The organism is Streptomyces sp. NBC_00654 (assembly GCF_026341775.1).
Classification (GTDB): domain Bacteria; phylum Actinomycetota; class Actinomycetes; order Streptomycetales; family Streptomycetaceae; genus Streptomyces.
Map to the genome: position 1 here is coordinate 4,595,882 of NZ_JAPEOB010000001.1, position 113,127 is coordinate 4,709,008.

At 68.3% G+C, this 113,127-nt stretch carries 88 protein-coding genes and 18 pseudogenes (1 of these 106 running past the window's edge); 62 read left to right on the forward strand and 44 right to left on the reverse strand.

The window, feature by feature from the left end:
• A pseudogene (locus tag OHA98_RS19585) lies at window positions 1-193 on the forward strand (transposase family protein); its annotated part reaches 141 nt to the left of the window's first position; the annotation flags it as partial.
• A 200-nt stretch (window positions 194-393) separates the two neighbouring features.
• Here OHA98_RS19585 and OHA98_RS19590 read toward each other — a convergent pair.
• The 3 genes and pseudogenes from OHA98_RS19590 to OHA98_RS19600 form a co-directional block, all read right to left on the reverse strand.
• Window positions 394-946, reverse strand: a pseudogene (locus OHA98_RS19590) (IS6 family transposase); the annotation flags it as partial.
• Window positions 947-1,027: 81 nt separating this feature from the next.
• On the reverse strand, window positions 1,028-1,156 hold the full coding sequence (locus tag OHA98_RS19595; RefSeq protein ID WP_266927475.1) for a hypothetical protein: 129 nt from the start codon (window positions 1,154-1,156) through the stop codon (window positions 1,028-1,030).
• A 482-nt stretch (window positions 1,157-1,638) separates the two neighbouring features.
• A pseudogene (locus OHA98_RS19600) lies at window positions 1,639-1,746 on the reverse strand (HNH endonuclease); the annotation flags it as partial.
• 42 nt (window positions 1,747-1,788) lie between these two features.
• Between OHA98_RS19600 and OHA98_RS19605 the strand changes: the two are divergent.
• The 4 genes and pseudogenes from OHA98_RS19605 to OHA98_RS19620 form a co-directional block, all read left to right on the forward strand.
• Window positions 1,789-1,920 (forward strand): annotated as a pseudogene (locus tag OHA98_RS19605) (VOC family protein); the annotation flags it as partial.
• 346 nt (window positions 1,921-2,266) lie between these two features.
• Window positions 2,267-3,169 carry a trypsin-like serine protease gene (locus OHA98_RS19610; RefSeq protein WP_266927477.1) on the forward strand — a complete coding sequence of 301 codons (903 nt, stop codon included), beginning with the start codon at window positions 2,267-2,269 and terminating at the stop codon, window positions 3,167-3,169.
• Window positions 3,170-3,691: 522 nt separating this feature from the next.
• Window positions 3,692-4,225 (forward strand): SMI1/KNR4 family protein, encoded by a 534-nt coding sequence (locus tag OHA98_RS19615; RefSeq protein WP_266927479.1) that lies wholly within the window; start codon window positions 3,692-3,694, stop codon window positions 4,223-4,225.
• 655 nt (window positions 4,226-4,880) lie between these two features.
• Window positions 4,881-5,270: a ribbon-helix-helix protein, CopG family gene (locus OHA98_RS19620; protein WP_266927482.1), complete on the forward strand. Its 390-nt coding sequence runs from the start codon at window positions 4,881-4,883 to the stop codon at window positions 5,268-5,270.
• A 174-nt stretch (window positions 5,271-5,444) separates the two neighbouring features.
• Here the strand turns inward: OHA98_RS19620 and OHA98_RS19625 are convergent.
• A pseudogene (locus tag OHA98_RS19625) lies at window positions 5,445-5,606 on the reverse strand (IS5/IS1182 family transposase); the annotation flags it as partial.
• Between the two features lie 608 nt (window positions 5,607-6,214).
• Window positions 6,215-6,775: a GNAT family N-acetyltransferase gene (locus OHA98_RS19630; protein WP_266927484.1), complete on the reverse strand. Its 561-nt coding sequence runs from the start codon at window positions 6,773-6,775 to the stop codon at window positions 6,215-6,217.
• Between the two features lie 863 nt (window positions 6,776-7,638).
• Here OHA98_RS19630 and OHA98_RS19635 point away from each other — a divergent pair.
• Together OHA98_RS19635 and OHA98_RS19640 are read left to right on the forward strand one after the other, a co-directional pair.
• On the forward strand, window positions 7,639-8,553 hold the full coding sequence (locus tag OHA98_RS19635) for a VOC family protein (protein ID WP_266927486.1): 915 nt from the start codon (window positions 7,639-7,641) through the stop codon (window positions 8,551-8,553).
• Window positions 8,554-8,570: 17 nt separating this feature from the next.
• On the forward strand, window positions 8,571-9,377 hold the full coding sequence (locus OHA98_RS19640; protein ID WP_266927488.1) for an SDR family oxidoreductase: 807 nt from the start codon (window positions 8,571-8,573) through the stop codon (window positions 9,375-9,377).
• 8 nt (window positions 9,378-9,385) lie between these two features.
• Here OHA98_RS19640 and mdlC read toward each other — a convergent pair whose 3' ends face one another.
• Genes mdlC through OHA98_RS19675 form a run of 7 tightly spaced genes read right to left on the reverse strand, consistent with a single transcriptional unit; the run spans window position 9,386 to window position 16,929 of the window.
• On the reverse strand, window positions 9,386-10,969 hold the full coding sequence (mdlC, locus tag OHA98_RS19645) for a benzoylformate decarboxylase (protein WP_266927490.1): 1,584 nt from the start codon (window positions 10,967-10,969) through the stop codon (window positions 9,386-9,388).
• Entirely contained in the window at window positions 10,966-13,350 is a 2,385-nt protein-coding gene (locus tag OHA98_RS19650; protein ID WP_266927492.1) for a xanthine dehydrogenase family protein molybdopterin-binding subunit, read from the reverse strand. The genes mdlC and OHA98_RS19650 overlap by 4 nt, the downstream gene beginning before the upstream one ends.
• Window positions 13,347-13,805, reverse strand: a complete 459-nt coding sequence (locus OHA98_RS19655) for a (2Fe-2S)-binding protein (protein WP_266927494.1) — start codon at window positions 13,803-13,805, stop codon at window positions 13,347-13,349. Before OHA98_RS19655 ends, OHA98_RS19650 begins: the two co-directional genes overlap by 4 nt.
• Window positions 13,802-14,662, reverse strand: coding sequence for a xanthine dehydrogenase family protein subunit M (locus OHA98_RS19660; protein WP_266927496.1), 861 nt, complete (start codon window positions 14,660-14,662; stop codon window positions 13,802-13,804). Before OHA98_RS19660 ends, OHA98_RS19655 begins: the two co-directional genes overlap by 4 nt.
• Window positions 14,659-14,883 (reverse strand): hypothetical protein, encoded by a 225-nt coding sequence (locus OHA98_RS19665; protein WP_266927498.1) that lies wholly within the window; start codon window positions 14,881-14,883, stop codon window positions 14,659-14,661. Before OHA98_RS19665 ends, OHA98_RS19660 begins: the two co-directional genes overlap by 4 nt.
• 4 nt (window positions 14,884-14,887) lie before the next feature.
• Window positions 14,888-15,475, reverse strand: coding sequence for an aromatic-ring-hydroxylating dioxygenase subunit beta (locus OHA98_RS19670; RefSeq protein ID WP_266927500.1), 588 nt, complete (start codon window positions 15,473-15,475; stop codon window positions 14,888-14,890).
• Complete coding sequence (locus OHA98_RS19675; protein ID WP_266927502.1) at window positions 15,472-16,929, reverse strand: aromatic ring-hydroxylating dioxygenase subunit alpha; 1,458 nt, start codon at window positions 16,927-16,929, stop codon at window positions 15,472-15,474. Before OHA98_RS19675 ends, OHA98_RS19670 begins: the two co-directional genes overlap by 4 nt.
• Before the next feature lie 719 nt (window positions 16,930-17,648).
• On the opposite strand from OHA98_RS19675, the gene OHA98_RS19680 reads away from it, so the two are divergent.
• The 5 genes from OHA98_RS19680 to OHA98_RS19700 all read left to right on the forward strand — a co-directional run bounded on the left by OHA98_RS19680 (window position 17,649) and on the right by OHA98_RS19700 (window position 24,603).
• Window positions 17,649-18,899, forward strand: coding sequence for a cytochrome P450 (locus OHA98_RS19680; RefSeq protein WP_266927504.1), 1,251 nt, complete (start codon window positions 17,649-17,651; stop codon window positions 18,897-18,899).
• A 68-nt stretch (window positions 18,900-18,967) separates the two neighbouring features.
• Window positions 18,968-20,389: an aldehyde dehydrogenase family protein gene (locus OHA98_RS19685; protein ID WP_266927506.1), complete on the forward strand. Its 1,422-nt coding sequence runs from the start codon at window positions 18,968-18,970 to the stop codon at window positions 20,387-20,389.
• A 108-nt stretch (window positions 20,390-20,497) separates the two neighbouring features.
• Window positions 20,498-21,874, forward strand: coding sequence for an MFS transporter (locus OHA98_RS19690; RefSeq protein ID WP_266927508.1), 1,377 nt, complete (start codon window positions 20,498-20,500; stop codon window positions 21,872-21,874).
• A 152-nt stretch (window positions 21,875-22,026) separates the two neighbouring features.
• Complete coding sequence (locus OHA98_RS19695; protein ID WP_266927510.1) at window positions 22,027-23,628, forward strand: ABC-F family ATP-binding cassette domain-containing protein; 1,602 nt, start codon at window positions 22,027-22,029, stop codon at window positions 23,626-23,628.
• 192 nt (window positions 23,629-23,820) lie between these two features.
• Window positions 23,821-24,603 (forward strand): SDR family NAD(P)-dependent oxidoreductase, encoded by a 783-nt coding sequence (locus OHA98_RS19700; protein WP_266927511.1) that lies wholly within the window; start codon window positions 23,821-23,823, stop codon window positions 24,601-24,603.
• Window positions 24,604-24,669: 66 nt separating this feature from the next.
• Here OHA98_RS19700 and OHA98_RS19705 read toward each other — a convergent pair whose 3' ends face one another.
• Window positions 24,670-25,986 carry an NAD(P)/FAD-dependent oxidoreductase gene (locus tag OHA98_RS19705; RefSeq protein ID WP_323179592.1) on the reverse strand — a complete coding sequence of 439 codons (1,317 nt, stop codon included), beginning with the start codon at window positions 25,984-25,986 and terminating at the stop codon, window positions 24,670-24,672.
• Between the two features lie 300 nt (window positions 25,987-26,286).
• Here OHA98_RS19705 and OHA98_RS19710 point away from each other — a divergent pair, with 300 nt between their 5' ends.
• The 5 genes from OHA98_RS19710 (at window position 26,287) to OHA98_RS19730 (ending at window position 36,800) form a co-directional block, all read left to right on the forward strand.
• Entirely contained in the window at window positions 26,287-27,039 is a 753-nt protein-coding gene (locus tag OHA98_RS19710) for a hypothetical protein (RefSeq protein ID WP_266927513.1), read from the forward strand.
• Between the two features lie 484 nt (window positions 27,040-27,523).
• Window positions 27,524-28,123: a cysteine dioxygenase family protein gene (locus OHA98_RS19715; RefSeq protein ID WP_266927515.1), complete on the forward strand. Its 600-nt coding sequence runs from the start codon at window positions 27,524-27,526 to the stop codon at window positions 28,121-28,123.
• A 60-nt stretch (window positions 28,124-28,183) separates the two neighbouring features.
• Window positions 28,184-29,890 carry a non-ribosomal peptide synthetase gene (locus OHA98_RS19720; RefSeq protein WP_266927517.1) on the forward strand — a complete coding sequence of 569 codons (1,707 nt, stop codon included), beginning with the start codon at window positions 28,184-28,186 and terminating at the stop codon, window positions 29,888-29,890.
• Window positions 29,887-36,066 (forward strand): condensation domain-containing protein, encoded by a 6,180-nt coding sequence (locus OHA98_RS19725; protein WP_266927519.1) that lies wholly within the window; start codon window positions 29,887-29,889, stop codon window positions 36,064-36,066. The genes OHA98_RS19720 and OHA98_RS19725 overlap by 4 nt, the downstream gene beginning before the upstream one ends.
• Window positions 36,063-36,800 (forward strand): thioesterase II family protein, encoded by a 738-nt coding sequence (locus OHA98_RS19730; RefSeq protein WP_266927521.1) that lies wholly within the window; start codon window positions 36,063-36,065, stop codon window positions 36,798-36,800. The genes OHA98_RS19725 and OHA98_RS19730 overlap by 4 nt, the downstream gene beginning before the upstream one ends.
• Window positions 36,801-36,815: 15 nt before the next feature.
• Here the strand turns inward: OHA98_RS19730 and OHA98_RS19735 are convergent, their stop codons facing one another.
• Complete coding sequence (locus OHA98_RS19735; protein ID WP_266927523.1) at window positions 36,816-37,358, reverse strand: class I SAM-dependent methyltransferase; 543 nt, start codon at window positions 37,356-37,358, stop codon at window positions 36,816-36,818.
• A 507-nt stretch (window positions 37,359-37,865) separates the two neighbouring features.
• Window positions 37,866-38,236 (reverse strand): annotated as a pseudogene (locus OHA98_RS19740) (glycosyltransferase family 39 protein); the annotation flags it as partial.
• 35 nt (window positions 38,237-38,271) lie between these two features.
• Between OHA98_RS19740 and OHA98_RS19745 the strand changes: the two are divergent.
• The gene (locus tag OHA98_RS19745; RefSeq protein ID WP_266927525.1) at window positions 38,272-38,472 is read left to right on the forward strand and encodes a hypothetical protein; all 201 of its coding nucleotides are present in this window, start codon (window positions 38,272-38,274) and stop codon (window positions 38,470-38,472) included.
• Between the two features lie 267 nt (window positions 38,473-38,739).
• Here the strand turns inward: OHA98_RS19745 and OHA98_RS19750 are convergent, their stop codons facing one another.
• Entirely contained in the window at window positions 38,740-40,137 is a 1,398-nt protein-coding gene (locus tag OHA98_RS19750; RefSeq protein WP_266927527.1) for an IS30 family transposase, read from the reverse strand.
• A 140-nt stretch (window positions 40,138-40,277) separates the two neighbouring features.
• On the opposite strand from OHA98_RS19750, the pseudogene OHA98_RS19755 reads away from it, so the two are divergent.
• Window positions 40,278-41,481, forward strand: a pseudogene (locus OHA98_RS19755) (IS3 family transposase).
• Between the two features lie 452 nt (window positions 41,482-41,933).
• Here the strand turns inward: OHA98_RS19755 and OHA98_RS19760 are convergent.
• The gene (locus tag OHA98_RS19760; RefSeq protein ID WP_266927529.1) at window positions 41,934-43,340 is read right to left on the reverse strand and encodes an IS1380 family transposase; all 1,407 of its coding nucleotides are present in this window, start codon (window positions 43,338-43,340) and stop codon (window positions 41,934-41,936) included.
• A gap of 198 nt (window positions 43,341-43,538) precedes the next feature.
• Window positions 43,539-44,387, reverse strand: a complete 849-nt coding sequence (locus OHA98_RS19765; RefSeq protein ID WP_266927531.1) for an alpha/beta fold hydrolase — start codon at window positions 44,385-44,387, stop codon at window positions 43,539-43,541.
• A gap of 92 nt (window positions 44,388-44,479) precedes the next feature.
• On the opposite strand from OHA98_RS19765, the gene OHA98_RS19770 reads away from it, so the two are divergent.
• The 3 genes and pseudogenes from OHA98_RS19770 (at window position 44,480) to OHA98_RS19780 (ending at window position 45,945) form a co-directional block, all read left to right on the forward strand.
• Entirely contained in the window at window positions 44,480-44,986 is a 507-nt protein-coding gene (locus OHA98_RS19770; RefSeq protein ID WP_266927533.1) for a MarR family transcriptional regulator, read from the forward strand.
• Window positions 44,987-44,993: 7 nt separating this feature from the next.
• Window positions 44,994-45,434: pseudogene (locus OHA98_RS19775) on the forward strand (IS982 family transposase); the annotation flags it as partial.
• 115 nt (window positions 45,435-45,549) lie between these two features.
• On the forward strand, window positions 45,550-45,945 hold the full coding sequence (locus tag OHA98_RS19780; RefSeq protein WP_266927535.1) for a DUF6415 family natural product biosynthesis protein: 396 nt from the start codon (window positions 45,550-45,552) through the stop codon (window positions 45,943-45,945).
• A 339-nt stretch (window positions 45,946-46,284) separates the two neighbouring features.
• Here the strand turns inward: OHA98_RS19780 and OHA98_RS19785 are convergent, their stop codons facing one another.
• Entirely contained in the window at window positions 46,285-46,719 is a 435-nt protein-coding gene (locus tag OHA98_RS19785; RefSeq protein WP_266927536.1) for a hypothetical protein, read from the reverse strand.
• A 58-nt stretch (window positions 46,720-46,777) separates the two neighbouring features.
• The gene (locus OHA98_RS19790) at window positions 46,778-48,379 is read right to left on the reverse strand and encodes an ISL3 family transposase (protein WP_266927538.1); all 1,602 of its coding nucleotides are present in this window, start codon (window positions 48,377-48,379) and stop codon (window positions 46,778-46,780) included.
• A gap of 1,291 nt (window positions 48,380-49,670) precedes the next feature.
• On the opposite strand from OHA98_RS19790, the gene OHA98_RS19795 reads away from it, so the two are divergent.
• The 5 genes from OHA98_RS19795 to OHA98_RS19815 all read left to right on the forward strand — a co-directional run bounded on the left by OHA98_RS19795 (window position 49,671) and on the right by OHA98_RS19815 (window position 53,665).
• Window positions 49,671-50,009: a MerR family transcriptional regulator gene (locus OHA98_RS19795; RefSeq protein ID WP_266927540.1), complete on the forward strand. Its 339-nt coding sequence runs from the start codon at window positions 49,671-49,673 to the stop codon at window positions 50,007-50,009.
• Between the two features lie 796 nt (window positions 50,010-50,805).
• Window positions 50,806-51,009, forward strand: coding sequence for a cold-shock protein (locus OHA98_RS19800; RefSeq protein WP_076967088.1), 204 nt, complete (start codon window positions 50,806-50,808; stop codon window positions 51,007-51,009).
• 325 nt (window positions 51,010-51,334) lie between these two features.
• Window positions 51,335-52,846 (forward strand): DEAD/DEAH box helicase, encoded by a 1,512-nt coding sequence (locus OHA98_RS19805; protein WP_266927544.1) that lies wholly within the window; start codon window positions 51,335-51,337, stop codon window positions 52,844-52,846.
• A 46-nt stretch (window positions 52,847-52,892) separates the two neighbouring features.
• Entirely contained in the window at window positions 52,893-53,297 is a 405-nt protein-coding gene (locus OHA98_RS19810) for a CBS domain-containing protein (protein ID WP_266927546.1), read from the forward strand.
• A gap of 56 nt (window positions 53,298-53,353) precedes the next feature.
• Window positions 53,354-53,665, forward strand: coding sequence for an SCO5918 family protein (locus tag OHA98_RS19815; protein ID WP_266927548.1), 312 nt, complete (start codon window positions 53,354-53,356; stop codon window positions 53,663-53,665).
• 104 nt (window positions 53,666-53,769) lie between these two features.
• On the opposite strand, the gene OHA98_RS19820 is transcribed toward OHA98_RS19815, so the two are convergent.
• Together OHA98_RS19820 and OHA98_RS19825 are read right to left on the reverse strand one after the other, a co-directional pair.
• A complete protein-coding gene (locus tag OHA98_RS19820; RefSeq protein ID WP_266927973.1) occupies window positions 53,770-53,961 on the reverse strand; it encodes a hypothetical protein in 192 nt (63 codons plus the stop codon).
• A gap of 442 nt (window positions 53,962-54,403) precedes the next feature.
• Entirely contained in the window at window positions 54,404-55,507 is a 1,104-nt protein-coding gene (locus tag OHA98_RS19825; RefSeq protein ID WP_266927550.1) for a pentapeptide repeat-containing protein, read from the reverse strand.
• Between the two features lie 565 nt (window positions 55,508-56,072).
• On the opposite strand from OHA98_RS19825, the gene OHA98_RS19830 reads away from it, so the two are divergent.
• The 3 genes from OHA98_RS19830 to OHA98_RS19840 all read left to right on the forward strand — a co-directional run bounded on the left by OHA98_RS19830 (window position 56,073) and on the right by OHA98_RS19840 (window position 58,295).
• The gene (locus OHA98_RS19830; RefSeq protein ID WP_266927552.1) at window positions 56,073-56,282 is read left to right on the forward strand and encodes a hypothetical protein; all 210 of its coding nucleotides are present in this window, start codon (window positions 56,073-56,075) and stop codon (window positions 56,280-56,282) included.
• A 447-nt stretch (window positions 56,283-56,729) separates the two neighbouring features.
• Window positions 56,730-57,242: a hypothetical protein gene (locus OHA98_RS19835; RefSeq protein ID WP_266927554.1), complete on the forward strand. Its 513-nt coding sequence runs from the start codon at window positions 56,730-56,732 to the stop codon at window positions 57,240-57,242.
• Between the two features lie 378 nt (window positions 57,243-57,620).
• Window positions 57,621-58,295, forward strand: coding sequence for an isochorismatase family cysteine hydrolase (locus OHA98_RS19840; protein WP_266927555.1), 675 nt, complete (start codon window positions 57,621-57,623; stop codon window positions 58,293-58,295).
• Here the strand turns inward: OHA98_RS19840 and OHA98_RS19845 are convergent.
• From OHA98_RS19845 to OHA98_RS19860, 4 genes are all read right to left on the reverse strand, one after another.
• Entirely contained in the window at window positions 58,232-58,750 is a 519-nt protein-coding gene (locus OHA98_RS19845; RefSeq protein WP_266927557.1) for a hypothetical protein, read from the reverse strand. The genes OHA98_RS19840 and OHA98_RS19845 overlap by 64 nt on opposite strands.
• 61 nt (window positions 58,751-58,811) lie before the next feature.
• Complete coding sequence (locus tag OHA98_RS19850) at window positions 58,812-59,114, reverse strand: hypothetical protein (protein ID WP_266927559.1); 303 nt, start codon at window positions 59,112-59,114, stop codon at window positions 58,812-58,814.
• Window positions 59,095-59,523 (reverse strand): contact-dependent growth inhibition system immunity protein, encoded by a 429-nt coding sequence (locus OHA98_RS19855; protein ID WP_266927561.1) that lies wholly within the window; start codon window positions 59,521-59,523, stop codon window positions 59,095-59,097. The genes OHA98_RS19850 and OHA98_RS19855 overlap by 20 nt, the downstream gene beginning before the upstream one ends.
• 567 nt (window positions 59,524-60,090) lie before the next feature.
• Window positions 60,091-60,504 (reverse strand): hypothetical protein, encoded by a 414-nt coding sequence (locus OHA98_RS19860; protein WP_266927563.1) that lies wholly within the window; start codon window positions 60,502-60,504, stop codon window positions 60,091-60,093.
• A 592-nt stretch (window positions 60,505-61,096) separates the two neighbouring features.
• On the opposite strand from OHA98_RS19860, the gene OHA98_RS19865 reads away from it, so the two are divergent.
• Complete coding sequence (locus OHA98_RS19865) at window positions 61,097-61,840, forward strand: hypothetical protein (protein WP_266927564.1); 744 nt, start codon at window positions 61,097-61,099, stop codon at window positions 61,838-61,840.
• Between the two features lie 197 nt (window positions 61,841-62,037).
• Here the strand turns inward: OHA98_RS19865 and OHA98_RS19870 are convergent, their stop codons facing one another.
• Together OHA98_RS19870 and OHA98_RS19875 are read right to left on the reverse strand one after the other, a co-directional pair.
• Window positions 62,038-62,412: a hypothetical protein gene (locus OHA98_RS19870; protein ID WP_266927566.1), complete on the reverse strand. Its 375-nt coding sequence runs from the start codon at window positions 62,410-62,412 to the stop codon at window positions 62,038-62,040.
• Between the two features lie 379 nt (window positions 62,413-62,791).
• A complete protein-coding gene (locus OHA98_RS19875) occupies window positions 62,792-63,199 on the reverse strand; it encodes an SH3 domain-containing protein (RefSeq protein WP_266927568.1) in 408 nt (135 codons plus the stop codon).
• A 389-nt stretch (window positions 63,200-63,588) separates the two neighbouring features.
• Here OHA98_RS19875 and OHA98_RS19880 point away from each other — a divergent pair, with 389 nt between their 5' ends.
• Both OHA98_RS19880 and OHA98_RS19885 read left to right on the forward strand, forming a co-directional pair.
• A complete protein-coding gene (locus OHA98_RS19880) occupies window positions 63,589-67,299 on the forward strand; it encodes a helix-turn-helix domain-containing protein (RefSeq protein WP_323179593.1) in 3,711 nt (1,236 codons plus the stop codon).
• A gap of 131 nt (window positions 67,300-67,430) precedes the next feature.
• Window positions 67,431-67,613: pseudogene (locus tag OHA98_RS19885) on the forward strand (transposase); the annotation flags it as partial.
• Window positions 67,614-67,647: 34 nt separating this feature from the next.
• On the opposite strand, the gene OHA98_RS19890 reads toward OHA98_RS19885, so the two are convergent.
• Window positions 67,648-67,944 (reverse strand): hypothetical protein, encoded by a 297-nt coding sequence (locus OHA98_RS19890; RefSeq protein ID WP_266927570.1) that lies wholly within the window; start codon window positions 67,942-67,944, stop codon window positions 67,648-67,650.
• Between the two features lie 147 nt (window positions 67,945-68,091).
• Between OHA98_RS19890 and OHA98_RS19895 the strand changes: the two genes are divergently transcribed.
• A protein-coding gene (locus tag OHA98_RS19895) for an IS5 family transposase (protein ID WP_123471980.1) occupies window positions 68,092-68,909 on the forward strand; the annotation gives its coding sequence in 2 pieces (ribosomal slippage) (window positions 68,092-68,440 and window positions 68,440-68,909; 819 coding nt in all).
• Between the two features lie 35 nt (window positions 68,910-68,944).
• On the opposite strand, the pseudogene OHA98_RS19900 reads toward OHA98_RS19895, so the two are convergent.
• Together OHA98_RS19900 and OHA98_RS19905 are read right to left on the reverse strand one after the other, a co-directional pair.
• A pseudogene (locus OHA98_RS19900) lies at window positions 68,945-69,713 on the reverse strand (IS5 family transposase); the annotation flags it as partial.
• A 31-nt stretch (window positions 69,714-69,744) separates the two neighbouring features.
• Window positions 69,745-70,248: a hypothetical protein gene (locus OHA98_RS19905; protein WP_266927574.1), complete on the reverse strand. Its 504-nt coding sequence runs from the start codon at window positions 70,246-70,248 to the stop codon at window positions 69,745-69,747.
• Between the two features lie 115 nt (window positions 70,249-70,363).
• Between OHA98_RS19905 and OHA98_RS19910 the strand changes: the two genes are divergently transcribed.
• The 12 genes and pseudogenes from OHA98_RS19910 (at window position 70,364) to OHA98_RS19965 (ending at window position 79,531) form a co-directional block, all read left to right on the forward strand.
• Window positions 70,364-70,540, forward strand: a complete 177-nt coding sequence (locus tag OHA98_RS19910) for a hypothetical protein (protein WP_266927576.1) — start codon at window positions 70,364-70,366, stop codon at window positions 70,538-70,540.
• The gene (locus tag OHA98_RS19915; RefSeq protein ID WP_266927578.1) at window positions 70,537-70,689 is read left to right on the forward strand and encodes a hypothetical protein; all 153 of its coding nucleotides are present in this window, start codon (window positions 70,537-70,539) and stop codon (window positions 70,687-70,689) included. The genes OHA98_RS19910 and OHA98_RS19915 overlap by 4 nt, the downstream gene beginning before the upstream one ends.
• Before the next feature lie 170 nt (window positions 70,690-70,859).
• A complete protein-coding gene (locus tag OHA98_RS19920) occupies window positions 70,860-71,513 on the forward strand; it encodes a hypothetical protein (protein ID WP_266927579.1) in 654 nt (217 codons plus the stop codon).
• On the forward strand, window positions 71,510-72,289 hold the full coding sequence (locus tag OHA98_RS19925; protein ID WP_266927581.1) for a class I SAM-dependent methyltransferase: 780 nt from the start codon (window positions 71,510-71,512) through the stop codon (window positions 72,287-72,289). The genes OHA98_RS19920 and OHA98_RS19925 overlap by 4 nt, the downstream gene beginning before the upstream one ends.
• 35 nt (window positions 72,290-72,324) lie before the next feature.
• Window positions 72,325-73,023: a DUF402 domain-containing protein gene (locus OHA98_RS19930; RefSeq protein WP_266927582.1), complete on the forward strand. Its 699-nt coding sequence runs from the start codon at window positions 72,325-72,327 to the stop codon at window positions 73,021-73,023.
• Window positions 73,016-73,786 carry a phosphotransferase gene (locus tag OHA98_RS19935; RefSeq protein WP_266927583.1) on the forward strand — a complete coding sequence of 257 codons (771 nt, stop codon included), beginning with the start codon at window positions 73,016-73,018 and terminating at the stop codon, window positions 73,784-73,786. The genes OHA98_RS19930 and OHA98_RS19935 overlap by 8 nt, the downstream gene beginning before the upstream one ends.
• A gap of 2 nt (window positions 73,787-73,788) precedes the next feature.
• Entirely contained in the window at window positions 73,789-75,009 is a 1,221-nt protein-coding gene (locus OHA98_RS19940; protein WP_266927584.1) for a glycosyltransferase family 4 protein, read from the forward strand.
• A gap of 179 nt (window positions 75,010-75,188) precedes the next feature.
• Window positions 75,189-75,475: pseudogene (locus OHA98_RS19945) on the forward strand (helicase associated domain-containing protein); the annotation flags it as partial.
• 126 nt (window positions 75,476-75,601) lie between these two features.
• A protein-coding gene (locus OHA98_RS19950; protein ID WP_266927585.1) for an IS3 family transposase occupies window positions 75,602-76,806 on the forward strand; the annotation gives its coding sequence in 2 pieces (ribosomal slippage) (window positions 75,602-75,842 and window positions 75,842-76,806; 1,206 coding nt in all).
• Window positions 76,807-76,862: 56 nt separating this feature from the next.
• A pseudogene (locus OHA98_RS19955) lies at window positions 76,863-77,438 on the forward strand (transposase); the annotation flags it as partial.
• Window positions 77,439-77,812: 374 nt separating this feature from the next.
• Window positions 77,813-78,208, forward strand: coding sequence for a hypothetical protein (locus OHA98_RS19960; RefSeq protein WP_266927586.1), 396 nt, complete (start codon window positions 77,813-77,815; stop codon window positions 78,206-78,208).
• Between the two features lie 63 nt (window positions 78,209-78,271).
• Complete coding sequence (locus tag OHA98_RS19965; protein ID WP_266927587.1) at window positions 78,272-79,531, forward strand: VanZ family protein; 1,260 nt, start codon at window positions 78,272-78,274, stop codon at window positions 79,529-79,531.
• Window positions 79,532-79,582: 51 nt separating this feature from the next.
• Here OHA98_RS19965 and OHA98_RS19970 read toward each other — a convergent pair whose 3' ends face one another.
• Window positions 79,583-79,876 carry a DUF6207 family protein gene (locus OHA98_RS19970; protein ID WP_266927588.1) on the reverse strand — a complete coding sequence of 98 codons (294 nt, stop codon included), beginning with the start codon at window positions 79,874-79,876 and terminating at the stop codon, window positions 79,583-79,585.
• 624 nt (window positions 79,877-80,500) lie between these two features.
• Here OHA98_RS19970 and OHA98_RS19975 point away from each other — a divergent pair.
• The 5 genes from OHA98_RS19975 (at window position 80,501) to OHA98_RS19995 (ending at window position 83,475) form a co-directional block, all read left to right on the forward strand.
• Complete coding sequence (locus tag OHA98_RS19975) at window positions 80,501-80,725, forward strand: hypothetical protein (RefSeq protein ID WP_266927589.1); 225 nt, start codon at window positions 80,501-80,503, stop codon at window positions 80,723-80,725.
• Entirely contained in the window at window positions 80,722-81,648 is a 927-nt protein-coding gene (locus tag OHA98_RS19980) for a sigma-70 family RNA polymerase sigma factor (RefSeq protein WP_266927590.1), read from the forward strand. The genes OHA98_RS19975 and OHA98_RS19980 overlap by 4 nt, the downstream gene beginning before the upstream one ends.
• Window positions 81,645-82,457, forward strand: a complete 813-nt coding sequence (locus OHA98_RS19985) for a hypothetical protein (protein ID WP_266927591.1) — start codon at window positions 81,645-81,647, stop codon at window positions 82,455-82,457. Before OHA98_RS19980 ends, OHA98_RS19985 begins: the two co-directional genes overlap by 4 nt.
• Window positions 82,458-82,643: 186 nt before the next feature.
• Window positions 82,644-82,868 carry a hypothetical protein gene (locus OHA98_RS19990; RefSeq protein WP_266927592.1) on the forward strand — a complete coding sequence of 75 codons (225 nt, stop codon included), beginning with the start codon at window positions 82,644-82,646 and terminating at the stop codon, window positions 82,866-82,868.
• Window positions 82,869-83,229: 361 nt separating this feature from the next.
• Window positions 83,230-83,475 (forward strand): DUF3761 domain-containing protein, encoded by a 246-nt coding sequence (locus OHA98_RS19995; RefSeq protein ID WP_266927963.1) that lies wholly within the window; start codon window positions 83,230-83,232, stop codon window positions 83,473-83,475.
• 186 nt (window positions 83,476-83,661) lie between these two features.
• On the opposite strand, the gene OHA98_RS20000 is transcribed toward OHA98_RS19995, so the two are convergent.
• Entirely contained in the window at window positions 83,662-83,889 is a 228-nt protein-coding gene (locus tag OHA98_RS20000) for a hypothetical protein (RefSeq protein ID WP_323179594.1), read from the reverse strand.
• 80 nt (window positions 83,890-83,969) lie between these two features.
• On the opposite strand from OHA98_RS20000, the pseudogene OHA98_RS20005 reads away from it, so the two are divergent.
• Window positions 83,970-84,472 (forward strand): annotated as a pseudogene (locus OHA98_RS20005) (IS5 family transposase); the annotation flags it as partial.
• 71 nt (window positions 84,473-84,543) lie between these two features.
• Here the strand turns inward: OHA98_RS20005 and OHA98_RS20010 are convergent.
• Entirely contained in the window at window positions 84,544-86,823 is a 2,280-nt protein-coding gene (locus tag OHA98_RS20010) for an NACHT domain-containing NTPase (protein ID WP_266927593.1), read from the reverse strand.
• Between the two features lie 575 nt (window positions 86,824-87,398).
• Here OHA98_RS20010 and OHA98_RS20015 point away from each other — a divergent pair.
• Window positions 87,399-87,905: a GNAT family N-acetyltransferase gene (locus OHA98_RS20015; RefSeq protein ID WP_266927594.1), complete on the forward strand. Its 507-nt coding sequence runs from the start codon at window positions 87,399-87,401 to the stop codon at window positions 87,903-87,905.
• Between the two features lie 13 nt (window positions 87,906-87,918).
• Here OHA98_RS20015 and OHA98_RS20020 read toward each other — a convergent pair whose 3' ends face one another.
• The 4 genes from OHA98_RS20020 to OHA98_RS20035 all read right to left on the reverse strand — a co-directional run bounded on the left by OHA98_RS20020 (window position 87,919) and on the right by OHA98_RS20035 (window position 92,633).
• Window positions 87,919-88,362, reverse strand: coding sequence for a transposase (locus OHA98_RS20020; RefSeq protein ID WP_266927595.1), 444 nt, complete (start codon window positions 88,360-88,362; stop codon window positions 87,919-87,921).
• Window positions 88,363-88,530: 168 nt separating this feature from the next.
• Window positions 88,531-91,191, reverse strand: coding sequence for a DEAD/DEAH box helicase (locus OHA98_RS20025; RefSeq protein WP_266927596.1), 2,661 nt, complete (start codon window positions 91,189-91,191; stop codon window positions 88,531-88,533).
• A gap of 167 nt (window positions 91,192-91,358) precedes the next feature.
• Window positions 91,359-91,832, reverse strand: coding sequence for a hypothetical protein (locus OHA98_RS20030; protein WP_266927597.1), 474 nt, complete (start codon window positions 91,830-91,832; stop codon window positions 91,359-91,361).
• Window positions 91,833-91,922: 90 nt separating this feature from the next.
• On the reverse strand, window positions 91,923-92,633 hold the full coding sequence (locus tag OHA98_RS20035) for a hypothetical protein (RefSeq protein ID WP_266927598.1): 711 nt from the start codon (window positions 92,631-92,633) through the stop codon (window positions 91,923-91,925).
• Between the two features lie 502 nt (window positions 92,634-93,135).
• Here OHA98_RS20035 and OHA98_RS20040 point away from each other — a divergent pair.
• Both OHA98_RS20040 and OHA98_RS20045 read left to right on the forward strand, forming a co-directional pair.
• The gene (locus OHA98_RS20040; protein WP_266927599.1) at window positions 93,136-94,272 is read left to right on the forward strand and encodes a GIY-YIG nuclease family protein; all 1,137 of its coding nucleotides are present in this window, start codon (window positions 93,136-93,138) and stop codon (window positions 94,270-94,272) included.
• A 79-nt stretch (window positions 94,273-94,351) separates the two neighbouring features.
• Window positions 94,352-96,178, forward strand: a complete 1,827-nt coding sequence (locus OHA98_RS20045) for a hypothetical protein (RefSeq protein ID WP_266927600.1) — start codon at window positions 94,352-94,354, stop codon at window positions 96,176-96,178.
• 87 nt (window positions 96,179-96,265) lie between these two features.
• Here OHA98_RS20045 and OHA98_RS20050 read toward each other — a convergent pair whose 3' ends face one another.
• Window positions 96,266-96,454: a hypothetical protein gene (locus OHA98_RS20050; RefSeq protein WP_266927601.1), complete on the reverse strand. Its 189-nt coding sequence runs from the start codon at window positions 96,452-96,454 to the stop codon at window positions 96,266-96,268.
• A 46-nt stretch (window positions 96,455-96,500) separates the two neighbouring features.
• On the opposite strand from OHA98_RS20050, the pseudogene OHA98_RS20055 reads away from it, so the two are divergent.
• The 3 genes and pseudogenes from OHA98_RS20055 to OHA98_RS20065 form a co-directional block, all read left to right on the forward strand.
• A pseudogene (locus OHA98_RS20055) lies at window positions 96,501-96,682 on the forward strand (XRE family transcriptional regulator); the annotation flags it as partial.
• A 160-nt stretch (window positions 96,683-96,842) separates the two neighbouring features.
• On the forward strand, window positions 96,843-97,193 hold the full coding sequence (locus OHA98_RS20060; RefSeq protein WP_266927602.1) for a CU044_2847 family protein: 351 nt from the start codon (window positions 96,843-96,845) through the stop codon (window positions 97,191-97,193).
• Window positions 97,190-101,533, forward strand: a complete 4,344-nt coding sequence (locus OHA98_RS20065) for a trypsin-like peptidase domain-containing protein (protein WP_266927603.1) — start codon at window positions 97,190-97,192, stop codon at window positions 101,531-101,533. Before OHA98_RS20060 ends, OHA98_RS20065 begins: the two co-directional genes overlap by 4 nt.
• A 248-nt stretch (window positions 101,534-101,781) precedes the next feature.
• Here the strand turns inward: OHA98_RS20065 and OHA98_RS20070 are convergent.
• Both OHA98_RS20070 and OHA98_RS20075 read right to left on the reverse strand, forming a co-directional pair.
• Window positions 101,782-101,991 (reverse strand): annotated as a pseudogene (locus tag OHA98_RS20070) (integrase core domain-containing protein); the annotation flags it as partial.
• A gap of 16 nt (window positions 101,992-102,007) precedes the next feature.
• Window positions 102,008-103,078: an IS110 family transposase gene (locus OHA98_RS20075; RefSeq protein WP_266927604.1), complete on the reverse strand. Its 1,071-nt coding sequence runs from the start codon at window positions 103,076-103,078 to the stop codon at window positions 102,008-102,010.
• Window positions 103,079-103,409: 331 nt separating this feature from the next.
• Between OHA98_RS20075 and OHA98_RS20080 the strand changes: the two genes are divergently transcribed.
• On the forward strand, window positions 103,410-104,444 hold the full coding sequence (locus OHA98_RS20080; protein WP_266927964.1) for an IS110 family transposase: 1,035 nt from the start codon (window positions 103,410-103,412) through the stop codon (window positions 104,442-104,444).
• Between the two features lie 174 nt (window positions 104,445-104,618).
• Here the strand turns inward: OHA98_RS20080 and OHA98_RS20085 are convergent.
• Window positions 104,619-105,613, reverse strand: a pseudogene (locus tag OHA98_RS20085) (IS3 family transposase); the annotation flags it as partial.
• An 83-nt stretch (window positions 105,614-105,696) separates the two neighbouring features.
• On the opposite strand from OHA98_RS20085, the pseudogene OHA98_RS20090 reads away from it, so the two are divergent.
• The 3 genes and pseudogenes from OHA98_RS20090 to OHA98_RS20105 all read left to right on the forward strand — a co-directional run.
• A pseudogene (locus OHA98_RS20090) lies at window positions 105,697-105,897 on the forward strand (RHS repeat-associated core domain-containing protein); the annotation flags it as partial.
• A 932-nt stretch (window positions 105,898-106,829) separates the two neighbouring features.
• Window positions 106,830-107,276, forward strand: coding sequence for a hypothetical protein (locus OHA98_RS20095; RefSeq protein WP_266927605.1), 447 nt, complete (start codon window positions 106,830-106,832; stop codon window positions 107,274-107,276).
• A gap of 270 nt (window positions 107,277-107,546) precedes the next feature.
• A pseudogene (locus OHA98_RS20105) lies at window positions 107,547-108,490 on the forward strand (winged helix-turn-helix domain-containing protein); the annotation flags it as partial.
• Between the two features lie 23 nt (window positions 108,491-108,513).
• Here OHA98_RS20105 and OHA98_RS20110 read toward each other — a convergent pair.
• A complete protein-coding gene (locus OHA98_RS20110; RefSeq protein WP_266927606.1) occupies window positions 108,514-109,269 on the reverse strand; it encodes a transposase family protein in 756 nt (251 codons plus the stop codon).
• 1,161 nt (window positions 109,270-110,430) lie between these two features.
• Window positions 110,431-113,091 (reverse strand): DEAD/DEAH box helicase, encoded by a 2,661-nt coding sequence (locus tag OHA98_RS20115; protein WP_266927607.1) that lies wholly within the window; start codon window positions 113,089-113,091, stop codon window positions 110,431-110,433.
• Window positions 113,092-113,127: the final 36 nt, after the last annotated feature.

Here is a 113,127-nt window from a genome sequence, read left to right on the forward strand (position 1 = left end):
CGGACGGTTGCGGATGTGCCGGTCGATGGCCGCCGGGTCATGGTCAACGTCGGGGTACGACGTCTGGTCTGCCCGGTCCTGGGCTGCCGACGGCAGACCTTCCGCGAGCAGGTCCCTGGGCTGGTGGCTGGTCGAGCGCCTTCAACGCCGCACCACACGTCTGAGCAGCCAGGTCTTGGGGGTGGTCAAGGAGGGCGTTGTCACGTTGTCGGGGGTATAGGCGTCTGGCGGTGCGTCAGGGCGTGGTCGAGGCGGTTGTTGGCTGTCGGTCAGGCCGTGGCGGGCAGGCCGGCGTCGTCGGTGATCTGGTCCCAGATCGTGAGGCGGACGGTCATCTTGAGGCGGTGGTCGGGTGCGGTGGTAGCGGCCGGGTCGGAAGTGGGGCGGGATGCCGCTGAACGCGGCCAGGAATCCTTGGGCGCCACCGACGCTGCGGAAGCCCTTCATCGCGCGCTCGCGCTGCCTGGTGGGCTGCGAGTTCTCCGCCCGGTTGTTCAGTCCTTTGTGGGAGCGGTGCTCGACCGAGGGCATCACCTCGCGGTGGGCGGCGCTGCAGGAACGGGTGCTTGTCGGTGACGACCAGCCGCGGCACCGTGCCGGTCTCTTTGAGGAGTCTGCGGAAGAAACGCCTGGCCGCGGTCTTGTCGCGGCGGTTCTGGATCAGGATGTCGAGCACGTTGCCGCCGACGTCGACGGCCTGCCACAGGTACTTCACCTCGCCGTTGGCCTTGATGAGGACCTCGTCCAGGTGCCACTTGTCCCCGGGCCGAGGACGGCGGCGCCGCGGGCTGGTCGCGTAGGCCTGGCCGAACTTCGGGCACCACCGGCGCACCGTCTCGTAGGACACCATGACGCCGCGCTCGAGCATCAGTTCCTCGGCCTCGCGGAAGCTGAGCGGGAACCGGAAGTACAGCCACACGCAGTGGGAGGTCACCTCGGCCGGGTACCGGTGCCCCTTGTGCGACGGCGGCGTACTGCCCACGGACAACCCCCTCCACCATGATGAACCCGAAGATCATCCCACCCGTCAGCCAACGTGACAGTGCCCACACGCGTGCTCGTACGGCGTCGGTTTCCGCTCGGTGTACGGCTTGATCTGGGAGGCGTCCTCGACCTCCAACTGCTTGGCCAGATGCTCGATGACCGGCCACGGCACGGCTAATAGATCTCAGCTGCAACGCCCCGGGCGCCACAAGTGGGGTCGTGACCTCCGGCGTTGACCGCCCCTCAGCCTTGATTACGGAGCGGCGGCAAGACGAAACGGCAGCCAAAGGGCTCCTCGATCGCCGCCGCGGACTGCTGGCCCGCGATGCACCACCTGCGCGGAAGCCGAAGTGCGCCGCAAAGAGCGAAGGTGACTCCACTCGACAACAGGCCTTACTCATCGACCCGTTCATGCTTCTGCCTGCATCTCGAGATCAAACTGAGGTGCTGCACCACCAGCCGCTCCTTCGGCAGAATGGGGATTGCCCCGCCGAGCAGCGACGGGCTTGATGGCCTGAGACCGGCTGGTCAGGCCCCTGTGCTGTGCGAGGGCAGAGCGCTACCTTCGCAGTTGCCCGGAATGCTCATGACGACTGCGTCCAGACCTCACCGTGAGCTGCCTACGGAACTGCGCCCCCGCCCTCTTCCGGGGATGACCGCGACCAGCGAGCTGTCGCTCCCGAGGTCGTTCGCGTACCGCATCCGCCGGTCGGCGTCCCACTTCGAGGCCCCGGAATCCCAGGCTTCCGCGAGCGGGAGTACTCCTGGCCGAAGCGGCCGTGAAACCGGAGCAGGGGGCACGGTGGACTCGGATTCAACCGGCTCACCGACTACCGCCGCCCCACGTGGTCGGACCCCTCCCAGGAGAAGCAGGCCCATATGGATCTGGGGGTGGACGACCTGGACGCAGCTCAGACTCGTCTGCTCGCTCTGGGGCCGTGAAGCCCGACTTCCAGCCGGACCCCGAGCGGGTGCCGCGGGCATGAGGGTGTCGATCCGCAGGCGCGGTTCAGTGGGTTGGGCACCTGCGACGACGAGGAACAGACAGGACGTCGCTGCCGACGGCGCTGGCCGGCCGGGCCTCCGGGAGACCGTGGCCCCGGCTCGGTTGTGGCAGCAGCAGTCCTGGAGGCGACCGCTCACGGCTGTTACACAACAGAGTGGATGCCCGGATGTACCTGACACGGAATCGAGATCTCCCGGAAGAGCTTCCGGCCCAGGATCAGTGCCAGAAGGGACGGCCGCATGCCGGTCCCGCACGAGCCCACCGGGGCGACGCCCGGTGGCAGACGAAAGCGAGTGCCTCTTGCGCAAGTCAATGAGCCGACAGGCGGTCACCGCCCTTGCAACCGCTGGTGCGTTCGGCATCATGTGCACCGTTGCCGCGCCGTCCGCCTCGGCGATCGTGGGCGGAAATCCGGTCGCGGACGGCAAGCGGCCCTTCGTCGTGCAGATCGAGGAACAGGGTGCCGACGGGGCATGGTCGCACTTCTGCGGCGGGGCTCTGATCGACAGCCGAGTCGTCGCCACAGCGGCGCACTGCGCGAAGCTCGCCGTCCAAGGCAAAATCAAGATCCGGATCGTCCTGGGGCGGGCCGATTCGAGTACGCCCGGAGGAACGGTGGTGACCGATGATCACTTCTCCGTCTACAGTCACCCCACATTCTCGACACTGACGAACACGGACCTGGGCCTCATCGTGCTCGACCGTCCCGCCGACCAGGCAGGCGCGTCCCTGCCCCCCTTGCAAACGAAACCGCAGCCCGGTCGCCTCCTGCGCGCTGCCGGCTGGGGGCGGACCGACCTCGCCGATCCGGACAAGCCGTCACGCCTGCGAGAAGCGGCGCTTCCTGTCACCGAGCTCGACACTGAAGAAGGGACCTGGGACAAGCAGTTCATCTGCGCGGGCACCGCGAAATCCCGGGTCGCGCCCGGCGACAGCGGCGGGCCGCTGTTCGATCCGAACGCATCTCGCTCCGGCAAGGCAGTCGTGTACGGACTGGTGACCGGAGAAACGAACACCTGCCAGGGCCTCTTCACGAACCTGGCCGACCCGGCGATCTGGAAGCCCTTCCGGGAACCCCTCGCCTCCCACGGGCTCTCGCACGTCATCCCGGCCGAAGCCACCCACCCCTCGGACCACCCCTCGGAAGCAACCCGAGACCACACACCATCCAGTAGGTGAAGCCCTCCGGGCCATGGTCTCCGCGACATCCCGGACGGCGGCCGTGCGACACTGGCTCTGTTCACGTCGCAGAGCAGCGTTTGTTGAGCAGTTCGGGTTCTGGCTCAACTTCTGTGATGCCGAATCGACTCTCGGTCCATCGGCTCAGCGAACATGAGGAACTGGCAGGTCGGCGTGCCGGTCCGACGCGGGCACGAGCGCGCTGTGTATGGCTTCACAGAAGTTGAGCCAGAGCCCGAGTTTGGGAGGCACCAGGGCTCTTGCCAGGGCAGCATCGGGATGCTGCTGGTGAGAAGTGCTCGTCATGCCGCAGATGTCGAAGGGTCGAGCTGTACGCGGCGATCCGGCGTGACCACCGTGGCGGCATATCGATGCGGCCCGTCATCGGGACCGGCATAGACTCCTGCCGCCTCGCCTGCGCCCGAGTCCGGGCGCAGGAACCAGTCAAGGTGGGCTGAGATCGACAGCTGCCGATCTCGACGAAGACCGGTGCTGCAAGATTGTTGTATGTGGGTTCAGCGAGTGATCGAAGTGACCGGGTGGGAGCCACTCGGGATCTCCGTCGACTGGGCGGCGATCGAGGGAGAGCTGGGGGTCCCGCTGCCGGCGGACTACAAGGAGCTCTACGAGGCGTTCGGCGGCGGCGTCTTCAGTGATTCCGTCTACTTTCTGGGGCGCGGCGAGGACGCTTCGTTCGACTTCCTGACACAGTGGCGGGCCTCCCTGTCGTTCGACCAGGGCAGGCTCGGAGACGTATCCGCCGTCGATCCCTATGCGATCTACGCGCCGGGCGGCAAGGGCCTGCTGGGGTGGGGCTCCACCGAATGGGCCGACGAGTACGTCTGGCTGATCGATGCCGAGCGACCGGGCGATTACCCCATCCTTGCGCGGTCCCATGACCCCGGCCCATGGGTCCAGTACGACATGTCCACCTCTGAGTTCCTGTACCGCGTTCTTGCCGATGCCGATTTTCAACCTTTCGGGATCGCGCGGTACGACCTCGGCACGACCTTCAAGCCCGGCTCCGGCGGTCTCGTCGACGGCCCGCCGCTCTGACAAGAGGCCGGCCGCCCCACGTTCGCGGACACCACAGTGCCGTCGTTCCTCATCGAGATCCGTGAGCCATATGCTCACCAACCGCCTCCGAGCTGCGCCACCGCCGGACGGGCGGGCAGGAAGGTCTCCCCCATCAGGACGGGGGGCGGGCCTACCGGCACAGGTGGGTCATCCGGGGGCACTGGCGAAACCACTGGTACCCCTCACGCCAGGCACACCGCCCGATCTGGATCTCCGACCTGTGCCGGATGGGAGGCGGACACGGACGCGGAGCAGTCGTCCCGGCTGATGGTCGCAGCCGGGGGGATCGAGGCCGTGCTCGCGCGCACCGCGCCGGCGGGTGACGGGCACTGACGCCAGGGTGCGACGCCGGTCGGGACCGCCCGTGCGCACGCGAGTGCACGGAGGCTGACGCGGCACCAGGACCCGTATGCGCTCCCCGCATTACGTATGCGTGGAGCGGGTCCGGTGGCGGGGCCCGCCCCAATGGGACTTGACGCATGCGTTAACCAACGTGATGGCTAACGCATGCGGAAATGTTCCGCAGGGGAATCGAGGGGATGACCATGGCTCGCGTCAATGTCTACAGCCCGGACGGCGACCTGCAGGGCTGGTTTCGCGAGGAGTCGGCCACGGAGTACGGCGAGGCGACCACGTGGGACGGGAGCAAGAGGTCTCCGTCAACCGGGTCTCCGACGAGTTCGAGCACCAGTCCCTCTACCGCACGAAGCGGGGGCGATGGGTGCGGTGCACATGGTCCCAGCGGCAGGGAGTGGAGCCGCGCTACACGTTCGTGAGCGAGGCGGCCGCGAAGGAATGGCTGCAGCGCAACGAGCACGACGACATCGTGAAGACGTGGTTCGGACCGGTGGAGGAGGAGTTCGGCCCCACGAGTGTCGGCGGACGCCCCGCGGTGGGCACGAAGGTCGAGACCCGGCTCCCGGACGACGTCCTGGCCGCCCTGGACGCACGGGCCGCCGCTGAGGGCACCTCACGCGCACAGATGATCCGCAGCCTCGTGACCGCCGGCCTCCAGCCCGCCTGACCCACACACAGCACCAACAGCACGAGACCCCGAGCGGCGGCGCCCGGGGTCTCTCTGCGACATGACGTGACGTCTGTCCTACCGGTTCAGCGACCGGCCACGCCCGGTGTCACGCCCCATCCCGCCCCCGCGGCTCCGCGAGCAGGGGCGTTGCGCTGCCGGGCGATGGAAGGCGTTCTGCCAGGAACGTGTCCGCTCCACATGCCACCGCGGACCCGCCTGGGCAGGGGATTTCTCGGCGACGAGGTGGACGGTGATCTGCTCAGGCAGAGGCCCGAGGCCGTTGAGGAGGTCCAGGATCGGGGCCAGGAGTGGTGAGTCGTGGGGGTTGGCCCCGGGCTGCAGGGGCCACCGTCTCCCTCCCGGCCAACGCGCCGCACGTGAAGGTGGCCTTGGCGGCCGGCCGATGTCACGGTCGACTCCGTCGACGCCCGCCGTGCAACTTCTGCGCAGGCCGGCTCCGCCAGGAGTGCTGCCGGAGGAGTAGTCGTGAGTGGATGGGCAGACATCGAGCACCACATCGCCGACATCAAAAGGCTGATGGGCTGTCGTTGTTACGAAGAGGCCGCCGTCACGGCCGGACGCGCTTCAGCTACGGTCGGCGGTACGAGGCTGGCGATGTTGCACGCCGCAGCGTTGGTCACAAGTGACCACGCCGAAAGGTCGGTTGACGTGCTGTCACGGGCGGTGGATTCGAGCGGCGACCAGCGCGCTGCCCGGGATCTCGCGTTGCTGCTGTGGCACAGACTCGGCAAGGAGGCCGAGACGCGGGACGTCTGCGTACTCGGGTTCGCTGCAGCGACAGCCCGGTGCCCGCAGGTCCTGGAGAGACCGGGCCGACTGCGGACGAGCTGGGGGTGTAGAGATCCGAGCTGGCCACCCCTGTACCTGCGGCTGTTCCCGTCCGAGCAATTGTCACGAGTTGTGGATCGGCCCGTTGACGTCTATCGAGTCTGTTCCCACTCGGTCCGGGTGAGTTCGTACTCGACTTCACCGTGCTCGGAGCCCCCGATCGCCTCCGGCCAGTCCCCGGCGAAGTTCCGGACGAAGGACAGACCCGACTTCTCCGTGACGCGACGGGAACGGGTGTTGACGGCCATCGTGTTCGCCGTGACCCGCTCGACCTCCAGGTCCGTGAACCCCTTATGGATCAGGGCCCGGGATCCCTCGGTGGCGTAACCGCGTCCCCATGCCGCCTGGTTCAACCGGTAGCCGAGTTCGACCACGGCGGTGCTGTGCTCCGCCAACGGCCGGAACTCGAACCAGCCCAGGAGGGTGCCGGTGGCTCTCTCCTGCGCGGCCCAGCAACCGTGGGTCTCCCAGCACGGGTAGTCGTGCAGGAGTCGCGGCAGGGTCCGCGTCTCGATCGCCTGGCGGCTGGTGGGACGGCCACCGTTGATGAAGCGCATGACCTCGTGGTCGTTGTCCAGGGCGAGCAGGTGGTCGGTGTAGGCAGTCGTGAACGCGCGCAGGACGAGCCGGTCGGTCTCCAGGAAGTTGGCCATGCCGCGTTCTTCCGCTCGACTGGGAGAGACCGCTGACCGGCGACGCCCGAACCGCACAACACTTCTGCCCCCAGGAATTGTGCTGCTTCGGCGCTGTTGGACCCGGACACCGTCTGCAGTGAGGGACGGTGCCGTGGGCGGATGCCCTGGCAGTGGGGCACGCGGCTCAGGCCACCAGAGCGTGACTGTGGGTTCGGCCGGGTGGCTTGACGGGGGACATGGACCCCGTCAAGCCACGTCTCCGGAACCGATTCTTCAGCTGTCTGCGGGCCCGCCCCACGACGCTTCGACGGCTGACACGATGAGTTCCGCCGACGGCGGCAGCGGCGCCCAGCAGGCGTTTCTGGCTGGGGAGCCACAGCAACTGCACAGTTCGGAAGGTGCCCCGCTGCTTGTTCGCGACCGTGCTGTTGAGTACCGCAGGGTCAGGCCGCGCCGGTCGGCGGGTGCGAGGAGATCACCGCCCGCAAGCCTGGGCGCAGGGGCTTTGAGCACGGCGAGCGGGACGCTGACGCGCCGTCGGGTGCGCAGGCTCCGTCGCCGCCGGGCCTGGGCGGCGAACATGAACCCGTCGGGTCCGCCCGGGGGCATCTCCCTGCCCGTACCCGCTGACGGCTGCGACGCCCGCCGGAGGTGAACGACCGTGTCCACCACGACGCCTGCGGGAGTCGAGACAACGCATCAGCCGCTCGCCCGCCGAACCCGGCCGGCTCAGTCAAGGAATCCGCTCCGGAGCGGACTGGCACCGGGTATAGCACAGAAGTCGTCAGGCCGGAGAAGGGCCGAATTCTATTGCCCCTTTTCACCGGAGCGACGGTACTCTCTTGAGGAACCGCCGAAGTTCATTACGGAATGGAGGCCTGATGATTACTCATGTCCGGAGTGTGGCGCTCGGCGTGCCCGATATCGTTGCCGCACGCGAATTCTTCGAAAAGAGCTGGCAATTGGACCTTGTCGGCACCGACTCGGGTCGAGTGTTCCTGGGAGCCGGGTGTCAGGACAGTCATGTGTTGCGGCTTCGGGCCACCGCCGAACCTCGGGTGGACCTGCTGTGTCTGGCTGCGGCCACCGAAGCCGATGTGGACGAGATAGCCGGGCGAGTGGCAGCACACCCGCTCGGACGCCTCGTCAGTGAGCCCGCTACCTGCACTGATGAGGGTGGGGGATACCGATTCCGGTTCCTCGACTGCGAAGGGCGCACCGTCGAGGTGTCCTCTCGGACGGAGGTCCGGGCATTCCGCTCCGTCGAACCGGGGGAGAGCAGGCCGACCGGTATCAGCCATGTGGTGCTCAACGCGGGGGACTTGCCGGCCTCACTGGAGTTCTATCGGTCGGTTCTCGGGCTGAAGGTGAGCGACTGGGTGGAGGACATCATGGTATTCCTCCGCGCAGGGGCATTCCATCACCTGCTCGCTTTCACCCGCGCACCTCACACATCGCTCAACCACGTCGCTTTCGAATTGCGCGGAATCGATGAATTCATGCGAGCGACCGGCGACATGATGAGAAAGGGATACGGGCCGCTGTGGGGGCCCGGCAGACACGGAGTCGGAGCGAACACGTTCACCTACTTCCAGGAACCCACGTCAGGATTCGTCGCCGAATACACCACAGGAATGCTGCGGATCGATCCCGACCACGAATGGATCCCCCGGGTCTATCCGGCCAACGCACAGACCAGCGACAGCTGGGGAGTGGCGTCGCCCCGCGACGAAGCGGTGTCGGCGAGTCTGCGGGGCTGCCCGGACACGGGTCTGTGGCAGCCGCCACCGGTGTGACCAGGAGGAGCCGGCCAATGGAACGACACCTGGACAGAGACAGCCGCCCGATGGCCGGCGAGGGCTGTCGGGCGGGACGGGAGCCGGTCGCCGTGGTGACGGGCGGCGCCTGTGGCATCGGCCGCGCCGTCGTGGCCGACCTGGCGGCACACGGCTACCAGGTCACGGTGCTCGACCGGGACGTCCCCGCTGACCGGGGCGACGACCGCGTGCGGTGGGTGGCCGGTGACGTACGCGACCCCGGCGCGCACGACCGGGCGGTCGACGCCGCGTTGGCCCGCTGCGGCCGGCTGGACCTGTTCGTCGGCAACGCGGGGGTCCACGACGGCGGGTTCGGGGTGCGCGACCTCTCCGGAGCCGCGCTGGCCGAGCTGGCCAGACACGTCCTCGACGTGGACGTCGTCGGCTATCTGCTCGGGGCACGGGCCGCGGCCGGGGCACTCGCCGACAGCAGGGGGTCGATGGTCTTCACCCTGTCCGACGCGTCCTACCTCGTTGGCGGCAATGGCACGGGCATCGTCTACGCCGCCGCCAAGCATGCCGCGCTGGGGGTGGTGCGGCACTTGGCGGCCGACCTCGCGCCCTCGGTACGGGTCAACGCCGTGGCCCCTGGCGGGATCGTCACCGGGCTGCGCACCGCGGACGGCCGCCATGTCTTTGCCGAGGCCGACGAGATCACGGCGGCGGTACGGGAGTTCAACCCCCTCGGAGTGGTCCTGAGCGCCGAACAGGTGGCCCCGCTCTACCGGTTCCTGGCGTCCCCCGAGGCGGCGGGCATGACCGGAGAGGTGCTGCGGCCCGACGGCGGCCTGACCGTACGGTAGGGCGCGGCTCACCGGTCCACCACCACATCGAGCACATACGGGCACGAGGAGGTGAGCGCGGTACGCAGCGCGGGGACGAGCGCGGCCGGATTCTCCACCCGGCCGGCCGCGCACCCCTGGGCGGTGGCGAGTGCGGCGAAGTCCAGTCCGCCGAGCGCCGTGCCCACTGGCCTCGCCATGCCGAACCGTTCGGCGAAGCCGTCCACCGTGGCGTAGCGGTGGTTGTTCACCACGATGACGGTGACCGCGACACCCAGCTGAGCGGCCGACCACAGCGCCTGGACGGCGTACATCGCGGAACCGTCGCCCACGACGGCGACCACGCGAGTCCCGGGCCTGCCCAGGGCTATGCCGACCGCAGCGGGAAGGCCGTGGCCCAGCGCGCCGCTTGCGGTGGTGTAGAAGGTCTCGGGCCCCAGGTTGGGCAGCAACTCGCACATCACCGGCCGGGTTCCGGGAGCCTCCTCCACCAGGACACACCCCTCGGGGCGTTCCTCGGCCAGGGCGTGCACCAGGTGAGCCTGGGTGATCCGGCTCGTGGAACGCGCGGGTGGCCCGGGGCGGCGGCGGGCGGGGGGCGGCGTGCGCGGGCTTCCGGGCCGGTGGGCGCCCAGCATCCGCAGCGCGGGTGCAAGACCGGTGATGACCGCGGTTCCGCCGGGGCACCAGGACGCCTGCTCGGGATCGTCGGTGAGCAGATGGAGGTCGGTCCCCGGCGGGAGGTGCGGGCCGGCACCCGGGACGTGGTAGGTGAACACCGGTGCGCCCACCGACAGCACCAGGTCGTGTCCCGCCAGGGTGCGCACGATGTCCTCGCGCACCGGCGGCAGGAAACCGGCGAAGAGCGGGTGCAACTCGGGGAAGGCGCAGCGGTGGGACATCGGTTCCGCCCAGACCGGCGCGCGGTGTGCCTCGGCCAGCGCCACCAGGTCGGGCACGGCCCCCTCTCGGTCGACCCCGGATCCGGCGATCAGCACGGGTGACCGTGCGTTCGCCAGAGCGTCGCCGACGCGAGCGAGCAGAGCGGGGTCCGGGGCCACGGTGGTACTGGTGAGCCGGACCGCGACCCGGTCGGCGGTGCGATCCCAGTCGTCGCTCGGTACGGACACGAGCACGGGCCCGGCGGGCGGTGCGGTCGCGAGATACCGGGCGCGGGCGATGGCCGCCGGGACGTCCTCGGCGCGGGCGGGTTCACGGCTGAGCTTGACATACGGGCGGGGCAGTGTGGTCGCGTCCTGCGACAGCAGATAGGGGTGGCCCTCCAGCAGTGACCGTGCTTGCTGGCCCGCGACGACCACCAGGGGTGTCCGGTTGCGGTGCGCCGTGAACAGCGCGCCCATCGCGTGCCCCACTCCTGCCGCCGAGTGCAGGTTGACCAGCACAGGGCGGTGGGTGGCCTGCGCGTACCCGTCCGCCATCGCCACGACCACCGACTCCTGCAGCCCCAGCACATACCGGAAGTCGTCGGGGAAGTCGCGGAGCATGGGCAGCTCCAGCGACCCGGGGTTGCCGAAGATGGTGGTCATGCCCTCCGCGCGTAGCAGGTCGAACACCGCCTCGCGCACCGTCGCCGTCTCGTTCGTTCGAGTCACCGGATACCGCCTTCCGCCGTGATGCCCGCCGCCCGGAGTGCCGCGCGGACGCGCGGCGGGGTGAGCGGGAGCGAGGTGAGGGTGTGTGCGATCTCGGGTACCGCGGCGGCGACCGCGCATGCGACCGCTGCGGGCGGCAGGATGATGCCGCCCTCGCCGAGCCCCTTGAAGCCGCCGGGGATGGCCGTGCTGGGGGTGCAGGTGTGCTCGACGACGAGGTCCCGCGGAACGTCCTGGGCTGCGGGGAGGGTGTATTCGCGGAACGACCGGGTGGTGGGGATGCCTTCGGCGTCCGCCGTGGCTTCCTCTGTGAGCGCCTGTCCCAGCCCCTGGACGATGCCGCCGGTGATCTGTCCGTGCGCGATGAGCGGGTTGACCACCACACCGCTGTCGTGCACGGCCCAGTAGCCCTCCACAGTGATACGGCCGGTCCCAAGGTCGACCGTGACCTCGGCGGCGTGCGCGCCGTGGGCGAAGGTGAGCTGCGGCGGGTCGAAGTCCACCGACTCCTCCAGCCGGACCGGGTCGGTGCTCTGCCGTCTTCCCCATCCCCGGTAGGCGCGGTGGGCGACCTCGCGCCAGGTGATGTGCGCACCGTCGTCGCCGTGGAAGGCCGCGTCCGGCGACGACGGGCCCGCGGTGGCGGTGATCCGCAAGGTCACCCGCGCGGGTTCGGTGCCCAGCAGTGTGGCCGCCAGCGCCCTCATCCGGCCGGTGAGCCGCCGCGCGGCGATGACCAGCGCGCCGCCCGCGAGTGTCAGTGCGCGGCTAGCCTGGGCGGACAGGTCCGAGTGCGGGGCGGTGTCGGTGTCCCCGAGTTCGACCCGTACCCAGTCCAGGGGCACGCCCAGCCCCTCTGCGGCGATCTGCGCCAGGCTGGTCTCGATGCCCTGGCCGACGGAGATCACCCCGGAGTGGGCGGTGACCGTCCCGTCGTGGTTGATCCGCAGCCGTACTCCCTCCCAGCCGCTCCAGGCGATCCCGAATGCCTCCAACAGGGCCGAGGGTGCGAACGCGCTGATTTCCACCGCCGCCACGGCGGCGGTGGCGCGGCGCACCGACGGGGGGTCGGCCGAGGGCGGGCGTCTCGCCAGGAAGGCGGCCCGGCGCAGTGCGGCGCCGTAGTCACCGCTGTCATAGGTGAGTCCGGTGTGAGTGGTGTGCGGCAGATCCTCGGGCCGGATCATATTGCGCAACCGCAACTCCACCGGGCACACCGCGAGTTCACGTGCGGCCTCGTCGATCAGCCGTTCGCGGATGAACGACGCCTCCTGCATGCCGTACCCGCGGTAAGCGCCGGTGGGGACGCGGGTGGTGTACACCCCGGTGACGGAGGCTGCGGCGGCTTCCACATGGTAGGGGCCCTGGAGGGTCAGGGCGGTCACCTGATGCGGCCCGCTGCCCGCCTGGGTCGCGTAGGCGCCCAGGTCCGCGAGGATGTGCGCGTCGAACGCGAGGAACCGGCCTTCATCACCGACGGCGAGTCGGGCCGTGGCCCGCTGGCCCCGGCCCTGGTAGGAACCGGTGAAGTTCTCCTCGCGGGACTCCACCCAGCGCACCGCGGTACCCAGGGTGACCGCGGCCGCGCACACCATCGCCTCGTCCGGGTGGAGCAGGACCTTGCCCCCGAAGGAACCGCCCACGTCCGGTGCGATGACACGCACCCGGTCCGCCCGCAGTCCCAGCACGGTGCACAGGTCCTGGCGCATCGCGTGCGGGGACTGGTTGCTGGCGTGGACGGTGAGCAGTCCGGTGCTCCGGTCGTGCTCGGCCAGCACACCACGCGGCTCCAGCGGAGCGTGGTTCACCCGTGGCAGGGTGAACTCCCGTTCCACCACTAGCGCCGCCCGTGAGAGGGCCGAGGCGATGTCCCGCGCGGGGGAGCCGAAACGTATCCGGCCGGCCTCGTTGCCTGTCGTACCTGGCACGACGGGCAGCGCGTGCGGGGCCAGCGCGTCGGCGACGGTGGGTACCGGGGGCAGGGGCGTGAGGTCGAGCCGTACGGCTTCTACCAGATCCGCGGCCGCGGTGGGCGTGTCCGCGACGACGATGCCCAGCGGTTGCCCGGCATAGCGGGCCGTCCGCACAGCGACGGGGATGCTGTTCTCCGGCTGCCCGGGCAGCCTCCAGACCGTGGGAATCGGCGCCGTGCACCCGGCGAGGTCGCCGGGGCCCAGCACGAGCGCGCAGCGCGGGTCGTCCCTGGCGGCGGTGGCGTCGAAGCCGGCGACCGCGGCGTGCGCGAGCGGGCTGCGCACGATGGCCGCGTGCAGCATTCCCGCCGCACGCAGGTCGCCGAGGAAGCGGCCGTGTCCGCGTACCAGCCGGTCGTGGTGACGGGGCGGGACCGGCTTGCCGATGTACCGGTGCTCCCCGGTCATCGGCCGTCCCCCGGTCCGCCCGCCGTACGCAGCGCGGCACGGATGCCGTCGTAGCCGGTGCATCGGCACAAGTGCCCGGCTAGCACGTGCTCTTCGCCGTCGCGGCCGGCTGCGTGGGCTATCCGTACCAGCAGGCCCGGGGTGCAGAATCCGCACTGAAGCCCGTGCTCCTCGACGAGGGCGCGCTGTTCCCGCGTCAGACTGCCGCCGTCCGCGATGCCCTCGACCGTGCCGACCTCCCGGCCGTCGGCCTGCACCGCGAGCATGAGGCAGGAGCAGACCGGCTCGCCGTCGAGGAGCACCACGCAGGCGCCGCAGTCGCCGGTCCCGCAGCCGACGTGTGTGCCGGTCAGCCTCAGCGTGGTGCGCAGATGCTCGGCCAGTGTGATGTGGTGCTCGGCATCCCCGGTACGCACGGCCCCATTGACCCGCACCGTGATCGTCCGGACGCTCAACGTTCCTCCTCGACGGCTCGTGACTCCAGGGCCCGCAGCAGCAGCACGCCCGCCACCTCGGCCCGGTACTCCCCATCCTCGGGCCCGGCCTCACGGACCGCCTCCGCGACGACCGAGGCGACCAGGCCCGGGTGCGGTCCGGCGACGGCGCGGCCCACCAGCGCGGCCTCGACGCCGAGCAGGCGGACGGGGACAGGCCCGCACCCGGTCACCACCACCCGGGCGGCCCGGACAACACCGGCGCCCAATCGCAGTCCCAGACACACACCGGCGACGGGATAGCCGGTGCTCCCCCGTGTGCACAGCTCGCTGAACCCGTGGACCAGCCCGCCGGTACGGGGGAAGATGACCTCGGTCACCACCTCGTCCGGTGCGCGGACGGTGGCTCCCGCACCAGTGGCGAACCGGGCCGCGGCAACCAACCGCACACCGCGTGCCGATGCCAACACCACATCCGCACCGAGTGCGACTGCGACCGCAGGCAGTTCGGCGGCCGGGGCCGCATGGCACAGGGAACCGCCCAGCGTGGAGCGCACGCGGATGTGCGGGTGGGCCACCGATGCAGCGGCGAACCCCAGCACGGGCAGGGCCGCCCTCAACTCCCGGTGCCGCTCCAGATCGCGCAGCCGGGTCATCGCGCCGATCCTGACCCGGTCGGGACCAATGTCGATCCCGGCGAGGCCGGAAACCCCGTTCAGATCCACGACGACCTCCGGGCGCACCTCACGGCGGGTCAGCAGCGGGACCAGGCTCTGCCCGCCCGCCAGCGGAACCACCGTCCGCCCGGGCACGCCGAGCGCGCTCAGGGCGCCGCCGAGAGTCGTGGGCGCGGTGTAGTCGAACGCGACGGCGGTCACGCGGGAACCCCCTCCTGCACGGCGGTGCGCACCAGGGCGGTGGCCGCCGAGGGTGTCAGGGCGCACAGCGCGTCCAGGACCGTGGCGTCGAGCAGCGCGCTCTGCCCCGTCCGCTCGGACACCAGTCGCAGCCGCCGTCCGTTGCCGGTCGGGTGCAGGAGGACCGCGACCGACGCCGACTCGCACGACACCCTGCACAGCAGGGTGTCCTCCCGGTGCACGGCCTCAGAAGATGACGGAAAGCTGTTCATGAGTGGCGACCTCCACATCGAGCAGGACACGCCTGCGCAGCAGTACCCAGCGCCCGTGGCGTTTGCGGAGCAGGTCCTGGCGTGCGGCGCTGACGAGCACGGAGTGCGTGGCTCCCCGGTTGCTGGTGACCAGCAGATTGGCGTCGGCGCGCACCACGCCGGCGACGGCCGAGTCGAAGACCCGCACTGAGCCGAGGAAGTGCCGCGTCGTGGTCGGGGGGCGGTCCGACCACGCCTGGAGCAGCGCGGCCCGCCCGAACTTCAGCTCGAGCACCCGCTTGGTGGCCTCGAACAGCACGGCGGACCGGCTGTGCCGGGGCAGCGCGGGGTCCTCCCGCAGCAGTGGCACCGGGATCTCGTAACGGAAAGCCGTGTCGAGCATGTCCAGCCAGCGCCGGTACTCGCCCTCGTCGAGCGCGGCGCCTTCGTCCGCGAGCACGGCGGTGATCTCCGGGTCGAGTCCGGGCAGCCTGGTCCCGCGGTCGGGGAAGTCACCGTGGGTGAGGTCCTCCGGGCACGCGGCGGGCTGCACCGGGTGACAGGGACCCGGCTGGTCGGTCACGGCAGCTCACCCACCAGCTCGGACCAGCGCCGGTAGAAGGCACGCTGATTGTGCTCGCTGAGGGTGGCGATCTCGGCCTGCGCGGGACCCGGGAAATCCTGCGCCGGGACGCCCCGGCCCGCGCCGAGGGTCAGGTCCACGGGCGCCCCCCGTCCCGGCGTCGAGCGGGCCAGGGCGGCATCGATCCGGGCGAAGTTCTCGAAGTCGTCCATCTCGAAGAGGACTCCGCCCGCCGACTGGGTCCGGGCCTGGAAGCGGTAGGAGCGGCGCTGCCACTCCCGGTCCATCGCGGTGGGTACGAGTGTCCAGTACAGGCATTCGGTCTCACGGGCGCTGACCGGCACATGGGCGCGGACCACCAGGAAGCGGGTCAGCGGATCGGAGTCCTCGCCCACCGCACGGTCGTGCGCGACGCTGAGGAACACGGTGTTGGGGAACACCACCCCGTGCACGACCTCGCAGTGCGAGGTGAACCGCACCTGCTCCGGGGACTGCGCCGCGGCCAGTTCCACCCACCGGTCGGGAGGGTAGCCGGGGAACTGCGGGGCGGCGGGGTCCCTGTCCTCGATGGAGGACCCGCTCTCGACGACATAGCCCGCACGCAGGCTGTGCCCGCCGCGGGTGGCGACGTTGACCGCGACGAGGTCGGTTCCCGCGCGCCCCCGGGTGCCGTTGGCCAGGGTGTCACCGTAGATCCCCTGATCGAGCGCGATCTGGTGGGTGGTCCGCATGTGATACCCGTCGCCGGCGAAATTGTCCGTGGGGATCTTCCAGTTCCCCCTGGTCCGCACCCGCTGCGGCGGCCCACAGATCTCCCACTCCCCGCCCCCGCAGTCGAGGAGGGCGTCGAGGTACCAGGCGATCTCACCGAGGTAGTCCTCCAGGTCCGGAGCGCGTACGTCCCAGGTAGCGAACAGGAACCCCCGTCGGCACGTCACACGCGCGGCGGGCAGGTCGTGCCCGGTCCGGTCGAAGTCGGGCGGATAGGCCGACTTGAGCGCGGGCACTCCCACCAGCCTGCCGTCGTTCGCGAAGGTCCACCCGTGGTAACTGCACCGCAAATGTGCGGCGTTGCCCAGACTCGCACCGCACAGACGGGTGCCCCGGTGGCTGCACGAATTGTGCAGCGCGCGCACGATACCGTCCTCCCCGCGTATGACGACAACCTCGTCCCGCCCGAGCATGCGCACGATGTAATCGCCCGGTTCGCGCACCTCGTCGGCAAAACCGAGAAACTGCCAGGACGAATGGAAAACGCGATCGAACTCGATATCGAGAATGTCACTGTCAATGAAAGCGCGACGATCGACCCCGCGCACTGGAACATCGTCTCTGAGCGGCAAAGACTCCTCCTCGAAGAATTCCACGACAGGGCAGATCGCACCGATCGTTCGGGCATGAGGAAAAGAAGGAATGCAGGACCCCCGCCAGGGGTGAGCACACCGGGAAACCATGGCCGGTTAAGGCACCGGGTCCCGCCAGACCACGAAGTGCCGCTTACCAGTGGGCCGACCCTGATGGCGCGCCGAAACAGGGGCGCACCGGTTCTCCCGGGTCGGTAACAATGCCACGCTAGTAGCGGCAACTTCGGCGCGCAAGGGCAGGTCGATAGGGAGCGGGTGACCGTCCGGGCCCCCCGCCGCGCGGCCGGCTCCATCGTCCATGGCACCTGAGCGCCGTTCCCCCGGGCCGGGCATCCCGACCATTTCAGCAGGTCAAGACGGTGTGGTATTGGCCCTGTGAGCGCTTCTGCGAGCACCCCGCACATCTGGTGGAGGGCGGAACCGGCCGGCGCGCTGGAGATCCTCAGGCGCCTGAAGCCCTGTCAGTAAAACAAGCCTTTCAACGGCGATATCTAGCCTCGCGCCCCTTGCTCGACGCCTCTCCACGGTTCCTCGGTAGCACTGCCGGAAATTCCGTCGACCTTGCCGACGCGCGCCTCTGTCGCCTTGCCGGCACGCTGCGGGGCGGAGCCCTGGAGGCCTGTCCGGCCTGTCTGGAAAATAGCCGAGTCGGCAGCAGTGTTCCCATCCGGGGTTGAAAAAGGAAATCCATCTGCTTGCGCCTTGAAATGACGCCGCGAGCTGTCCTACGGTGTGGAGATCAAAGGATTCTCACTTCGGGCAGCTGTAGCTGTCCCAGTGCCTCGACCGACTTCCCGGGAGTCCCTTCCATGTCTCTAGGGCCCATATCCGTCGACGACTTCTCCCACAACCAAGTCCAGTACATCGAGGACCCGTTCACTTTCTATGCGCTGATGCGTGAGCGAAGCCCGGCCCATCTGTCCGAAACGATCTTCGGCGGCACCTGGCTGATGTTCCGGTACGAAGACTGCAGCCGTCTGATGCAGGACGAGCGGTTGTCCAACGCGCGCTCGGCCGTGCCGCTGCGCTTCCTTCCGCCGGACCAGCGCGACGAGTTCGCGGACATGCTCGATGTCTACAGTCGCTGGCTGGCATTCCACGACGGCAAGGAGCACACCCGCAACCGCCGCCAGGCCAACAGGGGCTATGTGCCGTTCACCGACGAGTACCTCGAACCGCGCATCCAGCGCATCGTCGACGGGCTGCTCGACCAGGTCGACCCCACCGGGTTCGACCTCATGTCGGAACTGGCCTTTCCCTTACCCGCGATGGTGATCGCCGACGTGCTTGGTGTCCCGGTCGACGCGCACGAGGACCTCAACCGCTGGACCGACGACATCGCCCACCTGTTCGGCTCGACCTCGGTCTCGGTGGAGCACCTGCGCCGGACCAGGGAGAGCACCCGGCAACTCGCCGAGTTCCTGGCATCCGAGGCCAACGCGCGACGCTCACGCGCCGAGGGCGGGCTGCTGCACCATCTGCGGGAGATCGAGGTGCGCGGGCACCGCTTCTCCGAGCGCGATGTGGTCGCACAGGCAGCGCTGCTGCTGTTCGCGGGTGTGGCGTCCATCCGGTACCTCATAGGCAACAGCGTCCGTGCCCTCGCATCCGTCCCCACCACCGAGCGTGACGTGCTGCTGAAGTCCGACACCGTGGGCCCCGCCATCGAGGAGCTCCTGCGCATGTGTACGCCCGTCTCGTTCGTCGGACGGGTCGCGGGCGAGGACTTCGACTACACCGCTTCCGACGGGACCATAGTCCCGCTGCGCAAGGGACAGCCGCTGCTGCTGTACATCGCCTCGGCCAACCGTGACCCCGACGCCTTCGACCGCGCCGACGAACTGGTCCTGGACCGGCCGCTGCCCAACCGGCACCTCACCTTCGGTGTGGGCAGGCATCTGTGCTTCGGCGACCCGCTCGTGCGCCAGACCACCCGGATCGCGCTGAGCACGCTCTACCTCAGGTGGCCTGAGCTGAAGGTGCCGCAGCAGGAGGCCAACTGGAACAACAACCTCGGCTTCCACGGCTCTACATCACTGCGAGTGTCCGGCGAGGACTGAACACCGACGACGACCGGAAACCAGCGACGACCGAACCGGACCAGCCGAGCCGTCAGGAGACCACCACAGTGTCAGCGCCCACTCTTCGCAATGTCATCAACGGCAAGCGGGCCGAACCCGCAGCAGGCACCGAGCACATGGAGGTGCTCGACCCCTGTACCGGCGATGTGCGCCTGCACGCGCCATGTACCGGGGCCCAGGACGTCGGCCTCGCCATGGGCGCGGCGGCGTCAGCCTTCACCGAGTGGTCGCGGACCACACCCGCCGAACGCCAGTCGGCGCTGCTGGAACTGGCCGACGCCGTCTCCGGGCAGGCCGCAGAGTTCGGCGAGGCAGAACTCCGTGACACAGGGAGCAGGCACGCCGCGGGAGAGATCGGCGTGATCACCGACGAACTGCGCTTCTTCGCCGGGGCCGCCCGACTGCTCGACGGCGTGGCGGGCGGCGAGTACACACCGGACCACACCTCCTACACCAGACGCGAACCGGTGGGAGTGTGCGCACAGCTCGCCCCGTGGAACTTCCCGCTGCTGATGGCGGTCCTGAAGTCGGCCCCGGCGATCGCCGCAGGAAACACGGTCGTTCTCAAACCCGCGCAGACCACCCCGTCGTCAGCGCTCCTGCTGGCCGATGCCGCCGCGCGGACCCTGCCGCCCGGCGTGCTCAACGTGATCTGCGGCGGGCCCGCGACAGGACGGCTCATGGTGGAGCACCCCGTGCCCGCCCTGGTCTCGCTGACCGGATCGGTCGCGGCCGGCGTCGATGTCGCCACCCGCGCCGCCGCCACACTCAAACGCACCCACCTGGAACTGGGCGGCAAGACCCCGGTCCTGGTCTGCGCCGACGCCGATATCGCCGACGCCGCCCGGACCATCGTCACAGCGGCGGTCGCCAACGCGGGGCAGGACTGCACGGCCGCCAGCCGGGTCCTGGTGGCGGATGCGGTGCACGATCAGCTGCTGGAGGCACTGGTGACGGAGGCATCCGCACGGCGCCCCGGTCCGCCGTCGGAGCCGGACAGCGCGTACGGACCGCTGAACAACCCCGACCACCTTGCGCGCGTCCAGGGGTGCATCGACACACTGCCACCGCACGCACAGCTGCTCACGGGCGGCCATCGTGTGGGCGACCGCGGCTTCTTCTACGCCCCCACCGTCATTGCCGGAGTGCGCGGGGACGACAACATCACCCGCACGGAGATCTTCGGACCCGTGATCACCGTCGAGCGGTGCACCGATGAGGCGGAAGCGTTGCGACGGGCCAACTCCTCACCGTACGGGCTGGCTTCGGCCGTCTGGACCTCCGACCACCGCAGGGCTATGCGCCTCTCGAAGGATCTGGACTACGGCACCGTGTGGGTGAACACCCATCTCCAGTTCCCCTCGGAGCTGCCGCACGGCGGCTTCCGCCAGTCCGGCCACGGCAAAGACCTGTCACGATACGGTTTCGAGACGTACACACGGATCAAGCAGGTGACGCACCACCTCTAGGGTCCTGTCGCACAGCGACACACAAAGACAACTACACGCGGCCAGCGGGGTATCGTGCCGGGTTCCGGCCCACCTGGCTGGCCATGGAGTTCACGGGGTTAGGAAATCGTGGAACGTTCCCCCGGCGTCTTCGCGCCACAGTGGCGGCTCACCAGCATCGGTATCGCCCTCGCCATCAGTCTCTTCGCGTTCGAGGGGATCGCGGTCGCCACCGCGATGCCCTCGGCGGTCCGCGACCTCGACGGGCTTGCCTTCTTCGGCTGGCCCTACAGCGCCTTCCTGGTCACGAACCTGGTGGGCCTCGGTGTGGCGGGCCAGTGGTGCGACCGCGTCGGGCCGGGCAGACCGCTGCTCACGGGCATCGCCGTGTTCACCGTCGGACTGCTGATGGCGGGATTCGCCGGGCACATGGCGGTGTTCGTCCTGGGCCGGGGCGCACAGGGGATCGGCGTCGGGCTGGCCTCGATCGCGGTGTTCCAGATCGTGGCCACTGCCTACCCGCCCCATCTGCGTCCCAGGGCACTGGCCATCATCTCCGCGGCCTACGTCCTGCCGGCACTGGTCGGCCCGGTCGTCTCGGGCACGATCACCGCACAGGTCGGGTGGCGCTGGGTGTTCCTCGGCCTGGTGCCGCTGGTGCTGGTCGGTGCGCTGACCCTGCTCCCCGTACTTCGCACCTTGACGGCACCGGGCCGGGCATCCGCGGGCGGGTCCCGCAAACCCTTGTTCGCGCTGCTCGCCGGGGCCGGGGTCGTCGTGCTCCAGTCGGCCGGCAACGCCGCGGTCGCCGGACGAACGGCACTGGCCGTGCTCCTGCTGGGGGCGGGCCTGGCGGCACTGGTGGCGGGGCTGCGGGAACTGTTGCCCGGGGGATCGGTGCGGCTGCACCGGGGCGTTCCCGCCGTGGTCGCGCTGCGCGGCCTGCTGGCGGGGGCGTTCTACGCCGTGGAGTCCGTCGTGCCGCTCACGCTCGTCGTACTCCACGACTTCGGGACCGTGGCCTCGGGACTGCCGCTGCTGGCGGGCGCCCTCGGCTGGTGGGCGGGCGCCCAACTGCAGGGCAGGATCACCAAGATGGCGAGGCCGGTGCTGCTGCGGTGGGGTCTCGCCGCCCTGGCGTGCTGCTTCGCCGGCATGGCAGCTCTGTCCCTGCCCGGGGCCCCCGGGTGGCCGGTCTATCTGCTGTGGATCGTGGGCGGACTGGGCATGGGCGTGTCTGTCCCCACCACCGGTGTGCTCGTCCTCGACCAGTCCGCCGAGGACGAGACGGGGACGAACTCGTCGGCGCTGCAGATCAGCGATGTGACCGCGGCCGGGTTGGGTACCAGCGCGGCCGGGGTGCTCGTGGGTGCCACCGCAGCCGGGAGCCTGGGCTTCGGCAGCGGGATGGCGGCCTTGAGCCTGATGGCCATGGTCATCTGCGCCGCCGCGGCGGTGGGCGCCTCCCGCACCGCCCCCCAGGCCCAGCGCACCACCGTGAACTGAACCACCGGACCCGTGAACACAGTGAAATTGCCTGGCGTCTTGCGCGCATCGGTCGCTACCATGACCCGCATGTCAACTCCGCGAGTTTCCTAGCGACCTCACCCAATCTCAGGGGACAGGTATGCCGCTAGGAACTCATGGAGAGTCACCAATTGATCACTGTACGCAATGTTGACGTGCGGGTTGGCGCGCGTCTACTGCTGTCGGACGTCAACTTCCACATCGGCCCCGGAGACAGGGTCGCCCTTGTTGGGCGCAACGGGTCTGGCAAAACGACACTCATGCGCACGATGGCGGGTGAGCTGCGGCCCGCCGGCGGATCCATCAGCGCGAAGGGGCAGGTCGGATATCTCGCACAGGACCCGCGGGGGGCCGATCAGGACCAGACGGTCACCGACCGAGTCCTGGCCGCCCGCGGCCTCGACCGGGTCACCGCCGCACTGCGCGCCGCCGAGACCGCCATGGCCGAAGCCCGCACCGACACCGCGCGGGACCGGGCCATGCGCGCCTACACCAGAGCGCAGGACGAATTCGACGTCCTCGGCGGCTACACGGCCGAGGCCGTCGCCGCACAGGTGACCGCGGGCGTCGGACTGCCCGGCCGAGTGCTGACACAGCGGCTTTCGGAGCTGTCCGGCGGGCAGCGCAGGCGCGTCGAGTTGGCGCGGATCCTCTTCGCCGAGCAGGGCACACTCCTCCTCGACGAGCCGACCAACCACCTCGACGCCGACTCCATCGCCTGGCTGCGTGACTTCCTGGCGGGCTTCCCCGGCGGCCTGCTGATGATCAGCCATGACGCCGACCTCGTCGCCGCCGTGGCGAACCGGGTCTTCCATCTTGACGCCGACCGGCTCGCGGTGGACGTCTACAACACCGGCTGGAGGCGCTACCAGACCGACAGCGAGGCGGCCGACCGCAGGAGGACCAGGGAGCGTTCCAACGCCGTGCGCAAGGCGGCCGCGCTGCGCGCACAGGCGGAGAAGATGCGGTCGCACGTGGCCACCGCCGTCGCCGCGCGGAACATGGTCCGGCGCGCGGACACCATGCTGCGGGAGCTCGAACCGGCACGCAGGACCGAGCGCGTGGCACGGGTACGGCTGCCCACCCCCGAACCCTCCGGGCGCATCCCCCTGGCGGCTGTCGGGCTGGCCAAGTCGTACGGCGAGCACACCGTCTTCGAGGGGATTGATCTGGCCGTCGACCGTGGGAGCCGACTGGTCGTGCTGGGATTCAACGGTGCGGGCAAGACCACACTGCTGCGGGTCCTCGCGGGCGAACAGCAACCCGACCGGGGGCGTGTGGTGCCGGGGCACGCCCTGCGCCTGGGGTACTTCGCGCAGGAGCACGACACGCTCGATCCCGCCGCGACGGTATTCGAGGCGCTGTCGTCCGCCGCCCCGGGACTGACCAACGGCGAGGTGCGACAGGTGCTCGGAGCGTTCCTGTTCAGGGGCGACGACGCCGACAAGCCCACCGGTGTGCTCTCCGGTGGCGAGAAGACCCGGCTGGCGCTCGCCTGCCTCGTCCACTCCGGTGCGAATGTGCTCCTGCTCGACGAGCCCACGAACAACCTGGACCCGCTCTCCCGGGACGAGGTTCTCACAGCCGTCGGCAATTACCCGGGCGCGGTCATCATGGTCACCCACGACCCAGGTGCGGTGGAGGCGTTGCGCCCCGACCGGGTCCTCATGCTCCCCGACGGGAGCGAGGACCTGTGGAGCGACGAGTACGCCGGCCTGGTCTCCCTGGCGTGATACCCGGGCACGGTACGTTCGCGCACTTCTGAGACGAGACCCGCCGCGCACATGGGCCGGACCGCTGTTGACGAGGGGAGGTACGGACGGGAAAGCGGGCTCGCTGGTCCGGCCGCCCGTTCCCCGCGCCCGCACGACACCACCGGCCACACCCGGTCCTCCCGGACCGGCCGATCATGTTGAGGGAGTGTCATGTCCCAATTGAAAGGCCGTACAGCACTGGTCACCGGTTCTTCCCGCGGTATCGGCCGCGGCATCGCCGTGCGGCTCGCGGCGGACGGCGCGCGCGTGGCCGTCCACTACGGACACGACGAGAGGGCCGCCGAGGAGACCGTGGCGTACATCGCCGAGCGCGGCGGAGAGGCGTTCGCAGTCGGCGCCGATCTCGGTACGGTCGCCGGGGTGGACGAACTGCTGGCCGAGGCTCGCTCCCGGTTCGCCGACGGCGGCAGGGACCGGCTCGACGTGCTGGTCAACAACGCGGGCTTCAGTACGACCTTCTTCGAGGCCACCACTCCGGAGATCTTCGACAGGCTGATCGCGGTGAACGCCCGGGCGCCGTTCTTCCTCGTGCAGCGCGCGCTGCCGCTGCTGGCCGACGGCGGCCGGGTGGTGTCGGTCTCCTCGGCGGCGGTCAGGGTCGCGGTGTCAGACGTGGCCTACACGATGGCCAAAGCGGCGGTGGTGGCGATGAACCGGACGCTCGCGCATCTGCTGGGCGAACGCGGCATCACCGTGAACACCGTGGCGCCCGGTGCCGTGGACACCGACTTGACGGCGGTGGAGCGGCAGGAACAGCCGGAGACCCGGCAGGTCATGATCGACATGACCGCGCTCGGCCGGATCGGCACCCCCGCCGATGTCGCAGACGTCGTGACCTTCCTCGCCTCGGACGACGCGAGGTGGGTCACCGGACAGCTCATCGAGGTCAGCGGCGGCCTGTTCCTGGGGCTTCCCCCGGGTCTCGCCCACTGACCGCGCCGCCCGGCCGTATCCCCTGACCATGTCCACGAGCGACGAGAGGCGGAGGTGCCCGTGGGGCTAGTGGGACTCGCCGAGCCAGCCCGCGTCCGATGGTGCGTCGCAGCCGACGAAGGTGTTCAGGAATGTCTCGACGGCCTGCTCGTCGGCGGCGGTCCGGGCCAGGTCGTCGAGGAACCCGGCGCCGAACGGCCGCAGTTCGGCCTGCTCACAGGTGTAGGCGAAGGCCCCGAGCCGCTGCGCGTCGCGGGTCGCGGCGTAGCCTGCCATCGCTCTGTCGAGCCCGGCGGAGCCCGAGAGCCCGGCGTCGAGGGCGTTGGCGAGCACTTGGGCGTCGACGAAGGCATCGGAGATCCCCTGCGCCGAGACCGGGTCCTTGTGGTGGCCGGCGTCCCCCGCCAGGACCCACCCCGGGCCGTGGGCCTGCCTGCGGGCATTGCGGACAGCCGCGGCCCGTGGCTGCGACACGAGATCCGCGCCCGTCAGGGCCTGTTCGACCTCGGGCACCTCCCGCAGCGACGACAGATAGAAGTCCGCCAGCGCCGAGCGCCCCGAGCCGGGGGCTTCCTCGGGCGGGAAGACCAGCGACACCACGGTGAGACCGTCGTTCGTCGGCCACAGGGAGATTCCGCGCCTGCCGCGGAACACCACCCGCACTCCCGGCTCCGCGACCCCTGCCCAATACCCGTAGACGCTACGGGCGAGGACCCCCCTGTCCTCCACGACCGGAGACTCCACCAGGCGAGCGACGGTCGAGTTTCGGCCGTCGGCGCCCACGACCACGCGTGCGCGCAGGGCGACCGGCCCGTCCGGTCCCGTTCCCCGTACCCCCGCGACCCGGCCGCCGGTGACGAGGAGACCGGTGACAGCGAAGCGTTCCCGCAGCCGCGCGCCCCGGGCGCGGGCCTCGGCCACCAGCAGGGCGTCCAGCGCGGTCCGCCGGGGCGCGTAGGTCGCGACCTCGATGCCCTCGACTCTGGGCCTGCCCGATATCATGCGGCCCTCAAAATCGAGCGAAGCATTGACGATGGGCGGACACCCTGTTTTCTCCAATGCGGGGAGAAGGCCCCATGAGCGGAGCTGTCGAACACCCGGCCACCTGACCCAGTGAGTGGATAGCGTGTCGGTTCCAGTCGGGTTTCGGTCAACCATTTCGACCGAATATCCCTGCTGCGCGAGCAGCATTCCCAGTGGGGCTCCAGCGCATCGCGCGCCGACGATGACAACGTCGTACACCTTGTCTTCCGTGTCTACTCTTCCAGCCACGAGAACGTCCACCTCTCTGCAGGAAAAAGCGATAGTCTCTGCATTTATGCAGCTCAGAGGGCATGCAATAGTGCAGAGCAGCGATACGGAGCATTGCACCGCAAGCGTCACGCAGGGGCAATAGGGCCACGTTATAGATCGGGCTTAAATTCGTGGCTGGATTCATGCTCAGGAAACGCGGCATGCTCCGCTCACCTTCTACCTGGATGCATGTTACGCACATCGCGTCGATCGTTGTCGAGAGTGTTGACACTGCTCGTTAATGCGCCCTAGCATTCAATTATGCCCAGCGATTCGATCAGTTTGATTACTTCGCGGTGCCATCAGGTGGGAGACCCAGTACACCTGCTCTGCTATTTCGCCCCCGAGGCCGACCAGGAGTTCACTTCCGCAGGCCTCGAGCCAGGGCACATGGGATACTTCGCCGGCAGAGCCGCCCCGCTCGGCCGGGCGTCGTCCGCCGCCGTGGCAGCCGCGTTCTACAACTTCAACCCCACTCTCATCGCCCGTCATCTGCCCAGAGCATGGGATCTCGCCCCGCCCGAGCGCGTGACAGAGGCCCGTCTGTCCGCCGTGGACCGCGCGCTGCGCCGTGTTCTCGGCGACGACGTGACGGGGAGCCCGGAGGTCGTAGAGGCGGCCGGGCTCGCCAGAGCCGCCGCCGAGGCGTGCTTCCCCGAGGGGCGGCCCCTGTACGCCGCGCACGCCGAGCTGCCGTGGCCCACGGAACCGCACATGGTCCTGTGGCACGCCATCACGCTTCTGCGTGAACACCGGGGCGACGGCCACGTCGCCGCCCTCGTCGGTCACGGTGTCGGTGCCATCGCGGCACTGATCACCGATACCGCCACCGGAAGAAGCCTCTTCAGCGCCCGACAGGTCCGCGAACACCGCGACTGGTCCGAACAGGACTGGGAGGCGGAGGTGGCCACGCTCACCGAATCAGGCATCCTGGGCCCCAACGGGCGGCTGACCGAGGCGGGCACCCGACTGCGCGCCCGGGTGGAGGACGCGACCGACGCCGCCGCAGCTCCCCCCTACCGTGCCCTGGGGGCGGACCGTGCGGAACGCCTCATCGCGCTGTGCGAACCGCTCAGCGACGCGGTGCTCTCCTCCGGTGATCTGCCCCGAAACGACACGGCGGTTCAGTCCGTCCTCGGGTGAGCCCTCCCACCGCCGCCCCTGCACACCGGTGGTTCCGCCAACCGCCGGTCCACGCTGACAAGGAGGAACCCACGAGCCGCCCGTCAGGTGCCACCCACTCCGCCCCCTCCCGCTCCCCGCCGACGAACCCGGAAGATCTCTGGGAGAGCTGACCGCCCACCGAGGCGGCTCCTCTGTCCCGCCCCGCCACAGGTCGCGTGTCCGGACCGCCATCCGGACACGCGTCCTGCAACCACGGGATGTGACCCGTACTCAGTCCCGGCCGGCCGTGTGCGGGCCGAGGGCCATGGCATGCCGTACCACTCCGCGGCAGTACGCGGAGCACAGCACCGAGCCCCCTTCCTCCGGGGGCACACGCGGCACAGCGAACGCCCGCACGGGGTCCGGTGTCTGGCGCCGGCCGGCCGGCTCCGCGCCGCCTTGCGCACATCTTCCGCGCACCCGCCTTCCGGCACACGACTACCTCCAGTGGAAGTGATGGCCCATGGACGTCACCGCACTCATCGATGCGGTCTCACAGACCAAGGACAAGGCCGACGAGCTGAGCTGTCAGGAGATCATCGACCGGCTCTCCGACGCACTCGCGCGATTCACCACCTCGGCGGAGAACCAGCACTTCGCCGAGGAGTACCGGCCGAGCGGGAACTACACCCGGCTGCTGCTGAATTCCCCCCAGGACGCCTTCCAGGTCGTCCTCGTGTTCTGGGGTCCGGGGAAGGGCAGCCCGATACACGACCACGACGACACGATCGGCGCGGTCAGCGCGCTCACGGGTGAGACGAAGGAGATCAAGTACGTCACCACCGGCCAGGTGGGGGAGTGCGTCGAACTCGCCGAGGCCGGTGAGTTCACCATCGCACCCGGCCGGATCACTCCGATCCTGCCCGAGGACGACAAGCAACTGCATCTGATGGTCAACGAGAAGACCCACTGGGCGGCCACCGTCCATGTCTACCTCACCGCGATCCACCGCTACCAGATGTACCTGGCCGCACCGGGCGGTTCCTTCCGCACGGCCGAAACCTCGCTGTGGTTCGACGAGTGCGGTGTCGGCACCAGGATGCCCACAAGCGTCCGTTCCTGATCCCCGCCGGGGCGTTCACCACCGCCGTACGCGCCCCGGCCCCGCAGAGAAGGGGTAGCGATGGACCTGCTGGACGCCATGGCCCGCCACGCGCGCCGTACTCCGCACGCCGTGGCCCTTACCGACCACCGGGGCACCCGGCTGGCCTACACCGAACTCGACTCCCGGGCCCGCTCGGCGGCGGGCGCCCTGGCCGCTCTCGGCGTGAGACCCGGGAACCGGGTCGGGCTGGTGCTGCCCCGCACAACGGATCTGTTCCTCCTCGAACTCGCCGTCCTGCTCACGGGCGCCTGCTTCGCCCCGCTGGATCAGACCCAGCCACCCGAACGGCTGCGCCTCCTGCTGAACCGAGCTTCGGTGGCCCTGCTGGTCACCGACGACGAAGAACTCGCCCGGACCGGCGGGGTCCCCGCCATCGCACCCGAAGCGCTTCTGACCCCGGGCGGCCCCCCGCCACCCGATCCGGGCACCCGCCCGGAGGACCCCGCGTACTGCCTGTTCACCTCGGGATCGACGGGCTCCCCGGTGGGCACGCTGATCAGCCGGGCCGCGATGGACGTCTATGTGGCCGCGTACGCCCGGTCAGTCGGCGCCGCACCGTCCGAGCGGGGAGCACAGATCGGCTCGCCCGGCTTCGACGTCACCATCGACGAACTCTGGCCCTTCCTGAGTACGGGCGCATCCGTGCACATCGCGCCCGACACCGTCCGCTCCTCGCCCCGCGCACTCGTGGACTGGCTACGGGTCAACCGCATCACCCAGACCTACATCCCCCCACTGCTGCTGGAGGCCGTCTTCCGCCTCGACAGCGTCGACCTGGGCGACGTCCGGCTCATCCGCACCGGCGGCGAGCGCATCGCCACCTACCCGCCATCCGGATTCCCCAGTCGCGTCCTCAATGAGTACGGGCCGACCGAGACCGTCGCCGGCGCGACCCTCTGCGACATCTCGGAATGGTCCGACCGGAGCATCCTGCCCCCGATCGGAACACCCCTGCCGCACATCAGGGCCAGCATCCGCGACCCGCAGGGACATCCCGTCCCCGTCGGCACACCGGGGGAGCTATACCTGGGCGGCGCGACCGTCGGGATCGGCTACCTCGGCGACGACGAGCGCACCGCGCGCAAATTCGTCGAGGTGGATGGGGAGCGCTGCTTTCGCACCGGCGACCTGGTCCGCGAACTGCCCACGGGCGAACTGGAGTTTCTGCGCCGCCTCGACAACCAGGTGCAGCTCCTGGGTAAACGCGTCGAACTGGGAGAGACGGAGAGCGCGGTGGCCACCCACCCCGCCGTCCGGCGGGCGGCGGTGGCTGCCCCGACAGACGACGCAGGCCGCGCGGACCGGCTGGTGTGCTTCGTGGAATGGCACCCGGGACACGGCGACGCCGACATCGCCGGCCTCCGCGCCCACCTGGTCACCCTGCTGCCCGGCTACATGGTCCCCGCCGAGGTGCGCACGGTCGACCGGCTTCCCACCACCACCTCGGGCAAGGTCGACCGGGCCGCGCTGCTGCGCGACCGGCCGGGCCCGCGCCACCCCGCGCCGACTCCGCATGAGCTGGTGCGGGTGTGGGAACAGGTGCTGGGCGTCACCGGCCTCACCGTCCACTCCGACTTCTTCCTGCACGGCGGCGACTCGGTCACCGCGGTGACCGCTGTGACCGAGATAGACCTGCGGCTGGGCCTGCAGGTCGCTGCGCGTGATGTGTTCGTCCACCCCACCCCCGCCCAACTGGCCGAGCGGCTGACAGAGGAGGCCCAGTGAGAACAAGCCCCGTGCTCGACATGCTCGCTGCCACAGCGACCGCTCACCCCGAAGCGACAGCCATCGTCCAGGGGGAGCGGTCGCTGACCTACCGCGAACTGGCCGCGGCCGTACCCCGGTTCGCCGAAGCGCTGGCTGCCGCAGGCGCACCCCCCGGCGCGCATGTGCTGCTCGTCCTGGACAACCGGCCCGAGTTCGCGGTCGCCTACTTCGCCACGGCCGGGGCCGGCTGCACGGTGGAGGCCATCGACCCGGACCAGCCCGAAGAGGCACTGCGGCACAGACTCGCCGACAGCCACCCGGCCGTGGTGGTCACCACGGCCGGACACCCCGTGTCCGCCCTCACCGACCGCCCCGTCCTGATCGTGGACGGCCCCCTGCCCCGGCCCCCGGCGGGCACCAGGCGCCGGCCACCAGGAGCGGACGGCCCCTGGGTGACCGCGCTCTCCTCCGGAAGCACCGGCGAACCCAAGCGCGTCATCCGCACCCAGGGCCACCAGGTCGCCGAGGCGGGCAACATCACCTCGACGGCGGGCATCACCGCCGACGACGTCCTGCTCTGCCCGGTACCGCTGTTCCACGCACTCGGGCAGTTCTGCTGCCTCCTCGCAGCAGCACGCTCCGGCGCCACCCTGGTCCTTCCCGACCGCAGCACTGGCGCGTCCTCCGTCGAGGCCGTGGTGCGGGCACTGGCCCGGCACCGCGTGACCCTGCTGATCGCCGTGCCCCACCTCTTCGATGCCCTGGCCGACCTGCCCGCCGGCACCCCGGCCGACCTGGACGCCGTGCGCTTGTGCCTGTCCGGGAGTAACTTCCTCCCCCCGGCCGTGGCACGGCGCTTCCAGAACCGCTTCGGCCTCCCCGTCCGCCAGACCTACGGAAGCACCGAGGCCGGCAGCGTCTGCTGGGACGTCGGTGAGGACCACTCCCCGGGCACAGTGGGCACCCCGCTCGACGGAACCCGCGTTCAGGTCACCGACGACAATGGCACCCCCCTGCCACTGGGCGCAGAGGGCGAGATCGTGGTGTCGGGCCACGCCGTGGTCAACGACCCCGGCCGTGATCACCACCGAACGGGCGACCTCGGCAGGCTCGACGCACACGGCAGACTCACCGTCGTCGGGCGTTCCCGCGTACTGATCGACACAGGCGGGCACAAAGTCAACCCGGTCGAGGTCGAGCGGGTGCTCGCCGACCACCCGCACATCGCCGACTCCGGGGTTGCCGGCATCCCCCTGCCCGGCACCGGCACTCTCCTGGTCGCGGCCGTGAGACTGCGCGACGGCGCACCGGCCGAGCCCGCCGACGTGCTCGCCCACTGCACACGCCATCTGCCCGCCCACGCAGTGCCCCAGCGGCTGCGCATGGTGACCGAGATACCGCGCACCCGCCTGGGCAAGGTCCGCCGCACCGAACTCACCGCCCTCTTCGCCGACGAGCACGGCGCGGACCCGGCCGGAACACGAAAGCGGCTGGCGGCACTCCCCCCGGACCTGCGGAACACCGAGATCAGCAACCATCTGCGCCGTAGGGTGGCCGAGACGACAGGCACACCACCCAGCGAGGTGGACCCAGGCGCGCCGCCCCGCGCGGCGGGAGTGGACTCGCTGGCCGCACTGCGGCTGCGCATGGCCGTGGAGAACGAACTGGGCGTGAGACTGCCACTACCCTCCCTCCTAGGCCCCCGCACACTGACAGAACTCGCCCGCGACCTCGCCGAACGGCTCGACGAGCCCGAAGACCCCACCGACCCCATTCCCCACGGACCTGCCGAGGGCCGGTTCCCCCTCGCACCGAACCAGATGTCGCTCTGGCACGCCGACCACCTCGACCTGGGCGGATCGGCCTACGTAGTGGCCGTTGCCGCCCGCCTGACCGGCGACTGCGACACCGAGGCCCTGCGACGGGCCTGGACGACCCTGGCCCACCGCCACCCCGCGCTGCGCACCACCTTCCCCCTGCTCGACGGAACCCCCGTCCAACGGGTAACCGCCGAGGCACGGGTCGACTTCGCGGTCGTACCGGTGTCACCCACCTGGGACCGCACCCACCGCGATGACCTGATCCACGCCGCGTTCGAGCCCTTCGACCTGACTGCGCAGCCACCCCTGCGCGTCCGTCTCTACACCGGAACGTCCGGCGGCCCGGTGATGGTGGTCTCTCAGCACCACCTGATCACGGACCACTGGTCCACGATCGTCATGCTGCGGGAACTGGCGGTGCTCCACGCGGCGGAGACAACCGGCTCCGAGCCCTACCTTCCCGCACCCGCACACGCCTACTCCGACTTCGCCGCATGGTCGCTCGCACGGCAACGCACCCCCCGCGGCGCTGACGACCTCAGCCACTGGGTGCGCCAACTGACCCCCCTGCCCCCACCCACGGACCTGCCCACCGACCGGCCCCGGCCGGCGGTACGCGGCCAGCATGGCGCGACCGTGCATGCGGGCCTTTCACCGGCCCGGGTCGCCGCCGTCCGCGCCCATGCCCGCAACAGTGGAACAACTCCGTTCGCCGTGCTTCTCACCGTGTTCCACGTCCTGCTCCACACCGGCGGCGGACGGGCCGACAGTGCCGTCGCGGTGAGCACGGCCAACCGCGAGCGGCCCGAATTCGCCGACGTCCTCGGCTACTTCGCTAACCCCGTGGTGCACCGGGTCCGCATGACACCACACCAGTCGTTCTCGGCCCTGCTCGGTGACGTCACCGAAACCCTGCTGACAGGACTCGAGCACAGCGGTGTCCCCCTGGAAAACCTCCTCGGACCGGTGAGCGCGCCCCGCGACCGGGGCCGCGCCCCGCTGGTGGAAGTCGCCTTCGGGCAGAACACCGCGCACGACCCCGCACTCGGCACCGTGGGCACCCTGCTGTCCGCCGACCGCGACGGGATACCTGTGCCCCTGGGCCTGCTGACCCTGGAGACCTTCACACTGCGCCGCACCGGGGCCGTCTACGACCTGACCGGGGCCGTCTTCGAGGGCGACGACTCGATCTCGATCACGTGGGAGTACGACACCGACCTGTTCACCAGGGCCACCGTGAACCGGTTGGCCACCCGGTTCGAGACCCTGCTGGACACCCTCCTCGCCGCACCCGAAACCGCGTTGGGCACCCTTTCCGCGCAGGCCCCACCCACGGCCCGCCCGCCCGCCGCGGCGAGTCCCGCCGAGCCGGTCACCGACCGCGTCCGGCGGTGGACCGCGACGGACCCCGCCGCCCTCGCGGTCGTCGACGGCACGGACACGGCGACCTTCGGCGATGTCGGCCGGGCCGCGGACCTGGTGACCGCCGCACTGCTCGCGCGCACCGATCTCTCCCCCTCCGCCGTCGTGGCCGTCCATGCCGAGCGGCCGGCCGACCTGGCAGCCGCGTGCCTGGGAGTCCTGCGCGCGGGCCTGGTCTGCGCCCCCGTCCCCGGGGCAGACAACTCCCCGGCCGCCGGGATCTCCGAGACAGGAGCGGCGGCCCTGGTGGACATGACGGGCTCCGTGAACGCCCCGGACACCCCCACGGTCCGCATCGGCGGTGCACCCGCGCCCCGGGCCGAGCGCCCCACCGAACTCCGGGCCCCCGCGCTGGTGGTGCACACCAGCGGCACCACCGGCACCCGCCGCCCGATGGTGCTTGCGCACCGGGCTCTCGCGAACGCCGTCCACGACGACGAGCGGGGCGAGGTGCTGATCGCCCGCGGCACGGCCGACCGGCTCGCGCTCGACCTCCTCACCACCCTCGCCGCGGGAAGCACCGCGGTGCCCCTGACCTCCGCCGCACGGCTGGAGGAACTGGCACGCGGCAGAGCCGCGGCATCGGCCGCGGTCACGCCCACCGAACTGACCACCCTCCTTTCCCTCCTGGACGAGAACGGCACCACCCCCGCAGTGCGTACCCTGATCGTCGGGGGCGAGACGCTCGGCTCGGACCTCGTGCACCGGTGGTACTCCCACGCCCCGGACTGCCGCCTCGTGCACACCTACGGCGGCATCGAATGGGGACTGGCACTCGCCGGGGAGACGGTGCCCTCCGACACACCTGCGGAGACCACCGGACCGGCCCCCGGCATCGTGCCCGTGGGCAGGCCCCCGGCCGGTTCGCCGCTATGCACCGTGGACGCGTGGGGCCGTGCCTGCCCCGTCGGCGTACCCGGGGAGATCTGCGTCGGAGCACAGACACCGGCACCGCTCGGCACGGCACCCCGAAGCCCCGAACTCCCGCACCCCCTGACCCCCGACGCCCGAGTGCGGCGGACAGGGGACGCGGGCGTGTTCCTCCCGGACGGGAGGTTGATCGTCCTCGGCCGGGTCGGGGACATCCATTCCGAGCACGGTTACCATCACGACCCGGCACGCGTCGAACGTGTGCTGCGCGGCCACCCCGCCGTACGGGCGGCCACGGTCTTCTCGGGCGGCACGGCGGAGGGGACGACCGCGGCGGCGGAGACGGACGGGACCGTGTCCGAGCGCAGGCTGATGGACCTGCTGCGCCGTGAGACACCCGCCCACCTGCTGCCGCGGCGACTGCTGGTGGCGGCGAGGCTGCCCAGGACCTCGGACGGCAAGGCCGCACGGACCCTCCAGCCGCCCGCACCCGCCCGTCCCGGGACACCCGAACCCGCTCAGGACATGACCGCCGTCGAGGCCACACTCGCGGGCATCTGGCGCGACATCCTCGGCGTCGAACACGTCGGCCCGGACGACGACTACTACACACTGGGCGGCGACTCGGTGCAGGCCGTGCGGATCGCCGCGAAGGCCGCCGAGAACGGGCTGCAGGTCACCCGACGGCACCTTTTCACCCACCCAACAGTCCGGTCCCTGGCCCGGGTCACCACCTCGGCCGCCGGAGCGGCCAAGGTGAGCGAGCGATTCGCTCGGCGCAGGTCCATCCCGCTCACCCCGGTCCAGCGCTGGTTCTTCGAACTGGGACTGCCCGACGCGGGCCACTGGAACCAATCGGTCGCGGTGCGCGTACCCCCGTATCTGACCACGGAGGCACTGCTGACCGCTGTCCGTACCGTCGCCGACCACCACGGCGTGCTGCGTCACCGCTTCCGTCCACGGGGCACGGGCTGGGAACAGGTCGGCGACCCGACGGCACAGACCGTCGAGATCGAGGAGGTGTCGGCGCCTGGGGACGAGGAGACGTCCGCCGCGATCCACCATGCCAGGCGGGGTGTCGACATCGCGGCCGGCCCACTACTGCGCGCCACACTGATCAGCGGCGGGGCCGGCCAGCGGCTGCTGGTACTGACGGCGCACCACCTCGTGGTCGACGTGCTGTCCTGGGGCGTGCTGCTCAGTGACCTGCGAACTGCCTGCGACCACCGGGACGCCGGATTCCCCGTCCGGCTGCCCCCGGTGCCCCTCGCCTACAACGCATGGGCACGATCCCTGCGGGAGCACGCCGACCGCCTCGCCGTCCGCGCTGACCTCGCCGGGTGGGACACCCCGCCCGGCTCCGTCCCCGGTCCGCCGCCCACGACGTACGAAGGCGGCACCCGCGTCGCCCAGCGCACCCTCGGCACCGCGCACACCGCGTCCCTCCTGGGAGGACTGCACCACCGCGGTGCGCACCCGGCCGACGCCGTCCTGGCAGCGGCGGCCAGCGCGGCCGCCGCCCGCCTCGGCTGCCACACCGTCCGCGCCGTGATGGAACTCCACGGCCGGGAGGAGGTCATCGAGGGTATGGACCCGTCGCGAACCGTGGGCTGGTTCACCGCGCTGGCCCCCCTGCCGGTCGATGCAGCTCCGGACGCCGATCCGCTGGAGGTGCTCGACAGCGCGCGGGCGGCGCGCTCGCGCGACGGCCTCGAACACGGCATGCTGCGCTACGGCACCTCGGACACCACGGTCCGTTCCCGGCTCGCGGAAGTGGACCGCCCCTGGCTGAGCGTGAACTACCTGGGCAGGCTCGGATCGGTGTTCACCGGTCCGGCGGCGGATCCGGCCGACGCCGGCCTCGTGGAGGCCCCGCTGCCGGACCAGGGTGACCGGGGCCCCACCAACCATCGCCCGTTTCACTGGGAGTTCAGCGCGCACATGACGGGGGGCGAACTGGTCCTGAGGCTGGCGCACGCGGAGGACGGCGACGGGGCGGAACGCCTGCTCGACACCGCCTGCGATTACCTTCGCACCCTCACCAACGCCCTGGAGACGACCGAGCGGGAGGAGTCGCGTTGAGCGAGAACTGGCTGGTGGACCTCGTGCCCGCCGAGCGGCAGGGGCGGGTGGCCTACCTCTTCCCGCACGCGGGAGCAGGCGTCAGCGCCGTGCTGGCACTGGGCCGGGCGCTGGCAGGGGATCTGCGCCCAGTGGCGGTCCGTCTGCCGGGGAGGGAGTCGCTGCTCGACGAGGACCCGATCGACGACCTTCTGGCACTGGCCGGGCGACTGGCCGAAGCCATCCGTACCCACGCGGACGAGGCGGAGATTGTCCTCTACGGCCACTCGTCGGGGTCGGTTCTGGCGTACGAGACGGCCCGCGCACTGGAGCCGTGCGGTGCCGCCCTTCTCGTGGCCTCGGCACAACAGGCACCGGGGACAGCCGTCCGTACGGCCGCCGGGTGCTGGGACCGCCCGGACGAGGAGTTCTTCGCCCAGGTCGTCGCGGACGGCTACCTGCCCGCCGACCTGCTCGGCGCCCCGGACATCCTGGAGATGGTCGCTCCGGCGCTGCGCGCGGACTACCGGGCGACCCACGAGCACCTCACCGGAACGGCACGATGGACACCGCTGGCGTCGCCGATCCTCACTATCCGCGGCACCGAGGACCTCACCGTCGCCGAGGAGGACATCGCCGCGTGGTCGGCGCTGACGACGGTCGGCCACACGACCGCACAGATCGCCGCGGGCCACAATCTGCTGCGCGACCGTCCCGCAGAGCTGGCCGACGCAATCCGGCACGCGCTGCCCTGACCGCGGCCGGGGGCGTCAGGGTCGGCGGTGCACCGAGACGGCGTACTCCCCGTCGGCGTACGGGTCTCGGGACCAGGTCGCATACCTGGCTTCGAGGACGAGTCCCACCGCACGGCAGTGGGCGTCGTAGTCGTCCAGCGTGTAACCCCGGTCCAGTGAAAACCCCGCGACCAGGTGCCCGCCCGTCCGGACATGACCCGCTACCCCGGCCACCAGGGCCGGTTCCGTTCCCGGCGGGGTGAACAGGGGGACGTTACCCGCCATCACCACCACGTCGAACGACTGTCCCAGGTCGAGACCGACCAGATCGTGCCGGCGCCAGACGATCTCCGGCGCTAGCCGCCGGGCGGTGGTGAGCATCGACTCGTCGATGTCCACGCCTGTCACGGCGATGCCGTGACAGGCCAGCTCGATGGCCACTCTGCCGGTACCGCAGCCCGCGTCGAGTGCGGTGGCGGGCTGGAAGGAGCGGACCAGCGCGGCTTCGCCGTGGACATCCCCTCCCTCGGCGGCGATGTGGTCAAACCGGGCCTGGTACTCGTCACCGTTCCACTTCATACGGCCACCCTTGCACATGCGCCGAGCCACCCACAGGACGGTTTCCCGACACCCTGAACCCTCCCCATGATCCAGGACACCTGGAGACCGGGACATGAGGTTCCAGAGGACGCAGCACCAGGTGGGAAGCACGTACACGAAGCGGTACACCGCGGAGCCCAAACGGGACGCGATCGCGCCGGTCGACTCCACGGTAAGACGGTCACCGCCGTTGCCCGGGAGCTCGTCATCAGCTCGGAGTCCCTGCGCGGCAGGTACCGCCAGGCCAAGGCGGACCGGGGTGAGGAAGTCCGGTGAGCTCACCACCGCCGAGCGCGAGGAGCTCAAGCGGCTGCGCAGGCAGAACGCCGAGCAGGCCAAGACGATCGAGGTCCTGTGAGAAGCCGCGGTCTTCCTCGCGAAGGAGAGCGATCGGTGAACGCGATGCACACGTTCATCGAGGCGGAGAAGACCACCTACGGTGTTGCTTTCCTCTGCCACCTGCTGAAGGCGGCCCGTTCCTCGTTTCGAGAGCCAGTTCAGCAGCCCGCATGCCAGGACAGTGCCGCCGTAGGCGAACCAGTGCGGCAGCCGGGCGTGCCCTTGGAGCGCGGTTACGAGCAGCAGGGTCGAAATCCCGGCTCCGGCAGCGACCAGTGCGTACGGCCGGCCCTCCTGGAGATAGAACTGCACGGCCGGAAGAAGGCCGAACGCCAGCCCCCCCCCGCCAGGCCCACCCGTATCCCTGCCAGCCGTTGGCCGATGACTGCTACACAGACTGCCGCCACTCCTGTGGCCGACACCGAGGGCAGCCGCAGGGTAGTGGTGCTGGGTCCGAGGTATTCGAACAAGCCGTGCATGAACAGGTAATAGCACTCATGCGCGACGTCGACGTTTCCCGGCCCACCGCTGCGAATTCCCCCTCACCGATCCCGTGGACGAACTCCACTGGCGTCTGCACCGCGGCATCGGCAATTGGAGCCGGTGGGACCGCACCCCGGGCCCCGCCCTGCGCGCCAGATTCCACCTGCGCAACGGACTCGCCAGTGCCGACTACGAACCGATGCCCACCTTTGATGTCGACGAGGTGACCCGTGAAATCAAGGGTGCCCTCAAAGTGTTGACTCTCACATAATTGCCAGTACGAATTCTCGTCCCGATGTCTACTTTGGTTGGTCGCCGAGCCCTTGGAGGGCAACGAATTTGTGGCAAATATGTTTGGCGTATGGTGAGGATTGCTGACGCAAGTCAACGAGAAATGCCTGTTCGCTACGATGGGAATCGCGATACGAAGTGGGCTGTGACCTGTGGTTTTTGCTGACGGTGCGGTCTCAGCGGGGGACGCTATTGAAGTGGGGGGACGGAGGTGTCCACCACGGAGACGAGGGTGTCCAGCCCGGACTCAATCGGTTGTCGCAACACCGGCTTCTTGAGTCAAGAGTAGGTGTTCGTTGAGGGCTTCAGCGGGTGTCTTCCATCCGAGGGTTTTGCGGGGGCGGCTGTTGAGGGCGAGTGCAACGGCTGCGAGGTCGTCTGTCTGCCATCGGGACAAGTCCGTGCCCTTCGGAAAGTACTGCCGCAGCAACCCATTCGTATTCTCGTTCGTGCCGCGTTGCCACGGGCTGTGCGGGTCCGCGAAGTAGATTTCGAGGCCGGTGTCGACGCGGAGCCGGGCATGCTGTGCCAGTTCTTTGCCGCGGTCCCAGGTCAACGAGCGACGCAGCTGCTCGGGCAGCGTGGTGATCGTGGAGGCGATCGCGTCCCTGACGGCCTCGGCACCCAGACCGGCCAGCGCCGGCCCGTTCTTCACCCTCGGCTCGGTGCCAAAGCCTTCCATCCGGGGCAGGTGCAGCAGCATGGTAAACCGGGTCGTGCGCTCGACCAGAGTGCCGATCGCGGACTTGCCGGTGCCGATGATGAGGTCGCCTTCCCAGTGTCCCGGGACTGCCCGGTCCTCGGCCTCGGCCGGTCGTTGGCTGATCATCACCTCGGGGGTGACGTGCCCGTTCGCCCGCCGTCGGGCTCGGGCGCGGGGAACCCGCAGCGCACGCCCGGTACGCAGACAGCCGACCAGCTCACGCTTGAGGGCTCCACGTCCTTGGATGTAAAGCGCCTGGTAGATCGCCTCGTGCGAGATGCGCATGGACTCATCATCGGGGAAATCCGTCCTGAGCCGGCCCGCGATCTGCTCGGGACTCCAGGCCGTCGCCCACCGCCGGTCCTGACGGCGGGGCTTGTTCCGTCCCTTCCACCGAGGCGTCTTCGGCCCGGTGACCTGTGTTCCGTCCGGACGACGTACATCCCCGGCGAGCCGGTCCTGCACATACTCACGCAGCCGTTCATCGGCCACGAGCTTCGGCGTCTTCGGACGCCGTGCCGCCAGTTCCGCCTTCCACTGGGCGATCGAGGCCCGGTAGCCGAGCTGCCCGCCGCGGGTGGCCGCGTTGCGTCGCAGCTCCCGCGAGATGGTCGACGGATCCCTGCCCAGGCGGCGTGCAATCTCGCGGACTCCCAGGCCCTGGGCGTTGAGCAGCGCGATTTCTTCGCGTTCCGTGAAGGACAGGTATCTGCCCGAGGGCGTGCTGAGCTGGATCGACGGCATGCCGCCACGTTCACGGAACCAACGGGACCCCACCACTGGGGATACGCCGCACGAGACCGCCGCCGCCTCGCTGGTCATCCCCTCGGCGATCTTCATCCAGAAAGCCCGCTCCACCTCCCGACGGATTGGGGGCCGTCCCGGCGACCGCATTGCCGGACGCCCCGTCAGCCGCGTGGCCCATCCCGCTGGCCGACCCATCCAACACCTCCAGGGTCGAGGTGTTGCGACGATCAGTTGAATCCACCCAGTGTTGTGCTGTCGTCCTCAACTGAGGTGATCCCCGTGGTGTGGACACACCTGACAATGGATCTTGTTGATCCTGGAAGGTGTAGATCCACGTGGCAAGGCCCTCGAAGTACAGTGCGGAGTTCCGGTCCGACGCGATCGCGTTGTGGCGGGCTTCGGCCGGCAGGCGGACGTTCAAGGACGTCGCGGCTGATCTGAACGTCAACCCCGAAACGCTGCGGACCTGGGTGCGTGATGCCGACGGTCGTCCAGTCGCCGCAGGCGCGTCGCAGGACACCGAGGCCGAGTTGGCCCGGCTGCGCGCGGAGAACGCGCGGCTGGCCAAGGCGGAGAAGGAATGGCAGCTGGAACGCGAGATCCTGCGACGGGCAGCCGCCTATTTTGCCCGGGAGATGAAGTGAAGACCGCCGCTTGGGACTTCGTCTCCGCCCACGCCGGAATGTTCGGCATCAAGCGGATATGCCGGGTGCCGGCAGTCTCCCGCTCGGGCTACTACCGGTGGATCGCCGGCGCCCAGGCGCGGGAGGAGCGCCAGGCCGCCGAGGACGCCCTGGTCGAGGAGATCCGCGAAATTCATGGCGAACACCGCGGGAACTACGGCGCACTCCGGGTCCACGCCGAACTGCGCGGCTTCGGCCACACGGTCAACCGCAAACGGGTGGCCAGGCTGATGCGCAAGCACGGCATCATCGGCCGCCACCTGCGGAAGAAGAAGCGCACCACGGTCCCGGACCGCCTCGCGCCGCCGGTGGCGGACCTGGTCCAGCGGGACTTCACCGCTGGCGCGCTGGACGAGAAGTGGTGCGGCGACATCACATACGTGCAGGTCGGAGCCGCGTGGCTCTACCTGGCCTGCGTCATCGACATCCGCTCCCGCCGGGTACTCGGCTGGTCGATGGCGCCGCACATGCGGGCCGAGCTCGTCATCGACGCGCTCCAGGCCGCGGTCGCGGCCCGCGGCGGCAAGCCGCCGGAGTGATCTTCCACGCGGACCGCGGATCGCAATATACGTCCGCCGCGTTCGCCCAGGTCTGCGACCGGTACGGCATCCGCAGGAGCATGGGAAGGGTCGGCTCGAGCTACGACAATGCCCTCGCGGAGAGTTTCTGGCAGGGTCTGAAGCGAGAGACGATGCACGGGAAGCTGTTCTCGACGATGCAACAGGCGAGACTGGAAATCTTCCGGTGGCTCACCTACTACAACGCCCGCCGACGCCACAGCGCGCTCGACTACCTCTCCCCTATCGAGTTCGAACAGCAGCACCACAAGACAGCTAAACTCCAACTCGCAGCATGAACCCCTGTGTCCACACTCCGGGGGTCACCTCAGTACCGCTCGACACCCCCGGCAACATCGCGTTCGACCACGCCGAGATCATCACCGCCGCCTGCGGGCAGCCCAGCACACGCTGACAGCGGTGCCTCGCCGTACCACCGGCAGGGCACCCCCTGCCCCACCCCGCGCCCCGCCAACGGACGGACCACTCGCCGGCGGGGCGCAGCACTGCCCGCCGACTCGCCGACAGGAGCTCACTTGAACGGCACCAGCCTCGATTCGAACCTGGACACTGCCCGCGCCGGGGTCGCCCAGGAAATTAGCCTCGCCGTTTCGGTTGGGGTGATGAGTCGTCGCTGATCGTCAGCCGCCGGGTGGGCGAGGTGATTTGGCTGTTTAGGCATGGCGGAGGCCCGGCGCGGTGGTCGGGTTCTCCAGGGTCCTTCGGGTCGTGGGCGGGCAGGGGTTGTCGGTCAGCCGGCTGGTCGGGGCGGTGCGGCAAGGCGATGGAAAGCGTCGGCGAGTTCGTTTCTCCATGGCCAGGTCGCCGATATCCGCAGGCGGAGGTGTCGGCCGCCTCGGGTGAGGCGGGCGGCGACGTGCAGCAGTCGGTAGCGGAGCTTTTTCGGTTCGGCAGTGGCCAGTTCGCCGTTCAGCAGCAGGACGCGGGTCCAGGCCAGCAGGTCGGTCGCCGCGAGGCTGAGTTCGAGCCAGACGGCGTTGATGGCGAAGTCCCGGGAGGGGAAGCGGCCGAAGCCGGTGGTCTTGCCGCATCGGATGTGGTCCTCGACGGTGGCATGCCCGCGGTGACGGGCCTCCAGGAACTGGGCGGGACCGCCACCGCAGGACGGGGTGTCGGTGAGGAAGACCTGATGGCGCAGGCCCTCGTCCTGATCGAACAGGGAGAGCTGGGCTCCGGGGTGCGGGCGCTCCCGGCGCACGATGATGCGGGTGTCGGCCGGGTAGCCGGTCAGGTCGACCATGCCGGTGAGCTCGGCGACCTCGGCGCCGTCACGCAGAGTTCCGTTCTGGTCCAGGGCGGGGTGCCAGCAAGCGTCGGGTATGGCTCGGACAGCACGGCGGACCGGCTCGGTGACCGCGCATCCGACCGAGAACCGCAGGTTGAGGCCGTGCTCACGCAGAGCCCGGATGTGGGCGAGGAAGGCTTTCGCGGATCCGGCACTGTCGGTGCGGACAAGAATGTCGGTGCCGTGCCGGTGGACGTCGGGAATCTGTGCGAGAGCGTCGTCCAGCACAGTGATGTGATCGGCGGCGGTGTTGGCACCGGCGTTCCCGGGCCGGAGCCGGCCGGACAGTGCTTCGCCGGTGTTGGCCAGGAAGCACAACAGCGGGTGGAAGCCGAAGCCGCCCTTGTAGGTGGGTGCGGCCGCTTCTTTCTCGGAGTGGCAGGTGATCAGCGTGGCGTCGAGGTCCAGGACCAGGCCGGGAAGTTCTCGTCCGCCGGCCCGGACGGCGGGTATGCCCTGGCCGGTCTCGGCGGCCTGCATCCAGGCGACTTCCCGGGCTGAGGCGCGGGCCGCTCGCAGCGAAGCAAGCACTGCCCCGTCGATGTCGGCGAGCAACCGCCAGGCGGTGGGCGTGGAGGCGACCGGTCCGAATACCTCGCCCTGGTCCCGCAGCACGGCCAGATCCGCTATCGCCTCACCGCCGTCGGCGAGCATCACCGCGAGATCGGTGGCGGTCCGACCCGGATCGTGCCCGGTGCCACGCGGACGTAGCGGCCCGAGCGCAGTGGAGTACGCGCCTGTCAGGCCGGTGGCCTCGGCGAGATCCGCCAGCAACCGTGCGCCCGCGTGCCCCACCACCCCCGAACCGTCAGTGGAGACGTGGAGCTTGGCACGAGAACCGATACCCTGCACGCAGAAAGTGCCTTCCGCTTGGACCGACAGAACCCCTCGACAAGGTTCATCGTCCCAGCTCAGAAGGCACTTTCGTATTTTCTTCCCGCTTCCGGCCTCATCTCAACCGAAATGGCGAGGCTAGACGAATGAGTCCGATGTCTTCTTCTAGCCTCCGGTGGTGCTGAGTCCGGGATGACATGGAACCTCCTACCCGGTTCAGGGCTTGCCGAGGAAGTCCAGGAGCATGCTGTTGAACGCGGCGGCCCGGGCGAACGGGACGCTGTGGTGCGACAGGCCAGGGAGTACTGCGATCTCGACGTGTGGCAGGTGCAGCCGCGCCGCCGCCTCAACGCGCCGAATGTCATGCGCCCTGCTGTCCCCGGCAAGCAGCACCAGCGTCGAGACCGTCGAGCTCCGCAGTTGCCGGGGCCTCGGGCGTTTGCCCACGACGACCTTCGTGCGCGGAAATTCGGCGGCGAACCCGTAAAGGTCCAGCCATGCGGGGTCAACTTCTGCGCCGTGGGTTTCCCAGGCGAGGAACGCGCGGGCCCGTTGGGCGGTGGGCCGGATGAGCATGGGAAGGGCGCGTAACAGGTACCCGGCCCTGTATCCAGCGAAGCACTGGGTGGGATCGAGGAGAGCGAGCTTGCGAACCCGCTGCGGCGTGCGCAGCGCAAAGGTGAGGGCGATCCATCCCCCATAGGAGTGCCCGCACAGGTCGACGCGGCCCGGGCCCAAGCCGTCGAGTACGCCGTCCAGCCAGTCGAGAAGGTCGTCGACGGACCGGACGGGGCGGCCCCCGCGTAGGCTGCGGCCTGCCTCGCCGATCCGGTCGACGGCGTAGACGCGCCGGGTGCGGCTCAGGTCGGCCACGTTGGCAAACCACACTGCCGAGGTGGCGCCGCCACCGTGCAGCAGCACCAGCGGCTCCCCGTCCACAGGGCCGCACGCGGTGACCCGGGTTGTGCCGTACATCGACGTCAGGTCCATCCGGTCGACGGGCACGGGCCAGTGGTCCAGGACGGCGTCGTACGCCGCCAGAAAGCGAGTCAGGTCTTCTGCCATGGGACGCCCTCAGAGAAATAGGTCGCTGAGCAAGTATCTCGCCAAGCGAGATACTATGCATACTGGATCGATTATGGAAGGGGCGGAATGGCATGGATGAAGGAGAGCGTGGACTGCGGGTTGTGCATCAGCTACGTGCCATCACCGTCGAACTCGACCTGGTCGGAGCCGAGTTCGCGCAACGCAACAGCCTGCACCCGACCGACCTGCGTGCCCTGATCTGCCTGTTGGATGCCGCTCGGGCGCACACGCTCGCGACGCCCGGCTGGCTCGGGCGGCAGCTCGGCCTGAACTCCGCGGGCACCACGGCCCTTGTCGACCGGCTCGAGAGGCTCGGCCACGTGCGGCGCACACGAGACAGCCGCGACCGACGCCGTGTGCTGCTCGAGGTTGATGAACGGGCAGTCGCTCTCGGACAGTCGTTCTTCGGACCGCTGATCACGGAGGTCGTCGCTGCGACGCGGACCTTCTCCGACACGGAGCTGGCAACAATCCAGCGCTTTCTACTGAACGTGCACGAGGTCGTCGCCGCACAGCGAGACCCTTCGAGCCTGCTCACCCCAAGTCCCGTGCCGCAGAAGAAGCGAGGGCCTCAGTGATCTGTTTGTGACGACGGACCTCGAGACCCTCTTGACCGCACTGTATGTGAAGATCGACGACGAGATCCGAGGGACCCGATGGATGGGGCGACCGCCCCGTCTCAGCGACTCCGAGCTCGTCTGCCTGGCGGTGGCCCAGGCGCTCCTCGGCCACCGCTCCGAGGCACGCTGGCTGCGCTTCGCCCGCAAGCGGCTGTCCGGCATGTTCCCGTACCTTCCGCAGCAGTCGGGCTACAACAAACGACTGCGTGTGGCATTGCCGCTGGTCAAGCGGATGATCCGGGACCTGGCCGTGGACAGCGACCTGTGGTTCGACAACCACTGGATCGTCGACTCCACGCCGGTGGCGTGCGGGATATCACGCCCGACGGTCCGGCGTTCGAACCTGGCCGGGTGGGCCGGGTACGGCTACTGCGCCTCCCACTCCCGGTTCTTCTGGGGCCTGCGCGGTGGGTGGGGGTTGCATAGGGTTGCAGTCGGGGGAGACCCAATGGCGGCGGCGAATGATCATCAGGTGGCCGCCGGCTGCCGGAGACTTCGTGAAACCCCTGGGGTGAGGGCTGATGAAACCGAACACGCACACTGTTCTCCACGACCCGCGCGGGTTGTTCGGAGCGGGCTTACCCCTGGACCGTGCCCCCTACGAGCGGTTGGTCGCCGCGGTCCTGTCCTGGACCGACCCGGCCGTCCTCACCCCGCACGACTTCGAGCAGATCGCCCTGCAGCTGACCGGTCACGCCCGCGCCGTCGCCACCGACGTCCGCCACCACACCGACATCCTGGACGAGGACACCGGCCCCCGCGCCCTGGCCGAGATCCTCCTCGCCGAAGCCCAACGCCGCCTCAGCACACCCCACCAGGGCACCCTGCACTGCGTGCAGAACCGGGCCCGCCTCATCCGCACCCTCTACGGACACCTGGACCGCCTCCAGACCGCCCCGGGCAACGCGACCACCTGAACCGCCACCGGCCACCGCAGCCGACAGCACGAGACCCCGGGTGACACCACCCCGGGGTCTCTGCGCGGCATGACGTGACGTCTGTCCGGCGGGTTCAGCGACCGGCTACGGCCCGTGTCACGCCCATTCCACCCTGGCTTCGTACACGACAGTGAGCAGCGTTTTGACAGCAGTTCGGGAGGCGCTGCGGAGGCTGGACCGCGTCGAATGTTCACGGCTTTGGGCTCTGGCTCAATTTCCGTGATCGTGTAGCCGTGAGTGACACCGGCTGGACAGGGCGAGGATCGATCCGAGTACGCGTGCTGCCCGCACGTCGACCCAACTGCTGACGAACGAGTCTCAGTCGACAAGGTCTCTCGCTTCGTAGCTGGCCAGCCCCATGGCGAGCAGGTGCGGTACCAGTGCGTTCAGATACCACGCCATGTCGGTCAGGGCTGGCGCTCCGGAGAGCCTTCGCCGGTCGATCGTCGGGATGAAGGAACAGTGCGATCGGCCAGCATGAAAAAGTAGCTGACCACCGGTTGCCGCGGTTGAGTGATAGATGCAGACGCCGACGAGGTAGTCAATGTTGTCCGGTGAGTCCACCACGGTCAGGACCTCAGCTGCCTGGTCAGTTGAAGCCGACTGCCAGTCGAACAGGCCGTCGTTGTTGACCATGTAGGAGATACCAAGGGGTTCCTGCAGCGACCACCCCTCACCGGCCAAGGCTCGCACCACGGCGTCCACTGTGACGGCACGTGCGAACACGAGATCGATGTCGGCGGTCCTGGACATTCGCGGCTCCTGCAGTGGGGTTGATCGATGTCGGAAGCGTTTCACGTGTGGTCATCAGTCAGGGAGCGAGGAGTACTCGTTTCCTCAGGAGTGCGAAGCCGGCTCGGCCGAACATCTGGCGTTTGAGCATCTTGATGCGGTTGACGTGCCCTTCCACGACGCCCGAGTTCCAGGGCAGCGTGAGCCCGGCGATGACCGCGGCCCGGTCGCGATCGATGCCGGCGGCGAGGGTATGGAGACCGGGCAGGTCGTCCTGGCGGACCGCGTCGAGCCACTCGGGCAGCCGTTGCCCCTGTCGCTCGGTGAGGATCTGGGCGAAGGAGCGGACATGTCCGGTGAGGGCTTCCAGTTCGGGGCAGTGGGCCAGGACGGCCTTGAGTCGGAGCTGTTCGACGTCGCCGACGGAGTCGGGGTGGCGCAGGATCCAGCCGGCGACGGTGCGGGGTGAGGGCGGGGGTGCGGTGCCCGGATCGGCCGAAAGGCGTTTGGTGCGGAAGTAGGCGCGAACTCGCTGGTAGCTGCCTTTGTAGCCGAGTGGCACGATCTCCTCCCACACCTTCCATGCGTTGGTGCAGCCCTGGTTCCAGCGGTCGTCCAGGTAGGGCTTGTACTCGTCGAGAACGGAGGGGCGGCCCTGCCACTGGCCGTGGAAGAGGTCTTCCGGGGTGGTGGCGTCGGCGAGGAGCTTGACCGTGCGGTAGGTCATCCCCAGCTGGCGTTGGATCGCGCGGCGGCTGTGGCCGGCCGCCAGCAGGGCGTGGACGGCGGCATGGTTGGACCGGGTCCTGTCGGCGAACCGGTGGCCGGTGGGCCACGGCGAGCCAGTTGGGTCAGCTGGTTCTTCTGATCTCTTGACCTGCCGAGATGGCTCGGGTGCGGTGCCTCGCAGGCAGCCCCGATGGTCGGCGACGCACCGTTCGGCGGCTTCGCTGAGGTTGTGCCACAGATGCCAGCGGTCCGCGACCTGCACTGCCTGCGGTGCCCCGACGGTGGCGCCTTCGGCGAAGAAGGGAGCCCGATCCCGGCAGACAACCTCGATCCTTGGCCTCTTGGCCAGCCATGCGGCCAGGCTCGATGCCTCTCGGTCTGGCAACAGGTCCACCGGCCGTCGCGTTTCGACGTCGACCAGCACCGTGCCGTAGTGCCGGCCTTTGCGCGTCGCGTACTCATCGACGCCGACCACTCTCGGGGCGGGCAGATCCGGCTCGGGCAGAGCCTCGACGAGCCGCAGCACCGTACTGCGGCTGACGGACACCCCAAAGACGCCGGCCATCCGAGCTCCCGCCCGGCCAGCCAGGGTGAGGCCGACCGCCGCCAGCGTCGAACGCAGACGCTCGGTCCACCGGCCGTACTTCCGGGTCAATCCAGGCACCTGCTCAACGAACGTCCGCCGCCCGCACGCAGCGACCGGGCAGGCGAAGCGGCGGACCCGCAGACAGAGCACCACCCGGCGTCCCGCGCTGGGAACATCCGCAGGAAACCGCAGGTAGGAGCTATGAACCCGGATCGACCAGTTCCCGCAGCCCGAACACGCCGAACCGGTCGTTGTGCTGCGGGCCTCGACTCGTATCGTCTCGTTGCTCACGTCCACCGACACCACCGACACGTCCGCGATCGACGGGAACAGCAACTCCTCCAGCCGGAGGACCACTTCTTCCACGATCCCGAACTGTCAGGTACCCGAGGTCACCACGGATCACTTTTAGGCGACTTCCAGGAGCCCAACACGACCACGAACCGTGACTCAGCGTGCGCAGGTCACGGAACTTGAGCCAGAACCCGGCTTTGAGCAGCGGCTCGGGGTGTAGGCGAGGTCGGCCGTCTGCCGCTTCCCGAGGGGCTGGGCAAAGCGCTGGCTACGGGGGCAGGTGGTCCGTCGTGGCGGCACCGTTGCCGGGTGCCAGGCCCGTGGTCCGTGTTGCTGCCTCAAAGCCGTGAACATCGACATCGCCGCCGTGCAGGCGCCTCCCGCACGGTGAACAACTGCTGACGCGAGTCGTGAACAAAGCCAGCCAGCCACTTCCCCAGATCGTCGCCCTCGAAGAGCACGCCGGGTTGGATGTCGGGGAGGGATCCGCCGGCCTCGGTGTCGGCGAGATCGGCGAGGACCCGGTGGTGCCGTTGCCAGTCCAGGGGCCACGGGCAGTCCAGTCCTCATCGATGGCACCACACCATCCCCTCCTGGTCGAGGAGGGGGGGAGGTTGTCTTCGTTTCGGGCTCGCGAAAATCTATGTTGGTCGGAGTAGACATTGGGTGGTGGTGTGGTTATGGTTTCTCTCGTAGCCGAGATCAGCAGGGCCCGGCAGAGATGAACTGCCAGGCAGCAGTATTCGTAGTTGTAGTTCGCAGGGCGGTGCGGTGGTGGAGTTCCGGAGCCAGGTTTGTTGCAGGAAGGCGACGGGACTGACGACCGGACCGGGTGGCCCGCAGTAGTCAGGGGCCGCCGCGAGCAATACCGCAGTAGCAGTACCCGTAAGTGCAGTTCGCAGTACCCAGCAGTGGAGTAAACGAGCGGTTCCTCGGTGAAGGCGTCGGCTGCGGGCGCGCGTGCCGGGAGGTTCGGCAGTGGGGTTCCAAGCCAGAGCAGACGCAGGACGGGCGACGGGGCTGGCTGCCGAAGGCAGTGGCGCTACCGCAGGCCACCGAGCAGTACGCAACAGAGCAGTGCCAGCAGTAGGTAAGTGATTGATCCCAGAGGGAAGAACGGAGGAGCCAGGCGCCATCAGGATCGCCCGGGCGGAGTGTTGAGCCCGGGTACCGCAGGACATCGATAGTGAGGTGGTCTCCGGTCAAGCAACCGCGATCCCCGCACACGCCCTCATCCCCCGTGAGCCGGTGCGGAACAAGAAGGCCGGGCCAACAGCAGGGCCGGCAGATGGTGTAGCAGTTCCTTCGGGCCCGGGTGCCACATGGCACCCGGGCCCCTCCACGCGTTCCATGAGAGGTGCAAGTGACAGCAGACGACTCGTTCGGCCGTCTCGACGACGACGACTACCCCGCCTACACCATGGGCCGGGCCGCCGAAATACTCGGCACCACCCACGGCTTCCTCCGAGCCATCGGCGAAGCCCGCCTCATCACCCCACTCCGCTCCGCAGGCGGCCACCGCCGCTACTCCCGCTACCAGCTGCGCATCGCCGCCCGCGCCCGGGAGCTCGTCGACCAGGGCACCGCCATCGAATCCGCCTGCCGCATCGTCATCCTCGAAGACCAGCTCGAGGAAGCCCAGCGCATCAACGCCGAACACCACCGAGACACCAAGCCGCCCAGCACGCCGACCTCGGCCTGAAGCCCTGCGCGTCCGGTGGAAAACCGGCAGGTGCTGAACCCGCCTGCCGCAAGTGTGCTCGAGGGCGGTCCCCTCCCTGCGGTTGTCATGCTCGAAAGAATGCTCTCGTCTTCGGCGTGGGTGCTCTGTCGTGCTGCTGCTTCTTCGCGCAAGATGTCCATCGGCTGGTCGGGGCGGCGTCTGCGAGGCGGCTTCTGCACGGTGAAGGGCTTCGGCCGCAGAGCCAGGGGCAGCTTCCCGGACGCGTACCGCCCAGTTCGTGATGTGCCCTTCGGGCTACCGTGAACTCCAGGCTGGTCAGGCCGTGATGTGTGACGACACCCCGGGCCGGATAGCCCCCAGCCCACGAACGTCGGCCGCGCTTCTGGGCTGTTCGGCACCAGGTGTGCCTTCCCCGACCCTCCGTCCTGACGGGCGACGCGCTGGTGCGCTGACCCGCATCCGAGCGGTCGGCATCCTCGCACTGCGAAGGGTAGGCATCCTTCCTGCAACGCTGTGCTCGGTGTGGGCCGATATCTATGGCCACGGCATGAGGGTTCAATGCGCCGCGCCAGGAGTGTTTCTACCGCAGCAAAGAGAGCGGAATTATTCACCGTACGCGGACCATTACGACATGCTACTGTCGCTCTCAGTTGCAGTTGTGGTTCCCAAAATTTCAAGCTTCTGCGTGGGAATTGTTCGACCAGCGGAAGCTTCATTGTATATCCGGTTTCCCTCCGGGTGGGGCATCATCGCGGCGACGCGGGATCCGTACATCACGGGTCTCGGCGTACTGCCCCCTCGAAGGAGATGCGACATGGCGTCAGGCACTGTGAAGTGGTTCAACGCAGCCAAGGGTTTCGGCTTCATCGAGCAGGACGGTGGCGGCGCTGACGTGTTCGCCCACTTCTCGAACATCGCCGCCCAGGGCTTCCGTGAGCTGCTCGAAGGCCAGAAAGTCACCTTCGACATCGCACCGGGCCAGAAGGGCCCGACGGCCGAGAACATCGTTCCCGCCTGACGCTGACGCGCACTTCGTAGCTGGGGCCCGCATCCTTCGGGGTGCGGGCCCCAGCTGCGGGCATTCTCCCGGAGTGGTGCCACCTGCGGTGGAACCTCCGCCCGCAGAGTCTTCTCGCTGCCCACTCCTTCCGAGTCCCACCTGTCGGTGGAACTGGATTCCTCGCCCATATGGCGTCACTCATTCCATGGCCTGCCTCCCGCTCCGGGATCAACCGCAGGTCTCATTTGATTTCGCATTCCGCTCGGCCCGTTCTTGTGATTCCCCGCGCTGTTCTTCCGCTGCGGGAATTCCTTGATACGTGCCGTATCAAGGAAGGTTCTGAATGAACCCCACACGTACGAACAACCGCTCTTCCCGCAGCCGTGCCGCCGACTCCGGCCGGGGCGGTAGCCGCTTCAACTCGACCGCCTCGACCCGTTCCGCTGCCCCGGCCCGTTCCGGCGGTTCGGGCCGCTCGGGTGGCCATGGGCGGCGGCCCGCCGCAGTCCAGGGCGAGTTCGCCCTGCCGGTCACGGTCACTCCCGCGCTGCCCGCCGTCGGGGCGTTCGCCGACCTCGACATGCCGGGGCAGCTGCTGGCGGCGCTGACCGCGCAGGGGGTGAGCGTTCCGTTCCCGATCCAGGGGGCGACCCTGCCCAACACCCTCGCGGGCCGCGACGCTCTGGGACGTGGGCGCACCGGCTCCGGCAAGACCCTCGCTTTCGGCCTGGCTCTGCTGGCCCGTACCGCCGGTCAGCGTGCCGAGCCCCGACAGCCGCTGGCCCTGGTCCTGGTGCCGACGCGTGAGCTGGCCCAGCAGGTGACCGACGCCCTGGCCCCGTACGCCCGCTCGGTGAGGCTGCGCCTGGCTACCGTCGTCGGCGGGATGTCGATCGGGAGGCAGGCCAACGCGCTGCGCGGTGGCGCGGAGGTCCTCGTGGCGACGCCGGGCCGGCTCAAGGACCTCATCGACCGGGGTGACTGCCGGCTTGACCAGGTCGCGATCACCGTCCTGGACGAGGCCGATCAGATGGCTGACATGGGCTTCATGCCCCAGGTCACCGCGCTTTTGGACCAGGTACGCCCCGAGGGCCAGCGGATGCTGTTCTCCGCCACCCTGGACCGCAACGTCGACCGCTTGGTCCGCCGCTACCTCAGCGACCCGGTCGTCCACTCCGTCGACCCCTCAGCCGGTGCGGTCACGACGATGGAACACCACGTCCTGCACGTCCACGGCACCGACAAGCACCGGGCGACGACCGAGATCGCGGCGCGCGAAGGCCGGGTGATCATGTTCCTGGACACCAAGCGGGCCGTGGACAAGCTCACCGACCACCTGCTGGCCAGCGGTGTGAGAGCCGCCGCTCTGCACGGCGGGAAGGCGCAGTCGCAGCGCACCCGGACCCTGACCCAGTTCAAGACCGGGCACGTCACTGTGCTCGTGGCCACGAACGTCGCCGCCCGCGGCATCCACGTCGACAACCTCGACCTCGTCGTCAACGTCGACCCGCCGACCGACCACAAGGACTACCTCCACCGCGGCGGCCGAACCGCGCGGGCAGGGGAGTCCGGCAGCGTCGTCACCCTCGTCACCCCCAACCAGCGCCGAGACATGACCCGCCTCATGACCGCCGCCGGCATCGTGCCCCAGACCACCCAGGTCCGCTCCGGCGAAGAGGCACTCGGCCGCATCACCGGCGCCCAGACCCCCTCCGGCATTCCCGTGACGATCACCGCACCAGTGGCCGCGCGGCGTGAGCGCAGCCGCAGCACGGGCTCCCGCGGCCGACGCAGCCCCGCCTCCGCGGCCCGGCGCGTGACCGCGCATCAGTCTTCCTTCGACGCGGCTGCCTGAGAACTCCGTGATCCGGAAACTCACCCACCTCTGCAGGAGGCACCTTTTGACGCTGGTCCAGATGCAGCCCCGCTCGACGAATGCCACTGCCGTAGGCAGGACGGTGGCCGAAGCCATGGACACCGCCGGGCCACAGGTCTGTGACGACACGACCGTCGAGGTGGCCCTGTCCGTCATGGCCAGTGCCCGCACCAGGCATCTGCTCGTCTGCGACGACAGCGGCCGGTGTACCGGACTGGTCACTCACGCGCAGCTCGCAGCAGTTCGCGACGGCTCCGCGTACTCGGACAGGATCCAGCTGCGGGACATCCTCGGAGACCGACGGCCGTTCACCTCACCGGTGACCACCATGGCCGAAGCCGGGCACATGATGCGCTACAGCGACGTCGACGCCCTGCCTGTGGTCGACGAACATGGCAGTGCCCTGGGCGTCCTCGCCGTCGCCCGCTGAGCCCTCCACGCCGCGGCAGAACTACTCCCTCTTCGTTCCTCTCCCTGTGAGGCATCATGCGCTGTGTCATCGCCCGCTTCCCGTTCGACCTGACCAGGAGCGGCGTCCTGGAATCGATGAAGGGCATCAAGCCCGAGCAGGCTTCCGGCGAGTCCGTGATCATCGGCCGGCGCACCTACCCCGTCAAACAGGTCGGCCAGGTCGTCACACGCCAGGACCGCCGCGACTTCAGCGCAGGAGAAGTCGTGCGGGCCATGACCCAGCTCGGCTTTACGTGCCCCGAGCGTCCCCAGGCCCCCGCACCCGCCCGCGTTCTCAACCCGTTGCAGCAGGCTTCCGCGATGCTCGGCGTCCCTGTGGCTGCCTGACCGACGGTCAGGCGCCAGCCGCCGGTAGGCAGTGGTGAGGGTCCGGCCGACGTACTCCGGCCGGGCCCTCACCGCGTATCGAGGTGTCCCGGCGCGGCAGTGGGTCAGTGGTCGGAGTAGCTGAAGTCGCCCATCGTCCAGGCGCTGACGTCCTCGATCGCGACCCGGTACATCCCGCCTGTCTCCGGGATGTCCTCGGGCCGGACCTGCGGCCACCGGCCACCAGGCCCGCGCCCCGCCCGGCCGAACCGCCGACCTCCGGGCGCCCCTCCGGAGCGCGCCCGGATGGGTTGCACCGCCTGGCTGCACAGGTGTGTTCGGTTCGTCGCTCTGCTCTTGGTCCTCGTCTCCGGGCTCGTCCTGGCCGGCCTGGCCTACGTCACCCACCGCCACCCCCGCCTGAAGAAGCCTCTGGGCGTCGCGGTCACTTCCGCCGGTGTCCTCGTCGCGATCGTCGCGGTCCTGGCCGCCGTCGTTGCCCTCACCACCAATGACGGGGCAAGCCGGTCAAGCCCGCCGACCTCTTTGCACGTAGTGCCGTGGAAGGAGGTCGGGTCAGGGATCGGGTCAGCGGCGGGCGGTGCCGCGTCGAGCCAGCCTAAGGGTTGCCGCGGCGACGTCGTCCTGGTCGTGCTCTCCGGTCCCGGGCCGGGACCGGCGACAGGGACACCGGGGCCGGCCGGAGGGACACCGGGGTGGTCAGGGGACGTCGCCTTCCCGGACCAGGGGCCGCCAGGGCTACCGGAGCGAGGCTGGCAGCTGCGTTTCGCTGTCAGTAATGGTTGAGTCAACCTGCTTCCTCGTCAGGTTCTGCGCGCGGGTCAGGTCCGCGCCGCGCAGGTTCGCGTTGCTCAGGTCCGCGCCGCTCAGGTCCGCGCCGCTCAGGTTCACGCCGGTCAGGTCCGCGCCGCTCAGGTTCACGCCGCTCAGGTTCACGCCGGTCAGGTCCGCGCCGGTCAGGTCCGCGCCGGTCAGGTCCGCGCTGCTCAAGTTCACACCGCTCATGTGCGCACCCATGGTGACGACCCGCTGGTCGGCGATGCTCAGGTCCGCGATGTCTAGGTCCGCGATGTCTAGGTTCGTGAACTCCCGGTCCGCGATGTTTAGGTTCACGTCGCTCAGGTCCGCGCCGTGCTGGTCCGCGACGCTCAGGTTTGCGCCGCGCAGGTTCGCGTCGCTCAGGTCCGCGCCGCTCAGGTTCACGAAGCTCAGGTTCACGTCGCGCAGATTTGCGCCGCGCAGGTTCACGTCGCGCAGGTTCACGTTGCGCAGGTCCGCGTTGCGCAGGTCCGTGTTGCCCAGGTCCGCGCGGCGTAGGTTCACACCGAGCAGGTCCGCGCCGTGCAGGTCCGCGTCGCTTAGGTCCGTGCCTGCCAAGGCCGCCCCCGACTTGATTGCGGCTAGGAGGTTGATGTTGGGGAGCTTGGCGGCATGGAGATCCAGGAGAAAAGTGCCGTCCCGGGTTGTGTCGCGGGTGGCGAGGACGGTGAGGGCGGCGTGGACGTCGGCCGGGACGTCCTGGCCCTTTGCTGGGGGTTTGGCGGCGTGGGTGCGGATGTAGGCGGCGAGGACGTCGGCGATGGTGGGATGGTCGCGGCGGGAGTCCTGCATGATCCGCTGCAAGGCATAGATGCCGCCCAGCCGCACGTCCACCTTGTCCTCACCGAGGTTGCCCACCGCTGCCGTGTACCGGTCGGTGATCTGCCCCTCCTTGGCCAGCGCCCGGTCATCCCGCGCCTGAGTATTGGCCTGCTGGGCCTGCTCATTGGCCTGCCTGGTCTGAACGTTCGAGTACCAGAGACCCACCACCGCCACGACCGCGGCGACCACAACGGTGAACAACTCGATCCGCCGCGCCCAGTCCAGGGCCTCAGGACGTCCCTCAGGAGTCGGGTCAGCGGGAGTGGGAGTATCTGGTGGACGGGTGGAGCCTGCTCCCAGGCCGACGGAGGTCCGGGCAGTGAGACGGGTGGTACGGCGTAGCCGCGGGCGGCGGGCAGGCGTGGGAGGCATACCTGTATTCGATCCCAACACCCCACTCCGGCGCAGCGATTCGGTTCTATGAAGCCGAGGTCCCAGTGCGGCACACCAGTGGTGCGGCGGGTTTCCGGGAGCGGCGGCACTCCAGGGGTGCCGACCCGCTCCGGACCCGCTTCCTGGCTGGATTGCTCACCTGTGGGGGTGTCTGCCTCGTACGGTGAGGTGGTGGACGACACGATGACCGAGGTCGAGTTGTACGGCGGGCCGTTCGATGGGTGGGTGGTGCCGGTGGACACCGGTGATCCGGACCCCCCTGGACCGCGATCATCAGTGACTACGGAGAGCATCCCGGTGGCCGGTCCCTGTGCGCACCCGATACGACTGGTCGGTGGCGCTGGGTCCGGAACCTTGGGCCGGAGGAGATCTGATGGAACGGCTGCCCGACCCGGAGCCGGGCGATACCGCACGCCTCGATCAGCTGGCGGCCCACTGGCGGGAGGCACCGCCGGACATCCGTCAGGATGTTCTCACCGCGGCCGCGGCGGTCCAGGACGCACCGGAGCCCGGCCGCGTCGCCCACCTGCTGGAAACACTCGGCCGCCTGAAACTCCCGGACACCCCGGACGGCACCCCGTGATGCTGGCGGCGCCGACACAGCACGAGACCCCGGGCGATGGCGCCCGGGGTCTCTCTGCGACATGACGTGACGTCTGTCCTGCCGGTTCAACGACCGGCCACGGCCGGTGTCACGCCCCATGCCGGCATCACCCCGCTTACCCCGAACCCGCCGCGCTCGGGGGTGTGTTGGGCGGGCGGCCGGCGGTTCGGACGGGGGGATTGTCGTCCTGGGCCTGGAGGGCCGAAGTGACTCCGGGCGGCTGCAGGCGCGATGGGGCTGGTCGATTCATCTGCGAAGCCGCCCGTCGCCTCCGCCACCTGGTGCTGTTCGAGTCGTGTTCGTCGATGGGAGCCGTCTCACCGGGCACTGACACCGAACGCCGCGAGGCTTCGTCGTGTCACTCCTTCGGGTGTGATTTCGTGATTGTCGTTCTCCTGGCCGGAGTACGCGGATAGCTTCGCCGGCATGGCGACAGGTGATGCTCGGGTGGAGATCGGCGCGGTGCAGGCGGCATGGGATCAGGCGTGTGTTCTCCGGTCGCAGGACGCCCTGGAGAAATGGCCCGGCCTGTCCAGAAGCATCACGGCGGCCACCGCCATCCACAGTGCTGACGAACTGCACCGGGGAACGGTGCTGCTCCTCGGCAGCGCGCTGGGGCAGATCGGGGCCGGCAGCCCCGCGGGACGGCGCAATGCCGAACGGTTCACCAGCACCCTGATGACCAAGGTCGGCCAGTGGGCCGGGACCGAGGCCGTGGAACGTTCCGACCTGCCGATGGTCCGCCAGGCCGTGACCGTCGCCTTCGAGGGCCGTGACCCGGTGGCCTGGCGGGACCGGGCCACCGGTCCCCGACAGCGAACGACGCGCGATGACCTGCGCACTCGCATTGACCGCGGACTTCGTGGACCTGATCGACGGACCCGGATCATGCGAACGCACCCTCCTGGCATCATTCGGGCGCACTCTCGACTGATCTGATGCCGACCGGGAGAAGCGGCCCGGTTTCGCGGAGCGGCTGCCTCGTCTGGGCAGCGGGTACCTCAGAGCAGTTCGGGCCGGTGGGCTTTCCGGGGAACCGGTCCGGCAACCCCGAGCGCGGCCATCGGACATGAGGCGATGAGGGACTTCGAGGGCGTGGTGGCCGAGTTCCGTGCGACCGCCGCGCGATTGGCCCGGCAGGCTGACGCGCCGACTGATCCCCGCAAGGCCCTGTGCCTCAGTGAGACCGGCCGTGTACCGCCGGGCATCGCCGCCGACGCCCCGGCCCCCCGCCCACTTCCTGTGTCTTTACCGAGCCTGCCCGCAGGTTCGCCGCCCGTCGACCGCACCTGGACCACGACTGACAGGAGCCATGCTGTGCCAGACGCCGGAACGAGTATCCATGCATGGCGTATCGACAACCGGGACTATCAGCGTCAGACGGAACGGCGCGGACGCCGGTTCGCCTACACGAGCCTCGATCCCGCGCGTACGGCGCTGGTCGTGATCGACATGGTGCCGTTCTTCCTCGACGCCAACCCCTACGCCCGCGGCATCGTCCCGAACATCCAGCACCTCGCCGACCGCATGCGGAGCGCCGGCGGAACGGTCGCCTGGGTCCTGCCCGCGCGCACCGAACGCACCGAGGTCGGGGACGAATTCCACGGCCCCGAAGCGGCCGAGATGTTCCGCAACGCCGGCGGTACCGGACCGCTGCCGGACCGGCTCTGGCACGGTCTCACCCCCGGCACCGACGACCTCCTGGTGAAGAAGTCCGCACCCAGCGCCTTCTTCCCCGGCCGCTGCCCACTGCCCGAACTGCTCCGGGAACGCGAGGTGAACACGGTTCTGATCACCGGCACCGTCACCAACGTGTGCTGCGAGTCATCGGCCCGCGACGCCTGGACCCTCGGCTACCGGGTCATCATGGTCGCCGACGCCAACGCGACCGGCCGCGACCAGGACCACAACGCCACACTGCGCACGGTCTACCGGTCCTTCGGAGACGTCCGGTCAACCGCGGATGTCCATGCGCTGATCGGCGGCGGCTGACCGCCCTCGCCGCCCGCGTCCCGCTCGGTGTGGTGGGCAGGCCTCTGGGCCGGGTCCGTAACCCGGGACTCGTGCAGTGCAAGGAGTTCGTGGAGGTCGTTGGCGACCATGACCTGCGCGAGACGGCCGGCGACGGTCACGACCCGGGTCCAGCCCTCCGCGCGCAGGTACTCCACGTCGGTGTCGTTCGGGGCCTCCCCCTCGACGGCGGCGAGAGCGGCATCGAGCTGCCTCATGAGTACAACCTCTTCCTCGGTGCGCAGCCCGATGCCGAGGTACCGCTCGGGGTGCTGTGCATCACCGAAGTCGTCGAACAGGGTGTGGCAGACCTGGTCCAGGTTCTCGAACGTGGCCGGGTCGAGCCAGACATCACGTTGCCACGGCGGATTGGCCAGTGCCAGCACCGCCGGCACCAGATGGATTCGAGCACGCGCGGTGAGCAACTGGTCGTCCACCCGGCGGAGTTTATCCACAGAGCGGACGACCAGTGCAGTCGGACGTCTTCCCAGGCTCCTGTCACGGTTCCACCGAGGGGGCGGGCGACGCGGTCCCGGGCCAGGAGCAGGGCGACCAGCTACTCCAGTTCCACAGGAGCGTCCGGACACAGAGTGCGCAGTCGGGGCAGGTGGCTCTTTGATGTGCTGGTATCAGGTGCCAGGATGTGCCAGTGAAGCGGTGCGGTGTGTCGGACAAAGCCTCGGGTGCCATGAAGGCCAGGGTGCCGATCAGGACGCCGGTGGTGGTGATGTCGTGCCGCCCGTCACCGCTCTTGGTGATGCCGAAGTCCACGACGGTGGCCTCACCGTTGTCCCGGACCATGATGTTGGACGGCTTGATGTCCTACGAACCGCTCGACCTTGCTCCGCAGGTCTGACGAGAGGTCGGAGAGGCTGCCGACGATGAAAGTCAGTTGCCTCGCAAGCTCCGGATAAGCACTCCAGACAGCCGAGTTCCTGGTCAGGACCGCCCGCAGCAGGTCGCCCTCGTACATGTGGCCTTCGGCCAGCGGGTTGTCACGAAGGACCTCCACCGCGAGCGGAAGAAGCACCGGCAGCCCAATGTCCTGCCCGATCAGCAGGCGCAGGTCCTCAACAGTCAGAGTCCCGACCGGCCGACTCCGCAGAGCAGCCGCCGTCGCGATGAGACGGGTGGCGTCAGGCGCGGGCGCCTGCCAACGATCACGCTCAAGCTCCTCAAGGGACCGCCGACGGTCGATAGATACAGTCACCAGACGATTCTCTCGTGAATGCGTGTGGTCGGGCAGCCGGAGACCATTGCTGATCTCCGGCTGCCCGACCACAACGCGAGATCTCCAACACGGCCTTGATGCGGGAGTAGACGTCGCCGTCGGGTGAGCGCAGCTCCTCCGGTCGTCGGCCAGCCGGTGCAGGGCCCAGCCGGGGATGGCCCGCAGATCGGCGAAGCCGCGGGGGAAGCGCCGCAGCCCGGCTGTGATCACGCTCTCCACCTGGATTTCTTTGGGCCTGCCGCCGGACCTTCGCTCCCAAGACGAGCGACTGGACGTCCACCGACGCGACCGCCTCGCTGGCCTCTTTCACGAATACCAACATGCCGCGTGACCAAAACGGATGTGGTTCACGGTACCTACAGGGTTGTGCGACCGCTGATGACGATGGCCCCCAGGGCTCTTGAGTTCTAGTGGTCGTCGCAACACCCCAGTTCAACGACTGGCAGCGGTCGGCGTCACGCCCGCTCCATCGCCCGTCGCGTGTACCGGCTCGCGGTCATCTGTCAGCTTACGCTGGCCGGTTCTCCGTTCTCGGTTCTTACGGAGTCACGCGGAGGCATTCTCTGTCTTGCTGACGGAGCAGGTGGTTTCGAGGATGTTCCCGGACCCGTATTCTCCCAGGCAGACCTTGTAGCGAATCCACCCGTTTTCGGGGAGGTTCAGGTTGTGGTCGACCTTTCCGTCGCCGTCTGAGCCTGAGTGGTTCCACTTTTCCAGCGGCAGCCCGTCGGACCGTGATCCGGTGACAACGACGGAGTGGCCGTCGGCCTTGTTGTCCCAGATCAGCATGTGGTCCCCGGCCTTGACGAAGGACGCTGACCCGGCACACGTGGTGTAGTTGTTGCTGGTGCACAGGTCGCCGACGTGCTGGGCTGCGGCCTGTGCGATGGCTGGGGGGACACCGACCGCGACCGCGGCGGTGAGCGAGGAAACCGCTAAGGCCCATTTACTGGCGTTCATCTGGTTCGACCCTCCTGCGAAGTTGTCCAAGGGGGCGGGCCGGCATGCGGTGCGCCTCCGCTCCCTTCTTCGTAGATGAACTCTAGGGCCGTGTATTTGCGGGATACAGTCATGCGGCGGACATTGGCGGATAACTGAGGACCGCTTGACACTTGACCATGCCTGGCATGACCTCGTCATGCTGCCCATTAGAGGGGGCTGTTCATACCCATACTGGTGGCCACGGGGCTCCTCGCGAATGGCCGAGAATTCCGCCGTTCGCCCGTTGGCTCTGCCGGTAGAACCCTTACGAACCCATGGAAGTTCAACGACCGGCCATGCCCTGCGTCACGCTCGCTCCGCCCCGGGCCGCGCGAGCGGGGGCGCTGCGCCGCTCCGTGGGCGCCGTGAGGACGGTGCGGGTCCCTGTGGATCCCGCACTGTCCACTGTCGGTAGGCCCGCATCGCGCCTGTCAGGCGATGTCGTCTTCGCGGCACATATGGGTATGTATTAAGCAAGTGCCATTGAAATAGAGGCAGTTGGCATATTCGTGATGTACCGGCACTTTTTCATGCATCGCCCGGGTGGGTGGTGCGAGGGAGGGAGAGCAGCATGGGCAGGCGCATGGAGTACGACGGGGACCATGCGGCCGGGCGGCTGGGGGTGCCGCAGTACGCGTTCCGGTGGGCGGTGCGCACCGGGGCCGTGCCGGCCCCGGACGCAGGCCCGGAGACATGGTCACGGGCCGCGGTGGAGGCGATGGACGCGGAGGCGATCCGCACCGCGATGGGAGGCGGGCCGCTGAGCGGCCGGCAGGCTGCCGACCGGCTGGCCGAGGCCCTGGGCACACCGGCCCCGTCCGGCGCGACGACCCTGGTGGAGCTGGAGAAGGCCGGGCTGCTGTTCAGCCTGTCCGCCGACCCGGAGCAGCTGCTGTTCCACCCCGGGCAGATCGCCACCCTGGCAGCCCGCCCCGACCCGGCCCGGCTGCTGGCCGGGGCGGCGCTGCTCGGCCCGGACCAGGCCGCCGCGCGCCTCGGTGTCCGCCGCACCGACTGGGACCACCTGAACCGGCTCGACTGGATCACCCCCGACCAGGAGGTACGGGTGAAGTTCGGCGCGGCCCAGGGCGGCACGCACCGGATCCCGCTCTACCGCACCGACCGCATCGACCGGGTACCGGCAGACCACCCGGAAGCGGACTGGGACGCGCTGCGCGCGCTCCGCAAAGGACAGCGCTCACCCCTCGCCAAGCTCACCAGCGGAGCGGAAAATAGAAGGGGAAGCGCTCGGCCACATGGAGTTCCCGAGTACCCCGGACGACGCCACGTGATGCCAGCTGCGCCGACAGCATGAGACCCCGGGAGCCAACGCCCGGGGTCTCTGTGTGACATGACGTGACGTCTGTCCTGCCGGTTCAACGACCGGCCAAGGCTGGTGTCACGCCCTACGTCTGAACAGCGGGCGTGACTGGAGAACGTGTCGCTGTGTGCTCCGGGCCCGCCGGCGCTGTTTGCGCGGGCGGGCTCAGTGTGTGGGCGGCGGTGTCGGGCTCAGCAGCCCTTGACCTTGTTGACCTTGGACGGGTAGGGCCACGTGTAGTGCCCCCTGTAGCCCTTACCGATCTTGGTGCACTTGAAGTCCGGGCCGTAGTCGAGGATCACCCTCACGCGCTTGGCGCTCTTGCACTTGTTGGTGATGTACAGGTGGTCCGTGGCGCCCGAGAAGTCGGTCTTGAACTTGACGCACTTGGGAACGTTGACGCGGTCGACGATCTGCATGATGTGCGGCCCGGCGGCCTGGGACCGGTGAGCAGTGGTGCTTTCGGCGGTCGTGGCGGGGGACGCGGAGGCGGCCGATGCCGGGCCGATCAGCGATCCCAGCCCCAGGCCGGCGACTGCTGCGATCAGGCCAAGTGTGCGCTTCATGCTGTTCTTCCTCGCTTCTCCCGTAGTCGGAACACGCTGTGCTGTCGGTGCCATGCGATTCATCTGTTCTCCCACGAAGGTGGCTGCTGTTCTGTCTGCCGGCCACGTGGCTGTGCTCTCGATCAGCAGCGCGGGTGGCTGACGTGGCTGGCGGAGGCGGGACAGTGATGCGGCAGTGCTGCCTGATGCCCCGCGGGCCGGGTTACGCGAGGGGCTCGACCGATGCAGCACTGGGGATACGGGAGCCGAACCAGTCGTGCACCCGGTCGACGGATCGGCACGCGAGAGCAGTCCGGCGGTGGCCCTGTTTACGTGTACTGACGGGAGTGGCCCATTGCGGGCGGCTCCCGGCAGCGCCAGGTGCTGGTGCTTGTTCAGGTCAGCACTTGTTGTCCGGGTGTACGGAGCCGCCGTCGTCCAGGCGGGCGTTGTAGACCCAGCCCTGGAAGGTGGTGTTGTCGACCCGGACGTGGGTCCACTTGTTGCCGGCGGAGTTCTTCACCCAGCAGTGGTAGTTCAGCACCACCGCGGTGCCGACCGTGTAGGTGACGCCGCAGTCCTCGCTGGGACCGGAACGGAGCAGGGCACTGTCCCCCTTGGCGGTGCCCGTCCCGGGGGACTTGTTCGACCAGCCGACACCGCCGGGGCAGGCACTGGATCCGGTGGGCACGGCGGTGGCCGCAGGTGCTGTCGCGGTGAGGACTGCGCCCGCCATGAGGAGCGATGCGGCGGCCGCGGTGGCCCACTTCCTGGTCCGGACGGGCGAATTCAGTGTGCGTGTGCTCATCATGTTTCTCCTTGTTCCAGAGGCAGCCGGGCGGCTGCTCGGTCGAGTCGTTCCTGGGCGAGTCCTGCTCCTTCTTGGCCTGGGCTCCTTCCAATCGGGATGCGGTCCCCTGTGACGCACCCTGCGGGTGGCGGCTGGCCGTGATGGTTCGCCGGGTTCGGGTTTGTGGTTCGCGGGCCGGCCGACCGGGTGTTGCGGGGCGGTGGTGTGCGGTCCGACGAGTTCGATTTCACCGGGCGGGGAGTTGATTGGCAGCCCGTCTGAGCTGCACTGATCAATCATTTTTGGGGGATGGCTCGTTTGGCACCTGCCCCGTTGCGGCCCTGTGGCCCGTTTCCCTACGGTGGCCGTTCGCACAGGGCCGGCCGGTGTGGGAGCGGGGAAAATACGTGGGGCGTCCGGAGAACCCGATCGATCCGCAGGACGGGCCGATTGCGCGGTTCGCTCACGAGCTGCGCAAACTGCGGGACGAGGCCGGCGCACCCGCCTACCGGGCCATGGCACGGCGGGCCGGCTACTCCGGGGCGACACTCTCGCAGGCCGCCGGGGGCGAGCGTCTACCGACCCTGCCGGTCCTCCTGGCCTACGTCACCGTGTGCCGCGGCGACACCGCGGACTGGCAGCACCGGTGGGAGCGGGCGAACGCGGAACTCCTGCGCCTGCCCCGCCCGGCGGACCAGGACACCGAACCCCCCTACCGGGGGCTCGCACGCTTCGAGCCGGGTGACGCGGACCTGTTCTTCGGCCGCGACCACCTCATCGACGACCTGCTCGAACTGGCCCGCAACCGCCGTGTCACCGCCCTTGTCGGAGCGTCGGGCAGCGGCAAGTCCTCCCTCCTGCGCGCCGGCCTGGTACCCCACCTCCGCCACACCGACCAACCCGCCCCACGGCCCGCAGCACTGCGCATCATCACCCCCGGCGCCCACCCACTGCGCACCCACGAACAACGCCTGACCCCCGTAGCCACGACGGGTGGGAACGAGGGGGCGGCGACGTGGCTGATCGTCGATCAGTTCGAGGAAATCTTCACCCTGTGCCGGGATCCGGCCGAACGCACCGCGTTCATCGACCGGCTCCTGACCGCCAACGATCCCGACAGCCGGCTGCGCGTCCTGATCGCGATCCGGGCCGACTTCTACAACCGGTGCCTCGAACACCACAACCTGACCACCGTGCTGCGCGACGCCACCATGCCCGTCGGGCCGATGAACGCGGACGAACTGCGGGAAGCGATCGTCAAGCCCGCCACCGCCCGCGGACTGATCGTCGAACGCGGCCTGACCGCCCGCATCCTCCAGGACATCGACGGCGAACCCGGTGCCCTGCCCCTGATGTCCCACGCCCTCCTGGAAACCTGGCGCCGCCGCAGAGGCAAAGCCCTCACCGAAGCCGCCTACGACGCCGCCGACGGACTCCACGGCGCCATCACCCACACCGCCGAAACCGCCTACACCACCCTCACACCCGCCCAGACCCTCCTCGCCCGCCGTATTCTGCTCCGCCTCATCACTCCCGGCGAAGGGACCCAGGACACCCGGCGCCCCGTCGACCGCACCGAGCTCGACACCGCGGACCCCACCGACACCAACGCCGTACTCGAACGCCTCACCTCCGCCCGCCTCCTCACCGTCGACGGCCCCACCATCGACCTCGCCCACGAAGCCCTCATCACCGCCTGGCCCAGACTCCGCCGATGGATCGACGAAGACCGCGAACGCCTGCGCATCCACCGCCAGCTCACCGAAGCCACCCACATCTGGAACAACCTCGACCACGACCCCGGAGCCCTCTACCGCGGCACCCGACTCGCCACCGCCGAAGAAACCTTCACAACACCCCAGGCACGATCCGACCTCACCCTCCCGGAACAGGAATTCCTCACCACCAGCACCACCACCCGCCACCACGAAGAACACAACGCCACCCGCACCACACGACGCCTGCGCCGGCTCACCACCACCCTGGCCGTCCTCCTCGCCCTCGCCCTCACCGCAGGAACCATCGCCTGGGACCAGTACCGCACCAGCGACAAGGAACGCCGCAGAACGTCAACCGCACAGCGCGTGGCGCAGTCCCGGGAGCTCGCCGCGCAGTCGGCAGCGCTGCTCGGCACGGACTCCGACCTCGCCTCACTGCTGGCCATCCAGGCATACAAGAGCCACCGGACCCCTCAGGCGCTGGAGAGTCTCCAGGCGGCGGCTGCCGCTCCTCTGCTTCAGAGACTCACCGGGCACAACAACTGGGTGCACGCGGTGGCTTTCAGCCCCGACGGCCGCACCCTGACCACCGTCGGCGACAACGAAGCCCTGCTGTGGAACGTGACTACGGGCCGTCTCAGCAAGCCCGTTCCCGATTTCAGTAAAGGTGTGTCCGCCCCCATGTCTATCAGTCCAGACGGGCAGACTCTGGCCACAATCCCCTTTTCGGACGGCCAAGAGGTGAGGCTGTGGGATGCGGCTGCCGGCCGCCTCCGCACGTTTGTTGGCGAGCGGGCCCGCAGAACGTTCGCACTGCAATTCAGTCCCGATGGGCGTACCCTCGCCACCGCGAGCACCCACGGGATGGTTCTGTGGAATACAAAGACCGCCAGAGCTCTTACCACCATTCGTCTGCAGAGTGAGGACTACATGGCAGTGATGGCGTTCAGCCCTGACGGACGTACCCTGGCCGCCATCAGAGGTTCCGACCACAAGATCCTGTTGTGGAACGCGGCTACGGGCCACCTCCGCAAGGCCTTTCCCGGAGTTGCCGGAATGGTCGGCTCCATGGTTTTCAGCCCCGATGGACAGACACTGGCCACCGCGTTCGGCACCAATAACACTCCGGTGCGACTGTGGGACACCTCCACAGGCCGCCTCCGCAGAAGCCTCGACAAGCAGGCCAACGAGACAACGTCGTTGGCCTTCAGCCCAGACGGGCACACTCTGGCGACCGGCGGAGCTGATCACACGGTACGGCTGTGGGACACAGCCACCGGCAGCTCCGTCGCCTCGCTGCCAGGGCATACCGACATAGTGTCGTCAGTCGTGTTCAGCCCCGACGGGCATACCCTCGCCACCGGCTCCTGGGACCAGACGGTCCGGCTGTGGGACATGACAGCCACCCGAACCCGAGCAGTCCTTGCCGGGGAGGCGGTATCAGATGTGACATTCAGTCCGGATGGGCGCTCCCTGGCAACCGCCAGCAGCTTTCCCACCCAGTTGGACAGGTGGGACATAGCTAGCCGGAAGCCCCGCCTCCGGGTCTCCATACCGTTCAAAACGCCGGGCACGGTGGTCTTCGGCCCAGACAGACGGACCGTGCTCGACGTCGGCTTCCCTGACGGGGGGGTGGCGTTGTGGGACGCGGACACCGGCCACCCCCGCCTGTCCATCGACACCAAGGACGTGAAGGGAGTAGAACTCAGCCCGGACGGACGCACTCTGGGTATCCACCACAGCGAAATGCTGGAAATCTGGGACCTGGCCGCCCATCGCCCCCGCAAAAAAATTCCCGAAGCCTTGACCGATTACGTCAGCTCGTTCGCGTTCAGTCCGGATGGGCACACCCTCGCCACCGAAAGAGACGACGGAAAAGTCCGGCTGTGGGATATGGCCACCGGCCGTCTCCGCAGAACCCTGACCGGGCATACCGACGGCGTTGGACTTCTCGCCTTCAGTCCGGACGGACGCACCCTGGCCACTGCCGGCGAAGACCGCGTTGTCCGGCTCTGGGACACGGCTACCGGCCGTCTCCGCAAGAGACTGCCCGGATACATCAACCCTCGACACTTCCTGGAATTCAGTCCGGACAACCGCACCCTGGCCACCGCAGGTATCGACGACCGCACCGTACGCCTGTGGGACACAAAAACCGACACGGTAGTAGCCACACTCTCCGGACACACCGGCATGACAACCGTCGTCGACTTCAGCCCCGACGGCCGCACCCTGGCCACCAGCAGCAATGACCGGACCGTAAGACTCTGGGACGTAGCCCTGCCCACCCCTACCGCGGCGATCAGCAAGATCTGCCACGCGGTTGGGCGCGAACTCACCAAGCAGGAAATAGCCGCCTACCTACCAGACCACCCCACCGGACGAACGTGCACGGTCTGAGCTGGCGGTCCTATGGGTGGTTTCATGTGCTCTGGACGAGGCGCCGCCTCTACCTCCACCACCTCGCCCTGGGAGAGGAGGAAACAGCAGGGCATGGGTGCGGCGGGCGGCCCAGGAGCAGGCGGCGAAGAAGGCGGCCGGGCATCGAGACGTCGCAGCGACTCGGCCGACATCGTTGGACCATCGAACGGACCATGGCCTGGCTCGCCGGCTGCCGACGACTCCACCGCCGCTACGAACGCAAAGCCGAGCACTTCCTCGCCTTCGCCGGCATCGCATGCACCCTCATCTGCTACCGCAGACTCGCTTCCTGATACACAGGCATGGCACCGGACGAGATGATTCGCGTTACGAACCCTCGACCGGCAGCCCTGCCACAAACACTGCAAGATCGGACGCTTGGGGCGGCGCCTGCCCATGCAGAAACCGCTGGTAGTGGTCAGCGACGAGACGGCGCAGGTCTGCCTCGGCCGGTTCATCACCCGTGAGCGCAAGGGCGACCTGATGTGGCTCACCCGTCATGCGCAACGGTCTGGCCAGAGCATCGAACCCGCAGACGTACTCATCGGGCATCTCCCACCATGCCTCGGCGAAGGCTCGGTCTCGGAGGACATACATGTAGTGATCGTCATCGAAGAGGATCACAGGGCCGATCGGCATAGTCACTCGTGGGGTATTACGCACCCTGCAGGTCAGATGCATGCCTCAGCAACCTGAGCTCCAGGTCAGTACTGCCAAATGAGATGACGTCTTAGACCGTGTTTTATGTGGGCTCGGCTCGTTGGGTCGTTCATGGGGCGGGGTACGTGGAGTTGGATTGTTCCGGATGGGCTGTGGGAGATCGCGGAGCCGCTGATCCCGCCGTCGAAGGTGCGACCGCAGGGCGGCGGGACCCAGGACACGCCTGATGAGACGCTGTTCGCCGCGATCATCTATGTCCTGGTCAGCGGCTGTGCCTGGCGGGCCTTGCCGCCCTGCTTTGGGATATCGAAGTCGACGGCCCACCGCAGGTTCCTGATCTGGTCGAGAGCCGGTGTCTGGGGCCGGCTGCACGAGGAGATCCTGCACCGCCTGGACGACGCCGGCCTGCTCGACCTGTCCCGGGCCGTGCTCGATTCCGCGCACGTGAGGGCTAAAAAAGGGGCGAACTCACAGGTCCGAGCCCCGTGGACCGGGGCAAGCCGGGTTCCAAGATGCACGTCCTGTCGGACGCGAACGGACTGCCCCTCCTCGTCGGCGTCTCCGCGGCGAACACTCACGACAGCCTCGCGCTGAAGCCCATGATCGCGGGTCACCAAACGAGACACGACCCTCACCGAGGCCGCTACTTCAAGCCCCAGCGTCTCCACGCGGACAAGGCGTACGACGTCCCTCACCTGCGTAAATGGCTATGGGGCAAGCACATCGGCGTCCGCATCGCCCGTAAGGGAGTCGAGTCCAGCGAACGGTTAGGGCGCCGACGTTGGGTCATCGAACGCACCATGTCGTGGCTGACCGGCTACCGCCGCCTCAACCACCGATACGAACGCCACCCCCGTAACTACCTGGCCTTCCTCGGACTCGCCGCCACACTCTGCTGCTACAAACGACTCGCCCGTCTCACCACATAGGACACGGTCTTAACGTGTGCGACTTCGTGTCGCACCTTGATCTTGTTGATGCACCGCTCGACCGTGTTCCGCTGTTTGTACGCTTCGCGCGCGAACGCCGGAGGGCGCCCACCGCGGCTGCCAAGCCGCTTGCGATTCGCTGCCTGGTCACCGGGTTGGGGAATCACCGCCCGGATCCCGCGATGTCGCAGGTAGGTGCGGATCGCGCGAGACGAATACGCTTTGTCCGCGAGGACCGCGGTGGGCGTCGTTCAGGGTCTGCCGACCGGCCGAGGCACCCGGATCCCCGTCATCACGTCCGGGAATGCCGGGGCGTCACCTGCCTGGCCGGGGGTAATTACGAAGGCCAGCGGGCGGCAGCGGCTGTCGGCCGCCAGGTGGATCTTCGTTGTCAGCCCACCACGAGACCGCCCCAGTGCATGATGGTCCGGTTCCTCGACCAGGGCCCCTTTCTACGGGCTCCGGCCGCGTGCTGGTGAGCACGAACGACCGTGGAGTCCACCGCGACGGCCCAGTCCAGATCGCCCTCGGCATCAGCCTGGGCGAGGAGGTTCGTGAAGACCCTTCTCCAGGTGCCGTCAGCTGCCCACTTCCGCAGCCTGTTGTGGACGCCCTTCCACGAACCGAAGTGCTCGGGTAGGTCCACCCACGGAATCCCGGTGCGGTACTTGAACGCGATCGCGTCGATCACCTGCCGGTGATCCCGCCACCGCCGCCCCGCCTCGGCGTCCGATCCGGCAGCAACGGCTCGATCCGCGCCCACTGCGCATCACTCAACGACATGCCCCAACGAACGACTCGCATCTGCCGAGGCAACGGCCGCCCGCCGTACCGGTCAGATGGGCCGCAGTACCTGATCAGGCTCTGCGGAAGCAGCCCCGACGTACTCTGCGAAGTCCACGTTGCCGAGCGCCAGGTCCACCTGGACGCCGTGCACCGCGGCGGGCAGGGCTCGAAACTCCCTGGGATCCGGCGACTCGATGAGTTCCTGGTAATAGACGGGGTCAAGGCCACTCACGTCCTCCCGGACGGTCGACAAAGCCAGCAACGCCCGCGCCGGCGACTTCATCGTGTCGCGGTCAGCGAGGAAGACGACCATCAGGTCCTCATCCACCACGGCAGCAAGAACCTCATCGGCCGTTGCTCCTGACCAAGCAGGCGCATCGACCAGCTGCACTGCTGCGGCAAACTCACCGCCCGGCCCCCACGGCCGGTGCAACTCCCCAACCACCGCGTTCCACGAATCGTCGTCGCTGAAGTCGGTCCTGATGACGAGAACGTCGAACAAGTCGCGTCCGATCTCAGGCAGCACTCGCTCAAGGTTCTCCGGCAACGTCATGCCCAGGACTCTCCCACCCCGCACTGACAACCAGCTCCTGCGTGAGTGATCCGGAGGAAACGGCCTAGCCCACCGCTCCCTCGACAGGAAGGCACATCATGGCCGAGGACAGTCGATGGTCGCGGAGGCGATCCGCACCGCGATGGGAGACGGGCCGCTGGACGGCTGGCAGGCTGCCGACCGGCTGGCCGAGGCCCTGGGCACACCGGCCCCACCCGGCGGCCCCGCCACGGTGAGCGTGGCCGTCCTGGTGGAGCTGGTGACGGCCGGGCTGCTCGTCAACCTGTCATGACCGGGACTTCCCACCACAACGGCGGCATGCGCCCGATCAGCGCCACGTTCCGCATGACCGAACCCACCGACGAGCAAGCGATGGAGTGGATGACCGCGACCATGCGCCACGCACTGCGCTGGGGCAGCTCGCGTCCCACCCCGGCTTGACGACTGCCACACCCACCCGGACAGCGCAGCGGCCCACCGCACCTCGTGCAGCATCACGCTCGGGGTGCAACAGAGTCCGCGTTGCGCCCCAGACCAGTCAGAGCATCGGCCAACGCGCGGCCACAGCACGAGACCCCGGGCGAATACCCGGGGTCTCTGTGTGACATGACGTGACGTCTGTCCAGCCGGTTCAACGACCTGCCACGGCTGGTGTCACGCCCACTCCACCCCGAGCCCGGCGAATCATCGGGAACGACGGCCACGGTCGGCGCGGCTCGGCCTGCTACTTCGGCCACCGCAGCGGCGCCGGCACACGACAGCAGTTCGAACTTCCCGAGGTCTTCCCGTACCTGTCGGAGAGCACCACGCGTTCGATTCTCACCAGTACGCCCGGAGCTGCCCGGCCGTTCCGGGAGCGCACCGCCGAGCTGCTGGCCGTCCCGCCGTTCCCGGACGATCTTGCACGGCGCAGCGTGGGGGCGGACCTGCCTCCCGTGGGTCCCGGCACACCGGTGTACGAACTGTGGCTCACCGCCTTCGCGAGCGGCTTGCTGCTCACCGGTGGCGGGCACGCCACACCCGAGGAGGTACGACAGCACGCCGCTACGCCGCCCGGGCGGGCGGCCGCGGCGTCGCTGGCCCCTGGCGGCCTCAGCCTGAGCGTTTCCATGCCGCGCCTGGCGGCCGCGGCGGGCCTGCTCACCGAAATCGTCCTGCATGGGCTGGCCCAGGGCGCGGACGCCGGCGTCGCCCGCCGGTGGCCCACGGCCACCGAACTGCTGTCCGCCCGGACAGCGCATCGCAGAGAGGCAACACCCGGATGACCGAAGGTCAGTTCAAGAATCCACGCACCCTTCCCCACGAGTCCGACCAGGAGCGGACCGCCCGGGTCAGCTTGACGGAGTTGATGCTCGGCTCGCCGATCCCCTCCGACTACCTCCTCGACAGCCTCAGCCTCTACATGCGCCGCCATCAGCTGGTCGACATGCTGTCGATGGACGCGCTCTACCGCATGAGCATGAAGGTGCCCGGTGTCGTCATGGAGTTCGGCGTCTTCCATGGCCGCCACCTGGCCACGTTCACCGCGCTGCGCAACATTTACGAGCCCTACAACTCGACCCGCCGGATCATCGGGTTCGATACCTTCACCGGATTCCCCGACCTCGCCGACCTGGACCGGGTCAGTCCAAGCGCCAGCCTCGGCCGGTTCGCCACACCGTCCGGGTACGCCGACCACCTGCGTGACGTCCTGGACGCCCACGAATCCCTGGACCCGCTCGCGCACATCCAGCGGACCATGGTCGTCGAGGGCGACGTGCGGGAGACCCTTCCCACGTATCTGAGCGAGAATCCGCAGACAGTCGTCGCGCTCGCCTACTTCGATCTCGACATCTACGAGCCGACCCGCGCGGCCCTCGACGCGATCAGGCCGTACCTGACGAACGGAAGCATCCTGGCGTTCGACGAGATCGCCCACCCGAAGTGGCCCGGCGAGACAGCCGCCCTTCGCGAGACCCTCGGCGACGAGGGGATGGAACTGCGCATGCTCGACATCCAGGGGCGCGAGGCGCCCATCGCGTACGTGCGGTGGAACAGGTGACAGTGAGCGGGCCATGGCCGGCCGGCGCTCAGATCATGTTGCGTCACGCGGTCGCGGACCGTACATGGGCGCTGGTCCCGGTCACCGTGGTACATAACACGGCAGAGGCGACGCTGCTGCGGATCAGCGCGGGATCTCTGTACCTGGCGCCGCACGATGACAACGGCCGGCTACTCCGGCTGGGGCCTGACCGGTGGACGCCGGTGCCACGGCTGTGGACCACCCACGACGTGCACTATCTCCTGCCCCGCGACCGGTGGTTCGCGCTCGGCCTGCTGCTTCGCCCGGGTACTCCGGAGCCGGTGGGTTGGTACCTCAACTTCCAGGACGCCCCCGTCTACCGGCCCTGGGGCATCGACACCCTCGATCTTGAGCTCGACATGGTCGCCCCGGCCGATCATCGGGACCGACTCCGGTGGAAGTTGAAGGACGCCCCACGGTTCCGGCACCTGGTCACCACCGGATTCCTCAGTAAGGAACAGATGCGGCAGACGGTCGCGGGGGTGCGGGAGCTGCGTGCCCCGGACTCGCTGCGGGACGAACGCGCCGAGCTGTTGCGGTCCGCGGGCCCGCACGGCCCGCCCGCCGACCTGGCCACGGCCGCCGCCTTCTGCGGCGCACTGCCACCCGATCTCACGGCGCGGGATCTTCCTGGCGCGGGCTGCGCCCCGGCCGACGTACGGTCGGCACAAGCCCGGCCCCGAGCCTTCTGGAAGCGAGTCACGAATGACTGAATGGCAGGAATTCCGCGGCGGCGTGAACATCGTGCGCCGCCACGGTGACGTCATCCACCGGCCTGCGTCCGCGGCGACACCGGCGATCCACCGGCTGCTGCGGCACATCCATGAGCAGGGTTTTCACGGCGTGCCGGAGCCACGGGGCTTCGACAGCGAGGGCAACGAGTTGCTCACCTTCCTTGACGGCGAGGTCCACGACGCGCTCACGCCGGAGCTGCGTACGCCCGAACTTCTTCACTCCGCGGCCACCCTGCTACGAGGCCTTCACGACGCGAGCGCCACCTTCCGGCCGCGTTCCGACGACCGCTGGCTGCTCCCGGTCCGGCATCCGGCCGAGGTCATGTGCCACGGTGACGCGGCGCAGTACAACTGCGTCGTGAAGGACGGAGTGGCGGTCGGTTTCATCGACTTCGACGCGGCACACCCCGGGCCCCGAGTCTGGGACGTCGCCTACTCCGTGTACCGGTTCGCGCCGTTGCAGGGGCCGGACAATCCGGAGAGCTTCGGCACACCGGAGGAGCAGGGGCGCCGGGTCGCCGCTTTCTGCCGGGCGTACGGGCCAGGCGTGGGCGCCGAGGTCGTGGATGTCGTCCCCGACCGGCTACAGGCCCTCATCGGCTTCATGCGCGACCAGGCCGCTCAGGGCAACGAGGCGTTCCAGCAGCACATCGAGGAGGGCCACACCGACCTGTACGAGGCGGACATTCGCTACGTGCGCGCCCAACGCGACACCTTGCGCGCCGCCTTCGAGGTGGGATAGCCGTGCCGCACGCGCTGCTGCTGGCCCCGTGGTTCCCGCCGTCCCCAGGGGGCGCGGAGAGGTACGCCCATCGCCTGTTCACGCATGCGCCGCAGAGCGGATGGACCGTCTCTGTGGCCACCGACGGTCATACCGGGTCGCTGCGCGAAACCGTGCCTGAGTACGAAGCGGGAGTACACCGATTGACCCGCTACACCGAGCAGCTCGCGGACAGTCGCCGCGTGGCCTGGCGCTCGATGCAGTTCGCGGTGCTCGACGATCTGCGGAACGTGCTGGATGATCTCGGCGCTGTCGATCTCGTTCACGCGAACAGCATCGAGACCGCGGTCCTCGGCCGGATCGTCGCAGACCACCATGGCGTCCCGCTGGTCGTCACCATTCATGAACACGCCCCGCAGAATGAGACGTTCGGCCGGGGCCGCCTCCAGCTCGTCTTCCGCAGGCTGGCCCCCGACGCGGTCGTCGCCCCCAGCTCGTTCTACTACGACCGGGCACGCGCGGAGGGTGTCCCGTCCGAGCGTATCCACCTCATACCCCACGGTGTCGAAGTGCCGGCGGTGGTTCCCGCCCGGCCGGCCGCCGGATACGGGCCTGCGTGGGGACTGCCCGAGGACACCTGGATCGCCCTGTGCGTGGGGCGCATCTACCGGCCCAAGGGAACACTGGAGCTGATCCGGGCTGCGGCGATCGCGCGACGCCATGTGCCGCGGCTGCGCGTGATGATCGTGGGTCCGGACGGTCCGTCCGCGTACGCGCGCGCGGCAAGGGACGAGGCGCGGCGCCTGGGCCTCGACGACGTCGTCCGTTTCGCCGGTCCCCGCCTGCCGGAGGAGATGCCCGGGGTGCTGTCGCAGGCCGACGCAATCGTCGCTCCCAGCCTGGCGGAGGGATTTGGCCTGGCGGTGGCCGAAGGCATGGGGCTCGGCAAACCGGTGGTCGCCACAGCCGTCGGCGGGCTGGCCGACCTCGTCACGCACGGCGTCAACGGAGAAGTGGTGACCGCGGGTGACCCTCAGTCGCTCGCTGAGGCTCTCGTCCGGCTGGCCACGGACCCGGAACGCTGCGCCCGGCTCGGTGCCGCGGCCCGGCGCTCGGTCCTCGAACACCACGATGTGGGAAAGATGGCCGCCGAGACGACCGCACTCTACGAACACCTGGTCACGACACGAAGCCCTGACCGCCTCGCAGCGCCGGAAGACAACACCGCGGGCGTCACCCGGTAACACTGCCCGAGGCCCATCTGCCGAGTGGAGAACCCACGCGCGGAGGCCAGGCAGGTTCTGTCGGAGTTCGCCGGGGCAGGGGGCATCGGGTCCGTTCTCGGCCGCAACATGCGGGCGAGGGCGTCGACACCCGAACCTGCGACTCCGTGTACTGGGCGGACGTCCGCGGCTCCATGCCCGACCTGCGCGTCCCGTTCACCTTCCGCGTGCCTGCCGTCGACGACCAGAAGGGGGAGGAAGAGGAGGCGACGGGTGGCCAGCCTCGCTCGCCGAGTTCCCACTGGGGCAATGGATCGCCGAGGCTCGGCGGTTCTACGCCCGCGGCAAGATGGACGGGGACCGTATCGCCCAGCTGGAGAAGTTGGGCATGATCTGGTCCCACTTCGACGTCGCGTGGGAGGAATGCCTGAACGCCGCGCGCGGATGGGCCGCCGAGGCGGGCCACCTCCTGGCACCGCTCGACGCCGCCTTCGGTGGTGAGCCCACAGAGTTGAGGATCCTGTGGGAAGGGGCCTGCGGGATCTGAGGTGACCCCTGTGGTGTGGACACACCTGACAATGGATCTTGCTGATCCTGGAAGGTGTAGATCTACGTGGCACGGCCCTCGAAGTACAGTGCGGAGTTCCGGTCCGACGCGATCGCGTTGTGGCGGGCTTCGGCCGGCAGGCGGACGTTCAAGGACGTCGCGGCTGATCTGAACGTCAACCCCGAAACGCTGCGGACCTGGGTGCGTGATGCCGACGGTCGTCCAGTCGCCGCAGGCGCGTCGCAGGACACCGAGGCCGAGTTGGCCCGGCTGCGCGCGGAGAACGCGCGGCTGGCCAAGGCGGAGAAGGAATGGCAGCTGGAACGCGAGATCCTGCGACGGGCAGCCGCCTATTTCGCCCGGGAGATGAAGTGAAGACCGCCGCTTGGGACTTCGTCTCCACCCACGCCGAGATGTTCGGCATCAAGCGGATATGCCGGGTACTGGAGGTCTCCCGCTCGGGCTACTACCGGTGGATCACCGGCGCCGAGGCGCGGGCGGGACGGCAGTTCGAGGAGGACGCCCTGGTCGAGGAGATCCGCGAAATCCATGCCGAACACCGCGGGAACTACGGCGCGCTTCGAGTCCATGCCGAACTGCGCGGCTTCGGCCACACGGTCAACCACAAGCGCGTGGCCAGGCTGATGCGCAAGCACGGCATCGTCGGCCGTCACCTGCGGAAGAAGAAGCGCACCACGATCCCGGACCGCCTCGCGCCGCCAGTGGCGGACCTGGTCCAGCGGGACTTCACCGCCAGTACGCTGGACGAGAAGTGGCGCGGCGACATCACATACGTGCAGGTCGGAGCCGCGTGGCTCTACCTCGCTTGCGTCATCGATATCCGGTCGCGCCGAGTGCTCGGCTGGTCGATGGCCCCGCACATGCGGGCCGAGCTCGTCATCGACGCACTCCAGGCCGCGGTCGCGACCCGCGGCGGCGACGTGGCCGGAGTGATCTTCCACGCGGACCGCGGATCGCAATACACCTCGGCCGCGTTCGCCCAGGTCTGCGACCTGCACGGCATCCGCAGAAGCATGGGCAGGGTCGGCTCCAGCTACGACAACGCCCTGGCCGAGAGCTTCTGGCAGGGACTGAAGCGAGAAACGATGCACAGGAGAGTGTTCGTGACGATGTCTCAGGCAAGGCTCGAGATATTCCGGTGGCTCACCTACTACAACGCCCGACGCCGACACAGCGCGCTCTCCTACCTCTCCCCGATGGAGTTCGAACAGCACCACCACAAGACAGCTAAACTCTCACTCGCAGCATGAACCCCTGTGTCCACACTCCGGGGGTCACCTCAGTCCGAGCCATACCCGACGCTTGCTGGCACCCCGCCCTGGACCAGAACGGAACTCTGCGTGACGGCGCCGAGGTCGCCGAGCTCACCGGCATGGTCGACCTGACCGGCTACCCGGCCGACACCCGCATCATCGTGCGCCGAGAGCGCCCGCACCCCGGAGCCCAGCTCTCCCTGTTCGATCAGGACGAGGGCCTGCGCCATCAGGTCTTCCTCACCGACACCCCGTCCTGCGGTGGCGGTCCCGCCCAGTTCCTGGAGGCCCGTCACCGCGGGCATGCCACCGTCGAGGACCACATCCGATGCGGCAAGACCACCGGCTTCGGCCGCTTCCCCTCCCGGGACTTCGCCATCAACGCCGTCTGGCTCGAACTCAGCCTCGCGGCGATCGACCTGCTGGCCTGGACCCGCGTCCTGCTGCTGAACGGCGAACTGGCCACTGCCGAACCGAAAAAGCTCCGCTACCGACTGCTGCACGTCGCCGCCCGCCTCACCCGCGGCGGCCGACGCCTCCGCCTGCGGATATCGGCGACCTGGCCCTGGAGAAACGAACTCGCCGACGCTTTCCATCGCCTTGCCGCACTGCCCCGACCAGCCGGCTGACCGACAACCCCTGCCCGCCCACGACCCGAAGGACCCTGGAGAACCCGACCACCGCGCCGGGCCTCCGCCATGCCTACACAGCCAAATCACCTCGCCCACCCGGCGGCTAACGATCAGCGACGACTCATCACCCCAACCGAAACGGCGAGGCTAGATGGGAGGTGCGTGACTGTTGCCAGACCTCATGACGCGTTGTCCGAACGGCAGGGCCAGTCAGGCAAGTTGCGCCCGTGCCAGTGGAGCCAGTTGATAGCGCTTTCGAGACATTCGCTGCTAAACCGGTGGTCAGCTGATCAATGGGGGCAGAGGATTCGTGCTGCTGCCGATCTTCCGTGAAGAACGCGAAGTGGAGCAGCTAAAGGGGAGGGAACACCATGCTTAAGAAGACTGCGGCTGTGGCCGTGTCGCTCGCCAGCATCTTGGCTCTCAGCGCTGGAACGGCTGCTGCCTTCGGCTCCAAGAGCACCACGCTATCCAACGGCGTGCTGACCATCACGGCGGACGACGGCTGCTCCGTCAGCGGAAACTGCACGCTGTACTACTCCGCGACCACGTACAAGAAGACTGGTGGCGGTACCGTTTCCATCGAGCTCGCAATGAACACATCGGATGCCCTCTACAAGGCTGCCGCTGTGAACATTTCGTCTGGACAGACCAAGACGCATAGCTGGGGCGGGAAGGCGAAGTCCCAGGTCTCGGACTGTGACATCACCGGTTACATGGTGGCGTCCACCGGCAGTTACTACACCCCTCCCGTCGACGTCTGCTAGTTCCGCTGATCCGGGGCTGGGCAATTCCATTGCCCGGCCCCGGGCCGTTCTTGAGGTCACGCTGTGATTGAAGCCTCCATCGGCGCCGTCCCCGGCCTGATTATCTCTTTCCTTGTTCTGGCTGCGATCACCGCGATCCCCGCAGCCCTCATCTGCAGGGCCCGCGGCAGACCGGCTCTCCTGCCGGCTCTGGCCGTGGTGGCGACCGCGGGAATCGTGACGGTCACCCTGCTTCCCAGCAGCGCCGGCATTTCGAGCGGGCAGTGCGACGCTGGCATGCCGCAGCACGTGCTCACCTCATCCAGCGCCCTGCTCAACATCGCCTTGTTCGTTCCGGCTACGGCTCTTGCCGCTATGGCCTCCCGGCGGCCGGTGACCATCGCCACGGCGTTCGTGGCGTTCAGCGCCTGCATCGAGTTCCTGCAGTCGGTGCTTCCTCTCGGCCGCGCCTGCAGTGTCACCGACATGACAGCCAACTCGATGGGCTCCCTGATCGGCACCGCCCTCGGCGTCCTCGGCATGAAGCTGGGCAAGCGGCCCATCCAGCGGCTCAAACGTGATGCGGTCTGGGGCGTCAGCATCGCCGCGGTTTCCGCGGCGATCCTCGCGGGGTCGTTCCAGACGCAGGTTCGGGCGGTCGACGCCGTGGCGATCGAGGACAGGAACAGAGCGTACGGCGACGGCCTCGACGGTTCGGATGAGTGGATCCTCGACGCGGCGGTCGGCGTTTTCGGCAAGGGGACGCAGGTCACGGAGACTTCCGCCGAGAAGAGTGGACAGCATTCCCTGATCACCGCCGTGACCAACCGGGGCCCCATCTCCGGGTGGTGGCCCGACCGGACGCTGGTCCAGGCATGGGCGACGGACAACCAGGGCGACGAAGGAAAACTCTCCGAGGCCCAAGCCGGGGAAGTCGCCCACTCCTATGCCCACAAATGGTTTCCCGACAGCGTCAAGGACAGCACGAAGAAGACTCGGCAGGTCGGTGAGGACCACGCACAGGCCGTCTATGCCGTGACCTACCGGCGCTACGTCCACGACGTGATGATGCCGATGCGCCTCGACATCACCGTCACCAAAACGGGCCGCATCATGGGCTTCACCTCCAAGCCCGTCAAGGACCCCGTACTGCCACCGACAGCAATCACCGAAAAAGACGCCATGAGACTCGTGGAAGAAGAAGTCGGCGCGAAGCCAACAAGCACGAAGCTACTCGCTCAGCAAGTAGGAGGGAAGTGGCGGCCGGTCTGGCTGGTCGGCGTGAACGGAGGCGACGCCTTCATCGACGCTGCCACGGGACAGAAGACTCAACCCGATAGGTGAGTCACCCTGCCAGATCCGGGTTCAGGGACGAGTACCGCCTCGGCTGATTCCTCACACGGATCCGTAACGCCGCACGTTCCTGCCCTGCTCCGCCGGTGCGCAGCGGTCACTCACCGCGGTGGCTGCACCCTGGGTGCTGGCCGGAGCGAGGTCGTTGGTGTCGGCGTGGACGCGTGCCCGGATGCCGGGCTGTCCGGGAGTCCGCTGCCCGGTGGGGACGCCGGATGTCGCCCACTGTTCCTGAAGGGCGGTCATCACCGTGTTCGGGGTGGTTTCGTCGGGTGCGGTGATGTCCAGGACGACGAGGCCGGGTTCGGATAGGTGCCGTTCGTGGATCGGGTGCATGTTGTCACCGACGCTCCTGTCTGCTGGGGCGGTTCGGGGGAGTGCGCGGTCCTGCCCGGACGGGGAAGGCGGAGGGCCTGTTGCCTGTCCTGTTCACATGAGTCACGCCCGTCTCGGGTTCCGGGAGTTCATCGCCGCTGTCGGCCGCCGGGTGACTCGGTGCGGAAGGGGGCGGGGGCGTGTCAGTGTCCTGCGTTACGGTCGTTGCGTCCCGCTCCGAGAGACGCGCGTTCCCGCCCGGCCTCCAAGAGGGGCCGGGCAGGAACGGGTTGCCCGCTCCCCGGTTGTTCTGGCACGGGAGCGGGCTCTTCCGGATGGAAGGCCGACACCAAGGTGTCCTGCTTCCATTGGCGGGGGTCGCCGGGGGGATTGCAAGGAAAACCCGGAACTTCACCCCTCGCGCTGACGGCATGCCGTACAGGTGCGCCGGAGCGGTCGTCCCCGCGCATCGGCTGACGCTCCATGAAGCCTAATGTTCCGTGATTCCTTGATCACGTGGCGTAGCCGTGCGGTGTCGGTCCATCCTGTCCTCACCTTCAACAGCGGCGTGGCACCCGCTCGTTGAAGCATCCCCTTTTCCGACGTGGTCTTCCGGATGGCTGCGGCACGACCGAAAGGAGTGTGATGGACACCAGGAGGACAGTGATCACGGCAATGCTGGTCACGGCGGTGGTGTTCGGCTGGAGCACGGTGATGGCGGTGACGGGCCATACGGCGGTGCTCGCCTCGCTGGCCCCCGTCCTGGGACTGACGGTCCAGCAGGTCGCCCGCGCGTTCCGCACGCCGGCCGCACCGGCCTCGGGACACCGCGCGGCCCCGGTGCCCGACACCAAGGACGGTGCCCTGTGACGAAACCCTCCGAGCGGGCATCAGCCTTCGGACCGGTACCCGCCCCCAGAGCGGCACCGGTCCGCCCCGGCCGCAAGCTCGGCCCGGTCGTCCGCGGTGTGAGCAGCTCGCACCGGGCCTGGCTGGAGCCGGTCCGCGACACGTACCTCGACAGCGGACAGACCCTCGCCGACCTCAGCTACCGGGTACTGCTCGCCAAGTCCAAACTCTCCGAACTGCTGCGCGGCGTCGGGCTCTATCCCCGGTGGGAAGTCGTCCACCGCCTCTCCGCCGAGCTGGACATGCCCAACTGGCCCCTGTACCGCTTGTGGAAACAGGCCGTTCTGGACGCGGGCAAGCCCCGGGAATGGATCGAACGGTCCACGGAGAATTCCGCCCCCGGCCCCGCAACCGACCGGTACCGGCCGCCCCTGGAACACGGCGCCCTGCGCGAGATGGTCGAGGACGACTACCGCTTCTACGCCCAGGTCTTCCTCTCCGATAAGTCCCGCGACGCCGCCGTGAAGGACACCTTCGCCATCCTCTGGCTCCACTGGAACACCGCCCTGTGCAGCCCGGACATCCGCTTCTTCGCCTGGTCCATCCTGCGCACCACCGTCATGGCCCGGGCCACCTACCGCGACGGCCGCCCCGAGCTGGAGACCGCCGTGTTCGACACCGTCGCACTGCGCAACCACACCTCCCCGGCCGACGGCGCGGCACAGCTGGCCGAAAGCCTGGAACTGTTCAAGGCGATCAGCCGGCTCCCCGCAGCACAGCTCGACGTCATGGTGCTGCTCCATCTGTGCGGCTTCACCGCCGAGAAGGCGTCCGGTCTTCTCGGTGTTCCGCTGGCCACTGTCCGGGCCGACGAGCGTCGGGCCGGACGGTATCTGGAGAGCGTCGTCAGTCTGCCGCCCGAGACCGAAGGACCCACCGCATGACACCGCTCGAAGAGATCCTGTCCCGGGCGCTGCTGGTACGGGAGCGTGCCGTGCCCCGCGACGTCGTTCCGAGCAGAGAGGCGCAGCGCCGCGCACCTCGTCCCGAAGCCGCGGGCCACGGAGTCGTCACGCCGTCGAACGCGGCGGCCGAGGACCTGCGCGCGCTGTGCGAGACACTCGTCGTCCACACCCCCGCCGAAGCCATGGCGGACTTCGTCACCGACCAGGTGCCCGAACCGCGCAGCGCGCTGGTTCTGGCCTGTGTCCTGCAGCTGACCGATACCGGTGACGGGGCCCGATTCTGGTGGCAGTACGCCGCCGGCGCCGGGCAGCCGGCGGCCGCGTACTGCCTCTACCTCCACCACCTTGCCCTGGGGGAGGAGGAAGCGGCCCGGTGGTGGCACGACCAGGCCGATGACGTTGAACCGCCCTCCGGCAACCGCACCCCCGCCCGTCCGGACCGGCTCGACACCGCGTCGACCACGACGATGCTGCGGATCCTTCGCCGTCTCGCCAAGAACACTGCCCGCCGTCCGCGCCCGGCCGTCGTCACCGAGCTCATGACGTACATGCCCACCGCGGTCGCGGTCGGATACCTCCGCGAGCCGGACATGGAACTGCCCCTGCCCGGACCCGGCTTCGCCACCACCGTCCGGGAACTCCTCGTCGCGGTCGCGGACCGCCCCGACACATCAGGCCAGTCCCCGGCCCGAACTGACGGAGCCTCCCTCAGGCGCCGCGACACCGACACCGTCCGTACGGCACGGACAGACCGCTCACCCCAGCTGGGAGAAACCGCGAAGCGCTGAACCCATTCGCGCGGTGCGAGATCCGGCCCGGTACCGCGCGGATGACCGGGCCCGCCAGCTCCGCCCCCGCAGGCAGCACGGCACACGCGGGGGCGAGCGGGACCGCTCCGGCTGGGCCAGCGGCACACCCCTGAACGGCCCCGGGCCGACTCGCCCACCGAACCGGTGCGGGGCACGCTGGGAGGCGTGACCAGCGCACCGATCGTCGTGCACCGGCCCTCCCGTGCGGGCGGTCGGAGAGTCACCGTGCACAGCCACGGCCTCGACGAGGTCCTCGGTACCGCCTACAGCGACCACGACCTGGTCGTGTTCCTCGAGGGCGCCGGCGTCGCCGAACCCGAGGCCATCCTGGACGACCCGCATTGGGTGGAGTGGCGCGGCGGCCCCGCCCACCAGTTCAGGGCCACTTGACGTCCGCGACACGAGGTCGGACAGGAAGGTCCTGCCCGATCCCGCAGGTCAGTCGATCAGGCTATGCAGCCCTACCGTGCAGCCCCCAGCAGCGATGACACCGGCGAGCACTGCCATGGGGGTGGGACGCGATCAAGTGATCACCACGGAACGTGACAACGACCCGTCAGCGGCGATGTCACACCCACTCACACCCGGCTTCGCGAGCCGTGTCGCACCGGTGTCCTTCTCCTCGTACATGGTGTGGATCTTTCGAATGGGGGTGAGACGCGAAAGGGGCACGGTGCGCGGAAGGGCAGCAGGGGACGGCCAGGGCGGGGATCCTGCTGTCTTCACCCCGACAAAAGAGGAGAAACAGCAGATGCTGACCAGAGTGCGTGCTGGCCTTGCCGGGCTCGTGGTTGCGGGAGCTTTGCTGGTGCCAGTGGGCGCCGCGCCCGATGCGGTCGCTGCTTCCTGTGCGCCCCACACCACTGGTGTATGCGGGGCTAACAACCCGCACCCGGCTGGGGCTACCGCGCTGTGCAAGGACGGCACCTACAGCTACAGCAAAAGCTTCCGCGGCACGTGCAGCCGTCACGAGGGCGTGCGGTACTGGTACCGGTAAACAGCTGACGATCGGCGTTCACGCCGTATGTGTTCCGTACCGAATCCACGTGGCAGGCCATCGGCTCGTCGGTCATGCTCATCGGCACCGTCGGCTTCATCGCCGGGCTGATCCGGGCTGAGTTGCTGATCCGCTTGCTGAACCGGCGAACCAGCAGTGACGTCCCCGAGTCCTGATGGCTCTGCGTCACGTGGTCCGCCCCAGCTGCGGCACGCTGTGAGCCGTCCCGTTCCGCTCGGCTCGTGCACGTCGTAGGGCAGCGGCCTCGGTGGCCGCAGCCTGACGACGGCGCTGGGCGCGGACCGCCTCGATCGGGGACGGCGCATCGTCCAGCACCGTCTCCGGAGCGGGGAACGCCTTGGCAGTGAGCGCGCGCATCGAACGGGTCTGCCGCTCAATGATCAGAGTGTCCACGAGCAAGGGGAAACGCCCGAAGGCTGTGGGCACTCGGTCCGTAAGCGGTTCGTGCGGGGCGGGGAGTGCCTGTCGGCGGCAAGGCCCGACTGAAGGCCGCGAAGCTGGGGCGTTCCCGGGGCGGGCTGACGTCCAAGATCCATCTTGCGGTCGAGCGTCGCTGCCGACCGCTGTCGATCACCTCACCCCCGGACAGCCCGCAGTTCATTCCGGTCCTGCGCAAGATCAGGGTGCGTGGTCCGGTCGGCCGGCCCCGCTCTCGGCCCGACGCTGTCGCCGGGGACAAGGCGTACTCCTCCCGAGCCAACCGCGCTCACCTGCGCAAACGGAAGATCAAGGCGGTGATCCCGGAGAAGGCCGACCAGGCGGCCAACCGCCAGAAAAAGGGATCGGCCGGAGGCTGCCCGGTCGGCCACGACGCCACGCTCTACAAAGACTGCAACACCGTGGAGCGCGCCATCAACAGGTTCAGGAGTGGCGGGGGCTGGCTACCCGTTACGACACGACACCCGAAAGCTACGAAGCCGGACTGCACCTACGCGGCGCAATCATCTGGCTCCGCAGCCTCCCGGCGACCCCATGATCCCGACTCAGAACAGGCCCTAGCAGGGAACGAAGCCGCCCGGGGCGGAACATCAAACCTGGTGCCGGAGTTCAGGGGTGGGGGTGGTCGGCAAGCCATTGTTGAAGTTCGCGGTGGCGGAACTGGTAGCCGGGCCCGCTGTAGCGAAGGAGACCGGCGGTGACGGTCCAGTCGAGGAAGATGCCGAGGCGGAAGGGCAGCTTGCCGCGTGAGCACAGCAGGAACACCCCGTACCTCCGCGCCGCGCCAGCGAACCCGCTCGCGAGCCCGACCACAAGTCCAACCATGCACGCGGCCGTGAATCCGGCTAGGAGTCCGGCCGTGAGTCCGGCTGGGAGTCCGGCCGTGCGTCCGATCAGGAGTCCGGCCGTGAGCCCGACTAGGAGTCCGGCCGTGAGTCCGGCCAGGGGCCCGACCAGAAGTCCGTAGACCATGTCGTCGCGGATAATTTCCCGAGGGTTGGCCACGGTGGTTGGCTCCCCTTTGAGCCCGCGCATGAATCCACCCGCGAGCCCGCCGACAAGCGCGAGCGCGAGCGCGAGCCAGAGCCCGAACCAGACCCCGAGCCAGACCCCGAGCCCGAGGTTGACCACAAGCCCAACCGTGAACCAGCCCCTGAACCAGGCCTTGAATCCGTCTGCGAACCCACCTGCCAGCCCGCCCATGAATCCGCCGATAAGACCGGTCTCGATGCTTAGCGCCATTACGGCCGCGTCCGTGATGGCGTCCGTGATGGCGTCCGCGATGCCGATGCTGTCTGGGATGCCGATGCTGTTCGTGATGACGTCCGTGATGGCAATCGTGAAGCCGACGGTGAACCAGGTCTTGAATCCGGCCCAGAACCTGGCTGTGAACCCGCCCTGGAGTGTTCCCCGGGTAATGCGGAATCGGTTGGGCCGGAGTGTCGGGCGGAATGCGATGATGCCGGTGAACGCAGTGAACGCGACGAAGAGGATGACCGGAAATTTGTAGTTCCCAAGAACCGGGCTAGCGAAAAACCAAACAAAGCCGGTCTCGGCGAGGGCGAAGGAAAAGGCGTAGGCAGAGTCGGAGGCGAAGACGGTGGCGAGGTAGCAGGCGGGAGCGAGGGTGAGGGTGGTGAGGAGGAGGTCGGCGATACGGACGCGGGTGGTGCCGGCGAGGGTCCAGAGGTGGTGGAGGGTGATGTCGGTGGCCGGGGCGTTTGTAGTGGTGCCGGTGAGGTGGCCGGTGAGGTGGTGGAGCCAGCGGTGGACGTCGTCGGGCTGGTAGTGGTGGGGGTTGGGGGTGTTGGCAACAGCGGAGGGGAGGTAGCGGGCCAGGAGGTGCTGGTCGAGGTCGTGCCCGTCGGGGTGGTGGAGGAGTTCTGAGGGGTTGCCGTCGCGGTGGTAGACGGTGGCGGTCAGACACAGCCGCCAGGGCGTGGACAGGGTGGTGGCGAGTGGGCCGGCGGGCTGGGTGTCGAGGTGGTCGATCAGGGGCTGCCAGCGGGGTGCGTCACGGGCCCGGTCACGGAGGTAGGCGACAGCATGACGGGTGTCGATGGGGGCGATGGCGATGCGGGCGGCGTCGATCAGCCGGGACACGGGGGCGAATGCGTCGTAGTGCCCGGTGCGGCAAGTCAGGACGAGAGGCCCTGCCTCCAGACCGTCCTGGTAGGCATTGAGCGCCTCCAGAGCCGCGCGGGCGCGGGGCGCCTCGGGGTCGGGGGTGCCGTCCGTACGCAGGGGGTCCATCTCGTCCAGCCCGTCCAGGACCGGCAGCACCATCCCGTGAGCGACCAGTCCGGCAGCCATCCCGGTGGGCCATTTATAGGCCTCGACCAGACGCTGCACCAGCAGGGTGGTCAGGGGCTGGGTAGTGTCCCACTGGGCCAGCGGGATCCGGACTGGGACGGGATCGCCCTCGCCGCGGTGTTTGATGAGGGCGAGCATGAGTTCCAGGGCCAGGACAGTCTTGCCTGCCCCGGGAGCACCGGTGACGACCAGACGCCGGGGCTGGGTGGAGCGGTAGTACTCCAGGACATCGGGCAGGGTAGCGGGCCCGTCATCGAATGTACGCCCGGCCGGCGGAGCTGTCGCGACCCGTGCGGTCGCGGAATGCAGAACATAGGTGAGATTGATGCGCCGGGTGTCGGCACCGAGCAACTGCGACCGTACCCGGCTCTCGCTCTCCCGGACCTGCCGGGCGAGCTTTCCGGCACGGCTACGCGCGAGCTCAACACCATTGTCCTCGGCCGACTTACGCAGCGCCACGACAGCGATCACCAGACCGATCACACCGATCGGAACACCGAGGAGGGTCGCAGTATCGGGAGGCTCGTGCTTTTCGTCGGCGATGATGGCCCATACGGCGAAAGCCACACTCGCCACGACCATCACCGCACAAACAGCGCGCACAGCCTGCCACTTACGCCGATCACGGCGCTCCCCTAATACGAGCATCCCCCGATCATGCCGCCTCGCTGGGCACATCGTGACCCGTTCGGCTCGCTTCGTGAACGCCACCCACGCCCCTGGCCGCAGCTACTCAACCTGCCGACGCTACCGCGCTATGGCCCCGCGATGGACGCCTACCCGCAGCGCTGGAGCGCACTGCCCGCTGCGTCCAGAACCGTGCCCATCTCGTGCGGGCACCCTGCACGCGGCTGGACCGCTTCACGGAGCCCTTCCCACCGCCACGTAGCCCGCAGGGGAGCAGCCCAGGATCTACAACGCACTCCAGTGCGATGCCACGGCGTCCAGGCCCACGACATCAAACTGGAGTGCGTGTAGGCCCTGGGACGCGGTACCGCTGGCCCGGGTCAGCGGAAGACCCGTTCGACGTCGGCTGACCTGGCTGCGTAGGTGAGAACTGGCTCTGGTCCACTTCTTGTGGTGCGTTCACGCTCGGTGATGTGGCTGAGACTGCGTCGGTTCGGTTGACGCTGAGATCTATGCTCGGACACATGATCGAGACTGAGCGGTTGCTCCTGCGACCTCTTCGTGTGTCTGACCTCGACGTTTTCGTCGAGCTTCATGCTGACCCGCTGGTCAACCGCTTCGTCGGAGCCTTCTCGCGTCAACAGGCGCTGGAACGGCTCACTGGGATCGAGCGGCAGTGGGATGAACGAGGTCATGGTCTGTGCGCCATTGAGCTCAAGTCGAGCGGCGCATTCGTCGGTCGAAGCGGTCTGCAGTACTGGGAACAGTTCGATGAAGTGGAACTGGGTTGGACCCTCCGAGCGGATCACTGGGGGCACGGGTATGCGACCGAGGCCGCTCAATCGTGCCTGGACTGGGGTTTTGCCACGCTTGAAAACGACTACTTCACGGCTCTCATGCGGCCGGGCAACGAGGCATCGGTGAAGGTGGCCGAGCGTCTGGGGTTCTCGCCGCGTCGCGAGGACCAGCTGCAGGGCAGCCCAGTCACGGTGTATGCCCTGGATCGCCCAGCCAGTCTGCCCTCTCGTTGATCCTCCGCATGAGTCACGAGAGCAGGACTCTCTTCCTCAACAGGGCGAATCCTGCGCGGCCGAAAATCTGACGCTTGAGCATCTTGATCCGGTTGACATGGCCCTCAACGACACCCGAGTTCCACGGTTGTGTGAGGCCGGCGGTGACGGCGTCGAGGTCGCGTTCGAGGTGCTGAGCGAACCGGCGGAGACTGGGCAGCTCGGTGCTGGTGGCCGCTTCGATCCATGTCGGCAGCTGGTCGCCTTGCAGGTGGGTGAGCATGTGGGCGAAGGAGCGGACATGCTCAGCGAGTGCTGCCACCTCAGGGCAGTTGGCCAGGACGGCCTTGAGCTGGAGCCGGTCGCCCTCGGCCAGGGCGTCGGGGTGGGTGAGGATCCAGCGGGCGACGGCGCGGGCCGAAGGCGGCCGAGGTCCGACCGGTTGGTCTGACTGTAACCACGGACTTCGACCCGCCATTGCCCGTGATCAGGAATGCCGGGTTACGTCGTTTTCCCGACCGCTTATGACCATGCGTCATGCCCTCTGCCGGACACGGTGCCGACAGCACGAGACCCCGGGGGATGATGCCCGGGGTCTCTCTGTGCAGTGCCGTTCGTCCGGTTCAACGACCGGCCGCAGCTGGTGTCACGCCCATTCCATCCCGAGCTCGGCGAGGGCCTGGCGTTGTTCGGGGGTGAGCTGGTGGCGTCGGGTTTTGGTGTTGCTGATGAATACGCCGAGTTTCACGACGTGCTTCTGGCCGTCGACCTCGACGGGTTCTTCGTGTTTCCTCGGGACGGGCCGTTCGTGTCCTTCGCGCTGGAGGTACTGCGCAAGGGCCGCGACTCCCCGCCGGAACGGCGCCGACAAACCGCCCGCCCCCTTCGCCACGCGTGTTGTCACCGGGGCGGGTTCCGGCTCGTCCGGTGTCACGCCGAGCCTGCCGAGGCGTTCCTGCTGCTCATCGCTCAGCTGCGCCCAGGTGTGCGCCTTCCGCTGCTGCGCCAGCCATTTCCCCAGGTCGTCGCCTTCGAAGAGGACACCGGGCTGGATGTCGGGGAGGTTTCCGCTGGCCTCGGTGTCGGCAAGATCAGCGAGGACCCGGTGGTGCCGTTGCCAGTCGAGTGGCCACAAACAGTTCCAGTCTTCATCGATGGCGGCCAGCTGCATGGCGCGTGTCCCGGCCCGTTCCGGGTCTTTGCCCAGGCCGTCCTTCCTCCGCAGGTTGGCCATGAGCTGCCCGATCGCTACCAGTTCGTCGTCCGCCTCGCCCCACACGGCGTCCTGCCGCGGCGCCAGATGCCCGTGGGCCCGGTGGAAAGACCGCAGCGCGGCGAGCTTCGCTTCCCACGCCTCGTCGCCGGGCTCCCAGACCATGCTCTCCTGGTCGAGGAGTTCCTTGCGGTGGTCGTCGAGCTCACCGGCGCGCAGCGCACGCCGCTGCTGGTGGACCCACCGGCCGAGGGGGAACCGGGTGACGCCGACTTCGGTCTCGGTGTCGTACGGCACCGCGTACAGCCCCGCAATCTCGTGCTCTTCCCTCCACCGTCGCAGTGCCTGGTATCCGTCGAGCCACACCAGTGACTCCGGCCGGAACACCCGGGTCCGGAGAAACGCCGCGATCGTCGCCGGGTCACGCGGCGTCGAGAAGTGCAGCAGCGCCGACTCGACCACGGCCTCCGTGCCGTCCTCCAGGGCGACGGCCTCACCCTCGCCCTCGGCCGGGATGATCCGCCCGTCCTCGTCCCGCTGAATGTGCACCGGCCGTTCCCGGCTGCTCCGTGTCAGGGCACGGGAGGCGAGTTGCTCGACCAGGCGCTCATCATGAGAGCGGAGGCCCTGAAGGAGGGCTACAAGGGGTGCAAATGAGGCGGAGGCGACCATGTCGGTGGGGTCCTCACCAGGCTGCAGGAACACTGGGACGATGATCCTGGCGACCTTCGTCGTCCCGTCCGGGTTCGGGCGCAGCGCACGTCCGATGTTCTGGACGATCTCGACCTGCGACCCGCGGGTGTCCGCGAAGCAGACGGCTTCGACGCCGCGTTCGCCGACGATGTCGACGCCTTCCCCGAGGATGCGTACGGAGGCGAGGAATGCCCGGTGCACGCGGCGGTCCTCCGCATCGATCCCGTTGGCGAACTGGCGGAGGACTTCGCGCCGCTCGCTCACGAGGTGGTCGCCGCACAGCCAGTTCGCCCAGACCCGGTCCGGCGGGACATGCCGGTACGGTTCCAGGTCGTAGAGCTCCGCCTTGATCGAGGACGTCGGCAGCTTGGCGGCGTCCTTGAGGAACCGGTCGGACGCCTCGGTCGCGTAGAGCTCGGCGGCGGTCTCGGGCAGCTTCTCCGCGAAGACTCGGGCCTCCTCGACCCGCTGGTGGAACGTCAGCACGGTGCGCAGATTGTGGGCGGCCGCGTGCTCCAGGAGCGCGGTCTGCAAAAGGGCGAGGCGCCGGCCGCGCAGCGCTTCCTCGGACAGGCCGAGGACTGGTTCGGGGTCGCGGATCTCGATCACGTCGATCTCAAAGCCCGCGAGTACGCCCCGTTCGACGCTCTCCGAGAGCCCCAGCTCGAAAATCCACTCGCCGTAAGGGCCAACCGGATCGCTGCTCATGCTCGCGATCTCCAGTTCCTTACCGTCCTTGCCCTTCTGCGGCCGCGGCGAGGCCAGGATCCGCGGGGTGGCGGTGAGGTACAGGCGGAAGTCAGCCGGGATGCGGGCGTTGTCGTGGATCGCTGCCCACGGACGGCCAAGGTCACCGGCTGTGGAGTGCGCTTCGTCGATGATGGCAAGGTCGAAGCCGCTCATGGACTGCCCGTACAGCCGCTCACCACCCGCGAGAGCGGCCTCCAGCGGCCCCCGCACCCTCTCCTGACCCACCGGGGCATCGACATCCTCCCGGTCCACGAGGGAGGCGTACGTGGCGAACACCACCACCGGCCCGCGCCCGGCCCACAACGCCAACTGGATCGGGTTCGTGGTCGTGTTCACCCCGAGCGCCTCCAGGACGTCGTCCTTCTCCAGCGAACACACCGCGACCATCGGCCCGTTGTGGCCGACCCTGCGCCAGACGAGGGCGGTCTGCACGAGGAGGTCCAGGGTGGGGATCATGACGAGGATCCGGCCGTCCCGGAAGTTGTCCAGGGCGGCCCACGCGGCGGTGATGGTCTTGCCGGACCCGGTGGCCGACACGACCGTGGCGCGGGCACCGCTCTCCGAGACGGCCGTTCTTGCAGGGAACCCCACCCACTTGCGGATGCGCGCGTTCGCATCCACCTGGTGTTCCCGAAGCTGAATAGCGGCCATTCCTTGACGTCCCTTTCTAGAAGTTGTGCGGCGCGAACGGCGGAACGGCGAGGACGCCCGCTGAGCCGACCGCGCCGTGCTGCGCGAGCTGGGGGAGGGCCTGCTCCACGGTGGGGCCTGTGCGCTCGGACACCGTAAGGAGCCGGCGGCCGGCAACACGGGTGGGGTCAGTTCCTCATCATGCGCAGGGCGATGGGGCGTGACACGGCCGGGGCGGCGCGGCGGGCGAGCTCGTTGGCGCCGTGCCCCCGGGACCGGGCGGTGCGCAGGGCTTCGGCGAGCTGGTCTTCGGCAGCGCTGGTCTGGGCGGCCAGCCATCGCATGCGGTCGCGTGCGGCGTCCACGGCGTCGAGTTCGACGGCCGGGTCCTCCAGCTCGGTGCAGTGCACTGTGGTGAACGGTTCGCCGTAGCCGTCGGGTGCGTCGGCGAAGGCGACGGTGACGCGGAGCTTGGGGTTTCCGTACTCGTCGGTGAGTTCGTCGCCGGAGAGGTCCTCGTCACTGATCCAGTTGCGGAGCACGGTCCGGCCGTAGTCGCCGGTGGTGCCCTCATGCTCCTCCGGGGCGTCGCCGGTGATGACGGTGAACCATTCGGGCTGCTCGCCGGAGGCGGCGGCTTCGATCGTGTGCAGGAGCTGCATGAGTGGGGTCCTCCCGTTGCTGCGATACCACCACCATAGCGGTCAACACTTTGACCGGTCAAGATGTTAACCGCCTATCTGGGTGGGGTTTCACCCGCCCCGCACCCCTTTCTTCCTGCTGAGCTGCCCCGCATAGTGGGTCTTGCAGTGTCCGCGAGCGTGGTGCGGCTGGTCACAGCCGTCCTTGCTGCACACAGGACGCGAGTGCTTCACGACAGGGCTGCCGTCGCCGACCACTTCGGCGTGGATCTGCTCAGCAGTCGCCTCCTGGTCGCGCTTCCGCGCCTGCAGATACCGCATGTAGTGCGAGCCGCAGTACCCGCGCGACATGTGGGCCCGGCCGCATTCAGGCACGGTGCAGCGAGACGGTTCACGCTCCCGGGTCGCCGTCTCCATCGCGGCTTTCACCGCGGCGTCGAACGCGGGGTCCTCCAGCCGTATCCGGCGGAGCGTCCGGTAGGTGATCCGGGCCCGCTCGTACGCCTGCACCAGTGGGCCACCGTCTCCGAGTACGTCCAGGACGGCCTGCTTCGCCTCACGGTCGTTCCCGCCCGTGTTGGTTGCGGTGCCGATCGGTACCACCGGCGACCCCTGGCCCTGTGTGCCCGTCAGCCCGCCACGGCGTGCCGCGTCCATGACCGCGGCCTCGAACGCCAGGTCCTGGCGGCGTTCGTCGTAGTACAGCCACCCATGGACGCCACTGCGCCGGAGCACCTCGACGGTATGGTGCCCGGCCGCGAGGAGGCGGAGGACCTCGGTCTTCTCGTCGTCCGTCAGTCTGCGACCACCCGGCTGCCCCATACTCCGAGTATCGCCATTCGCCCACGGCCCGAGTGTGGAGTTCGCCAACACCGTTGCTGTCAGCCCCTCCCGTGGCCGTGGTCCTGGTTACGATCTCTCGGTTTCGGGACAGTGGTGGTGAGAGACAGTCGTCATTCCCTGGTTGTCACTGGTCAGCAGCGGTTCCGGGACGCGGTTTCACTGTCCTGGAAGTGAGAGACGGCCTTGCCGCCCGCAAGGCGTTGGCGCGCGGGCTGCCCGCGACTCCGAGCGCTGCTCCTCGCGACGGCGGATAGCTGAGTCCTCAGTGTCAGCCGGGCCTCAAAAAACAGGCGTGCTGTTGTGGACGGGGTGACGAGGCGGCGCGCTGACTCGGTGACCACTTCCTTGCCTCGGCCAAGTGAAACTCCAGGTCAGTACCGATCCTGGTGACAGCTTTCGCGCTTCGGCCCAACGGAAGTGGCATCCGGGCAGTCCCGTAAGAGCCCACGGGATGTCAGCGGTCTCCCCTACAGTCGCGGCCGTGACCACTTCCACGCCGGGCGGCGATTCCTATGTGTACGTGATCGGCTCTGCCGGATCGAGCCGCGTCAAGATCGGCACCAGCGTCTGTCCTGAGAAGCGGCTGAAAGAATTACAGACCGGCAACCCCGACCGTCTCGATGTGCTCTGGTACACGCCCGGTGGCCGTGAACTGGAGGCCCAACTGCACCAGGCGTTTGCCGACCAGCGTGTTGAGGGCGAGTGGTTCGACTTCGGCGACGTGCAACCGGTCGGCGCGATTCCCGCCGCCGTTCACCAGCACGCCGGGATCACCCCGCGCGCTGGCCGGCCGACCGCGCGCACCGCACCCAGGGGTTCTGGCGCACGCACCGGGCGCGGTGAGCAGATTACGCCGGAACGACTGGCCGGCATCGTCCGGGAGGGCGTACTGAGCGTCGTCCCGGACGTCGTACGGGCCGTCGTCCGCCCAGAACCTGAGCCGGTGAAGGACGACGACCAAGAGAGGGTGCCGGTCAGGAGGAAGCGCGTCGACGGTGATCTGAACCGTCTGATGGCGTTCCTGTTCGGGCCCCTCGCCGCTCAGCACGCGTTGCGCACTGCCGCAGGGAAAAGGGGGTTGGCTGCCCTCGGCGGCTGGCCCAGCCTCGTCGGCTTCGCTGTGCTGGCGGTCGTCGCGATGCCGGTCACCGCGTTCCTCATACTGCGAGTGATCACGCGGGACATCTGGCCCGTGCGGAAACTCCCCCTTCTCGCCGGGCTGGCATTCATACTGTGGGACCTCTTCGGGTTCGACAAGGTAATCCGGGACTTGGTCCTCGCCCGGCTCCCGCTGGAGGACATCGAGACCTTCGCCCGCACCTACTTCACCCAGCCCGCCGTGACGAGCGCCTGGGCTCTCGCCCTCTTCTCATTCGCGATGTGCCTGGCTGGGTACGACGAGCAGCTCAAAGGCCACACGGACGAACAGCGGGCCAAGGACGAGGCGAAGCTGCGTAAGACAGCACGGCCGCCTCTCGTCGGCAGTACGCAGCTTCCAGCGGCTCCAGCAGCCAAGTCGGTGAGCGCCAGGCCCAGCACCGGCCAGATGCCTCCTCCGCCGTCGATCGCCGACCTTCCTCCAGGCATCCCCCGGCAGCCGCCTGCCAAGAACCCCTGACCTCAACACGAATCTGTGATTGACCTTCGGAGCCAACAACACGGATGGCAGGATGAGTTGGGTCGAAAGGTGGGGGTTCGTGCGGGGTGACAGGCGGCAGATTCAGACGGCGGTCCTGGGCGGTGACGACTCGGAGGAGCCGTTGATGCTGCCGCTGGAGGCGATCGAGCTGGACGCCTTCCGCCGCCGGCACGAGCACGACACGTTCTGGTGCGGGCTGCTCCTCGGTGGCTGTGGTGGCCGGCTGACGACGAAGCTGTACACCGACCGTGTCTGCCACTTCGCACACCACCCGGGCCCGGACGGGCTGCCCCACCTCTGCGGCCGCCATGCCCGGGGAGTGAACAGCGCGGACCACTTGTATGTGAAGTCCGCGGCCGCCGCCTGGCTCCGTGCCCGCGACGACCGGGCCGACTTCGGCTTCGCCCGGCCGGACGGCGCGGAGATCGGCTCGGTCGTCGACATCCGGTTCCAGCACCGCGGGCTGCGTGTGCACCTGGACCAGGCGGTGACGCCCGTCTGGGACGCGGAAGGCCACGAACCGGTGCTCGGGGTATCAGTACCGGTGGACCAGGACACGCTGATCCGCCGCTGGTACGTCCACCGCATCCGTCTCGACAGCGAGGGCACCGCACGCCGGGTCCGGATCGGCACCGAGGCCTTCGCCCGGCCCACCGAGTGGTTCTCGTTGGACGAGTGCGCGATGACGGAGCGGGGCCTGTCGACCCCGGCGGTCGAGCGGATCGTCCGTTCCCGCAGCACACCTCCGCCGGTCCGCCGGGCCTTAGGAAAGGACAGGAAGGCGCCGGACGTGCGGACCCGGGTCCAGGTCCTCTTCCGTCGCATCGAGGAGGCCCGCGCCGTGGGGGCCGTGGTCGTGGTGGCCAGGGTGAGCCACACCCTGGCCACCCTGGACGGGGTGGACCAGGAGACGCGCGCACAGATCGACACCGTCCTTCAGGACGCCAAGGTCTGGCTCCAGGAGCAGGCCGTGGCCCGCCAGGAGATGTTCTCCCGGCTCAGCGAAGCCGTGGCCGAGGAGAACGTCCAGGAGGCCCGCAGTCTTCTGACCCGGGTCAATGCGATCGCCGCCCACGACCGCACCGACACCGAGAACCAGACGGTCGGCGCGGCCGCCGGTTTCCTCGCCGGGATGCTCAGGAAGCAGGAAGAAGCAGCCCGGAAGCTGCACGCCGCAGCCGAGGCCAAGGAAGAGGCCCGCCGGAGGAAGGCCCGGCAGAAGACGGAGGCGGTTCAGCGGGTACGGACGACCTTGCGCACCCTGCGCAGTCACGGCCGTTCCATGCCGGAGACGGAAAAGCGGCGCCGGGTCACGATGCTCACCGACCTGGCCCCCACGGCTGGTGATCAACTCACGCGCAGCGAGACCAACCAGATCGAGGCATGGAAGGCCCGCGTGCAACGCGAGCGAGAAGCGGCAGCACCTGAACGTGCGCTTCCAGCGCAGAAGAAGCACGACCCGGTACGGCCGCCGAAAACCAACCGGGACGGACGCACGCAGCAGAAGAAGGGCGAGCCCCGGCTGCACCACCAGGTGGCACGCGGGGACTGGTACAGCGAGACCTGCCCGCGGTGCTACGCCGGGCCCGGGAAGCCGTGCGGCAACGACGACCGCGTCGGACCCGGCCCGACGCGGCAGATCCCGCACGACGAACGCCTGCGCAGAGTCCTGCACCACAGCGACACCCGACACCTGCCTCCACAGCCGCGCCGGGAGAAGCGAGCAGAACAACAGACCGGCGGTACGGCGGCCCGGACCTGGCACGCGCGGGAAGTCAGGTGCCCGAAGTGCCAGGCCCCGCCCGCAACCCCCTGTACACCCCACGGCCCGCACCACGAACGGGTGGAGTGGGCGCAGGAGTTCACCCGCAAGCTGTGGGGCTGATCCACGGGCGCCTATCCGGATGCGCATGGTCTAGCGACGACGGCGGAACGGCCACCACCTGCGGCGTGCGGGGCGGCGAGGCGGGCCCTACTGGGCGCCGTCGACGTAGCGTCCGACGAGGAGAGCGGTGTGCTCGATCTCCTGCTCGGTGCGGGTGGAGTAGTCGATGCGGCCGGTGCGGTGGCCGGGCTGGCGGTACAGGCAGCGGGCCAGGCCCCGACAGACGAGGTGACGGCGCCGGTTCGCGTCCGGGTGCCGGCCGGGACAGTGGATCACCTGGCCTCCGCGACCAGATCCGCCGGCCGCGCCCCGAGCTGGCGGCCGGGTTCGACTGATCACCCAGCACCTCCCACCCGTGTACGCCGCCCGCCTCTTCGACGCCCAGGCCGCCGGCGCCACCGACGCGGAGCTCCAGGCCGTCGTCGCCGAGGGGCTCCAGGCCAGTACTTCACCGACCGCGGCCGCCGCGCCCGGGGCCCTGAGGTGGAGTGCACTGACATCGACGCTGTAGCTCCTGGGGAGGGGCGTGCGGCGACGGGGGCGGATGTGTGCGGCTGGGGCAGGGGGGTGAGTTTCTCCGTTCGGCCTCTCTCGCGGTGACGATGTGATGGGCTGTCATTTTGGGTGCTTGGTGGGATGTTCTGTTCTGTTGGAGGGGTAGTTGATGCAGGGCTTGACGCGGGTGCCGCTGGAGGGCGGCGGGGCGATTCTGTTCGAGGCCGGGCCGGAGCTGGAGCTGGGCGGGCCGGTGAAGGCGGGGCGGGTCGGGGATACGATTCGTGAGCTGCCTCAGACGCTGCAGTCCGCTCTGGTGCCGGTCCGGGAAACGGCGCGGGCGGTGCTGGAGCAGTTGAAGGAGGCCGGGCCGGACGAGGTCGAGGTGGAGTTCGGGGTCGATCTCTCGTCTCAGGCCGGTGCCGTCATCATCAAGAGCGACGTGGCCGTTCATCTGAAGGTCCGGTTGCTCTGGAAGAACGATGAGCCCGTCCCCGCCGCGGGGGACGCCGGAGCATGAGTATCAGGGACGGTCTGCCTACGGGCCACGGCATCAACGGACTCGTGGGGGCCGACCCCGATCGGGCGGCCTCCGGTGCGGGACGTGGTTCCGTGCCGGGTTCGGTGGTTCAGGTCCTGGCGCTGGACGGTGGGGTGGCCGGGGCCGGGTTTCTGGTCGGCGAGGGTGTCGTCGTCACCTGTGCGCATGTGGTGCGCGCAGCCGGGCGGGAGCCGGGCAGCCAGGTGGAGCTCGCTTTCCCGCACCTGCCGGGTGCGCCGCGGGTGTGGGGAGCGGTGCTGGCGGAGCAGTGGCGGGAGCCGAAGGCCGAAGACATCGCATTCGTAGAGCTGGACAGTGTTCCACCAGGCGTACGGGCGTTGCCGTTGGGGTCAGGGGCGGGGTGTCAGGGGCACGGGGTGTCCTCGTTCGGGTTTCCCACCCAGGCACCGCCCGGTGGCCACTTCGGATGGGGCACGGTCGGTGACCTGTTGCCCGACAGCACGGGTACAGGTGTGCTGTTGCAGTTGTCCGGGGCCAACGAGCTGACGACCGGTTTCAGCGGCGGCCCGGTCGTGGACGGGGTGAGCGGGCTGGTGATCGGCATGGTCACATCGATCGCCTCCCCCGATGCCCACCTCAGGGGTCTGGGGATCGCCTACTGCACCCCCGCCGAGGTCCTGCGTAAGGTCCGGCCGGACCTGGCCGAGCACCAGGTATGCCCCTACCGGGGGCTGGAACCGTTCACCGCGGAACACACGCAGTGGTTCCACGGCCGGGAAACCGCCGTGGAAAGCGTGCTGGACGCACTCGGCGGGCAACGGCGGATGCTGTTACTGCTGGGCCCCTCCGGCGCCGGCAAGTCATCCCTCATCCAGGCCGGTGTCCTGCCCGCCCTCACCGACGGTGACCTGCCGGGCAGCGACCGCTGGCTGTCTCTGGTCACCCGCCCCGGCCAGGACCTGTTCACCGAACTGGAACAGGCGGGACTGCCCGGCGCCACATCCGACGGCCTCCTGCCCGCGGTACAACGCCGCCTGGACAACGAACCCGGCCAGGACCGCCTGCTCCTGGTGATCGACCAGTTCGAGGAACTCCTCACGCAGCTGGCCCCCACGGAACACGGAACACCCGACCGTCGTGCGGCTGCCGTGGCCGAACTGCTGGCGTTGATCGATTCACCGGCCGCTGCGAGCGTGATCCTGATCATGCGCGATGACTTCTATCCACAACTCGCGGCCCTGGCCCCGGGACTGCTGGAAGCCGCAGCACCCGCCACCCTCAACGTTCCTGCCACCCTCAACGACCGTGAACTCGAAGCCATCATCACCCTGCCCGCCCAGGCAGTCGGCCTGGGAATCGAGGACGGACTGACGGCACGGATCACCACCGATATCCGTGCCACCGACCCCGGCAACCGTGCACCCGTTACCCTACTTCCGCCCCTGGAGCTGGCACTGAGCCAGCTGTGGGAGCGTCGTGAGAACGGGCGGCTCACCCACCGGGCTTACGAGCAGATTGGAGGCGTCACCGGCAGCCTGGCCACCTGGTGCGACTCCGCCATCCGCCGGCTGCCCGCCGAACACGAATCGACCGCCAAACATATCCTCACCTCCCTGGTCCGGCCCGCCGACCAAGCCCACGCCATCCCGGCCACACGCCAACAGATTCCTCTCTCCCGCCTGCGCGCTTCCACAACCGGCTCCACGGCAGCGGGAGAGGCGTCAGGTGTCTTCAAGAGCGTGCTGGACGCCCTTATCGGCTACCGCATCATCACCACCCGCACGGTGAAACAGCCGGGTGCCGCCATGGGGGAATCGACCGCGGAACTCATTCACGACGCTCTCATCCGCGACTGGGGCGCCCTACGGGACTGGGTGGCACAGGACCACAACTTCCAGGTCTGGCTTCACCGCATCGACGAACAGCAGAGGCGCCACGCGGAGACCGGCATGCCCGGCGACTTGCTGGATGGAACAGCCCTCGCGGAAGGCACGGATTGGGTCCGCCGCCATCGTCCACTCTCACCAGAGATCACCACCTACCTCGCCACCAGCCAACAACGCCAGCAGGCCACACGTGCGGAAGACTCTCGTAGGCACCGGCAGCGCCGCAGGCTACGGAGCGGAATCGCGGTGCTGTTGGTGACGGCGCTGACGGCGGGCGCGGTGGCCTGGCAGTTCCGGCGGACGAACGCGGAACAGCAGGCGCTGGCCACCGCGCGGACGGTGGCGGCGGTGGCCAACGGTATGCGCGCGACCGATCCGGAGACCGCCGCGCTGCTCAGCATCGCCGCGTGGCGGACAGCGCCCGCAGTTGAGGCCAGAGGGGCGCTGTCCCAGTCTGCCGTGCAGCGGGAGATCGCCGTCTTCCACGACCCGACGAAGAGTCCAGGCGCTTTTGAGGCCGAAATGTCTCGCGCTCTGTCCGCCGACGGCCGATACCTGACGACGGAGGTACACGCAGCAGCGCTGGCCACAAAAACAACCCGTTTCGACATTCGTACCGGTAAGCCGGCCGCTCTGGACAAGGACGGCAAGACGTTCGACATCGTGGCGCCTGACGGCAAGTTCGCACTGTCCGGCGGTGTGGTGTCGGATATCGGTACCGATGAGCCCGTCGGGAAGGTGCCGGATACCGAAGATTACGCCCGAGCTCTGGCGTCCGGTGGTGGGCGGGTACTCACCACCAAGGCCGACACCGGGCCCTCCTCCGTCATTGACACGCAAACGGGTCGCACTCTGCTTCAGGTGCCTGATCCGCATCCGGCCCTCTCCGACGACGGACGATACTTGGCGTCCTGCCCCGAGGGTGGCTACCCGGTCCTGTACGACACCGAGAGTGATGGCTCGACGAAACTGCAGGACGCGAACCCCGAGGCGAAATGCGACGATACATCCGCAGTGTGGTCAAGCGCCGACGGCACCAGGCTGTTGACTAGCACAGGCGGACGTCTGTACGCGTGGGACACGGCCGCCCGAAAGCTCCTGTCGTACGGATACGTTGATGAGGACGCCGCAAGCGTGACCACACACATGAGCCCGGACGGAACGCTCGTGGCCAGGAAGGTGAAAGGCGCCATCGTCGTCTCCAGCAGCGAGCACCTGGAAACCCCCCTACTGACACAGGAGACGGCGATGTGGAGCGAGAAGGAGGGTGGAATGGACGCCGGGGGCGGGGCAAACGTCGGGTGGGGGCTGGCTATCAACTCCGAGGCGCACGAGTTGGTTTACCTGGACGGCAACTCGGTACACACACTGGATCTGGACACCTTGAAGCTTCCTCGGCAGGCGGAGTTTGCCGAAATCGGCCGCTATGACGCAGAGACCGGGAGTCTGCAGATCGTGGTCACGGGCAAGGGCTCACGGGTGCAGTCGTGGGAGATTCCCGACGGGACGCGAACGAGCCGCGCGCTGCCGGAAATGGCGTCCGACGTACCCGCTACGCTCACTTCCTCCTATCCAAGTCTGGGCAGGCATCTCGGAGACGAAGACCTTCCGGCCGTGTTCAGCCCGGACGGGACCACTGTGGCATACCCCGATAATGCAGGGTCTCAGGAGGGAAAACCCTTCCATATGGTTCTGCAGGACGTACGCACGGGAAAAGTGCGTCATTCCGTGCTGCTGGAAGAGCCGGAGCGCGGCTACGTCACCTCAATGGCCTTCAGCTCCGATGGGCGAACGCTTGCGGTGAGCCGTTTGGTGGCTGTCAACCAGGACGCATGGTCCGTCGACATCGTCGATGTCAGGAAAGGCAGGAAAACCCGCACACTGGATGGAGTCGGCGGCTACGGGATCGCCCTGGGCGGGGCCGGGGACGACATGGTCCTCGTGACCACGTCGGGCGACCGGGCTGACCTGTCGGGCGGAAAGAAAGTCCGTGGGGCGCTCGGCACGGTCGAACTCAGCGATGTGGAGTTCAGTCCTGATGGAAAGACACTGGCTGTCGGTGAACCAGAGGGGGTCGCGCTGTGGAACGCGGACGGGACGCAGCGGGTGGGACGACTGCCCGCCCCGGAGGGCGGCGGTGATCGCCGAGTTTCGAACCTGCGGTTCTCCCCCGACGGCCGTTCGCTCGTCGGCGTGGTGGGGGAGAACCGGATCCAGATCTGGGACGTGCCCTCCCGGCAACCGGTGGGCGGCGTCCTGCCCGGTGTCGGGGACCGGTTGCTCGACGTGGTGTTCGACGACAAGGGGAACCTTCACCTGGCCGGGGAGAAAGTCCGCTCGTACACACTGACCCTCGATCCGGACAAGCTCGCCGGGGACATCTGCCGGCGGGTGCACCGGGCGAAGAACCTGACCCGGGCGGAGTGGGCGCAGAACGTGCCGAACGCGCCGTACCAGAAGGTCTGTGCCTGAGTGCGTTGTGGCAAACCGGATCTTGTTCGAGGTGCGCGGCCGGTGATCATCTGGACGGAGGTACGGGTATGACCGCGGGCATGAAAGAACGGGCTCCTTGGTAGTGACGCGGTTACGACACCCAGCACGACCAAGGAAGCCCGTTGCCTGATCAGTTGAGCAGTATCTCTGTGCCTGCGTCCACCGCGGTCACCCCTGGGTGTGATTGCTACGTGCTGAGGTGACCCCCGGAGTGTGGACACAGGGGTTCATGCTGCGAGTGAGAGTTTAGCTGTCTTGTGGTGGTGCTGTTCGAACTCCATCGGGGAGAGGTAGGAGAGCGCGCTGTGTCGGCGTCGGGCGTTGTAGTAGGTGAGCCACCGGAATATCTCGAGCCTTGCCTGAGACATCGTCACGAACACTCTCCTGTGCATCGTTTCTCGCTTCAGTCCCTGCCAGAAGCTCTCGGCCAGGGCGTTGACGCTCCTATAGTTGTCAACTCGCTGTGGGGACGGTCCGTGGTGCGGGTCGGATCAGGTGGTAGACCTCGCGGATGACGTAGCGTTTGAGGCAGCGGATGATCTCGCGTTTCGTCTTGCCCTCGGCGGTGCGGCGGGTAACGTAGTCGATCGTCGGTTGGTGGAATCGCATGCGGACGATGACGGTGCGGTAGATCGCGGCGTTGAGCTGGCGGTGGCCGCCGTGGTTGATGCGGTGCCTGCCGCTGGTCATGCCGGAGCCGGTGGGCACAGGAGCGATGCCCGCAAGCTTGGCGAGGGCGGCTTCGGACTTGATGCGTTCGGGGTTGTCGCCGGCCACGACGAGGATCTCCGCGGCGGTGTCCACACCGATGCCGAATGGTTCGAGTAGTTGCGGGGCGGCACGGTGGACCAGCTCAGCGATCATTTTCGTCAGTTCCCTGGCCTCGGCGTCGAGGTACTGCCACCGTTTGGCCAGTGTTCGAAGGGCGTGACGCAGTGCGTCCTCGGGGCCCTCCAGCTGTCGAGGACGCAGGCCCGCCAGGCGCCGGGCCAGAGCGATTTGAGTTTTGCCCGCGGTCTCGTTGCGCAAGAGATCAGGAGCGTGGACAAGCATCGCTTTCATGGTGACCATCGCCGCTGAGCGCTGTTCGACGGCCTGGTCATGGGCGATCTTGAGCTGCCGGATCATCTCGGCTTCACCGTCGGCGCTCTTGGGCGTGGCCGTCGCGAACCCTGCCAGGACGGCTCGGGCGGCGTTCTCGGCGTCCAGGGTGTCGGACTTGCCGTTCATCCGTCGCAGCCGCCGGTCCGGGCGGCCGGCCTCGACCACCTTGTGCCCGGCCCGTCGAAGGAACGAGGCCAGGGTGGCGCCGTAGGAGCCGGTACCCTCGATTCCGAAGGCCAGAATCCTGCCGTATGAGCCTGCCCAGTCCAGGAGTTGCTGAAATCCGCCGGTGTCGGTGGGGATCGTCAAGGTCGCCAGGATCCCGCCGATCGTGTCCATCACTGCAGCGACGTGCACATGCTTGTGTGTGTCGACGCCGATCACGACGTGCCCGGACCTGTGCTGCTCGTTGTTGTCCACCGCGTTCCCTTCGGTCGGTAGCGTGGGGTGCACGCTGTCGCCGGCCGGAGGGACAGGACTGTCACGGGGACGCTTTGACGAGTTGGCTCCAGGCTCCTGACTTGTTCAATTGCGCCCAGACGCGCGGTCTGCAGCCGTAGCGTCCAGGGTGTCGGTCGGCACGGGCCCGCAGTGCTCCTTGCCGCCCTCGGGCTGGCTCACTGATAGCGTGCCGCCGCCGGCCGACACCCGCGCGGTGTGGCTCGACAGAGGCATGAAGGTGACGCAGTGACTTCAAGTCAGGGTGCCCACCGCACTGCCCTTCCTGTCTCATCGAGTGCGAGGCCAGCCTGTGATCCTGATCGGTATCGATCCCCACAAGTCGTCCCACACCGCCGTTGCCGTTGACTCTTCAGGTCATCAGGTGGCCCAGCGCCGGTTCGTCGTCAACGCGGGCACGTTCCGCCAGCTCATGCGCTGGTGCGAGCAGTGGCCTGAACGCCGTTTCGCCGTCGAAGGTGCCGGCGGCCTGGGCCGTTCGCTCGCCCAGCAGCTGGCCGCCGCGGGCGAGAACGTGGTCGACGTGCCTTCCACTCTGTCGGCCAGGGCCCGGCTTCTGGCCACCGGCGGAGACCGCAAGACCGACGCCAAGGACGCCCTCCACGTCGCCCAGGCCGCCCTGTTCCGGAACGACCTGCGGGCCGTGGTGCAGGAAGACCAGACCACGATCCTGCGGCTGCTGACCGAACGGCGCGACGACCTGGTCCACGAGCGCACCCGCGTCCTCAACCGAATGCATGCCGTTCTGCGTGATCTGCTGCCGGGCGGTGCCCCCACGGGGTTGTCGGCCGACAAGGCCGCCGCTCTGATGAAGGGCATCCGGCCAGTTACGGCCACCGACAACTGCCGCCGGGACATAGCGCGTGACCTGCTGGCCGACCTCCGCCGTCTGGACCGGCAGGTCAAGGACAACGAGGCCGAGATGCGCGAGGCTGTCGCGGCCACCCGCACCACGCTGACCGTCCTGCCGGGCCTGGGCACCGTGCTGGCCGCGAAGGTCATCGGCCACATCGGGGACGTCAGCCGCTTCCCCACCGAGCACCACTTCGCCAGCTACACCGGAAGCGCGCCTCTGGACGCCTCCAGCGGCAACAACGTCCGGCACCGGCTCAACACCGGCGGCAACCGTGCACTGAACTCGGTCCTGCACACGATCGCCGTCTGCCAGATCCGTGACGGCGGGCGCGGACAGGACTACTACCTGCGCAAGATCGCGGAGGGCAAGACGCCGGCAGAGGCTCGAAGGGCCCTGAAACGGCGTCTGTCCAATGTGGTCTACCGGATCATGAAACGCGACCAACGGACCCACCTCGCTCAGGCCGCTTGACACACAGAGGCGCTATGAGGTCACGTCCGTCCGGCGGCAGCGCTTGTTGCATGCCCGGCCGGACGGTCGACAGATCAACGCCAGGACACCCGTGGGGTCGGTCGTAAGCAAGAGTCAGACCGTCACGGCCGGGACTACCCGATCCTCGCGGGATCCGGTACGAAGAGACTGACAGTCGTAGCTGGAGCCGACCCTGCCCATGCTTCTGCGGATGCCGTGCAGGTCGCAGACCTGGGCGAACGCGGCCGAGGTGTATTGCGATCCGCGGTCCGCGTGGAAGATCACTCCGGCCACGTCGCCGCCGCGGGTCGCGACCGCGGCCTGGAGCGCGTCGATGACGAGCTCGGCCCGCATGTGCGGGGCCATCGACCAGCCGAGCACTCGGCGCGACCGGATATCGATGACGCAAGCGAGGTAGAGCCACGCGGCTCCGACCTGCACGTATGTGATGTCGCCGCACCACTTCTCGTCCAGCGTACCGGCGGTGAAGTCCCGCTGGACCAGGTCCGCCACCGGCGGCGCGAGGCGGTCCGGGATCGTGGTGCGCTTCTTCTTCCGCAGGTGACGGCCGACGATGCCGTACTTGCGCATCAGCCTGGCCACGCGCTTGTGGTTGACCGTGTGGCCGAAGCCGCGCAGTTCGGCATGGACTCGAAGCGCGCCGTAGTTCCCGCGGTGTTCGGCATGGATTTCGCGGATCTCCTCGACCAGGGCGTCCTCCTCGAACTGCCGCCCCGCCCGCGCCTCGGCGCCGGTGATCCACCGGTAGTAGCCCGAGCGGGAGACCTCCAGTACCCGGCATATCCGCTTGATGCCGAACATTCCGGCGTGGGTGGAGACGAAGTCCCAAGCGGCGGTCTTCACTTCATCTCCCGGGCGAAATAGGCCGCTGCCCGACGCAGGATCTCGCGTTCCAGCTGCCATTCCTTCTCCGCCTTGGCCAGCCGCGCGTTCTCCGCGCGCAGCCGGGCCAACTCGGCCTCGGTGTCCTGCGACGCGCCTGCGGCGACTGCACGACCGTCGGCATCACGCACCCAGGTCCGCAGCGTTTCGGGGTTGACGTTCAGATCAGCCGCGACGTCCTTGAACGTCCGCCTGCCGGCCGAAGCCCTCCACAACGCGATCGCGTCGGACCGGAACTCCGCACTGTACTTCGAGGGCCGTGCCACGTAGATCTACACCTTCCAGGATCAGCAAGATCCATTGTCAGGTGTGTCCACACCACAGGGGTCACCTCACCAATCCCACCACCTGGCCCGACGACAAAGAATTCCTCGGCAAGCCCGCTGACGCCACCACCGGCCTCACCCACATCGGCGCCCGTGAATACGACCCGGGAATCGGCCAGTTCATCAGCGTCGACCCCATCCTCGAACTCGGAAAACACCAGACACTCAACGGATACAGCTACGCCGGCCAGAGCCCTGCCACCAACTCGGACCCCACCGGCACCTGCCTCGACCCGGGCAACGGCCACTGCCAACCGGGCAACAACAGCGGCAAGCCAGACCCGGCCTTCCCGATCAACACCAACCCGGCACCGAGCACAGGTGGTACTGCCGGTGGCGGCGGTGGCGGCGGCAACGGGGGCGGCAACGGGGGGGTCAGTTATACGGGACAAAATGGGCTGCCAGGTTTTGGTCCGACTATCGGACCTGTGCCGGTGAATCTTCCCTACGTCCCCCCCATGGTGGCAGCTCCTGGGTATACGCAGATAAGAGATTGTGCCATGAACCCTACGTATCTTGACTGTAACCCTGAGGATGCCGTTTTGACAGGCGGAGTTGATGGTTTCGTCGAGATCGGGAAGAAGTGGTTCTTGGGTGCACTAGAGCGATATGCAGAATACGGGGAAGATAGTGTGGTTGCTCGACAGGTGATGATGTCTGATGTCACTGCAGCGCATAGGAAGGAGATATCGAAGCGCTACTGGGAAGAGGGAAGGGCTAGCGGAGAGCTGTCGTCAAACTCCATAGCAAAAAAAGGGAACAAGTTTGAACAATTCTCAAAGGATGCTCTTTCGATGGTGGCCGGTGACACGAATGTGGCAACGGCGGTAATGGGGTCGTACACGGCGAACTATAAGATCCTGAGAGCCAATAGGCATGGAATCCAAGCGCGAATAACCATCAGGAACTCGATGACTATTTCCTCGTTTGCTCACATTGCAACGGGATATGGAACGGGATCGGAGCGTTTTGTTCAGCGGTGGCTGGACAATGATGGGATAATTGCGGCCGATGGAGTTGGTCGGAGTCATGACATGACGATCGTCTTCCGGGTTGTCATGCCGTAGACCTGTGTGATCTGGGCGCTCATGGCGTTGGATGCCCAGACTCCTGCGGTACCCAGACCGGTTGGTAGTCTCTGGTAATGGAGCGAGATATGCGCGAAAAGGGATCAATTTTGACTTTCTGCAGTGCTCTAGTCACCACGTCGGTGATGGTTATTTCGCTGTCGGGTTGTGCATTCCTTGACAATGAGGCTACTGTGAAATATCCCGACGGCAAGGTGGTGAGTTCGGAAATTCTTGTTGGTAAATGGGTGTCAGGTGAAGCGGAATTGAACTTGCAGCAGGGTGGGAAATTTTTGGCTGCCGCCGTTATTGGTAGATACTTCGACTGTGTCGATGGCGGGCTGAATGGCGTACAGAGGAAAACTGGTGGAGGAGATTGGCGTAGTCGTGAAAGTCTGGGCGCCAGTACGGTATTCCTGGATTTTGGCGAAGGATGCTATACTGCTTTGACTGTGGGGGATGTGGGGAATAATATGGTTCTGTGGAATCATGTCGAGGGTCGAGATGGCCGACCGACGGTATTTACTCGAGAATAGGTGTCGGCGTACGGTCTTTTAGACGCCTAACTGTCCGATATGTTCCGAGGATTTTCGGCCATAAATTCCCGCACAGGAAGAAGAACGCGCCCTTTTGGTTGCCGACCATCATGTCTATTGATCCGAAACGCTTTGGGTTCAGGCTCGTTGACGGTGTGTGAGTGATCTGGTGGGGATGCGCGGGCCTGGTCGCCGGACGCGCAGGAGGCCGTGCGGTTGCTGGCAGTGTCCGCGCTGGTGGAGGGCCGGGACCGGGTAGAGGTTGCCGCCCTGTTCAAGGTGTCGGTCAGGGCCGTGGACAACTGGTGGGCGAAGTGGCAGGCCGGCGGGCGGGGCGCACTGTTCTCCCGCGCGCGGGGTCGTCGCGTGGGTGAGCATCAGGTCCTGTCGGAGGCCGAGCAGGCCGCCGTGCGGCAGGCTGTCCTCGATCACATCCCCTCCGACCTGGGGCTTTCGGGTCAACTGTGGACACGGGGGCAGATAGGCGAGCTGATCTTCAAGCTGTACCGGGTCCGCTTCACCGAGCCCGGGGTGGGCAAGTACCTCAAGCGTGGGGACTGACCTTCCAGCGTCCGGACAAGCGGGCGGTCGAGCAGGATCCGGAAGCGGTCCGCCTCTGGCACGAGGAGACCTGGCCGGTGATCCGGGCCAGGGCGAAGGCGGAGAGCGCCGAGGTTCTCTTCGGCGACCAGGTCGGGATCCGCTCGGACCAGGTCACCGGCCGCACCTGGGGCGCCAAGGGCACGACTCCCATCGTCCGCCGGACTGGGAACCGGTTCTCCGTGAACGCCATGTCCGCGATCAGCACCCGCGGCCGGATGCACTTCATGGTCTTCACCGAGTCGTTCGACGCGAAGGTCATGTGCCGCTTCCTCGCCCGGCTCGTCGGGCACTTCGACCGGAAGATCCACCTGATCGTCGACCGGCATTCGGCCCACCGCTCGAAGACCGTCCGGGCCTGGCTCGCCGGCCACAAGGACCAGATCGAGCTGCACTTCCTGCCTTCGTACTCACCCGAGCTGAACCCCGACGAGCTGGTCAACGCCGACCTCAAACGCAGCCTGCCCCACACCCACCGGGCCAGGAACCAGACCGAACTCGCCGCCGAAACCCGCAGGTTCTTCCATAGACGCCAGCGTCAACCACACATCGTCCGCGGCTACTTCGGCGGCCCGCACGTCCGCTACGTCCTGGACGAGAACCCTTTGAGTTTCTGATCAATGAGCCTTTTCCAACCTCATGTTGAGGCGTGGTGGAGGACGAGGACTGCCTTCACGATGTCGGTGATCCGGTTGGTGCTGCAGCGGAGCTTCCGCAGGAGGCGCCAACCTTTCAGCACGGCCATGGCCTGCTCGCCGACGCAGCGGATCTTGGCGTGACTGCTGTTGTGCCGTCGCTTCCAGCGCTTGAGCCGTCGGCCCCGGAAGGGGACTCGAATGTGCCGGCCGGCGCCTTGGTAGGCCTTGTCCGCCCAGCACTTCAGTCCTGCGGCCGCGAGCGCGTCGACGATGCCATGGCTTCGGGCCGCGGTCAGGTCGTGAGTGGCTCCAGGCAGAGCCGGGGAAGCCCAGAGCAGTCGGCCGAATGGGTCGGTGAGGACCTGGACGTTCATGCCGTGCCGCTTGTGTTTTCCCGAGTAGTAGGGGGTGTCGGCGGCGATCCGGTCGATCGGCAGCAGAGTGCCGTCCAGGATCACGAACGCTTTCGTCCGGGCCGTCTCCATCGCCTGGGCCAGGGTCGGAGCGCGAACGGCCAGGACTTCGATGGCCTCGTGTATGTACCGGTAGACGGTAGCGATGCCGATTCCGAAGCCGGCGGCAAGCTGGGCGTAGGTGTCGCCGCACCGCAGGTGGGCCAGGGCGAGCAGGGCCTGGCGGCCGGCGGGCAGGCGTCGCCACCGGGTACCGATCTCCCGTCGCCGGACTGCAAGCTGCTCGGCCAGGTGCTGCAAGGTACTGCTGGAAAGATCGATCGACGACGGGTAGGCAAGCACGCGAAGCTCCTGGCGGACACGGGTGATCTTGGTCGAGAACCCGTCTACCAGGAGCTTCGTCGTTCCGTACAGCCCGCACCAACCAACACCACAGCCCCACGGTCAGGTTGAAAAGGACTCCATGTATGCAGATAGTTGGGGGCGACCGGAACGACCGAGCGATCGCCGGGCCGACGTACGGATGCCGCACGTCGGCCTGGTATTTCGGTTCTGGTAGCCCCAAGGTAAAAGTGAAGGTGAAATGTGAAGATAATTTGGCCCCTAATCAGGCTCGGATGCATCGTTTTGTCGGCAGTCGCGCCATTGTCCGTCCTCTACTACGTCTTTTTCGGCGTGTTCGAGGCGCAGTCCGGAGCGGATGTGCAGAGCGGGGGTCGGTGGGCGGTTGCACTCCAGGTTGCCCTTCCCGCAGCGGCCGTCGAATTGGGGACCATCATGGTCGTGATGCTCTGGGCCAAGGCGATGAGCACCAATCCCGCCTCACGTTCCGCTCGCGTTGTCTCGGTCGCAATGGCCGCCCTCTGCGCGAGTATCCTCACCTCGTTCTTCGTGGGCCTGGCGGCGTGGCCCGTGGTCCTATTGAGCTGCATTGTGCCTGCCAGCCTGGCCTCCTCTGCCTTCATGCGGTCTACTACGGCCGTGACCACCCCGCGCGCCTGAGAGTGGCGAATTCCAGGGTCGTAGCAACACAGTGATCAACTGGCTGTTGCCAGGAGCTTAGCGAGACGCTCGGCTGGGGTTTCCCAGCTGAGCGTTTTGCGTGGTCGGCTGTCCAGCTCGGCCGCGACGGCGTCCAGTTCCTCACAGGTTGTAGCGGGCCAGGTGGGTGCCTGCGATCTCTCGGGTTGGTGTCAGTGGCGGTGAGGGTCAGTGGCGGGGATTGTTGTCGTGGGTTCTTGTTGCTGGTCAGAGCGGTGTCGATCGTCTGGTTTCACTGTCATGAGGCGTTATCTCATGGTGGGTGACGCTGTCTCAGGTTCGAGAGTTCTTATGTAGTGAGGCCGGTGGGCGCGGTCTGACCGTACCCGGGCCGCCGACCCCGACGCGCTCTGATCACAGCGGCCGACAGCACGAGACCCCGGGCGGTAAGGGCCGCCCGGGGTCTCTGTGTGACATGACGTGACGTCTGTCAGCCGGTTCAGCGGCGGGCTGCGGCTGGTGTCACGTCCATTCCATTCCGAGTTCGGTGAGGGCGTCGCGTTGTTCGGGGGTGAGCTGGTGGCGTCGGGTTTTGGTGTTGCTGATGAATACGCCGAGTTTCACCAGGTGCTTCTGGCCGTCGATGTCGACGGGTTCTTCGTGTTTCCTCGGTACCGGCCGTTCGTGTCCTTCGCGCTGAAGGTACTGCGCAAGGGCCGCGACTCCCCGTCGGAACGGAGCCGACAACCCGCCCGCCCCTTTCGTCGCGCGTGTTGTCACCGGGGTGGGTTCCGGCTCGTCGGGTGTCACACCGAGCCCGGTCAGCCGCTCTTGCTGCTCACCGCTCAGCTGTGCCCAGGTGTGTGCCTTCCGCTGCTGTGCCAGCCATTTCCCCAGGTCGTCACCCTCGAAGAGGACACCGGGCTGGATGTCGGGGAGGTTTCCGCTGGCCTCGGTGTCGGCAAGGTCCGCGAGGACCCGGTAGTGGCGTTGCCAGTCCAGCGGCCACGAACAGTTCCAGTCCTCATCAATGGTAGCCAGCTGCTCGGCCCGCGTCCCGGCCCGTTCCGGGTCTTTGCTCAGGCCGTCCTTCCTGCGCAGGTTGGCCATGAGCTGCCCGATTGCCACCAGGTCGTCGTCCGCCTCACCCCACACGGCGTCCTGCCGCGGCGCCAGATGCCCATGGGCCCGGCGGAAGGACCGCAGCGCGGCAAGCTTCGCCTCCCATGCTTCGTCCCCTGGTTCCCACACCATCCCCTCCTCATCGAGGAGTTCTTTGCGATGGTCATCGAGCTCACCGGCCCGCTGCGCCCGCCGTTGCTGGTGGACCCACCGCCCCAGCGGGAACCGGGTGACGCCGACTTCGGTCTCGGTGTCGTACGGCACGGCGTAGAGTCCGGTGATCTCATGCTCACCACGCCAGCGTCGCAGGGCTTGGTAGCCGTCGAGCCAGACCAGTGACTCCGGCCGGAATACCCGGGTCCGGAGGAACGCCGCGATCGTCGCGGGATCGCGTGGCGTGGAGAAGTGCAGCAGCGCGGACTCCACCACGGCCTCCGTCCCGTCCTCCAGGGCGACGGCCTCACCCTCCCCTTCGGCCGGGATGATCCGCCCGTCCTCATCCCGTGTCACGTGCACCGGCCGCTCCCGGCTGCTCCGTGTCAGGGCACGCGAAGCCAGCTGCTCGACCAGACGCTCATCATGAGAGCGGAGCCCCTGAAGGAGAGCGACAAGGGGTGCATACGAGGCTGAGGCGATCATGTCGGTGGGGTCCTCGCCGGGGTGCAGCAAGACCGGCACGATGATGCGGGCGGTCTTCGTCGTCCCGTCCGGGTTCGGGCGCAGCGCCCGTCCGATGTTCTGGACGATCTCGACCTGGGAGCCGCGGGTGTCGGCGAAGCAGACGGCTTCGACGCCGCGTTCGCCGACGATGTCGACGCCTTCGCCGAGGATGCGTACGGAGGCGAGGAATGCCCGGTGCACGCGGCGGTCCTCCGGATCAGTCCCGTTGGCGAACTGGCGGAGTACCTCGCGCCGCTCGCTGACGAGGTGGTCGCCGCACAGCCAGTCTGCCCAGACCCGGTCCGGTGGGACGTGCCGGTAGGGCTCCAGCTCGTAGCGCTTGGCCTTGATTGAGGATGCCGGCAGTTTGGCGGCGTCTTTGAGGAACCGGTCGGATGCCTCGGTGGCGTAGAGCTCGGCTGCGGTCTCGGGAAGCTTCTCCGCGAACGCACGCGCCTCCTCGACCCGCTGGTGAAAGGTGAGGACGGTGCGCAGGTTGTGGGCGGCCGCGTGTTCCAGGAGGGCGGTCTGGAGGAGGGCGAGGCGCCGGCCGCGCAGCGCTTCCTCGGACATGCCCGGGACTGGTTCGGGGTCGCGGATCTCGATGACGTCGATCTCGAAGCCCGCGAGGACGCCCCGTTCGATGCTCTCGGAGAGCCCCAGCTCGAAGACCCATTCGCCGTAGGGGCCTGCCGGGTCGGAGGTCATGCTCGCGATCTCCAGCTCCTTGCCGTCCTTGCCCTTCTGCGGCCGAGGCGAGGCAAGGATCCGGGGCGTGGCAGTCAGATACAGGCGGAAGTCAGCCGGGATGCGGGCGTTGTCGTGGATCGCTGCCCACGGACGGCCAAGGTCACCGGCTGTGGAGTGAGCCTCGTCAATGATGGCGAGGTCGAAGCCGCTCATGGACTGCCCGTACAGCCGCTCCCCACCCGCGAGAGCAGCCTCCAGCGGCCCCCGTACCTTCTCCTCGCCCAAGGGGGCGTTGACGTCTTCGCGGTCCACGAGGGAGGCGTACGTGGCGAACACGACCACCGGCCCGCGCCCGGCCCACAACGCCAACTGGATCGGGTTCGTGGTCGTGTTCACCCCGAGCGCCTCCAGGACGTCGTCCTTCTCCAGCGAGCACACCGCCACCATCGGCTCGTTGTGGCCGACCCTGCGCCACACCAGAGTGGTCTGCACGAGGAGATCCAGCGTGGGAACCATGACGAGGATCCGCCCGTCCCTAAAGTTGTCCAGCGCGGCCCAGGCAGCCGTGATGGTCTTGCCGGACCCGGTCGCCGACACAACGGTGGCGCGAGCACCCCTCTCCGGCACAGCGGTTCTTGCAGGGAACCCCACCCACTTCCGGATACGCGCATTCGCATCCACCTGATGTTCCCGCAGCTGAATAGCAGACATTCCCTGGTCCCTTTCTAGGAATTGACCGGCGTGAAA

What these genes read in the sequence shown, in the direction of transcription:
- OHA98_RS19630 (WP_266927484.1), bottom strand. Translation starts at nt 6,775, where the DNA reads ATGGCCAACTTCCTGGAGACCGACCGGCTCGTCCTGCGCGCGTTCACG.
- OHA98_RS19635 (WP_266927486.1), top strand. Translation starts at nt 7,639, where the DNA reads ATGATTACTCATGTCCGGAGTGTGGCGCTCGGCGTGCCCGATATCGTT.
- OHA98_RS19640 (WP_266927488.1), top strand. Translation starts at nt 8,571, where the DNA reads ATGGAACGACACCTGGACAGAGACAGCCGCCCGATGGCCGGCGAGGGC.
- OHA98_RS19650 (WP_266927492.1), bottom strand. Translation starts at nt 13,350, where the DNA reads ATGACCGGGGAGCACCGGTACATCGGCAAGCCGGTCCCGCCCCGTCAC.
- OHA98_RS19675 (WP_266927502.1), bottom strand. Translation starts at nt 16,929, where the DNA reads ATGGTTTCCCGGTGTGCTCACCCCTGGCGGGGGTCCTGCATTCCTTCT.
- OHA98_RS19680 (WP_266927504.1), top strand. Translation starts at nt 17,649, where the DNA reads ATGTCTCTAGGGCCCATATCCGTCGACGACTTCTCCCACAACCAAGTC.
- OHA98_RS19700 (WP_266927511.1), top strand. Translation starts at nt 23,821, where the DNA reads ATGTCCCAATTGAAAGGCCGTACAGCACTGGTCACCGGTTCTTCCCGC.
- OHA98_RS19710 (WP_266927513.1), top strand. Translation starts at nt 26,287, where the DNA reads ATGGGATACTTCGCCGGCAGAGCCGCCCCGCTCGGCCGGGCGTCGTCC.
- OHA98_RS19715 (WP_266927515.1), top strand. Translation starts at nt 27,524, where the DNA reads ATGGACGTCACCGCACTCATCGATGCGGTCTCACAGACCAAGGACAAG.
- OHA98_RS19720 (WP_266927517.1), top strand. Translation starts at nt 28,184, where the DNA reads ATGGACCTGCTGGACGCCATGGCCCGCCACGCGCGCCGTACTCCGCAC.
- OHA98_RS19735 (WP_266927523.1), bottom strand. Translation starts at nt 37,358, where the DNA reads ATGAAGTGGAACGGTGACGAGTACCAGGCCCGGTTTGACCACATCGCC.
- OHA98_RS19750 (WP_266927527.1), bottom strand. Translation starts at nt 40,137, where the DNA reads ATGGGTCGGCCAGCGGGATGGGCCACGCGGCTGACGGGGCGTCCGGCA.
- OHA98_RS19765 (WP_266927531.1), bottom strand. Translation starts at nt 44,387, where the DNA reads ATGGCAGAAGACCTGACTCGCTTTCTGGCGGCGTACGACGCCGTCCTG.
- OHA98_RS19770 (WP_266927533.1), top strand. Translation starts at nt 44,480, where the DNA reads ATGGATGAAGGAGAGCGTGGACTGCGGGTTGTGCATCAGCTACGTGCC.
- OHA98_RS19780 (WP_266927535.1), top strand. Translation starts at nt 45,550, where the DNA reads ATGAAACCGAACACGCACACTGTTCTCCACGACCCGCGCGGGTTGTTC.
- OHA98_RS19785 (WP_266927536.1), bottom strand. Translation starts at nt 46,719, where the DNA reads ATGTCCAGGACCGCCGACATCGATCTCGTGTTCGCACGTGCCGTCACA.
- OHA98_RS19800 (WP_076967088.1), top strand. Translation starts at nt 50,806, where the DNA reads ATGGCGTCAGGCACTGTGAAGTGGTTCAACGCAGCCAAGGGTTTCGGC.
- OHA98_RS19805 (WP_266927544.1), top strand. Translation starts at nt 51,335, where the DNA reads ATGAACCCCACACGTACGAACAACCGCTCTTCCCGCAGCCGTGCCGCC.
- OHA98_RS19815 (WP_266927548.1), top strand. Translation starts at nt 53,354, where the DNA reads ATGCGCTGTGTCATCGCCCGCTTCCCGTTCGACCTGACCAGGAGCGGC.
- OHA98_RS19830 (WP_266927552.1), top strand. Translation starts at nt 56,073, where the DNA reads ATGGAACGGCTGCCCGACCCGGAGCCGGGCGATACCGCACGCCTCGAT.
- OHA98_RS19835 (WP_266927554.1), top strand. Translation starts at nt 56,730, where the DNA reads ATGGCGACAGGTGATGCTCGGGTGGAGATCGGCGCGGTGCAGGCGGCA.
- OHA98_RS19850 (WP_266927559.1), bottom strand. Translation starts at nt 59,114, where the DNA reads ATGGTCCGGGACAACGGTGAGGCCACCGTCGTGGACTTCGGCATCACC.
- OHA98_RS19860 (WP_266927563.1), bottom strand. Translation starts at nt 60,504, where the DNA reads ATGAACGCCAGTAAATGGGCCTTAGCGGTTTCCTCGCTCACCGCCGCG.
- OHA98_RS19865 (WP_266927564.1), top strand. Translation starts at nt 61,097, where the DNA reads ATGGGCAGGCGCATGGAGTACGACGGGGACCATGCGGCCGGGCGGCTG.
- OHA98_RS19870 (WP_266927566.1), bottom strand. Translation starts at nt 62,412, where the DNA reads ATGAAGCGCACACTTGGCCTGATCGCAGCAGTCGCCGGCCTGGGGCTG.
- OHA98_RS19875 (WP_266927568.1), bottom strand. Translation starts at nt 63,199, where the DNA reads ATGAGCACACGCACACTGAATTCGCCCGTCCGGACCAGGAAGTGGGCC.
- OHA98_RS19905 (WP_266927574.1), bottom strand. Translation starts at nt 70,248, where the DNA reads ATGACGTTGCCGGAGAACCTTGAGCGAGTGCTGCCTGAGATCGGACGC.
- OHA98_RS19910 (WP_266927576.1), top strand. Translation starts at nt 70,364, where the DNA reads ATGGTCGCGGAGGCGATCCGCACCGCGATGGGAGACGGGCCGCTGGAC.
- OHA98_RS19915 (WP_266927578.1), top strand. Translation starts at nt 70,537, where the DNA reads ATGACCGGGACTTCCCACCACAACGGCGGCATGCGCCCGATCAGCGCC.
- OHA98_RS19925 (WP_266927581.1), top strand. Translation starts at nt 71,510, where the DNA reads ATGACCGAAGGTCAGTTCAAGAATCCACGCACCCTTCCCCACGAGTCC.
- OHA98_RS19930 (WP_266927582.1), top strand. Translation starts at nt 72,325, where the DNA reads ATGTTGCGTCACGCGGTCGCGGACCGTACATGGGCGCTGGTCCCGGTC.
- OHA98_RS19935 (WP_266927583.1), top strand. Translation starts at nt 73,016, where the DNA reads ATGACTGAATGGCAGGAATTCCGCGGCGGCGTGAACATCGTGCGCCGC.
- OHA98_RS19960 (WP_266927586.1), top strand. Translation starts at nt 77,813, where the DNA reads ATGCTTAAGAAGACTGCGGCTGTGGCCGTGTCGCTCGCCAGCATCTTG.
- OHA98_RS19970 (WP_266927588.1), bottom strand. Translation starts at nt 79,876, where the DNA reads ATGCACCCGATCCACGAACGGCACCTATCCGAACCCGGCCTCGTCGTC.
- OHA98_RS19975 (WP_266927589.1), top strand. Translation starts at nt 80,501, where the DNA reads ATGGACACCAGGAGGACAGTGATCACGGCAATGCTGGTCACGGCGGTG.
- OHA98_RS19985 (WP_266927591.1), top strand. Translation starts at nt 81,645, where the DNA reads ATGACACCGCTCGAAGAGATCCTGTCCCGGGCGCTGCTGGTACGGGAG.
- OHA98_RS19995 (WP_266927963.1), top strand. Translation starts at nt 83,230, where the DNA reads ATGCTGACCAGAGTGCGTGCTGGCCTTGCCGGGCTCGTGGTTGCGGGA.
- OHA98_RS20015 (WP_266927594.1), top strand. Translation starts at nt 87,399, where the DNA reads ATGATCGAGACTGAGCGGTTGCTCCTGCGACCTCTTCGTGTGTCTGAC.
- OHA98_RS20020 (WP_266927595.1), bottom strand. Translation starts at nt 88,362, where the DNA reads ATGGCGGGTCGAAGTCCGTGGTTACAGTCAGACCAACCGGTCGGACCT.
- OHA98_RS20025 (WP_266927596.1), bottom strand. Translation starts at nt 91,191, where the DNA reads ATGGCCGCTATTCAGCTTCGGGAACACCAGGTGGATGCGAACGCGCGC.
- OHA98_RS20030 (WP_266927597.1), bottom strand. Translation starts at nt 91,832, where the DNA reads ATGCAGCTCCTGCACACGATCGAAGCCGCCGCCTCCGGCGAGCAGCCC.
- OHA98_RS20035 (WP_266927598.1), bottom strand. Translation starts at nt 92,633, where the DNA reads ATGGGGCAGCCGGGTGGTCGCAGACTGACGGACGACGAGAAGACCGAG.
- OHA98_RS20060 (WP_266927602.1), top strand. Translation starts at nt 96,843, where the DNA reads ATGCAGGGCTTGACGCGGGTGCCGCTGGAGGGCGGCGGGGCGATTCTG.
- OHA98_RS20065 (WP_266927603.1), top strand. Translation starts at nt 97,190, where the DNA reads ATGAGTATCAGGGACGGTCTGCCTACGGGCCACGGCATCAACGGACTC.
- OHA98_RS20095 (WP_266927605.1), top strand. Translation starts at nt 106,830, where the DNA reads ATGCGCGAAAAGGGATCAATTTTGACTTTCTGCAGTGCTCTAGTCACC.
- OHA98_RS20115 (WP_266927607.1), bottom strand. Translation starts at nt 113,091, where the DNA reads ATGTCTGCTATTCAGCTGCGGGAACATCAGGTGGATGCGAATGCGCGT.